This window comes from Vibrio sp. V04_P4A5T148, from assembly GCF_963875605.1.
In the GTDB taxonomy this organism is placed as follows: Bacteria; Pseudomonadota; Gammaproteobacteria; order Enterobacterales; family Vibrionaceae; genus Vibrio; species Vibrio anguillarum.
On sequence record NZ_CAWNMS010000036.1, the window covers coordinates 1 to 115343 of the forward strand.

Below are 115343 nucleotides of genomic sequence, written 5' to 3' on the forward strand. Positions count from 1 at the left end.
GCTATCTCCTGTGTACAAGACTCTGAACATCCGACACTCCGCCCGCTCACGGATAGTTAATCAATACTGCCTTACACATGGAATGTCAAAATATTGGCGACACATTCTCCATGAATAGTATGAATAGTTGAACTTGCTCAAACTCCAGCCAAAAAAAAAGGTAGCCCGAAGGCTACCTTTTCGCATTGATCACATTAAAGGCTATTTTTTAGCGTTTTTACGCTTATCGGTAATTTCCCACCGCCCATTATCGTACAACGCCGTCCAACCTGAGGGTTTACCATCTATCTCAGTGCGTACATAGTGTTCTTTTGACTTACGACTAAAGCGTACAACCGCCGCCACACCATCAGGATCATGTGCAGGCGCATCAGCTAAGTATTGATACTTTGGTGCTAGGCGCTCTTTGAAACGAGCCAATTCTTCAACCAATGGCGCACGTGTCTCGCGAGATTTCGGGAAATTGCTCGCCGCAAGAAACAGGCCTGAAGCGCCATCACGCAGTACAAAATACGCATCCGAGTTTTCACAAGGCAATTCAGGGAAATGGATAGGATCTTCTTTTGGTGGAGCAACTTCGCCGCTTCTTAAGATCTTACGCGTATTTTTACAGTCATCGCTGGTGCAATCCATGTACTTACCAAAACGGCCATTTTTCAGTACCATGTTTGACCCACACTTGTCACACTCGACAACTGGGCCATCATAGCCTTTAACTTTAAACTCACCGAATTCTACAACGTAACCTTCGCAGTTCGGATTGTTCCCGCACACATGCATTTTACGTGTGTCATCGATTAGGTACGCATCCATCGCCGTTTCACAGATAGGACAACGCTTTTTAGCGCGCAGTGCAGCCGTTTCAACATCTTCTTCCAAGACATTGATGACGCCTTCTTCGTCACCTAGGTTAATGGTGGTTTTACAACGCTCTTTAGGCGGCAGTGCATAACCAGAACAACCGAGGAACACCCCTGTAGAGGCTGTACGAATTCCCATTGGACGTGAACATGTCGGACATTGAATGTCGGTCATCACGATGTGGTTGGGTTTCATACCACCTTGTTCTTCATCCAGTTCAGCCGTTTCTAAATCTGCAGTGAAATCTTTAAAGAAATCGTCCAAGACTCCTTTCCAATTTGCAGATCCTGCTGCAATTTGGTCCAGCTTTTCTTCCATTCGCGCGGTGAAGTCATAGTTCATCAAGTCATTGAAACTGTCATCCAGACGATCGGTGACGATTTCACCCATTTTCTCAGCATAAAAACGTCGCTGATCCACTTTCACATAGCCGCGATCTTGAATCGTAGAGATGATAGAAGCATACGTCGATGGTCGGCCTATACCACGCTTTTCAAGCTCTTTTACCAGCGCAGCTTCCGTATAACGTGCCGGTGGCTTAGTGAAATGTTGTTTTGGATCTAACGTTTGCAATAACAACGTTTCGCCCACTTTCACTGGAGGTAAAATTTGGTCTTCATTCTTACCCATTGGACGTTGAACTCGTGTCCAACCATCAAATTTAAGGATGCGACCTTTCGCCTTAAGGGTAAATTCTGCCGCTTTCACGCTCACAGTGGTCGAATCGTATTGAGCTGGCGTCATTTGGCAAGCAACAAACTGATTCCAGATTAGCGCGTATAGCTTATGAGCATCCGCTTCCATACCTTGTAAATCATCGGCTTTAACATCCACACTGGATGGACGAATCGCTTCGTGCGCTTCTTGAGCGCCCTGCTTACTTCCATAAGCTAACGGATTCTCAGGTAAGTAGGCCTGTCCAAACTCACTCCCAATATAGCTGCGAACCGCTTCGACCGCTTCAGCACTTAAGTTGGTTGAATCGGTACGCATATAAGTGATGTAACCCGCCTCATACAAGCGCTGAGCTAGCATCATCGTTTTCTTCACTCCGTAACCCAAGCGAGTACTGGCTGCTTGCTGTAACGTAGATGTGATAAAAGGAGCGGAAGGTTTACTGCTGGTTGGGCGGTCTTCACGTTTACACACTTCGTAAGAAGCTTTTTCTAAAATCGAAACCGCTGATTTAGCTTCCGCTTCGTTGACAGGTTTAAACGCTACATCATTTTTTTGCGCAACCAACAGACGGAAATCCGTTTTATCTTGCGTTTTCGTATCAGCATGGATATCCCAGAACTCTTCGGGGACAAACGCGTTAATTTCACGCTCACGCTCAACAAGTAATTTCACCGCCACCGATTGGACGCGACCCGCAGACAGGCCACGCGCCACTTTTTTCCAAAGTAATGGAGAGACCATAAAACCCACCACACGGTCCATGAAACGACGCGCTTGTTGGGCGTTTACACCGTCGATATTCAATTCACCCGGTGTTTGGAAGGCTTGTTGGATTGCATTTTTAGTAATTTCGTTAAATACAACTCGTTTGTATCGCTGTTCATCGCCACCGATGATCTCACGAAGGTGCCAAGCGATGGCCTCTCCTTCGCGGTCCAAATCGGTGGCGAGATAAATGCAGTCGGCATCCTTGGCAAGCTTTTGCAATTCCGCCACTACTTTTTCTTTACCCGGCAAAATTTGGTAATTCGCTTCCCAGCCGTGATAAGGGTCGATGCCCATCTTCTTAATTAACGAACTGCGGTCTTTCTCGCTTTTCAAGCGTGCTTTCTCTTCAGCGCTAAGGTTCTTTGAAGAAGAACTAGGCGTTGCTTTTTTAGCGGTACTTTGACCTGCGGTTGGAAGATCACGAACATGCCCTACGCTCGACTTAACAATAAAATCTTTACCAAGATATTTATTGATCGTTTTAGCCTTGGCTGGCGATTCCACTATAACGAGTGATTTACCCATAATTGACTCAAATGCCCTTAATCATTACGCGAAAGTAAATCGCATGACGTTCTAAATTATTGCTTCTTTTTTTACTATCGAGCCAGTTAACAAGAAGATCAACATGTTTTTTAAAAATAAAATTCAACCACTCAATAATTGGTCAAAATGCAACCAGAGCTCAGTGGCCTATTCTCCGCCAGCCTTCCAACCTTAATTGCGAAGTTTAAAATCGAATCCTGTGGTACTTGTGAGCTTGACTTTCATTGCTGCAGCACTCTACTAAACGTGCTTTGGCGCTCATACTAAAGTGAGTATTATCAGTTCGCGAAATAAATCCAATGAAATATGCCGTAAGTCACACATTCTCATTGCATAAAAAATCGGCTTTCTTGATTAAGCTTAGACGTGACTTCTCTCTTTGGTCAAAGCTTGAGAATCCACTCCATCGAATTTTGCGCCGAATTCTATTTGAAATCATTGAAATTACCTACCCTTTTACGGCACTATCCTCGCACATCTACTCATAGGACCGTAAAAGATGAGCGAAAAACAATCTATTACTGAATTTGATTTGCTACTTATTGCAAACCAAATCATTCAAGAACATGATGCTTATATCGTTGGCATGCGCGCCGATAGCGTTGAAGAAAAAGAGGATGTATTAGTTTTTAAAGGCAACTATTTTTTAGACGACAAGGGGCTGCCAACACCTAATACCACTGCGGTATTTAACATGTTCAAGTACCTTGCCTTGCATTTATCAAAGCAATTTACTCTCGTTCAATCGTAATTCTTGATGAAAAAAAGCCTCATTCGAGGCTTTTCATTATTGGGTTTAAACGCTCAATGCCTAGTGGCTTAGTTGCGCAAGCTGTTCAAAATAATCAGGAAACGTTTTCGAAGTACATTTAGGATCATTAATCGTCACTGCGGTATCGCTCAGTGCAACCAGCGAAAAACACATCGCCATTCGATGATCGTCATAAGTGTCGATTGCCGCATGCTGTAATGACGTTGGTGGTGTGATGATAATGTAATCATCCCCTTCCTCAACCTCTGCACCCACTTTACGCAGCTCCGTCGCCATTGCAGCTAAACGATCAGTTTCTTTAACACGCCAATTATATACGTTGCGAATGGCTGTGGTGCCTTTGGCAAATAATGCGGTCGTCGCAATGGTCATAGCCGCATCAGGAATGTGATTAAAATCGAGATCAACCGCATTAAGCTCTCCACGACGAGCGATGACATAATCATTCCCCCATTCGATGACTGCGCCCATTTTTTCTAGCGCATCGGCAAATTGAATATCTCCTTGGATACTGTTTTTACCAATACCAGTAACTTTTACTTCGCCACCTTTGATAGCCGCCGCCGCGAGGAAGTAAGAAGCAGAGGATGCATCCCCTTCCACCAAAAACTGCCCAGGAGAAACATACGATTGCCCAGCTGGGATCACAAATTGAGTGTAGTTATGGTTGATCACTTTTACACCAAACTGCGCCATGATGTGTAACGTGATATCAATGTAGGGCTTTGAGACCAAGTCACCAACGATGTTTATCGTCATTTCACCATCAGACAGTGGCGCAGCCATTAAAAAGGCGGTCAAAAATTGACTCGAGATTGAACCGTCAATCGCCACGGTTCCAGCTTTAAGGCCGGTTGCCGTAATTTTTAACGGCGGGAAGTCTTCGTTTTCAAGGTACTCAATATCAGCGCCCGCTTCACGTAACGCTGTAACGAGATGACCGATTGGACGTTCTTTCATCCTCGGCTCACCAGTCAAAATGAATTCACCCTGTCCAAGAACTAATGCTGCCGCAAGTGGACGCATTGCCGTCCCTGCATTACCTAAAAACAGCTCAACGGATTGCTCGATGCTAAAAGGCCGACCCAAACCTTTTATTTCACACACCGTTTTGTCGTCTGACAAACGATACTCCACACCAAGTTTTGCTAGTGCGTTGAGCATGTGGCGAATGTCGTCACTGTCTAACAAGTTCGTTAGCTTAGTCGTACCACTTGCCAGAGCGGCAAGCAGTAGTGTTCGGTTTGAGACACTTTTGGAACCGGGTAAATTGACTTGCCCATTAATTTTTTTTATTGGTTGTAACGTGAGGCTTTCCATTCGAGTTGTGTTTCCTTGCATCTTCCAAAGAGCTCCTGTTTGCTCTGGGAAAATGAAAATTCTTCGTACTTGCAGCCTATCTAAAAATAAAAGCGAACTCCAGTACAAATATGGCCTGATAGTAATGATTGGCAAACTATTGAAAAATCCCTACTATCCTCATTCCGTGGCCTTATCTTGATGGTTAACCCAGATCGGATCGAACATGACTATTTACCTTCCTCAACTTGCGCTTGATGATTTCTCTTTTCCTTCCGCTGATGAGGCGCTAGAAGAGCCAAATGGACTGCTCGCGTTTGGTGGAGATTTACAACCAGAACGTATTTATAATGCTTATCGACACGGAATTTTTCCTTGGTATGGCCCACAAGAGCCTATTCTTTGGTGGAGCCCCGCTCCACGAGCTGTGTTTAACCCACAAACTTTTTCTCCAGCTAAAAGCGTTAAAAAATTCCAGCGAAAACATCAATATAAAATAAGCCTTAACCATGCAACTAAAGAGGTAATTACAAGTTGCGCCAACGTAAGACCCGCAGATCAAACTTGGCTAAATGAAGAGATGCGCAGCGCCTACCTCGCCCTTGCGGCTTCTGGCCGTTGTCATTCGGTTGAGGTGTGGCAGGAAGATAAATTGATCGGCGGGCTCTATGGCATACAAATGGGCCAAATGTTTTGCGGTGAGTCGATGTTTAGTATCAAAGCCAATGCATCAAAAATTGCGCTTTGGTATTTTTGCCAGCATTTTCAATCACACGGTGGACAGTTGATTGATTGTCAGGTGATGAATCCGCATCTGGCATCATTGGGAGCTTTCGAATTAGAGCGCGACGATTTTCTCAAATCCTTGCTATCTTTTAGAGATAGCTCTGTCGATGAGCGCTGCTTTACACCCCAGTGGATCACCTTGCCTAATGAAGGATAACCATGAGCTCAGATTTACAGCAAATACGCATCGGTTTAACCAATAACCACCCTTGTAGCTATTTAAAAGATAGACAAGAACGTGTCGCTGTGACTTTAGACTCCGCCATGCAATCGCCTGAGAATTATGAAATTCTACTCGCAAATGGTTTTCGACGCAGTGGGGATACCATTTACAAACCTCACTGTGACAATTGCAACTCCTGCCAAGCATTGCGTGTTTTTGTTGACCAAGTCAAGCTATCAACCAGTCAAAAGCGGTTACTCAAAAAGGCACACGCTTTTCAGTGGCAGTTGAAACCAACCATGGATTCGGGTTGGTTTGCACTCTATGCCCGCTATATTGAAGCGCGACATAAAGAGGGCAGCATGTACCCTCCCAACGAGCAGGAGTTTGAAACCTTTTCCGCTTGTCGTTGGCTAGATACTCAATACCTGCATATTTATCAAAACGGACAACTGGTCGCGATTGCGGTGACGGATATTTTACAAAACAGTGCCAGCGCCTTTTATACCTTTTATGATCCAGAGTCAGATCTGTCACTCGGAACACTTGGCGTTTTATTTCAACTGCAATATTGCCAAGCCACACAGAAACAATGGTTATATTTGGGTTATCAAATTGATGAATGCCCAGCAATGAACTACAAAGTACGCTTTGAGCGCCATCAAAAGCTAGTAAATCAACGTTGGCAAGGGTAGAATACGCCCCAACTTTACATATTTATCTTTTAGCGGCAGAATGCGTCCGTTAAAAATCGCCAAGTTTCTAAAGAGGATTAAATGGCTAAAGAAGACGTAATTGAGATGCAAGGCACTGTCCTTGATACTCTTCCAAACACAATGTTCCGTGTTGAGCTAGAAAACGGCCACGTAGTAACAGCTCACATCTCTGGTAAAATGCGTAAGAACTACATTCGTATTCTTACTGGTGACAAAGTAACTGTAGAGATGACTCCATACGACCTAACTAAAGGCCGCATCGTCTTCCGTGCTCGTTAATCTCTGATTTTCGAACGCAACAAAAAACGGAGCTAAATGCTCCGTTTTTTGTTACTTATAGAACTGGATTAAATGCAATGCATAGAAGAAAGCACGCCTCAGCGTGCTTTTGTTATTAGGTGATAAGCATCGGGATTACCGATTAGTGAACCGCTTCTTCACGAGAACCAATGTACTTAAACTTAAGCTCTTCGCCATCTAAATCCACTTTCACTGTGCCGCCATCGACCAACGAGCCAAACAACAACTCATTCGCTAATGGCTTTTTCAGCTTATCCTGAATCACGCGGCCCATCGGACGAGCGCCCATCTCAATATCGTAGCCTTTCACAGCAAGCCAATGACGAGCATCCTCAGAAACCTCTAACGATACACCTCTCGCATCGAGTTGAGCTTGTAGTTCAACAATAAACTTATCAACCACTTGATGGATTACACGCTCATCCAAACGATTAAACCAGATGATGTTATCTAAACGGTTACGAAATTCGGGTGTGAATACTTTCTTAATCTCTGACATCGCATCAAAACTATTGTCTTGTTGGATAAGACCAATCGATTTTTTCACTGTCTCTGCAACACCTGCGTTGGTTGTCATCACCAAAATGATGTTACGGAAATCCGCTTTTCGTCCATTGTTATCGGTTAAAGTGCCGTTATCCATGACTTGAAGTAACAAGTTAAAAATATCAGGGTGCGCTTTCTCAATCTCATCAAGTAGCACCACTGAATGTGGATGTTTAATCACAGCATCAGTTAGCAAGCCACCTTGGTCATACCCAACATAACCAGGAGGAGCACCAATTAAACGACTCACCGAGTGACGTTCACCATACTCAGACATATCAAAACGCAGCAGCTCAATGCCAAGTAGCTTCGATAACTGCACTGTCACTTCTGTTTTACCCACGCCTGTTGGCCCTGCAAACAAGAATGAGCCCACCGGTTTATTGTCGGCACCTAAGCCAGCGCGTGAGAGTTTGATCGCCTCACTCAATACATCGATAGCGTCATCTTGTCCAAATACCAACATTTTCATTTTTCTATCAAGGTGCTGCAAAATGTCTTTATCGGAAGAAGAGACCGATTTTTCTGGAATACGCGCCATTTTAGCAACCATCGCTTCAATATCGGCCACTCCAACGGTTTTCTTGCGACGACTTGCAGGTGCCAACCTTGAACGTGCTCCCGCTTCATCAATCACATCAATCGCTTTATCAGGCAAATGACGTTCATTGATGTATTTTGCAGAAAGCTCTACGGCCGCACGTAACGCTTTATTGGTGTAACGTACATCATGGTGCGCCTCGTATTTTGTTTTCAGGCCCATAAGTATTTTAGTGGTGTCATCCAACGATGGCTCGACCACATCGATTTTTTGAAAACGGCGAGCCAGCGCGCGCTCTTTTTCAAAGATGTTGTTGTACTCTTGATAAGTCGTTGAGCCGATGCAGCGCAATTTACCGCTGCTAAGCAGAGGTTTGATTAAGTTAGCCGCATCCACCTGACCACCAGAAGCGGCACCCGCACCGATGATGGTATGAATTTCATCAATAAATAGGATCGCGTCCTGCTCTTTTTCAAGCTGTTTCAAAATGGTTTTAAAACGCTTTTCAAAATCGCCACGATACTTAGTTCCAGCGAGTAATGAGCCAATATCCAGTGAATAAATAACGCTATTTTGAATGATTTCAGGCACTTGGCCTTCCACAATACGCCACGCCAGCCCTTCCGCAATCGCCGTTTTACCGACTCCCGCTTCTCCCACTAACAGCGGATTATTTTTACGGCGACGACACAACACTTGAATGGTTCGTTCTAGTTCTTTATCACGCCCAATTAGCGGGTCAATCAACCCTTGCTTTGCCAATTGGTTGAGGTTGCTGGCAAAGCTTTCCAAACGTTCATCAGAACTGACTTCATCAGCTGATTCGCTGCTAAAAGAGTCGGAAGAGGCTGAATTATCACTTGCGCTGGAAGCTTTAGTGATGCCGTGCGAAATGTAGTTGACGATATCTAAGCGACTGATGTCATTTTTTTTCAGTAGGTAAGCCGCGTGTGACTCCTGCTCACTAAAGATTGCAACCAGTACATTCGCCCCTGTGACTTCATTGCGGCCAGAGGATTGCACATGAAATACAGCACGTTGCAGCACACGTTGAAAACTCAATGTAGGTTGCGTTTCACGTGTTTCGTCACTTTCAGGAATAAGAGGTGTGGTTTGATCAATAAAAATATCAAGCTCTTGGCGTAAGGCATCCAAATCCGCTTGGCAGGCTAATAAGGCCTCTCTGGCTGCATCATTTTCTAATAACGCAAGTAGGAGGTGCTCGACGGTCATGAATTCATGTCTTTTGTCTCGCGCTCGAGCGAACGCGCCGTTTAGACTCGACTCTAGTTCTTTATTAAGCATAAGTACCTCCTTAAGGAACCACTTTGTTGCTCCAGCAAGCGACTACGCTTGCTCCATAGTACAAAGCAGTGGATGCTCATTTTCCCTTGAGTACAAAGTAACTTGAGCTACTTTGGTCTCTGCAATCTCGGCACTGAACGTGCCACAAATTGCTTTCCCTTCATAATGCACCTTGAGCATTATCTGTGTTGCTTTGTCGATATCCATCGAGAAGAATCGCTCAAGGATTTCAATCACAAACTCCATCGGCGTGTAGTCATCGTTATTAAGAACTACGTTGTACATCGCTGGTGGTTTAATTGCTGTCTTCTCTTTCTCCAGAAGATCTGAGTCTGGAGTCACCCATTCAAAATGTTTACTCATGATGACCGTATTTAGAGTGCTTCTCTACCTAGTGGAACCGTGTGCCTCTCAGTAACCATTGTGTCGTTGGAATCTATTAATGTTATTAGTGCTACCGACACAGTTGAAAAACAACCCTTACTTAGAGACTAATGCAGCAATTGTATCGCTGCAAATAAAACATTGCTATTCCGAACTATCAACGGCGTAGTTGATTAAAAAGAAAACAAAAGCAACTGCTTTCTTTAACTATTTCATTCTTAACGCCCTATTTAATCGTTACAACAATGTAAACCTGAAAAGTGATTTATTTGCAAATATGTCGAGTATCATACCTTTTGCCTATTGACTGCGCCGAATCATTGACTACATTGGTCAATTAGTGACTAAAAATTTGGCAGCGGCTGAATTGATATTCACATTCGGGTAACGTTTTTAGGATAAGTTTCTCGATAACAACATCAGTAACTAAAATGCAATGAGGGATGTAAAGCATGGCTACAGGTACAGTAAAATGGTTTAACAACGCCAAAGGATTTGGGTTTATTTGTCCAGAAGGTGAGGATACCGATATTTTTGCTCACTATTCAACCATTCAAATGGAAGGCTACCGCACACTCAAAGCGGGCCAACAAGTTTCCTACGAGATTGAACAGGGGCCGAAAGGTTATCACGCTAGCGCTGTTGTTCCAATCGAAGGTCAACTTGCAAAATAATCGCTGCCAAACGTGTATTTGATGAAAAACCCGCCGAACTGGCGGGTTTTTTTATTGCTTAGAGGTGAATAACTGAAGGTTAAGCGCCAATGATCGCGTTCAAGGTTTGGCTTGGACGCATTAGTGCTGATGCTTTTTCAAACACTGGCGCATAGTAACCACCCAAATCACCCGGAGTACCTTGTGCCTGATTCAGCTCAGAGACGATAACCTGTTCATTTTCTTGCAGCTGTTTCGCAATCGGTGCGAATTCCGCCGCTAAATCAGCATCCGCCGTCTGCTCTGCTAAGGCCTCAGCCCAATAGGTTGCAAGATAGTAGTGACTGCCACGGTTATCAAGCTCACCAACTCTGCGCGATGGTGATTTATTGAGATCAAGGAACTTACCAGTGGCTTTATCAAGCGCATCGGCTAGTACTTTCGCTTTCGCATTTCCAGTGACAACACTCAAATGTTCCAAAGACGCCGCCAGCGCTAAAAACTCGCCTAACGAATCCCAACGTAAGTGGTTTTCTTTCTCAACCTGCTGAACGTGTTTTGGCGCAGAGCCACCAGCACCTGTTTCAAACAAACCACCGCCATTCATCAAGGGAACAATCGACAACATTTTAGCCGAAGTACCGAGCTCAAGAATGGGGAATAGATCCGTGAGGTAATCACGCAGTACGTTACCCGTAACTGAGATGGTATCTTTACCCGCTTTGAGACGCTCAAGTGTGAACAGAGTCGCTTCAACGGGTGATAGGATCTGAATATCTAAGCCAGCCGTATCATGATCAGCAAGGTAGACGTTGACTTTTTTGATCAATTCACGGTCATGCGCACGCTGATCGTCTAACCAGAAAATCGCAGGAACGCCAGTAGCTCTGGCGCGAGTCACGGCCAGTTTCACCCAGTCTTGGATCGGTGCATCTTTCACTTGGCACATGCGGAAAATATCACCAGCTTCAACAGCTTGCTCTAGCAATACTTTGCCGGAGGTATCCACAACACGTACCGAACCCGCTGCATCGAGGATAAAGGTTTTATCGTGCGATCCATATTCTTCAGCTTTTTGCGCCATAAGGCCCACGTTTGGCACACTGCCCATCGTGGTGGGATCAAATGCGCCGTGCTTTTTACAAAAATCAATCACCGCTTGATAAACGCCAGCGTAGCAGCGATCGGGGATCAGTGCTTTGGTGTCTTGTTGCTTGCCATCTGGCCCCCACATTTGACCAGAAGCGCGCAGCATTGCTGGCATTGACGCATCAACAATGATATCGCTTGGGACATGTAGGTTAGTAATACCTCGGTCAGAATCGACCATAGCAAGCGGTGGCTGCGTGTTATAAACCGCTTGAATCGCGGCTTCAATTTCTTCTTTCTGTGCTTGTGGCAATGCTTGAATTTTCGCGTAAACATCGCCTAGGCCATTGTTGACATCAACACCTAATGAGTCAAACAACGCGCCATACTTCGCAAATACGTCTTTGTAGTACACTTTAACGGCATGGCCGAAAATGACTGGGTCAGACACTTTCATCATGGTTGCTTTCATGTGCAAGGAAAGCAGCACATCTTGCTGTTTCGCTGCTGCGATTTGTTGCTCGAAAAACTCAACTAACGCTTTTTTGCTTAGAACTGAAGCATCGATAATTTCTTTATCAAGCAGCGCAAACTCTTTCTTTAAGACTTTAGTCGAGCCATCATGGCCGACAAACTCAATTTTGACCTTAGTGTCACCTTCAATGGTGACTGACTTTTCTGTTCCATAGAAATCTTTGTCTTGCATGCTGGCAACATGTGAACGGGATTGCGGTGACCATGCGCCCATTGAATGTGGGTTTTTCTTAGCATAATTCTTGACTGATAATGGTGCGCGGCGATCGGAGTTTCCTTCACGCAACACAGGGTTAACCGCACTACCTTTGATTTTATCGTAAGTCGCTTTAATCGCTTCCTCTTCGTAGGTACTTGGTTCTTCAGGATAATTTGGTAGGTCGTAACCTTTTTCCTGCAACTCTTTAATCGCGGCTTTCAATTGTGGGACCGATGCAGAAACGTTAGGCAGTTTAATAATATTCGCTTCTGGTTTGGTCGCCAGTTCACCTAATTCGGCAAGCGCATCACTTACACGTTGATTTTCTTTTAAATGTTCTGGGAAGCTGGCAAGGATACGCGCAGCCAGTGAAATATCGCGGGTTTCAACGCTAATGCCTGACGAGGCGGTAAAGGATTGGATAATCGGCAATAAAGAATAAGTGGCCAGTGCTGGTGCTTCGTCTGTAATGGTATAAATAATTGTAGGTTTTTCTGTAGGCATGAAAAATTTCCCTATTTGTTCTAGCAGCACCATTGGATGAAACAGCGCTGTGTGATTGTCCGTGTCAAGTGGGTTAGCATCCTCGCGACTTGAACACGATAGCGTCACTCTTTCAAAAACTGAATCGAATGTCGTTGAGCGTTATCCGATTTTAGTCATTGAGTGAAAATACGTATACACCCAAACCCTTTATTGATACTGAATCCAAATAGCATGGGTTGAGTATAATTAAACAAAACTAGGATAATAGTCTATTATCTTGTGCGTCAATCCTGTTTCTGGGCGCGCAAATCATAGCTTAAATCCAAAGTTCAGAAAACTTTCAAACACACTTCATTTACATTTTTGCAAGGTAGTTAACATGTCATCCCGCTTGCGTCGTGATTCTTCATCAGTATCAAAACCCTCTGGCTCTTCTCATTTTAAACGGCGCGATCCACATCAGCGCTCAACCGCCCGCTCCTCCTCATCTGCAGAAGAGGTAAAAAAACGAGTATCACTTGCTGATCGAAAAGTCATCATCTTTAATAAGCCTTTTGATACGCTAAGCCAGTTTACCGATGGTGATGGGCGCAAAACTCTCGCTGATTTTATTCCCGTAAAAGAGGTATATGCCGCAGGTCGCTTGGACAGAGACAGCGAAGGTTTGATGGTGCTCACCAATGACGGCATCTTGCAAGCAAGACTAACGCAGCCGCAGTCAAAATTACCAAAAACGTATTGGGTTCAAGTAGAAGGAGAACCCGCTCAAAACGATTTAGATAAATTGCGCCAAGGTGTAGAGCTAAAAGATGGCATGACGCTGCCTGCCAAGGTTGAGATTTTGCAACCGCCTACCTTGTGGGAACGTAATCCACCGGTTCGTTTTCGCGCACAAATCCCAACCACATGGCTTGCGATTACCATTACTGAAGGTAAAAACCGGCAAGTACGACGTATGACAGCGCATATTGGCTTTCCAACACTGCGCTTAGTGCGCTACGCGATGGGCGACATTGTTTTAGGCGATCTACAACCCGGTGAGTGGAAAGAAATTAACCTCTAACACCGCTCTCAAAAAACGGAAGCCTCTTTATTTAAGAGGCTTCACTGTGTTTATTTATGGCGTTCTTTAAGCTTATCAATCACATCACTCAACGCTAATCCTTGGTCTTGCAATAGCACCAATAAGTGATAAATCAAATCAGCAGACTCACACACTAACTCCGCCTTATCGCCCGACGTCGCCGCAAGTGCAACTTCAACGCCCTCTTCGCCCACTTTCTGCGAAATACGCTTTGTTCCACGGGCATAAAGGCTAGCGGTGTAAGAGGAATCAGGGTCGGCACTCTTGCGGGCAGCCAATAGCTGCTCAAGCTGATGAAGCCACACCATTTGAGACTCTTCTTGTGCATCGTTATCCCAACAGGTTGTGGTTCCAGTATGGCACGTTGGCCCAATGGGATTCACTTTGACCAATAAAGTGTCGTTATCACAATCGAGCGCCATGTTTTTTAACTGTAACACATGACCAGAGGTCTCTCCTTTGGTCCAAAGGCGCTGTTTGCTGCGAGAAAAGAACGTCACTTGGCCTGTTTGCGCGGTTTTTTGCAACGCATCTTGGTTCATGTAACCCATCATAAGCACTTGACTTGATTGAAAATCTTGCACTATCGCCGGAACAAGGCCATCAACTTTGTTCCAATCAATACGCTCAGAAAGTGCAACCGCACTCGATACTTGAAAACTCATCGTCTTACCTCTACACCTTCTGCTTGTAAATATTGTTTTAATTCGCCGATATTGATGATCTGCTTGTGAAAAACCGATGCCGCCAACGCGCCATCGACATGAGCTTGTTGGTAAGCTTGCGCAAAGTGCTCCATCGTTCCCGCCCCGCCAGAAGCGATAAGTGGCACGCGACACACAGCACGTACCTTCTGGAGTTGCTGTAGATCATAACCATTACGCACGCCGTCTTGGTTCATCATATTCAATACGATTTCACCCGCACCACGTTTTTGTACCTCTTGTACCCAATCGCAAGTTTGCCACTGTGTTGCTTTGGTGCGCGTCTCATCGCCAGTAAATTGATAGACCTGATACTGACCCGTTTCTTGATCGAAGTAAGAGTCAATGCCGACCACAATACATTGCACGCCAAATTTATCCGCTAAGTCAGTAATCAACTGTGGGTTAGCGAGTGCTGGAGAGTTAATGGAGACTTTATCTGCACCAAATTCTAAAATTCGCGCAGCATCTTCGGCAGATTTAATACCGCCCGCGACGCAAAATGGAATATCAATCACTGCCGCGACACGCGCAACCCAACTTTTATCAACCACTCGGCCATCACTCGACGCGGTAATGTCGTAAAACACCAACTCATCCGCGCCCTCTTCGGCGTAGCGTTTTGCAAGCGGTACGATATCACCAATGATTTCGTGATTGCGAAACTGCACCCCTTTCACTACTTGTCCATCGCGGACATCCAAACAAGGAATTATGCGTTTTGCCAACATTCGAATGCCTCCTGAGCGGTGAACTTACCATCTAATAAGGCACGACCGACGATCACGCCAGCAACACCACTGCCTGTTAAGACTTTGATGTCCGCTAAGCTACCGATACCACCTGAGGATTGAAACTGTACTTGTGGGTACTGTTTGCATAAATCGATATACAACTCAACGTTAGAACCGGCTAGTGTGCCATCGCGGGAAATATCAGTGCACAATACGTGTGTCAAACCGACCGTTAGGTAATCATCAATCAAGGCTTCTATCGTTACACCTGAATCTTCTTGCCAACCTGAAATGGCCACTTTACGTGTGCCGTCTTGATCAATGTTGATGTCGAGCGCTAGCACAATTTTTTCTGCGCCATACTTTTCCATCCATCCTTTGACTAATTCAGGCTGTTTTACGGCCGTAGAACCGACAACCACGCGCTGCGCACCCGCATTTAATAAATCCACCACATCTTGCTCACTACGCACACCGCCACCAATTTGAATATTGGCAGGGGTACTGGCAAGCAGTTTGGCAATCAGATCAAGCTGTCGGGCTGAGGTATCTTTTGCACCCGTTAAATCGACAAGGTGCAACCAGTTAGCTCCAGCCTGATGATAGAGGCGAAACTGCTCTGCAGGATCCACTTTGTATTCGGTAACTTGACCATAATCGCCTTGAAATAAGCGAACCACTTGGCCATCAATTAAATCTAATGCTGGAATAATCATTGCTAATTCCCTTTTATAATTCCAAGAAGTTCTTGATCAGTGCTGAGCCTGCTTTGGATGAGCGCTCTGGGTGAAATTGGACACCATAGTAATTACCGCTTTGCAGCGCCGCGGTGAAAGGCTTACCGTATTCACATTCGGCAATCGTGTATTCACCGACGGGCATGGCGTAGCTATGGACAAAATAGAAATATTCACCCTGCTCAATGCCTTTAAACAGAGGATGGCCTCTTTCGGCATTGACCGTGTTCCAACCCATATGTGGCAGTGGTAAATCGCCTGTATCCATCAGGCGAACCTCACCATCACATAAACCCAAGCATTCAACAATGTCATTAGCTTGATCGTTAGCTTGCTGTCCTTTTTCTTCTGACAGCTGACCTAACAGTTGCATGCCTAAGCAGATGCCGAGCAGTGGTTTTTCAACCTGTTTCACCAAGGTGATTAAATCGCGCTGTTGCAGATTTTTCATCGCCTCACTTGCCGTACCGACACCGGGTAAAAACAGCTTATCTGCCGTCAACACCACATCAGGATCTTTTGAAATAGTGACTGGGTAACCCAAGCGTTCGATGGCAAATTTCACGGAAGAAACATTAGCGCAGCCTGTATCAATGATGACGACCTTTTGCGGCTGGCTGCTGTGATCACTCATCGCTTCGCGGACTGACGACATTACAGTACTCCTTTGCTGCTAGGTAGTTCATTGCCTTCCACTTTAATGGCTTGGCGCAATGTGCGGCCAAAAGCCTTAAACAAACTTTCAATAATATGGTGATCATTCTCACCACTGGATGAGAGATGCAGCGTACAGGCCAAAGTGTCGGTTAATGAACGGAAGAAGTGATATACCATTTCAGTGGAGAGATCGCCCACTTGCTCACGTGTAAAGGTGGCCTCAAATTTCAGATAAGGGCGACCCGATAGATCGAGCGCGCATTGTGCTAAACACTCATCCATCGGCAACGAAAAACCAAAACGACCAATGCCACGCTTATCGCCTAATGCCTCTTTTAAGGCTTGCCCGAGTGCTAATGCGGTATCTTCAATGGTGTGGTGATCATCAATGTGCAGATCACCATTGACGCTCAACTTCAATTGAAAACCACCATGGGTTGCGATTTGGTCAAGCATGTGGTCAAAAAAACCTAACCCCGTTGTAATTTGATTACCACCCGTTTCATCCAAATTGACCGCAACTTTAATGTCGGTCTCTTTAGTGGTTCTTACCACTTCGGCGCTGCGCGCTTTCACGGTTAAGTCTTTAACTATTTCACGCCATCCCATACTTTTCGGATGATATTGAATACCACGGATCGCCATATTTTCAGCCAGTTGCAGGTCGGTCATTCGATCGCCAATCACCACTGATTGCTGAAAATCGACTTTGCCTCCTTGCAGATACTCTTTAACCATCCCCAGTTTGGGTTTGCGGCAAGAGCAATTATCTTTTTCAAAGTGCGGGCAAATCAGCACATCATCAAAGATCACTCCTTGGGACTGAAAAATGTCCATCATCATCGCATGAGGGGCATCGAAATCCGCTTGAGGATAGCTATCCGTCCCCAGTCCATCTTGGTTGGTGACCATCACCAGCCGATAACCCGCAGCCTGCAAAGCCAGTAGGCTTGGGATCACATACGGCTCTAGTTTCAGTTTGTCTAAACGATCAACTTGGAAATCGACCGGAGGCTCAACAATTAAGGTGCCGTCACGATCAATAAAGAGAATTTTTTGCTGTTTGCTCACTGGAATATCCTTTTCTATTGGCCAGTAACGTCACTTAAACGACTGGCTCTTATTCATTTTTGGCTATTTATGGTGCTCGATTACTGATAATAATTGCGAATAAAAGCGAGTGTTTTTTCACACTCTTCGCGATTACCGATACTGATCCTCACGCAATTTTCAATCGGAGAATTGCGTAAAATAATGCCGTGATCCCAAGCGGCTTTAAACAATGCATCGCCATCGGGGAATTTCACTAATAGGTAGTTTCCCCACCCTTCAAACACAGTTAAATGGGGCACCATATACAACCCTGCTTGTAAGTAAGCACGGTTTGCATTGAGATCCAACACTTGGAATTTGGTACGAGCAAGCCCAGCTTCCGATAACGCTTGCACGGCAATGTCTGCTACCGGAATTGGCACGGGATAAGGTGCAATTACCTTCTGCAGCACATCAATCAGCTCTTTATTGGCCAAGGTAAAACCGCAGCGCAAACCTGCAAGCGCAAACGCTTTGGATAAGGTGCGTAAAATCGCCAAATTCGGATATTGCGCTAATAAATCAACGGTTGAGGCTTCTGGACAAAAATCAATGTAGGCTTCATCCATCACGACAATAGCGCGGTCTTTAGTCATTTCCAGCAAAGCAATAATATCTTGGCGCTTAACTAAATTGCCGGTTGGATTATTAGGACTACAAACGAAGATCAACTTCACGCTGTCCAAATTGGCACGAATGGCTGACAGGTCGAGCTGCCAATCCGCCGTTAATGGCACAACTTTACGCTCGACACCGAACGTTTCAGCGCTAATCGCGTACATACCATAAGTCGGCGGACAGTATAAAATAGCGTCTTGATTGGGCTCACAAAATGCGCGGATCAAAAGTTCAATCCCTTCATCAGCACCGCGTGAGGTCAACACCTGCTCTGGCTGTACCTTGGCATAAGCCGCATACGCATCGATCATAGCTTTGGGTTGGCAATCACTGTAACGGTTCAAACGCACAAAATCGGTTTTGTACTCATTATTGAATGGCGATTCGTTGGCATTGAGCCACACATCACCACTGCCGCCAATACGGCGAGCCGATAAGTAAGGTTTCAGTGCTTGAATTTGCTTACGAGCCAGTTTTTCCATTATTTTTTCGCCTTTTGCAATTTTTCGACTCGAATGGTGACCGCACGTTTGTGTGCATCCAATCCTTCAGCTTCTGCCATTGTGACCACGGTTGGCGCTAACCCTTGTAAGCCCTCTGCGCTGAGTTCTTGCACCGTCATGCGCTTACTAAAATCAGCTAAACCAAGGCTAGAATAAGTACGCGTGTAACCGTATGTTGGCAAAACGTGGTTGGTACCCGAAGCGTAGTCACCGGCTGATTCTGGTGACCACTCACCTAAGAAAATTGAGCCAGCGTTATCAAGTAACGGCAACAGCTCACGAGGGTTCCGCGTTTGCACAATTAAGTGCTCAGGGCCGTAGTAGTTCGAGATAGAAACTGCTTGGGTCAAAGACTCAGCGATAATGATCAAACTAGAAGCCAAGGCCTTTTCTGCAATGGCGGCGCGAGATAAGCTTTTTAGCTGCTTTTGCACTGCATCTGTTACTTGATCGGCAATCACCGCTGAAGGGGTCACTAACACAACTTGTGAATCAGGTCCGTGCTCAGCTTGGCTAAGCAGATCAGCCGCGATGAAATCGGCATCAGCCGTATCATCAGCAATCACCAACACTTCCGAAGGACCCGCTGGCATATCAATCGCTGCACCGCGAAAATCATTACTCACTTGACGTTTTGCTTCTGTCACGTAGGCATTACCGGGGCCGAAGATTTTGTCTACTTTAGCAACGGATTTCGTCCCATAAGCCATTGCTGCAATCGCTTGACCACCACCAATGTTGTATACCTCATCAATGTTACACAGCTTGGCCACGTAGAGGATTTCGTCCGCAATCGGTGGCGGTGAGCAGAGCACCACTTTACGACACCCTGCAATTTGTGCAGGAACACCCAACATTAATACGGTAGAAGGTAAAGGCGCACTGCCTCCGGGAATGTACAAGCCCACCGTATTAATTGGACGCGTGACTTGTTCACACACCACTCCCGGCTGCGTTTCCACTTTGATCGGTTGCAGCTTTTGTGCTTTATGGAACTTAGTAATGTTCTCATAAGCTTGTTGAAGCGCTCGTTTCATCTTGTCAGAAAGACGCTCACACGCCGCATCAATCTCACCACTTGAGACGCGAATTGAATCCGGTTTCACGCGGTCAAATTTTTCAGTTAACTCAATTAAAGCTTGGTCACCTTGCGCTTTTACCTGCGCAATCACGGCGCTCACGGCAGCAGTGACATTGGCTCCTTCAGTAATGGCCGGGCGTTCTAAAATTGAATCTTGCTGAGTTTCACTCAACGATTGCCAAACGACAGTTCTCATCGCCGTTACTCCATCATTTTATCTATAGGTAAAACCAAAATAGAACTCGCCCCTAATGCTTTTAGGCGCTCCATAGTTTCCCAAAATAGGTTCTCGGTACTGACCACATGTACTGCAACACGATTTTTCTCCGCCGATAAAGGCAGCACTGTTGGGTCTTCCGCTCCCGGAAGTAAGTCTTTAATCGCTTCTAATTGATCAACCGGGGCATGCAGCATGATGTATTTGGACTCTTTAGCTTGAATCACGCCTTGCATACGCGTCAATAAACGAGCAATCAATGCTTGCTTATCTTCACTGAATTCACCTTGACGCTGAATGAGTGTTGCTTTGGATTGGAAGATAACTTCAGCCTCTTTGAGGCCATTTGCTTCTAATGTTGCGCCGGTAGAAACAAGGTCAGCAATCGCATCAGCTAAGCCAGCTCGTGGCGCAACCTCAACAGAACCGGTGAGCACACAAGTGCTAAAATCAATGCCCTTTTCATCCATGTACGCTTTGAGTAACTGCGGATAAGTTGTGGCGATGCGTTTACCCGCCAAATCTTGAGGGCCGTTGTATTGCTGATCTTTATTGATCGCGATGGATAAGCGGCAACCACCAAAATCAAGACGGCGCAGTGAAACAAACTCACTTTTCTTATTTTGCGACAAGCGTTCTAAACGCACCTCTTCCAGTTCATTCTCACCAATGAAACCGAGATCAACCACACCGTCCATCACCAGCCCGGGTATGTCGTCATCACGCACTAGCAGTAGGTCGATCGGCATATTGAGAGAGTGAACGACAAGACGCTCACCCATGATATTGAATTTCACGCCGCATTTTTTAAGTAAGTCTTGGCACTCTGAGCTCAAGCGGCCTTTCTTCTGGATGGCAATTCTTAGGCGTTGTGTTTGCATGACAATTTCCCTGTGCAATGTATTGAATGTATTTGGAATTGAGTTAAAGCAAAATGAAAAAACCCTCGGGAGATTTGCGTTCTCCCGAGGGTTTTAATCTAAATGCTTTGACTTAACCACCGGGAGTTTCCTGCCTCCCGGGTATGCGTACATCTCCCCGAAAGATTATTTAGGGTGATGGTGATGATGAATGTTCATTACAAAATTACGCATACTTATCAGCTCTTATTGGTTTGCTGTCTTGACTCCACACTAACCAAGCTGATGTTCTTTTTCAACTAAAAATTTTGCTTTTTTAAAATCTTTTTTCGCCGTCGTGCGCCAGTAATAAAAAAGGGAAAATTTCGTTTCCCTTTCATCAACTCTATTTAACCAAAATACAGCTACAACGTCTCGCAATGTGTCATTTTTGATTTCGCCATAGCGGCCATAATCATGCACACAATGATAAATGCAACAGAGGCACAAGCCAACGAGATCAGCACTGACGCTGTCATTCCTAAAACAACAAAACCGACACTCGAAACCAAGGCCGTAGCCAGTGCATACGGCAATTGTGTCGCAACGTGATCGATATGATTACAACGCGCGCCTGTCGACGATAAAATGGTGGTGTCAGAAATAGGAGAACAGTGGTCACCAAAAACGGAACCAGCGAGCACCGCGCTCAGCATAGGGAGTATTAGAGCGATATCGGTCGCCGCAGCCATATCTCCAGCAATGGGCAACATGATGCCAAACGTTCCCCAAGAAGTGCCGGTTGAAAACGCCATCACGCCCGATAGTAAGAATAAGATGACCGGTAGCCAATGCGGATCAATATTACCTTGAACCAAAGATGACATATACGCACCGGTTTTCATGTCCCCAATAACAGAGCCAATTGTCCAGGCAAAAATCAGGATCAAAATCGCACCAAACATCGATTTAGCACCGATCCACAATGTATTACTGATGTCATTCATTGGCAGCTTTTGCTTAAACACAGTAAACAGAGCCATCGCCAAGCCAACTAGCCCGCCGTAAATCAATGAAGCGCCAACATTGGTGTTTTCAAACGCACCCAGTAGATCAAATGCTTTACCGTCTGCGGCTAAAGATTGACCACCCGTAAATAACATGGCTGAAACCGTTGCAATGATGAGTAATACGATAGGCAGAACCAGATCCAACACTTTGCCATGTTCACTCTCTTTGATATCAAGCTCTTCATTTAACTCATGTGCGTCTTGGCTATCGTTTTCATTTGCGTCGTCGAATCCACGGCCTTGGGAGGCATTAATTTCATGCTGGCGCATTTGACCAATATCTAATTGGAACCACACCACCGCAAACACCATCAGTAATGCAAAAATGGCATAAAAATTCATTGGTACTAAACGCATGTACGCGCCCAATGCCGAATATTCGGTAATCCCGTGAGAAACGAGAATACCGCCAATAATCGTCATAATGTACGCGCCCCAACTAGAAGCTGGCATCACAACGCACATTGGTGCTGCAGTTGAATCAAGGATATAGGCAAGTTTAGCGCGAGATACATAAAAGCGGTCAGTCACAGGGCGAGAAATAGAACCTACGGCTAAACTGTTAAAATAATCATCAACGAAAATAAACACACCCAAAAATGCCGCCAGCAGTTTTGAGCCACGTTTACTTTTTACGCGGACTTGTGCCCATTCGGCAAAAGCACGAGTACCGCCAGACAAAGTTAATAGCGCGGTCATCATACCTAATAAAAGCAAAAACCCGACGATACTCATATTCCAAGTGTTAATGCCGCCATCAGCAACAAAGACGCTTGATACCTTAGTAGCAACATAACTGAATGCACTACCAAAAGAATAATCCGCGAGTAATACCGCGCCTAATACAATACCGACACCTAATGAAACAAGTACTCTGCGTGTAAGAACAGCCAAACTTAATGCTACCAGAGGCGGTAACAGCGACAGAGGAGATGATGCAAAATCGATTAAATTCATGATCTTCAAAAACCAGTAAGTAAATGGTTAGAGATCTACTGCAGACAAATTACGAGCTAAGATAACCACGTAATTCATGTTGAACTAAGCGAAAGGGAAGCGAACACTTCACCCAACCCTACAGTAGCGCTCCATAGTTTAAAAAAAGAATAGACTATGGCAGTGTTGTTCCTATTCGAATACAACCCCAGCAAGCTGCTTTAATGTGCATACTTACTTCGGCGATAAAACCTTTCACTTTTGTTCATTGGCATTACCCCAACAAAAGTTACTATTTTTTACCGCACCTCTACGTCAAAGAAAGTACAATAAATCACCGTTATTAAGTCATTTTAACAATGATAAATGTCTTACTTCGCTTTAGGTAAATGACATTGTACTTAACAACGAATGCATTGCAACCGATCATGTCATCAAAGTGCATCAATTATTGGTCACATTCATTAAGAAACATTGAGACTTCTTTCATAATGTGGTGCAATGAATATCACGAAGATTATAATAAAAAACATTAATTATAAGTCTATCTAAAAATCATTGATGATCTTCTTGATACTACTACTTATGTATGAAATTAGCTCATCATTAACAAGTTCATATTTTTTTGATTTTTATTTATCTATAAAATTTTCATTAATATTTGAATCTAATATTGTAAGTACCAATTCAGCAGTTTATTATTGCTGTGTCGACTAAATTAAATCAAATAGGAATAGTCATGTCTGAATTAACAAAAACTCTACTTAATATTCGTAGCCTACGCGCTTTTTCCCGTGAACTCACTCTAGAGCAGCTTGAAGAAGCACTAGATAAATTAACGATCGTTGTTCAAGAACGCAGAGAAGCGGAAGAAGAAGAACGCTCTGCTCGCGCAGAACAAGAAGCGAAGCTGGCTGCGATTGCAGAACAGATTGCCAAAGACGGTATTGATGTAAGCGCATTAATTTCTGCACTTTCTGGTGAAACTAAGAACAAAGTTAAAGTTCAAGGCAAACGCGCACCTCGTCCAGCAAAATACAAATATCTTGATGCCAATGGCCAAGAAAAAACATGGACAGGTCAAGGTCGCACACCTTCTGCAATTCAAGAGCAACTTGATGCAGGTAAATCTCTAGAAGAATTCGAGATTTAATAACTCTTTAGCAAATAAAAAGGCTCCTAACGGAGCCTTTTTATTATTTTAATCTTTTATCTTTCCCAATACGCTTCTTCTAAGCTGTCTTCACGTTCAGGTAAACCACGTGACAGACGAGGTGAATGCTGGGCTAGCACCTCATAACTGGCACGGTTGGAATATTTGCAAACTTGCGAGAAGGATGAATAGGTTAAAAAGTTATTCTGATGCTTGCTCGAATTAGGGACGTTCTCTTTATGATATTTATTGGCTGCCATATCATGCAGCAATGCCGACAACGCCGCATCTCCCGCACCATTAGTATTTTTAATTTTCTCAGGTCCACCCATATACGGTGAAATATGAGAATAAACACGTATCGGATTTTCACAACTTATTTTTGATGCTGGGCGACTAAATTCATAACGATTGAATTCAGCAATAGAACCAGGTAATAGTGGCAACGATGTTTCACGTTTCGCCGCATCTTCAGTATATCCTGCCATAAATAAACCGACTGGGCCTGCGGTGCATAATACAAGATCAACCCAATTTAAGGCTTTATTTGACGCTGCAAGGGGATCACTTTCCCCGGTTAATGCTTCGGCTTCATCTTCATTCATGGCAACAACAGTAACATGATCACGCAAAAAATTTTGCCAAAATTGAGGGTCATCTTGAATAACAAATTTAGTACCTAAGGTTAAAACAACAGGTACATCATATTTCTTAGCATATTCAATCGCTCTCATTGTTGCCTCTGGCATTGGATCACCAGTTTTGCAGCGAATTAAATAAGCAGTCAGTACTAAGGCTGAAGCACTTTTAAATATTTTTTCTGGAACACTTTCTGCGCGAAGTTGGTTCATTTGCCCTTCACTAATAGCAAAGGTTCTTTCTCCATCCTCTGTGATCAAGGCAAAGCAGCGCCCAATCGCTCCATCGACCGCTTGTAAATAATTCAGATCCATCCGACTTGATGTATTACATAAATAACGATAACCGTAGCTACCAATTTTGATATCTTGGCTCATCACACCTAACAACGTTGAGCGATCATCTGCCAGCACCGAATAATTGTGTAATGTGTTGCCAATCGTTCCCCCAGCATATTCGTTAGTAATCAGACCATTTTGTTTGAGCTCAGTGTACAAAGCTTCGGCCTTCTGATCGTCAATCACTAACGAATGGCCTTTACTAAGCTCATATTTTTCGATGAGGTCAGTATTTACTTTCGCTTCTATATCCACCAAGGTCTGGTCGATACCAATAATATGTGTACGTGACATTTTTTTATTTTCTTGTGCTTGGATAACAAGTGGGTCACGTGCATGAACAGGAAAGTAATGCTTTGATTTGCGTTGGCCAGGAAATTTCATAACGTCAGTCTGAGTAGAGGAGAAAAAGATGCGCGATTCTACCGCGCACCCATTAGCGCGGCAACTAAGGCAATTATAGCAAACGTTTGCTCTTGATTATTTTTATTCACCTTCCATAAAGCTGAGATCAGGTAACCTATCTAAATGCTCTGAATAGCGTTTTAGGTCAAATTGCCCTTCGTTTTTCATCACATCAAAAATCTCAATTGCAAGCGCACAAGCAATAGAGGCAACGGCATCCTCCCTTGAGTGACCTGTCATCATCAAGCGCATCAAGGTTTCTTTGACCTTTAACGGATTTCCGTCCGCGAGTTGATTCTCTACTGTTTCGATGAGGAACGCGTCATCCATAATCTGATTGTCATCTTGCATTTTGTGGCCTTTTGTTACGCTTTAAAATGGCACGCACTATGCCATAAGCCGTTGTAGAATTCTAAAACTAATTTCTGCTGACATTGACAGATACGACGCCAATTAAACCAGATAGAAGTGTGATTGCTGTCTCGGATCTGTCGCGACGAAAATCTTTCTGCTAGAATCTGCGACCAAGTCAATTGAGTGGTATTAAGTAATGTCAGACAACCGCAGCGCAAACAGCCAAAAGAAAGTCATCGTCGGCATGTCCGGTGGTGTTGACTCCTCCGTTTCGGCGTATCTTCTCAAAGAGCAAGGTTATCAAGTCGAAGGCCTGTTCATGAAGAACTGGGAAGAAGATGATAACGAGGAATATTGTACAGCGGCGGAAGATTTAGCCGATGCACAAGCCGTGTGCGATAAGTTAGACATCCCTCTTCATACCATTAATTTTGCCGCCGAATATTGGGACAACGTATTTGAATATTTCCTTGAGGAATATAAAGCAGGGCGAACTCCCAACCCAGACATTCTTTGTAACAAAGAAATCAAGTTTAAAGCCTTTTTAGAGTTTGCAGATGAAGTGCTAGATGCCGATTATATCGCCATGGGCCACTATGTTCGACGCACCTTCCCTGAAGGTAATGACAAACCACAAATGCTGCGCGGCTTGGACAACAACAAAGACCAAAGCTACTTCCTCTATACATTAAGCCATGAACAAGTGGCTCGTAGCTTATTTCCTGTCGGTGATTTAGAAAAACCCGAAGTTCGACGCATTGCAGAAGAACAAGGTTTGGTGACGGCGAAGAAAAAAGATTCAACCGGTATCTGTTTCATCGGCGAGCGCAAATTTACCGACTTCTTGTCTCGCTATTTACCAGCACAACCGGGTAAAATTGAAACACCAGAAGGTCTCGTTATTGGTGAACATCAAGGCCTGATGTACCACACTTTAGGTCAACGCAAAGGGTTACACATTGGTGGCCAAAAAGGCGGTGGCGGTAACGAAGACCCATGGTATGTCGCTGATAAAGATCTTAAACGTAACGTTTTGATTGCAGTCCAAGGCGCTGATCACCCATTATTGAAATCTCATGGCTTGATCGCTTCCCAATTACACTGGGTTGATCGTACACCAATCCAAGCAACGCTAAGCTGCACGGTAAAAACGCGTTACCGTCAAACGGATATAGCGTGTACCATCATCCCTATTGATGATGAAAACATTAAAGTCATTTTTGATGAGCCACAAGTGGCCGTCACGCCTGGTCAATCCGCGGTTTTCTATCAAGGCGATGTGTGTCTTGGCGGTGGAATTATTGAGCAGCGAATTTAAACAACTTAGGAGTAATAAACGTGGCTAACACCCTTTATGACCGTACCATCGCTTTTGCGGGTATCTGCCAAGCTGTCGCTTTAGTGCAACACGTAGCAAAAAATGGTCACTGTGATTCAGACGCGTTTGAAACTTCTCTAACGGCTATCTTAAGTACTAATCCAAACAATACACTTGATGTCTTCGGCTCTGAGGCCAACTTAAAAATTGGCCTCGAATGTTTGGTGAAAGGTATTGATAGCACGCCATCAGGGAGTGAAATCACTCGCTATATCATTAGCCTGATGGCATTAGAGCGTAAATTAAGCGCTCGTCGTGATGCGATGTCACAGCTGGGCGATCGTATTCAAACGATTGAACGTCAAGTCAACCATTTTGACTTGCTTGATGATCAGATGATCAGCAACCTTGCCAGTATCTACTTGGATGTTATCAGCCCTATTGGCCCGAGAATCCAAGTCACTGGAACCCCTACCATACTTCAACAAACTTCAACCCAGCACAAAGTGCGCGCCTTACTCCTTTCAGGAATTCGTTGCGCTGTCTTGTGGCGTCAGGTTGGAGGAAAGCGTCGCCATCTGATCTTCGGTCGTAAGAAAATGATCGAACAAGCTCAGATTTTATTAGCTCGAGTCTAATATTGACGCAAAGAATTCACTCTCACACTTAACCTCAAAATTCAGGAGAAAAACATGGAACTGTCAGCCTTGACTGCTGTTTCACCGGTAGACGGCCGCTACGGAAGTAAAACGATTGCGTTACGCAGTATCTTTAGTGAGTTTGGTCTCCTCAAGTATCGGACCATTGTTGAAATTCGTTGGTTACAGAAGCTTTCAGCCACTGCTGGAATTGCCGAAGTTCCAGCATTCAGTGATGAAGCCAATCAATTTCTTAATGCGATAGCAGACAATTTTAGCGAAGAAGATGCCGCTCGTATTAAAGAAATTGAACGCACAACGAACCATGATGTTAAGGCTGTAGAGTATTTCTTAAAAGAAAAAGTAGCGGGTGTTCCTGAGCTGCACGCCGTTAATGAATTCATTCACTTTGCTTGTACTTCAGAAGACATCAACAACACATCTCACGCGCTAATGCTCAAAGAAGCGCGCGATACCGTGCTTCTTCCTGAAATGCGCAACATTATTGATGCGATTCGTCACTTAGCAGAAGAGTATCGCGATATTCCGTTATTGTCTCGTACCCACGGACAGCCAGCATCACCAAGTACTATGGGTAAAGAGATGGCTAACGTAGCGTACCGTATGGAACGCCAATATAAGCAGATTGCCAATATCGAGATTCTCGCAAAAGTAAACGGCGCAGTAGGTAACTACAACGCTCACCTTTCAGCCTATCCAGAACTCGACTGGCATACCTTTAGCGAAGAGTTTATCACTGAATCGCTAGGTGTGGCGTGGAACCCTTATACCACACAAATTGAGCCACATGATTACATCGCAGAGCTATTTGATGCCGTTGCCCGCTTCAATACTATTCTGATCGACTTCGATCGTGACATTTGGGGCTATATCGCTTTGGGCCACTTCAGACAAAGAACCATTGCGGGTGAAATTGGTTCATCGACAATGCCACATAAAGTCAACCCGATCGATTTTGAAAACTCAGAAGGCAACCTAGGCCTTGCTAATGCCGTGTTCAATCACCTAGCACAAAAGCTGCCTATCTCTCGCTGGCAACGTGACTTAACAGATTCAACCGTGCTGCGTAACCTTGGTGTGGGTGTTGGTTATGCGATCATCGCCTACACTTCAACGCTAAAAGGGATCAGTAAACTGGAAGTGAACCGTGATGCGCTGCTTGCTGAGCTCGATAAAAACTGGGAAGTCCTTGCTGAACCAGTGCAAACGGTTATGCGCCGCTACGGCATCGAAAAACCGTACGAAAAATTGAAAGAACTCACGCGCGGCAAGCGAGTCGATGGTGAAGCAATGCGCCACTTTATTGATAGTCTTGCGCTACCTGAAGCTGAAAAAGCACGCTTGAAAGAGATGACACCAGCCAACTACATTGGCCAAGCAATTGAGTTAACCGACAAATTGTAATGCTCTTCAATCTAGCCGATTAATGACAAAGCCCACTTAGTGGGCTTTGTTTTTTTAAGGTCGTATTTTATGTTATATCGTTTTTGATACCATAAAAAACGTTAGGCGTACTGCTGTTCAAACTCTTGCATAAAATCAACTAAGGCTTGAACGCCTTCCAGTGTCATCGCATTGTAAATCGAGGCACGCATACCACCCGCGACTCGGTGACCTTGCAGCGAGACTAAACCACGTGCTTCAGCCAACTCTAAAAACGTACTATCCAACTCTGGTTTCACTAATTGGAAAGGCACATTCATCAGTGAACGGTTGTTTGGGTGAATGGTATTGCGATAGAAAGGTGACTCATCAATTGCGTTATAAAGCAGCGCTGCTTTCTCGCGGTTGATTTTCTCAACCGCAGCGACACCACCCTGCCCTTTTAGCCACTTGAACACGAGACCCGACAAATACCACGCAAACGTAGGCGGCGTGTTGAACATAGAATCTTGTTCAGCTTGCACTTTATAATTCAAGATAGTCGGTAGCACATCACTGGCTAAATCAAGCAAATCATCACGAACAATCGCAATACAGATCCCCGCTGGCCCAATGTTTTTCTGCGCTCCCGCATAAATGACCCCGTACTTTGAGACGTCTATTTGGCGCGACAAAATCGTAGATGACATATCAGCTACAATCGGTTTGTCTGTATCTGGTAAATCATTAATCTCAATACCATCTATCGTTTCATTCGGACAAAAATGCACGTAAGCCGACTCAGGATCGATTTTCCATTCGCTGGCTGGTAATACCGCTGTTTTGCCCTCTTTGGTCACTTTGGCGTTGAAAACATCGATTTCACAATATTTCTTCGCTTCTTTGACCGCACTTTCAGCCCAGTAACCCGCATCAATATAGGTCGCTTTAGTCGCATCGCCTAATAAATTTAAAGGCACCGCCGCAAACTGAGCGCGCGCTCCACCCTGACAAAATAATACTTTGTAATTACTCGGGATATTAAGCAAATCTCGCAGATCTTGCTCCGCTTCTTGAGCAACATGAATAAAAGGTTTACTGCGATGACTAATTTCCATAACGGACGTGCCAAGCTCGTTCCAGTTAATAAACTCGGCTTGCGCTTTTTCCATCACGGCTTTAGGTAAGGCTGCTGGGCCTGCGCTGAAATTATAGACTGGGCCCGCTTGATTTGATTCCATGAGTTCCTTGCTCCTGCTATCGACAATTAATGTGATTAATACCACTTTTTGATGTGGATAAAAAGCGAGAAAAGAGCTTCTATCGGCTCTTTTCTCTTACTGATTGCTAAAACTCGCGAAATCGTTTGCTTGAGCGCCGTTCGCTATCGCATCAATGCCGGAAGTAATAGTGTCAATAGCGGCATTTGATTGCCATTTTCAAATTCCAAGTTGCCCTGTTTCAGTTCAGCTTGGAGTCGATATCCTTGATCGGTTTGCTGCATAATTTCCATCACAACAAGCTCATCAATACCCTGCTGGATAAAAGGAAAATCTTCAACCAGCTGGTTAGAAATGAAGGTATCAATGTGGCCGGTTAAGGCTGGTAAAATGGTACTCGGATCTTGCACCACATTATTTGTCCCTTCAGGAACCGCTATCTTCCAGTTTGATTCAAACTCACCTTGGCCAACTTTTAGCGCCATTTTATTCATCGATAGATAAAAACCTTTCTCGAATAATGATTGCACATAAGGTAGTGCTTGCTGAATGTCCTCATCAGAAAGTTCTGGGCTGTTTTGGTAAAGCGTTGAGAGCTTCTCAAAAGCGTCACCATCTAAATCACCCAAGGTAAAATCAAGATTGAGGTCCTTCACCTCGCCTTCGCTATAAGTTAATTTATCCATCTCAATCAAGTGATTACTATCAAAACGAGAAGGCTCTCCTTTTAATACCGAATCAAAGGAATAACGCATGTTGTCCATACTCAGCGTATTTTCACCTAGGCCATCGACAAGATTAATTTTTGCTAACGCCAATGACTGTTGTCCTAGCCAGAAGCCTTTATCTTGTTTACCTATACCTTGACCAGTTAGCTGTGAAAGCATCATTTTTTCACCACTGGTAAAATCCAACTCAACAGAAGGAACATTCAGTTGATAAGTGATTTCACCTAGCACCGAAATATCACCTTTCAATGTGGCGGGCGTTGTCGAGAACGTCATCTCGCCATCTTCACTTTGGTAGTGCCAACTGTCTAGCGCCACAGTGTATTGAGTATTGCCATTCAACTGCGTGATACTGGTCATCGTCAATGGTAGATTTTCTTGATCAGCAATAACGGATGTTGCTGTTAAACTCAACAGGCCATGCTTAACCTCGCTATTGACTAAAACTTGGGTCGGTAAACCATCGGCAACAAACTGTTGTTTGAGCGTTTTATCTGCAATCTGATAGCGGGTTTGCACGGTTGATGAAAGGTAACCGCGCTTATAACTGACAATATCCGCCTCGATTGAACGTGAAGAGATATTTGCAATACCGTTAGTGATCACCTTTTCACCGATTTGCCCGACAGCCAACGGCCAACATGCTGCTAAGACGATAGCACCACCAACCGCACCAATGATTTTTAACTGTTTCATAGCGTTCCATTCCTGAAGATTTTACCCAGTCTACCGTAAACAATTGAAAACCAAAACATGGAGTTAGGTCAGAGTATTGCTAAGATGTGATGAGAAATTCTAAAACCTAGCTCTCAAACCCACTGCGTAATACTTGCTACAGTAGTCAAAACAGCGATGACAGTAGAGGCTTGTGTGAACCATTACGCACTACTTTGTTTAGACAATAACCCAATCAGCACAGAACAGTTGCGAGCTGAGTTAGCTCCGTTCGCCACTAAATTTGATCTTCATACAGCGGACACCATAGATGAAGCTGAGCAAGCCCTAGAATATTTGCACGAACAGCAACAAACGATTGCATTGGTCATTGCCAGTCACCATGAGCAGTTTGATGGTGCGGATTTTTTGACTCAACTCGATAAATCAACCCACACGCGTTCAGCGCGGAAAGTGCTGATAAGCTGCGGACAAGATATTCAAGCCATTCTCACCGCCGTCAATGAGGGGCGATTAGATCACTGCCTCACTAAGCCACTACAAAATAACGTGCTCTATAAAACCGTCCAAAAAGAGCTCACGACCTACATCTTAGATCACGATAAAGACAACATTCTCAACTACAGCACAATACTTGATCAACAGCGCATCTTACGCGCGCACATCGATAATAAAATGCGCAGTTATCGAGATGGTTTTATCTCCGATTACCACAAGCTTTCTGATACAGAACTGGCTGAACAAGTAATTGGTGCTTTACACCAATTTTTTGAAAATGAAGATGAAACTCGCGCCTGCCGAACCTACTCCACTAATCACTTTCTTACCAAAGAGGGAGAAGAGAACCGCTTTCTTTGGTTCATCACTGAAGGTGAAGTGGCCCTGTATAAAAAAGATGATTTAGGGCAACAAAGAGAAGTGGTTCGCCACAAAAAAGGCAACATTGTCGGTGGTATGTCTTTTGTGACTGGTGAGAAATCTTTTTCTACTGCCGTCACCCTGACTAAAACCGATGTGATTAAACTAGACCGAGATGTGTTTGCAAAAGTCATGCATTCGGATACTCGGCTATTGCCCCTATTTACTAACTTGCTGCTCCGCCATTTTAACCGCCGCTTACAACGCAGTATTAACACTAAATTGCAACTACAAAAAACGCTCGAATCACTTGAGTCAGCTCATCAGCAATTAATCGAGCGGGAAAAAATGGCCATGCTCGGTCAGCTTGTTGCAGGCGTCGCTCATGAACTAAACAATCCTGTCGCCGCAATTTTACGTGGAACCGAAACATTGTCAGACAAGATTGAGCACCTAGTCCAAGAGACTGAACATAAAAACCTGCAACATAAAGGCAGCCAACTATTAAGGAATGCACTTTCAGCCAAACCTACTTCTACATCAGAAGAGCGGGCACGCGCTAAAGCCATAGAAAATGAAATTCATCATCGTTTGATCGCGAAAAAATTGGTCAAACTCAATCTAGATGATGATCTTGCGCTCCGACAATCGGCTAAGCACGATCCTGAGAAAACGTTAGAAACACTGGAACAATTAGAAAACTATTTCCTAACAGGTAGTACACTTCGTTCTATCAATGTTTGTGCACAACGCATCGCCGATATGGTACGAAGCCTTAAAGGGTATGCTCGCCCTGATGATGAAGCGCTGCACAAGGTCAATATTCATGAAGGTATTGAAGACACTCTGGTTATTTTCGAAAATCGTCTTAAGCGCCACAAAGTCGAAAAAGAGTATGCCGACTTACCTTTGATTACCTGTCAGCCGATTGCATTACAACAAGTATGGACAAACCTCATTTCCAACGCTATTGATGCCTTCCCAGCCAATGGCGTACTGCACATTGCAACCACATTAGCAAAACAGGGTAATCAATCTTTTGTGACCATCAGTTTCACGGATAATGGTTGTGGGATCCCGTACGAGCAGAAAGAGCGTATCTTCACATTAAATTACACGACGAAAAAAGAAGGTAACTTTGGACTCGGTATTGGGCTTTCTGTCTGCCAACAAATAGTCCACCAGCATCAAGGTTGGATCGATGTTCAATCTGAACAGAATAAATACACGACAATGACGGTATGGCTGCCAGTTAGTCGATAACTTGTCGTGCTGATGATTAAGGAGAATATCATGAACAAATTTTTGATCTTATGCGTGGACGATGAACGTGAAGTATTGGACAGCGTCATACAAGACCTCGACGAATTTGAAGAGTTTTTTATCTTAGAAGCCGCAGAATCTGTTGCAGAGGCAAAAGAAGTGATTGCCGATCACCAAGCTCAAAATATCAAGCTGGCTTTAATTTTGTGCGATCACATTATGCCCGAACAAACAGGTATTAGTTTCTTAATTGAATTAAGCCGCAATGAAGAGACGCAACATACACGCAAAGTGCTACTAACAGGCCAAGCAGGGCTAGAAGACACCGTAGAAGCGGTGAATCATGCCAGCCTACATTTTTATGTAGCCAAACCTTGGGATGGGAACAAACTTCGCGATGTTATCAAAGATCAATTAACACAATATATGATTGAAAACGAATCAGATTTAATGCCTTGGGCCAGAGTCTTGGATGCCGAGAAAATCTTCAATGCGATCGCACAAAACCGCATCAGTTTTGGTGAATAAAATATCCTAACGAAGAAATGGCACTCTCTTTGCTTATTTTTTGCGAAGACAACAAAAGAATGACACTTTTTAATGGCGACAATGTCAATCTATGCACTATGATGTCTAAATTCTTTAATGTCACCGCGGCTATTCCGCGACTGACCATGGAAATAAACTAAAAATATAGGTTTATAGTGACTATGCGTAAAACAATCATTGCAGCCGCTTTGCTGCTAGCCTCAGGCCAAACACTGGCAGAAATAGACCGAAATAGCCCATCCGTCATGAGCAATTTTAGTTATGACTATATCGAAGCTCGTATTGGAGCAAGTCCAGTCACCTTTGGTGCTGCGATGAGCAAATCAATTCACCCAAATGCACATGTTATCGGTCGTATAGACTCTGAGTTTGAAGGTGATTTTGACGCAGCTGCAGGTTTTGGCTTTCATGCTCCTATTAACAACTGGGCTGACTTCACGGGTGAAATGCTATTACGCGTCGTAGATACCCGCGATAATAAAAGCGCCGATACAGGAATGGAATTAAACCTTGGCGTACGCCAATGGCTTGGACCACAGTTGGAAGTTGGTGGCAAAGGTGGCTTTGTTTCTATTGATGACAATGATGACTGGATTGCGTCTGTTTATGCCCGTTTTCATTCTACAGAACTTTTCTCTCTCGGTGCCGAGGCTCGCATCAATGATGCTTACGGCGATCAACTGATGTTTACGACTCGTTTTAAGTTCTAGGTGTAAGCTAAATACAATAAAAAGCCGAGACGTAAGACTCGGCTTTTTATTTGATAACTATTTATTTGATAACTGTGCTACAAAACTGTCAGCGTAATGAGCAGCTTTCTAATAATTGACGCTTGCGAGGCTCTTGCAGCAATTTCCAATGAATACCTTCGATCGCACCAGCAAACTTCCACAGTAGTTTTACATCGACGTCACTACCGTACGTTTTTCTCACTTTAGAAAATATCGTAGGAGCACCTAAGCGCATGAACGTTTCCACATCATTGATGCCCGCTTTTTTAACCATACGCTCTAACGTTAACTGCATGTTTGGCAAATCACGTAGTCGACGACTTGCAGAGGATTTTTGAAAGCTACGTTGCTCAACAGAATAGCGGATGGAACGTTCAATAATCGTATCTAGGCTCTCATGATTGCTCACAAAAAGCTCAGTAATATCATAATAATTAACGGTTGCTGTGGTCTGCTTTTTAACGTGTTTGTATTTTTCGCAGCCTAATTTTGTGAGTGCATCATCGAGCTCTTCACCTCCACGAATAAAAACAGACTCTTCACTAATCAGTGAATACATCGCTTCTTTTTGGAAAAGCCCAACACCACCAAACATTGAACGCTTTTGAAATGCGCCAAATTTAATAACGTAATTGAAAAATGCATGCTCAATCATATCCATTGATCCTTAATCAAGTTCCCCGATTAATAGTGATCACCAGATAGCAGCGTATTTTTGCGAATAAAAAGAGTAAGTTAGTAACAAGCTTGTAGTAGTTTAGTATTAGCTTGCTTAATATGGGTACTATCATAGTTAACGATACAAAATAAGTCTGGGCATACATCACATCAATAAACATATCTGCGCAGAGTTATGAGATGAAAATCACATCATTGTGTTTATGAATAAATTTCTTTGACACACATTCCTTTCATTAACGTATTAAGGCTAATGTATCAATAAAACAAATTAATGCGATTAATGGTGAATTGATTGCTTATTTGGGTTAGCAGACGGTAAAATGCCTTCAGTACAGATTGAGCACAAATTTATGAATCATCTATCTTTTTACTGGCTTCCAGATCATCATCAAATGCTCATCCAAGGGTTAGAAAGTGAATTTTCTCAATTGGTTGAACACTCACTCAGCACAGGAAAAATTTCACTTCCTCCTATTCCTGATGTTGTTCTAAAAATACAGCGCTTATGCACATTAGAATCTACTGCAATTTCAGATGTCGCCGATTGTCTACTTGAAGATCCCGGACTGACTGCAATTGTAGTACGCGTAGCAAACTCTGTTGTCTTTAATCGTCGAAATATTACCTGTACGGATTTAGTCACGGCTGTATCACGCTTAGGCATACTACGAGTACGCGACATTGTAACAGCCCAAGCGATTGAGCAGTTAAAGCACTCTGTAAACTTAAGCAAAGAATGCAATAAAATATTGGTTAATAGCGCCGCCATATCACGAGAGCTTGGCGCAACCATGGTGATGGTAACTCACGCATTTAAACAACTAGAACCAAGCCGATATCAACATTTAGAGCAGGAAAAAGCCTTACTTGTCGGTCTACTTGCGGATATTGGCTTGTTTTGTCTGGTACACGAATATCATTTATATCTTGAGAAAGGCAACTATCTCGATCAAGACATCGCCCTACAGATTTTTCAGTCGCGATGTTCAAAAACCAGTCAGCTTGTGTTAAGAAGTTGGGGATTCGACTCAGATTTCCTTGAAGTAGCAGGAAATCAATCTTTAGTCGCATCTTCTCACGAAGTCAGTTACCTTGATGTGGCACGTATTGCTCACCATCTTTTACTGTTTCGTCGTCAAGATGAAGAGATTGAAGAGCATGACGTCGAAATAAATGCGACCGGAGCTGAGGTGCTATACAACTTAAGTAACCTTAGTGAGCTTGAATTCAAATCAAAACTCAATGATGTGATCAACGCAAGCGGCTTCTAAACCCAAAATAATCAGAGGATGAGATGTTCTCAGGGATGTTATTTATTTTTGCCCCACTAATAGTGGGGTATCTATTTTCTATTGCCAATCAACAGTGGCTAGCAGCATTAAATAAAGCCACGTCTTGGTTAGTTTACGTCATTCTGTTTCTGATGGGTTTAAGCTTGGCAGCCCTCGATAACTTGGGCAGTAACCTACAGTTGATACTCAAATTTACCACCGTATTTTTCTTGATGATCGGTGCTTGCAACTTGTTGGTCTTGCCTTTTATTGACAAATTTCTACCCATAAAAACCGATGCGAACCATTCAAAACTGCCACTATCTAGCATGGCGTTAGAATCCGTAAAGCTGATTGTGGTTGTCGGTGGAGGATTAGCGCTTGGGATTGTATTAGGATTCGATTTAAGTTGGGTGAGCACCGCCAGTGAATGGATCTTGTTCGTATTACTTTTCTTTATTGGTATTCAGTTGAGAAATAGTGGTTTAACTCTACGACAAATTTTGCTCAATAAATACGGAATGGTCATCGCATTAGTCATTATATTGACCTCTTGGGTTGGGGGGATCATTGCGGCCATGATTCTTGATATCCCAATTTATCGAGGACTAGCCATGGCTTCCGGTTTTGGATGGTATTCACTTGCCGGGATTTTAATGGGTGATGCTTTCGGCCCAGTCTATGGTGGTGCCTCTTTCATGATAGAGCTACTTAGAGAACTGGTTGCTTTAGTGATGATCCCCATGCTAATCCGAACCAAACCTTGCTCTGCCATCGGCTATGCTGGGGCAACCGCGATGGATTTCACCTTGCCCGTGATCCAGACAACTGGCGGGGTTCGTTGCGTACCGATCGCAATTGTCAGTGGGTTTATTCTCAGCCTACTGGTGCCTATTCTTATGCTGTTCTTTGTATCACTTGCAGGCTAGATCTCAGGAATCACTTTAGCCTTCATTTAAACTAACAATAGGGAGTAGAAAACTCCCATACAATAACAAAGCCCAAAGGAAGATTTATGAAACGTGTTATCGTTGCCCTACTGCTCTCAACTTCAGCGAATGTTGCTCTCGCTGCTGATAACCAATGCTTATCCGAAAAATATGACGCTTATGTCGACGCGTCTCTCCATTGGTATAGTGATCTCGCAGACTTAACGACCGCGCAATATCCTGAACTTACTGAAGTCAGCCAATGGTTTCTGCAAGGACGCCAGCATCACTTTGAATTAAGCCGTGCGGCAGTCCACTATTACCTAAGCAACGATCCTTCTAAAGTCGCCACCTCGCAACCTGTAGAAGCTTGGCTAAAACTAGAACAGCACGACATTAAAGTATTAGCCTCTCGCGGTGATGATCTTGGCCACATTGCTAAAATCACCTATGAAGATCGCCAAGCAAAGCCTAACGAAAAAAACTATGAATTACGTTCAGCTTTAGCCGAATTGCTCAGTCATCCGAAGCAGATCGAAGCTGCGTTGAATAAATATAACGATGCCATCGCCTTGATCGAAAAGAAAGTCTGTAACTAGTCGCCGCCTCTACTCTAGCCGAATTAAGACGGGACAACTGTCCCGTTTTCGTTTAGATTGTGCCGCTCGCATTCCATAAAATCAAAATAACGAAGCTGTATGGTATCAGAACAAAAAACTGCAAATGTGAGTTTCGAGAGCTTGTTACGGATCTTCACTGTGCCCGAAGGCCCCGATTCAACACTGACAAAAATAGACCAAGAGCTATCGCGCAATTTGAACCTCTTCTTGCGTGAACATATTGTCGCTGAAGAAAAACCACTCAAAGAGATCGAAAAAGATTTCTCTAATCCGCAAATTCCAGAGTCACCGGAGTTCGTTTCAGAACATACTCAGCATTTGTTGGATAATTTAGTCGCTCATTCAGTGCATACCTCGGCTCCTAGCTTTATTGGTCATATGACATCTGCACTGCCATATTTCTTGATGCCGTTATCAAAGATCATGATTGCGCTGAATCAAAACTTAGTCAAAATTGAAACGTCAAAAGCGTTTACACCGCTAGAACGGCAGGTTTTGGGTATGTTGCATCGTTTGATCTATCAAAAAAACGACGCTTTTTACAGCCAATGGATGCATAGCGCTAATCATTCGCTCGGTGCATTTTGCTCTGGTGGAACAATTGCCAATATCACGGCATTGTGGGTGGCTCGTAATAATACTTTGAAAGCCGATGGTGATTTCCAAGGCGTCGAAAAAGAGGGGCTGTTTAAAGCCATGCGTCATTATGGTTACCACGGGTTAGCCATTTTAGTGTCTGATCGTGGCCATTACTCTTTAAAGAAAGCCGCTGACGTATTGGGTATCGGCCAAGAAGGCTTGGTTTGTGTAAAAACCGACCACAACAACCGCTTATGCCCACAAGATTTGAAAGCCAAAATGGCACACCTAAAAAGCCAGAAAATTAAACCTTTTGCGGTTGTTGGCGTCGCCGGAACGACAGAAACGGGCAACATTGATCCCTTAAGAGATATCGCCAATATTTGCCAGCAAGAAGGTTGTCATTTTCACGTAGACGCCGCTTGGGGCGGTGCAACATTAATGTCGAATAATCACCGACACTTACTCAATGGTATTGAGTTGGCTGACTCCGTCACGATTGATGCACATAAACAGCTCTACATCCCTATGGGTGCAGGCATGGTACTATTCAAAAAGCCTGATGCTATGCATTCAATTGAGCACCATGCGCAGTATATTTTGCGGAAAGGTTCAAAAGATCTAGGCAGCCATACGTTAGAAGGTTCTCGTTCAGGTATGGCCATGTTGGTGTACGCTAGCATGCACATTATTAGTCGCCCTGGCTACGAATTATTGATTGACCAAAGCCTAGCTAAAGCTCGCTATTTCGCCGATCTAATTAAAGAACAAGACGACTTTGAGCTGATTTCTGAACCCGAACTGTGTCTTTTAACCTATCGTTATATTCCTGCTTTTGTTCGCCAAGCACTGCAACAAGCCTTGCCCAATCAAAAAGCAGAACTGAACGCGTTGCTAAATGAAATCACCCAGTTTGTGCAGAAAAAACAAAGGGAAACGGGGCGTTCATTTGTCTCTCGAACCCGTTTAAACCCAGAACGCTGGGACAAGCTTGATACCATCGTATTCCGCGTGGTACTAGCCAACCCGCTAACAACACATGCTATCTTGCACTCGATATTAGATGAGCAGCGACATATTGCCACGCTAGCCCCTAATTTGATGGCCAAAATTGAGCTGCTTGCTCAAAGAATCATCAGCTAGAATCCCTGTAAGTTACAGCGAATTGAAAATTTATTTCTTTTTGCTGTAACTAATACATCATTAATGAGCTGGAAATTTCCATTAATCATCGATTTAAATCTAAATTCTGTAGTTTTCATGAAATTTTGTTTGAGGCTTGTCATGTTCTCATCAATTGTTAACTTGAATTGTTACGGAAATCTACATCCTAGGTTTATACTCATTGCATGGCGTTGGTTTAACTTACCTTTTTGGAAATGTGTTATTTCCAATCCCCCCAAAGGGCGACCGGGTAAAACCAACGAGTTGTTCTCTTCGCCCGCGTGAACACTATGAATACATTAGAAAAAATTCAAAAAAATCTGGAAAACTTTAGCAAGTCGGAACGTAAAGTCGCCGAAGTAATTATGGCTTCGCCCCAAACCGCGATTCACTCAAGTATTGCGACGCTCGCCAAAATGGCCGATGTCAGTGAACCAACGGTAAACCGCTTTTGTCGACGACTCGACACCAAAGGCTTTCCCGACTTTAAGCTTCATTTAGCGCAAAGCCTTGCTAACGGAACTCCGTATGTAAACCGAAATGTTGAAGAAGATGATGGCCCAGACGCCTACACCCATAAGATTTTCGAATCGACTATGGCGTGTTTGGATGTGGCTAAAAACAGCTTGGATCCAATGCAAATTAACCGTGCAGTTGACTTACTCACACAAGCAAAACGGATCTCTTTCTTCGGTTTAGGAGCCTCTTCTGCTGTAGCAAAAGATGCCCAAAACAAATTTATTCGCTTTAACATTCCAATCACTTGTTTTGAAGATATCGTGATGCAACGCATGAGTTGTATCAACTGTACCGATAATGACGTAATTGTTTTGATTTCGCATACAGGTCGTACTAAAAGCCAAGTGGAAATCGCCAATCTTGCGCGCGAAAATGGTGCGACTGTCATTGCAATTACGGCAAAAGATTCACCGCTGGACAAAGCAAGCTCGTTGTCGATCTCTCTTGACGTACCTGAAGATACTGACGTCTATATGCCCATGGCAAGCCGTGTGGTGCAAATGACGGTAATTGATGTACTGGCTACTGGGTTCACCCTGCGCCGTGGCTCTGGTTTTCGTGAAAATCTTAAACGCGTCAAGGATGTACTAAAAGACTCGCGCTACGATAAGCTGTCACAGTTCTAAGATAATCGCGATCCTAAAATAATCGTTAGAACGGAGCTCAATTGCTCCGTTTTTTTATCAACTTTGCTTGCTACTTTCAGGCGCGACTGGATCATGCCTAATTTCTACCTGATTGGATGAATTCGGTTGCCACTCCTCACACTCACCTTGGCACTCGCAAACTTGATTTAATATATGGATTAACCTTTCTTGTGTTAAAGGCAAAGGGTTACCTTTAATCGCGACCGACTTTAAAGCATCTAACGCCACGCGCTCAAACGACGTATTGCACACACCAAACTGGTTGAGTTTAGGCAGTTGCAACTTATCTAACATCATTTTCACCCACAGCACGCCATCTTCAACGTGAACATTTGTTCTGCCAGTCACGATTTGAGCGATTTTTTTATAACGTATAAGTACATCATTTCGCCCTGCTTTTTGCGCTGCTCGAATGTTTTCTCGCATAACATGAGGGGCCAAACGCGCCGTGATCACGCTGTGTGGAGCATCAAGTTTCCCTCCCAATGCCGATGCCAAGCCATGTGCCGCGCCAAGTTTTGCATTGGTAATCGCCATTCCTCCAAGCATTGCTGCAAAAGAGAGATCCGCTCGCGCTTTATGATCATCTTTTCGGCACGCTGGCAATATAGAACGACTGAGTTTGCGCAGCCCCTCTTCACACACCATATCGGTGAGTGGATTGGGTTCACCACACACATAGGCTTCCATTAAATGCGTAAAAGCATCCATTGCGCCTCTGCCAGATGTGTAACTGTCGGTACCATAGGTCAACGTGGGGTCAACAATCGCAACATCTGCCAGCATATCTGGGCTGCGCAAGCTTACTTTTACTTTGTCTTGTCCCGATTTCAACACAGCATTACGCGTGACTTCGGATCCCGTACTGGCGGTGGTTGGAATAGCAATAAATGGCAGCGGTTTTGTCTTTAACGGCACATTTCGGCCAACCACTTCCACATAATCATAAACGTTACCTTGGTTAGGAATGATTGCCGCGAGTGCCTTGCCCATATCAATCACACTACCGCCACCAATAGCAACGACCATGTCCGGTTGAAAACGTCGGCCTAAAATGGCCGTTTCCTCCACCATGGTAATATTAGGTTCACCAACAATAGCTACATGCTGATAGCGCATATTCTGCATTTTCAGGTATTGAACAATAGGGGAAGCTCGTTGTTGTTCTTTTCCCGAAACCAGCAGTACGCTATAACCATATTGGTTGAGAACAGAAAGTGAATTCAATAACGCTCCTTCTCCAAAAATGATCCGCGTCGCCGTCATAAACTGGAACATGAATAACTCCCTTTTCTCTCATCTAGATTAGCTCTGTTTAGAGTGCACCTATCGTTAAAAAAAATTTTTGATGCAGTGCAATGTGGAACAAATAACCACATAAAAAACACAAGTTTATGCGGCATGTCACAGCCAAGCCATTGTTGATCTATTCCCAACACCATCGAGAGGTAAGCTTGCTTTGATTAAGGAATAAGCAATAGTTTTTACCTATTGAAGTAACTGGTGAATGCCACTTTATTTCCGACCTTGAATCGGGCATAGTTGCATGCAACAAGAATGAAGGAGAAAGCTATGTTCGTTGTTATTTTTGGCCGCCCTGGTTGCCCCTACTGTGTTCGCGCAAAAGAACACGCTGAAACATTGAAATTAAAACGCGATGATTTTAACTACCGTTATGTCGATATTCACGCAGAAGGTATCAGCAAAGCTGATTTAGAAAAGACAGTGGGTAAACCAGTTGAAACTGTGCCACAAATCTTTATTGATCAAGAACACATCGGTGGTTGCACTGATTTCGAAGCTTATGCGAAAGAGCATTTAGGCTTATTCGACGAATAAAACCAAGAAACATAAAAACCCGCTGATTTTTAGCGGGTTTTTGCTATTTATAGATAAATGGCTCTTTCTCTCAAATTAGGTCAATGAAATGTCAATTGTCACAAATTTCACTTATCTTTTTGCAATATTCAGATACAATTCCCACACTTTACCTACCCCACTTGGCACACATAACGAGTTGAGCCGTGAATATCGATGTCGTACTTTTGCTTGATCAGAACCCTATTCTTCTTATTTTTGTTGTCTTAGCGATTGGCCTTGGTTTTGGCAAAATTCGTTTTGGTAGCTTACAACTGGGCAACTCTATTGGGGTGTTAATTACATCACTCATCATGGGGCACCTTGGTTTTTCCTTCAATGCTGAAGCCTTAACCATAGGTTTCATGCTGTTCATCTATTGTGTCGGCATTGAAGCTGGCCCTAACTTTTTTGGCATATTTTTCCGTGATGGAAAACACTATCTCATCTTAAGTTTAGTGGTGCTTATTACCGCCACTTGGATTACCTATTTTGGCAGTTATTATCTCGGCCTCGATTTTGGCTTAGCTGCTGGTATGATGGCAGGTGCATTAACCTCCACCCCCGTGTTAGTTGGTGCGCAAGATGCGTTAAACTCAGGTTTAGCGACGCTTCCAAGGAATATGGATTTATCCCTTATTTTGGATAACGTTTCGGTCGGTTATGCGATGGCTTATTTAATTGGTCTTATCAGCATGATCATGTTTGCCAAGTTATTGCCTAAGCTGCAAAAACAAAACCTCTCTGATTCTGCTCAACAGATTGCTCAAGAACGTGGGCTTGGGGGGAGTGGTCAACGCAAAGTCTATTTACCCATCATCCGTGCCTATCGTGTTGGTCAAGAGCTGATCAACTGGATTGATGGACGTAATTTACGTGAGCTTGGTATTTATCGCCAGACTGGTTGTTATATTGAACGCATTCGACGTAATGGCATTCTTGCCCATCCTGACGGTGACGCCATCTTGCAAGAAGGGGATGAAATTGCATTGGTCGGCTTCCCTGACAGTCATGCAAGGCTAGACCCTAGCTTTCGAAATGGTAAAGAGGTGTTTGATCGCAACCTACTGGATTTACGCATCTCTGAAGAGGAAATCGTCGTAAAAAGTGACAGTATTGCCGGTAAACGCCTATCGGATCTGAATTTATCCGAATATGGTTGTTTCCTGAACCGAGTGATACGCGCACAAATTGAAATGCCAATGGACTTAGACATTGTGCTTGCCAAAGGCGATGTACTGCAAGTCAGTGGTGAAAAAAGCCGTGTTCAAGGCTTGGCTGATAAGATAGGTTTCATCTCTATCCATAGTCAAATGGCCGATTTACTCGCCTTTTGTAGCTTCTTTATTCTCGGCATTTTGTTTGGTTTGATCACCATGACCTTTGGACAAGTCTCCTTCGGTTTAGGCAACGCGGTTGGGCTACTGCTTTCTGGCATTATGCTTGGTTTTTTACGAGCCAACCACCCCACTTTCGGCTATGTACCGCAAGGGGCATTAAATATGGTGAAAGACCTAGGTTTGATGTTCTTTATGGTAGGCATTGGCTTAAGTGCTGGCGGAAAAATGTTCCAGCACCTCTCAGAAGTGGGCGTACAAGTGATCGGCCTTGCATTTTTAGTCAGCGTGGTGCCAGTCGTCTTTGCCTATTTGGTTGGTGCGTACATTTTGAAAATGAACCGCGCGCTTCTATTTGGTGCGATTATCGGTGCACGAACCTGCGCACCAGCGATGGATATCGTTAACGACTACGCAAAATCGACCATTCCCGCATTGGGTTATGCTGGCACCTACGCTATCGCCAATATACTGATGACACTGACAGGAACTATTTTAATTTTACTCAGCTAAACCTAATAATCCTCAGTGCTACTCGCCAAAGTCACATGTGTGGCTTTTGGCGAGCCATCGCCCCTCTAATTACTTCGCTTTTATCTCAATGTTTGCCGCTTTATCGGCTCAGAACTGCATCTTTTCTCCTGAATTCAACTCACCACTGCTTAATTTTCCAAACGAAAGGCAATCGTTTGCTTTTTATCTGGCAGCAGAAAATAGTTCTGGTATGATGCGCACAGTTTATCGATATCCTTACTAGCGTTGAGCTAAGCGATATCTTCTCTGTATGACGTTTGAAAAAGATAGGAATGTCTAAATGAGCCTTGCTGATCAAATCCTTGCCGTCAATGACGACCTCCCAATTCGCACTCACCAACCTGTTCATAGCGGCAAAGTTCGCTCTGTTTATTGGCTAACTCCAGAAGATAGCCAGCGTTTGATCAAAGAAAAAGGTTACAACGTTGCTCCTGATGCACCTTTAGCCATTATGGTAATCAGTGACCGTATTTCCGCTTTTGATTGTATCTGGCATGCCGAAGGTGGCATCAAAGGTGTACCGGGTAAGGGCGCGGCATTGAACGCGATTTCAAACCACTGGTTTAAGCTATTTCAAGAGAACGGGTTAGCCGATAGCCATATTTTAGATATTCCCCATCCTTTTGTATGGATTGTGCAAAAAGCCAAGCCAATCAAAATTGAAGCGATTTGTCGCCAGTATATTACTGGTTCAATGTGGCGTGCTTACGAAAAAGGTGAACGAGATTTTTGTGGTATTCAATTACCAGAAAGCTTGCAGAAAGATAAAAAACTGCCAGAACTGCTCATTACACCATCAACCAAAGGCATCTTAAAAGGCATCCCCGGTGTTCCAGAAGCCGATGATGTCAATATCTCACGTCATAATATTGAAGAAAATTTTGCCGCTTTTAACTTCAGTCGTGTCGAAGATATTGCCTTGTACGAAAAGCTATTAAAAGAAGGCTTCAGCGTCATTAGCCATGCACTCTGCCAAGTAGAGCAAATTTTCGTCGATACCAAGTTTGAGTTTGGTTATGTCACCGATGCCAACGGCGTTGAGAAACTCATTTATATGGATGAAGTGGGTACGCCGGACTCTTCTCGCATCTGGGACAGTGCTTCCTATCAGCAAGGACGTATTGTGGAAAATTCGAAAGAAGGTTTTCGTCAATTCTTGCTCAACTACTTCCCTGACCCAGATATTTTACTCAACAAAGAACGGATGGCTGAGCGAGAAGCGCTTGCACGTGATAATGCGCTGCCTTTGGCTGCATTGATGGATATTTCCAACACCTATCTTGCGATTGCAGAGAAAATTGTTGGCCAACCGATCGTATTAAGCCAAAACCCAAAGCAAGAGATCATTACGATCCTGCGTTCTCAATATGGCTTGATTGACTAGTACTCAAAACAATAACGGGACATTAAATATGCCCCGTTATCTGTTTATCCCCTTACAGGGTGATAATAAATTCGTCTGGTTTTGTATTTTTTATCAAAGATTGGCTTTTATTTTGAATCAATTGGATCTGTTCAGAATCCAACGCATACGGCATTACTAATTTTAGCTCTTCAATCCCCTCTAATTTCGCCAATCTCACCAGTGAAATTAAATTCGCTTCATCACTACGGCGTGTTGATAACGACTTCAACGCCATTTCCCATAGGCGATCCTCTGGGCTTGATAACTCTTTAATGCTGTCTTTCCATACCGTACCAAAAATCGGTGCAAATGACGTCATGGCTTCGAGGAATGTCCATTTCTTATTACATGACGCACCAAGAAATGTAGTGTAATCAAACACCACCCGTCTCCTTTCTTGTGTATTCATTTTGTCCCCCGACAAATTGGCAGCACACTGTACTCAATATCATCCATGATTGTTCATATAGCAATAGGATATAAAAAAACAGTCTTTTATGCCTTAAAACCGAATGGATTGGCTATATCAAAACCAGGTTTGTAACAAGGCATAAACAGACTTACTGACATATGTGTCTGATTGATTAATATTTCAAACCGTGAACAAAAAGTCGCTTTCTCACTTAAAGTGATCATCGCTCAACACTACTTTTGAAATCTCTGCTTAAGGAGACCAATAGACAAAAATGTGTACATTGGTGCCTTCAGCAATTAACACGGAGAATTCTACCGTTTTTATCGGCATTCTTCAGTATTCTGTGCCATGTGTCGCCGCTCGTCTATTTACAATCTCATGAGTAAACCGTTATCATTTTTGAGTTCCCTTCTACCCTAAAATAGGCCGACAATGAATAATGATAAACGCCCTCTTTATATTCCCTATGCGGGCCCCGCTCTACTCAGCACGCCTTTGCTCAATAAAGGCAGTGCATTTTGTGCTGAAGAGCGCAGTTCCTTCAACTTAGAAGGCCTGCTTCCTGAAACAACGGAAACGATACAAGAACAAGTTGTTCGCGCATACCAACAATACTGCAGCTTTGAAAGTGATATGGATAAGCATATCTATCTGCGTAATATTCAAGATACCAACGAAACCTTATTCTATCGTTTAGTACAAAACCACATCACTGAGATGATGCCCATCATCTACACGCCAACGGTGGGTGCCGCGTGTGAAAACTTTTCAAATATTTATCGTCGCGGCCGCGGTCTGTTCATTTCCTTTCCGAATCGAGATCGCATCGATGACTTACTCAATAATGCAGCGAACCATAACGTAAAAGTTATCGTAGTGACCGATGGTGAACGCATTCTCGGCTTGGGTGACCAAGGAATTGGTGGCATGGGTATTCCTATCGGCAAACTGGCACTTTATACCGCATGTGGTGGTATTAGCCCTGCTTATACTTTACCGGTCGTGCTCGATGTTGGAACCAATAACCCACAGCGCTTGGCTGACCCGATGTACATGGGCTGGCGTCACCCTCGGATTACCGGGGCTGAATATGATGCATTTGTAGAAGAGTTCATCCAAGCGGTGCAACGTCGCTGGCCTGATGCACTGATCCAATTTGAAGATTTTGCACAAAAGAACGCAATGCCACTATTAGAGCGTTATAAAAACCGTATTTGTTGTTTTAACGATGACATTCAAGGCACTGCTGCGGTGACTGTAGGTTCGCTATTGGCCGCATGCAAAGCCGCGGGCAGTCAACTCTCCGAGCAGCGTATCGCTTTTCTTGGTGCAGGCTCTGCAGGCTGTGGTATTGCCGAAGCAATCATCGCGCAAATGGTGTCAGAAGGTATTTCAGATGCTCAAGCTCGTTCTCAAGTCTATATGGTTGACCGCTGGGGTCTGCTGCAAGAAGGAATGCCTAACCTACTTGATTTCCAACAGCGCCTCGTGCAAAAAAACAAAGACACGCATGATTGGAATACAGAAGGTAATGGTTTCTCATTATTGGAAGTAATGAAAAATGGCAAGCCAACGGTGTTGGTTGGTGTTTCTGGGGCTCCGGGACTATTCAGTGAAGAGATTATCACTGAGATGCATAAACACTGCCCACGCCCGATTATTTTCCCACTATCGAACCCAACCAGCCGTGTTGAAGCGACGCCCAATGACATTATCCGTTGGACCAACGGTGAAGCACTCGTCGCCACAGGCAGCCCGTTCGCTCCCGTGTTGCATAACGGTAAAACCTACCCAATTGCACAATGCAACAATAGCTATATTTTCCCTGGTATCGGCTTAGGCGTACTGGCGGTCAATGCGCGTCGAGTTACTGATGAGATGCTGATGGAATCAAGCCGCGCACTCGCCAACTGTTCACCTCTGGCGCTTAATGGGCATGGTGCGTTACTTCCACCACTGGAAGCCATTCACTCCGTTTCCAAGAAAATTGCGTTTGCGGTAGCGAAAAAAGCAATTGAGCAAGGTGTTGCACTGGAGATCCCAGATGATGTGTTAGAAACCGCCATTGAGCAGCATTTTTGGCAGCCAGTATACCGCCGCTACAAACGCACTGCTTTCTAAGCTCCTACTCTGCTGCCCCTAAGCTTCGGCTGATGTTTAGGGGCTTTTTCTGTGAGTCAATATGATGAACTTTTTAGCGCCCGCAGGGCATTACTTATCACCGTATTTAACGGAGATATCAACCGCATTGATCGCTTGTTTGCTCGTGATGCTCGGTGGAGAGATTAACGCCGCGATGCGCAAGCTAATGCGCAACCAACACTTTGTCGTTCGCACATTTACGTTTATATTGATTAACGCTTTCGGCTACGGTTTGGTGATCATCAAAGCGAGCCCTTACCTTGCTCGGACACTTTCGCAGTTAGAATCAGGCATGATGTTTAGCATTATTATGCTCTGCTTTATTGCTATCGGGATCTGGGCACAAAGGAACCGTCAAATTTAGTGTTAAAATTTTCATCTTCAAATCACTCTCGCCCTGTTTGGAAAAAGCGGGTTCACACGCTGCTTCGCTACGTGTCTGTACTGTTGTTCATTTCAAGCCTTTTTGTGCTTGGCATTGATCGCTGGGTCAGTTGGCAAGCCGAAAAACAAATCGTCACCGAGCAAAATCAAGTCGGTCAATTCCAAGTCGCTGTTGTACTTGGAACCAGTAAGTACTTGGGTAAAACGCTCAATGACTACTATACCCACCGAATTGAAGCCGCGATCGCTTTGTATGAGCAAGGCAAGGTAAAAGGGTTTTTACTCAGTGGTGATAATGCTCACCGTTCGTACAATGAACCGTGGACGATGAAACGCGATCTGCTGCGCGCAGGGATCCCGAGTGAACATATTTACTTAGATTATGCAGGGTTTCGTACTTTGGACTCCATTGTTCGCGCAAAACGTATTTTCGAAACCGACAATTTTTTGATCATCTCTCAACAATTTCATTGTGAGCGAGCACTCTTTATTGCCAACTACCATAACATTAATGCTCAGTGTTTAGCGGTTGCAGGGCCAACAACTCGTTCTGGTTTTAAAGTGAGGCTGCGTGAGGTCTTTGCTCGTACGAAAGCATTCTTAGATCTCTATATCACCAATACTCAACCTAAATTTTTAGGTCCCAAAGAGCCAATTGTGATCGAAGAGTTACCCTTAGAGCCAACCGAAGATGAAAGCTAAAAGAGGCACTGCGCCCCAGAAACCTTTCCTTCGACAGATTTCCGGGCCACTTTGGTTACGCTAATGTGGATAAGACATCAAACAAAGCGTCAATTTCACTGCGCGTGTTGTAATGCATAAAACCGATACGGACAACTCCACCGCTGTTTTCAAGATCTAACTGACGCACTAAACCAAGCGCATAGAAATGCCCATTCCACACACAAATATTATGCTCGCCCAATGTTTTGGCCACAAATTCTGGGTGGTGATTAGCTAAGCGAATGGCAAAGGTCGGTGTACGTAGCTCACTGTTAGCCTTGGTCAGGCCATAGAGCTTAGCCGAACTCAATCCTTTAAGTTTATACAGAAAATACTCACTCAATTGGCGTTCATGCTGGTTGTATTGAATGAAACTATCGATCAAACGCTCTCTTAACGAGCCACTCTCGTCTCCCCATTGCGCCAAATATTCCACTGCAGCAATCACGCCTGCCAAACCTTCAAAACTCTGCGTACCCGTTTCAAAACGTCCCGGACCAATATTGGTTGCAGGTTCAACTTTGTAGGGTTTAAGTGCATGTAACCACTGCGAAGCGATATAAGCGATACCAACGTGTGGACCAAAAAACTTATATGCCGAACAGGTTAAAAAATCACAGCCTAATTCTTGTACATCAATCAAATGGTGCGGAGCATAGTGAACGGCATCCACATACACCATTGCGCCGACTTGATGCGCCGCATCCACAATGCGTTTAACATCGACAATAGATCCTGTGGTATTCGAAGCATAAGTGACCGCGACCAGCTTTGTTTTAGGGTTGAGCAATGACAGTAAGTGCTCAACATCCAAAGTACAATCTTGTTGGTTCACCTTTACCTGGTGCACTGTAACGTGCTTATCCTGCGCCGCTTGCTGCCAACTGGAGACATTGGAGTAATGGTCAAGCGCAGTAACAATCACTTCATCGCCCGCTTGCCAATCTCGGCTAATGGCTCGACTTAGCTGAAAAGTCAACGAGGTCATATTCGCGCCAAATACAATATTTCCTGATGACTCAGCGTTCAGAAGCGCTTGCACCGACTCACGAGCCTGCTGCATTAAATCAGTGGTGATTTGGCTTGAAAAATAGTGTCCGCCCAAATTAGAGTTAAAATGGCCCAGATATTCACTCATTTTTTCTATTACCGACTTAGGTACTTGCGAGCCACCTGGACCATCTAAGAAACTCACTGACTTACCATGATATTTTTGCGACAAAGCACTAAACTGCGTACGCACTTTTTCAGGAGTGAAGATCATTTCGGCCATCCTTAGCGGTTAACACAAAAACATCCATATGACCTTCTTGCCCATGCTCAATTGAGCGAATAGGACAAGCGTTATGCCATAACTTACTGTCCGCGAGCATCGCAATCTCACCATTTTCTAACACTTTCCGAAAGAAAGGGGCTTCATGGCAGTCTTGATACAGCATAATTTCACCGCCGACGATGTTGTGGCGATTCACCCCCACCAACGCAATATGATCAAAACCGTCTTGATGGACACCTTCTGGCGCGACTTGCGTCTCATCAAACACAGCAGCAATTCGGATCTGATGGATTTCAATCTCTTGCCCATTAGGCAGACCATTCGTACTCACAAACACCTCGCACACTTCTCTCATCCCTTCACTTTGTAACGTGGAGGGTAAAATAGGATCGAAATGACGCTTAATGTTGCCTTGAAAATGATTGATTTGATCGGTTTGCATAAAGTCATGCTTGTCCAACGCCTCGACTTTCCCTTGGTTAAATTGAACCACAGAGTAGCGCCGTAAACGATACTGACCATCAGCATGCTCCGTATGTGGTAATTGCGCAAAGGAGGGAGCAAGTTGTTGAATCGCTTTTTGACTTAATTGCGTAATCTGTAAAGTGTTTTCGTGTACAGCTAACATCACCAGCTCCTTAATTAAATAATTGGACACATTAAATTAACAATTAATTTACATTAAGGATACGCACTAATATTGCACATTCAAGTAAAAATGAATGTTATATCTGTATGTGACTAGCAATATAAAATTTAATACTTAAATAATCACAAAAATAAGAATTAACATCCAATAGCGAGTATGGCACATAGCGATTTTTAGACAAGCTCACTACTTCAAGGTTAATAAGCTTTTAAAAACAATGAATTACCAACATTAGGATGATGTAGGAATGGTATGTAGACCATGGGCGGGTTTAAAGGAAATATCAGTAACTAATTTATCAGCTCGATTCGACTAAATTTAGCATGTATTAATCCATGAGCCATATAGCATCTCATTAACTCGAAATTAGCACCATTTAAGTAGTAAGCCATGCCAAAAATTAGACTAAAGTTAATACTAGATCATCAAACTAATTGATATATTTGACTATTAAGACTTAGTTGAAACATCGCTCAACTGATAAGGAGATCCTCAACTCGTGAACTCTAGTATTAAAGTCACACTGTGGACTTTCATCGCATTAGGTTTCAGTGTAATCAATGCCTATGCGGCTATGGATCCTAAAGATAAATTTCTCCAAGCATTGGAGGGCATTGAGCAGATCACCTACTCACTACCGATCAAGGCAAAGGCACAAATTAGTGAACTAGAAGAAGACTACATCATATTGTCACAGCCTTCAGCTCTCGTCGTACGTTACTATTTGGCCAAAGCAACTGTGTATGGGCTACTGGAGGAATATGATAGGAGCTTAGAAGCGGCACAATTAGGATTAAAGCGAACAGAGCATACCAACGTTGAAACGCTGACTCTCAAACTAAGAGAGATTCAAGCTTTACGGCACCAAAAAGTCGACGTGTTGCCGAAACTTGACGCACTGTTAGTCGAAGCAGGAAACGATCACAATGCACAAATCGAATCAGAAGTATTACTAGCTAAAAGTCTCTATTACCAAGAGCAAGGCGAGTTTAAAAAATCGTACGCCGCAATAATGACCTCAATTGATACAGCAAAATCCATTGATAACAAAGAGTTAATGGAGAGAATATCTCACGGTCTAGGTCAAATACTGGTTCAGCTACAAGATTTTGATCGTTCACAGCTGTTACTTGAAAATTCCTACAGTTACTTCAAGCAACGTAAAATGTCTTATAGCCAGTTGGTTAGCTTACTCGACATCTCTAAGTTGCAAGAGTCACGTAATCAAATCACGGCGGCGATCGAAACCTATAAAACCGCACTCAAGCTGGCACAAATACTGGGTGACGGGCGACATCGCTTTCGTATTAACATTGAACTTGCACGGCTTTATCGAGATACCAACAACCGAGATCAAATGCGCTTTTTCTTGAAAAAAGCGGAGGAACTGCAGTACCGAGAAAGCCAACCAGGCTACGTTGCCACTTTTCAGCTATTACAAACACAAGATCTATTGGAACAAAAACGCTACGGTGAAGTGATTGAATTTGTAGAACCACTCATTGCGCATATCAAACAAAGATCAAATCTACTTATTCAACAGATAGAGTTGTTAAAAGTAGCAGCACAGGCTTATGCTGGGCAAAACAACTACAAACAAGCCTATGAAACTTATGATTTTTATCATTTACGATCGCTCACACTTCGCAATGTTGAACAAGTAGAGAACTTACAGCGACAGCAAATGTTGTTTGATCTTGAGCGTCTACAATATGAAAATCAGGATCTAAACTGGAACAACGTACTTCAAAAGCTAGAAATTGAAAACCATCAGAAAACGTTTCATCTATTAGGTGAAATCGTCTTTTTCCTTGCCCTTGCATTAATCGGATTATTGGTCATATTTATCTGGGCCAACCGCTCTCGCATCAAAATGGGCATGCTTGCCAAAACGGACACCTTGACTGGCTTGTATAATCGACGCTACATGGAAGAACGATTTGCAAAACATCAATCCAACTCTTACCAAAATAGTAGCGAAGCGCTTATTAAACTCGCACAACGGATTTTGATGTGGCAACAGACTTGGTTCAAAGGTCAATCTTCACCTAAAAAAAACGCCGAACCATTCGATTCAGCGCAATTAGACGAACAGATCCAACATAATGAAGATGCAAAACCGATTAGCCTTATTTTGACCGATATTGATTATTTTAAAGTCATTAATGACACTTATGGTCACGCCTTCGGCGATCAAGTATTAGTGGAAACTGCGGCTATCTTTAAGTCATCGGTACGCTCTTCCGATGTTGTCGCTCGCTACGGTGGGGAAGAGTTTCTCATCTTACTACCCGACACTGACTTAAGCGTCGCTAGCGAAATTGCCGAAACCTTACGCCGAAAAATTGAAGACCACGATTTTGTAACCGAATCACGAGAATCGGTATCCGTCACTTCGAGTTTTGGCGTGTTGAGCGCAACGAATACGGATTTAGATCTCCAAGCATTGTGTGAAGAAGTCGACCAACTGCTTTATGCGGCTAAAGCCAGCGGCCGAAATTGCTTAAAAACACGTTGGCTGACTTATTAGCCAACTCCCATCATTGCTTAGTTTGGCTATATAACGATTATTTCTAAGCTAGCCCATGTAATCGCTTTAATTGACTCGAGATATTCCCTACAATCGTGTTAAATTTTCGAGCATTTTCGATACTGGAGTCCCCATGAGCAACGTGAAACATTGCAAACTTCTTATTCTTGGTTCTGGCCCGGCTGGTTATACGGCAGCCGTTTACGCAGCTCGCGCTAACCTTAATCCAGTTCTCGTTACCGGTATGCAGCAAGGTGGTCAGTTAACGACCACTACAGAAGTAGAAAACTGGCCAGGAGACGCCGAAGGCCTCACGGGCCCTGCTTTAATGGAGCGAATGAAAGAGCATGCAGAGCGCTTCGAAACTGAGATTGTGTTTGATCATATTAATGAAGTTGATTTTTCACAGCGGCCATTCCGCCTTAAAGGCGATAGTGCAGAATATAGCTGCGATGCTCTGATCATTTCAACAGGTGCATCCGCACGTTACCTAGGTTTAGATTCAGAAGAAGCCTTTAAAGGACGAGGAGTTTCCGCTTGTGCTACTTGCGATGGTTTTTTCTATCGTAACCAAAAAGTTGCAGTAGTGGGCGGCGGCAATACCGCGGTGGAAGAAGCGCTTTATCTATCTAATATTGCGGCACAAGTTCACCTCATCCACCGCCGTGATTCGTTCCGCGCAGAAAAAATACTGATTAACCGTCTGATGGATAAAGTCGCAAGCGGCAATATAGTGCTACACACTGACCGTACCTTAGAGGAAGTCTTAGGTGATGAGACTGGCGTGACGGGTGTTCGTATGAAACACACCCAATCAGAAACGACAGAAGATCTGGACGTGATGGGCGTCTTTATCGCGATTGGTCACAAACCGAATACCGACATGTTTGCTGGTAAGCTAGAGATGAAAGAAGGCTATATCGTGGTCAGATCTGGCCTTGATGGTAATGCAACTCAAACTAGTATTGAAGGTGTGTTTGCTGCTGGTGATGTGATGGATCACAACTATCGCCAAGCGATCACTTCGGCAGGAACAGGTTGTATGGCCGCCTTAGATGCGGAACGTTACCTAGATAGCTTGAACGATAAGTAGGCTTGAACGACAAGTAAGCAAAAGGTTATTTTCCAGTTTTATAACAAAACCCTACAGCCCGGTGGTATATCCATCGGGCTTTATTTTGTATACTACCGCCCTTCCGTTTACATAATAATTCTCATTAAGCCTTCGAAATGGATAAGAAAAAGCAACGTAGCTTGAATAATTGGCTCAAACAGCAAAGTAAACTGGCAAAACGCTGGTTAATGATTGCTGTTGGCCTTGGCGTATTATCAAGTGTGTTTTTGCTGGCTCAGGCCGCACTCCTCGCCTCCATTCTGCATCAACTGATTATTGAACAAGTTGATAAAGCAGAGCTCATTCCCTATTTTCTTGGTTTGGTGGTGACGATTGCCGCACGTGCCGCGTGCGCATGGGGGCGTGAAATTGCGGGTTTTCGCTGCGGAGAGCAGATCCGCATTTATATCCGTCAGTTAATACTGGATAAAGTTCGCGAGTTGGGCCCTGCTTACATTAAAGGTAAGCCTGCCGGTGCATGGGCAACATTACTGCTTGAACAAGTCGAAAACATGCAGGACTTTTTTGCGCGCTATTTACCGCAGATGTCATTATCTGTGTTGATCCCGTTTATGATTTTGATTGTGGTCTTTCCCGTCAACTGGGCGGCGGGTTTGATTTTCTTAATCACCGCACCCTTAGTGCCGCTGTTTATGGCCTTAGTCGGTATGAAAGCAGCCGATGCTAATCGTAAAAATTTCAAAGCTCTGCAGCGGTTATCTGGTCACTTTTATGATCGCCTGCAGTCGATGACCACAATACGCCTATTCAACCGCACACAAGCCGAAGCCGATCAGCTTAAAGGCGCTTCTGAAGTCTTTCGCACTCGCACAATGGATGTATTGAAAATCGCCTTTCTATCATCAGCAGTGTTAGAATTTTTCACCTCGATATCGATCGCCATCACCGCCGTTTACTTTGGTTTTAGCTTTATTGGCGAGTTGAATTTCGGCTACTACGGTACAGCCGTAACTCTATTTTCCGGCCTATTTATCTTGATCCTTGCGCCTGAGTTTTATCAACCATTACGTGATTTGGGCACCTTTTATCACGCCAAACAACAAGCTGTCGGCGCGGCTGAAAGCATTGTCGAGTTTTTGGAAACAGACATCAGCAAAGTGAAATCAGGATCTATCTCGCTCGACGGTGCACAGCAGATTGACATTGTAGCGCAAGATCTCGAAGTGTTTAGTCCAGAAGGAAAACGCTTGGTCGGTCCAATTTCATTTACGTTAGATAACCATTCAACCACTGCGCTTGTCGGGCCAAGCGGCGCAGGTAAAACCAGCTTAGTAAACGCCATTTTAGGCTTCATGCCTTACCAAGGCAGTTTGAAAATTAATGGTATTGAACTGAGCGATCTTGAGCATACCAGCTGGCGTAAGCAGATCAGTTGGGTTGGGCAAAACCCACTATTGGTGCACGGAACCATCGTTGAGAATATCAGCCTCGGCAAGCATGACATGAGTGACGAAGCGCTTCATTCGGCTTTAGACAATGCCTATGCAGCTGAATTTGTCGACAAACATGGTTTGGATTACGCCATCACCGATCGATCCGGTGGATTATCTGTCGGACAAGCTCAGCGAATTGCACTTGCTCGCGCACTGCTACAAAACGGCAATTTTTGGCTACTTGATGAACCAACCGCCAGCTTAGATGCACGCAGCGAACAGTTAGTGATGCAAGGTTTGAACCGCCAAATTCAACACCACACCGCTTTAATCGTGACGCACCAATTAGCACCATTAAAATCGGTGCAACAGATTTTGGTGATGCAAAATGGGGCGATAGTTCAAACAGGCGATTACAACACACTCAGCCAGCAAAAGGGTCTGTTTTCCGATATGTTACAAGCTAATCAAGCGCTTGATGAAGCCAATAAGGGGAACCTTGATGCGTGATCTCATCCCTTACCTTAAATTGTATAAAAAGCACTGGTTTGGTTTATCTCTCGGTATGCTGCTGGCCTTTTTAACCCTGTTTGCCTCGATTGGTCTACTGACCTTATCCGGCTGGTTTTTATCCGCAGCGGCCATTGCTGGCTTAACCATTGCTCGTGAAACATTCAACTACATGCTACCGGGCGCGTTTGTACGTGGGTTTGCCATGGGACGCACTGCAGGACGTTGGGGTGAGCGTGTTGTCAGCCATAATGCTACATTCAAGCTGCTGACGGATCTGCGTATTTTCTTCTTCCAAAAACTCGCGCCACTGATCCCAGGACGTGTGTCAAACCTCCGAGACGCTGATTTACTCAACCGTCTAGTGGCAGATATCGATGCTATGGATCACGTCTATTTACGCTTAATCAGCCCAGTAACCGTGGGTGTACTGGGCATTAGTGCGTTAACGGCATTCTTATGTTGGTTCGACCCTGCCATTGGCTTAACCCTTGGTGCAATTCTTCTGACGCTACTGCTCGTGTGGCCTGTCCTCTTTTATAAACTGGGTCAGCGTAATGGTGCCGAGCTCACCCAGCACAAGGCGGATTTGCGTATTGCAACGCTTGACTGGTTGCAAGGCTACAGTGAATTGACCCTGTTTGGTGCAGAAAACCGTTACCGTGAAGCGATTCTTAGAGCGCAGCAAAAATTGCTGGTCAATCAATTGGCTAACGCTCATTTTTCTGGCCTTGCACAAGCACTGCTCATGCTCGCTAATGGCTGGACGCTTGTGTTAGTGATCTGGCTTGCCGCCGATGGTGTGGCAGGTAATCAACCCGACCCGATGATTGCACTGGTGGCTTTTGCAACTATGGCAAGTTTTGAACTGCTGATGCCGATTGCTGGTGCATTTCAACATTTAGGACAAACACTCACTTCTGCTCGCCGCCTCAACGATATTATTCTGGCTGAGCCTGAAGTCCAATTTCCTACCGCTTCAACTCAGCACTCAGGTCAATTCGATATTGAATTTTCAGACGTAACCTTTCACTATCCTGACAGCAGCCAAGATGTGCTACGCGGTGTCAACCTCCATATTCCCGCAGGGCATCGCGTTGCAATAGTGGGACAAACAGGCTCTGGCAAATCAACCTTAATGCAACTGCTGTCACGCTATTGGGATCCACAGCAAGGTAGCGTCTCCATTGCAGGTACCCACTTAACAGCATGGAATGAGAGCGAACTTCGCCAAATCATCAGTGTGGTTAGCCAACGTGTAGATGTACTCAATGGCACGCTGCGAGACAACCTCGCGATGGCCAATCCAGGCGCAAACGATCAACAGTTGGCTCACGCCTTAACGCAAGTCGGTTTACATACTCTATTGGATGATCTAGGTTTGGACGCATGGCTGGGTGACGGCGGCCGTCAGCTCTCTGGTGGAGAGAAACGCCGCATCGGTATCGCGCGCGCGCTGCTACACAACGGTTCAATTTTATTACTCGATGAACCCACGGAAGGCTTGGATAAACAAACAGAGCAGCAAATTCTGGCTCTGTTTCAACAGCATTTTGCGCATAAAACGGTCCTCTTTATTACTCACCGCTTGGTCGAGTTAGAAACAATGGATGCTATTTGCCTGATTGAACAAGGTGAAATCGTAGAATACGGTAGCCACCAAGCGTTATTGGCCAAACAAGGCCGCTATTTCCAACTACAGCAAACCTTGTAGTCACATTTTTTCATTTCTGCTATTGATCTATACCCATTCCCGCCCTGCGGGAATGGCCCTTCTTTGTGCTGACTTTATTTTTAACTCAATAACACCTGATCAAAGCGCTTGGCTTGCAACGCTTCTTTCCTATTCAATATATTATTTTTAGCCATTTTTAATTTTTTTCGTGCTTGGTGCATCCAAATGCTGTTGGTGATCGTTTCTTATCTGAATACAAATCAGTAAGGAGAGAAAATGAAGTTTCACCTGGTGATAACCACAATGACAATTAGCCTAACGAGCATGACAGTTTTGGCATCCCCTCAATTGGACCCCAAAATCAAGCATCAGCCTAAAGATGGAATCATTAATATATATGGCCCAGGCGGCCCTGACTCTGCATTACGCCATGCTGCAAATGCTTTTAGCCAGCAAAATGGCGTGGTAATAAACGTAATTGCAGGGCCGGAATCCAAATGGACGAAGCAAGCACAATCCAACGCTGACCTCTTTTTTGGTTCTTCTGAACAATCAATGAGCGCATTTGTGGAAACCTATCCTTTTATTACTGATAAAGATGTTGATCCTGTTTATCTTCGCCGAGCCGTCATTGCTGTCGCGAAGGGAAACCCAAAACAGATCCAAGGGGTAAACGATTTACTTGATAAGCCTGCCCGTATTGTCGTAACGGAAGGACTGGGTGTGTATAACACATCAGGTTCTGGAGTATGGGAAGATATCGCAGGGCGTACTGGTTCATTGCAAGATGTTCAGAACTTCCGAAGTAAGATCATTGCTTATGCAAAATGCAGTGGTGCAAGTTTCAAAGCATTTCAAGAACGAAATGCCGATGCGTGGATTACTTGGATTCACTGGCCTTTGAATCATGCCGATCAAGTAGATTATGTCGAGATTGAGCCTGAACGCCGTATTTATCGCGATTTAACCGTCGCAAAGACAGAAAACGCCGATCCACAAACACAGGCGTTCATCGATTTTATACGTAGCAAAGAAGGCAAACCCTTTTTTGAGCGTGAAGGTTGGACAAACTAATAAGGGACTCCAGTATGAAACACATATTACTAGCAACACTTTTGTTGATGCCATCGGCTTATTTGATGGCTTCTGAATTAAGCGCAAACACACCGATTGGCAAGATCTACGTGGATGGGTCAGGGAAGAGTCTGTACACTTTTACAAAAGACAGTAACGGTCAATCTGCTTGTACCGGAGACTGCGCGGTGAATTGGCCGCCCTTATTAGCCGAAGGGAAGAATAGGATGCGATTTTCGAATCAACCCGGTTTTAGCAAGATCATCCGTGAAGATGGCAAACAGCAGTGGGCAAAAGATGGTAAGCCATTGTACCGCTGGCTTAAAGATACCAAATCTGGCGATATTCTCGGTGCCGGTTTTAAAGGTGTCTGGCCTCTTGCACGGGCCGATGATGTAACAATCCAGTTGTACAACGACGGGGAAAGTCGCTATTTGGTTGATGACAAACAGCTTGCTCTTTACACCTTTGATAAAGATAAAGTTAATCAATCGGTCTGTTATGATAAGTGCGCGACCAATTGGCCACCAGCGTATGTCAATCCAGATCTGCTCAGCATGGGCATAGCCAATCTCAAGCTCAGTGGTAATTTTGACGTAGTACAACGCACTGATGGCCAATATCAATGGACCTACCAAGGTAAGCCTCTTTATCGCTGGTTTAAAGATAAGCAACCCGGCGATAAAAGTGGCGATGGTGTGCAAAATGTCTGGCACTTAATTAAGCAATGAGGGATGTGTGAGCATAGATAAACAGCAAATTGGTTTACTGCTCTCACGAGTAGCGCTTCGTGACCATCAAGCGTTCGAAGCGCTTTATCAGTTAACCAGCACAAGACTTTACACAATTATCTACTCAGTGGTGAAGGATGAGCAGATCGCCGCCGATCTTCTGCAAGAGGGTTTCATTAAAATCTGGTACAACGACCACTACTGCCCAATTGATTATCCGTGGGCTTGGTTGTGTCAGAGCGTGCGCAATCTTGCGATTGATGCAGTACGAAAACGCCGTCGAGAATCAGAGCAGACCGATGAACTGCAGCACGAGCCAGAGATAACCTGTATAGCGACGGATCAGCGCCTCAACCGTTGCCTCCAAACTCTACCAGAGGAAAAACGCAATGCCATTGTGCTGGCCTATCAACACGGCATGAGTCACTACGAAATTGTTCAACACGTCAAAACACCTCTAGGAACCATTAAATCTTGGATTCGTCGTGGATTACAGGAGTTGAAACGATGCCTGACCGAATAATAAGTCGCCGTTATCAATCCCTTGAATTGCGAGACAAACTGGCAGGTGAATATGTGCTAGGTACATTAACACTCCGGGTGCGTCGGCGGCTAGAAACTTTAATGAAATCTGACCCTAGTTGGTGGAAGCACATTGATGAGTGGCAACACCATCTATCTAAATTAAACCCCGCTACCGATTTATTAACCGCACAAATGCAATGGCGAAAACCACCAAAACAAGTCTGGAAGCACATCGCAGCCAGCACACTAGGTATGAAAAGTAAACAAAACCAACTAAGCAGATGGTGGCTCACTGCATATATAATGTTTGCACTACTACTCGGTATTGTGATTCGTCCACTCATCTTTCCATCGTTAACGCTAGATCTACCTATTGCGCAGATTCGTCCCGTCAACTACCTAGCCATGATGTCATCCAACGCACAAAAAGATCACTTTGCTTTAGTCGCTTACCAAGGAGAAAAGCCGGGGCAATCGAACATCCGTGTGCAATACAACCTTAGAATGGATAAGGTCGCTATGAGTAACGCAATGGTGTGGATGCGAGATAGAGATAGTCAGCAATTACGTCCTATTGATAGCCTAATTAATATCCATCAAACTCGTTATTTGTCTGTTGAAGAATGGCAAGCGCTAAAAAATAGCTCTGAGTTGTTGGTAACCGAAAATCGTGATCCAAAGAGCTCAGTCTTATACCGTGGGAGCTGCGTTGAATTAAGCAGTTGGAATTCGATATAAAAACCTTCCTCCTCTGACTTTGAGGGGGAAGAAACCACCTTGCAGAACTGCAATCGGCATAAAGATACAGATACGCTCACTAAATACACATTTTGCAAATGTAGTAATGCCCAGCTTGCGATTAATTTATAGGAAAGATTTCAGATGGTAGTTCGAGGATAAATGATCAATAAGATCTTCCACTGGCATTGGGTGTCCTAGGTAGTAGCCCTGCACTTGTTGGCAGCCCATTGCCTGCAAAATTTTCAATTGGTTGGCTGTCTCTACGCCTTCTGCCACAATATTGATGTCAAAACTTTGCGCCATAGCAATAATGGCATTCACTATCGTTCTTGAACGATCATCATGTTCTACTTCAGAGACGAAACTGCGGTCAATTTTGATTTCATCCACAGTAAGATCTTTGAGCATGGCAAGTGACGTATAACCTGTGCCAAAATCATCGATGGAAAAAGTAATCCCGTTAGATTGCAGATTAGAAATAATTTCAACACTCTTTTTCATATCGGTAAGCGTTGCTGTTTCCGTAATTTCAATGCGTATGTATGAATTCAAATTCTCATGCTGCTGAATAAATCGCGTGAGTTCATACATCTCATCAGCATTATTGAACTCAGTCGCGGAGACATTAACAGCAACGTGTTTAATTTGTGTCCCCAATATTCCTGAACGCCCCAGCTCCTGTGATACTTTTCCAACCACAAATTTGGAGATAGCGCCCGTCAAGCCATTGTCCTCGGCTAATGGGATAAAAACATCAGGCGGGATAGCGCCTTTAACAGGATGGTTCCAACGAATCAGTACTTCGACACCGTTGACTGTTAATGTTTTTAGGTCATATTTAGGTTGATATACAACCGTTAAGCTATCGTCGTCGATCGCTAAGCGCAGGTCGAGGACCATTTGCCGGCGCTGCATCGCTTTTTCTGTTAATGTTTTGTCATGATACTGAATGGCATTCTTTTGTTTCTTTGCAACATTAAGAGCCTCAGTCGCGGAAACCATCAGTTCTCTGGCACTGATACCATCGGCTGGGTAAATGGCAACACCTATGCAGCAAGTTGTTTCAATATTGTGTTGCTTGGCCCGATGGGTATACAGACGTTGGACGCTCCGAACATGAGAATCCATATCTACAGCGTCACTCAACTTTACAAAACTGGCAAACTGATCGGCATGTAAACGCGATACTAATGAGCCGGGCAAAGTCATTTCGTTAATATCGTGAGCTAAATCCTGCAAAAATGCATCTGCACGCTCAAACCCCAGAGTTTCGTTGATACTTTTAAAATCGTCGACATCAAGGTAACAAAGAATAAATCGCTCATTAGACTTTAATTTTTTGATCGTTATATTGAGAGTACGCACAAACATACTAAGGCTGTGCAGCCCAGTGAGGCTGTCCATATCATTGGCTTTTTCTAGTAAGCGATTCCCTCTAAGCACCAACATGAGCAAAAGTAAGGCGGTAATAATGACAAACATCAACCCCTTATAGGTTTGAGCGAGAGCGCGCAACTGGGCGTTATCTAGCAATAATTCGACTGTCATATCCGAGAATAATATCCAGAGCACGGCAAATGTTGCGTAGATAAGTGCCACTTTAACGGCTGAGATGCCTGCTCTATCCATGTTTAACTGACTCCAAATGTACCCGCTTATGATCGTAACATTGTAGCATCACTAAAATTTAGTCAACCATACCATACATGCCACATGTAGCCTGTTTCTTCACTCTACTCACTTAATACCAGAAAATATGAACATAGGGATGTCAATCATGCACAAGTGCTCAATACCAACTCTATTGTTTTAATTTTTAGTTTATTATCAATCTCTTAAACGAAAAAATCCCGAGCTTAGCTCGGGATTTTAATATCAATTAACAGGCAACGAGAAAGTTTCGCTTATCGACGTGGCGCTTTCGCTTTACCAGTTTGAGGCCGACCAGTGCCGCGGCTACCATCGGCACCACTGTTACGGGTACTTGAAGCAGGCTTGCGACGGCCAGTCGTTGTGCCATTGGTTGTCGTACCGTTAGTTTTTTTACCATTCGTCGTTGTACCATTGGTCGTACGACTTTTAGGCTTGCCTGTCGCCGTTACGCGCTCTTCATGGCGCTTAACGGCACGGCGAATTTTTTGGCTACGCGCACGCTCACGAGTACGTGAAGTGTTGTCTTTGCTCAAATCTAGCATCGTCTCTTTTTCAGGACGCAGTTCAACCAATTCACGTAAATAGTTTACATCTTTAAGATCCAGTTCCATCCAACCGCCGCGTGGCAGTTTTTTGTCCAAATAGATCTCGCCATAACGAACGCGTTTCAAACGGCTCACTGTGGTATCTTGAGATTCCCAAAGACGACGAACTTCACGATTACGGCCTTCGTTAATCGCGACGTAGAAAGTATGGTTCATACCTTCACCACCAGCGTAAACGATATCTTCAAAGCGTGCCAAGCCATCTTCTAGCTCAACCCCTTTAACGAGGTTACGCACTTTCTGCTCGTTCACTTCGCCAAAAACACGCACTAAATATTCGCGTTCTACTTGACGGCTTGGGTGCATAAGGCGATTAGCCAATTCACCATCGGTAGTAAAGAGAAGTAAGCCTGAGGTGTTGGCATCTAAGCGGCCAACTGAAATCCAACGCGAACCACGAATTTTAGGTAGACGATCAAATACCGTCCGACGACCTTCTGGATCATGACGGGTACAAAGCTCACCTTCCGGTTTGTAGTAGGCAAGCACTCGACAAATAACCTCTTCTGGCGCTTTAACGGAAACAGCATGTCCATCAATACGCACAACTGCGTTATCATCTTCTAGACGCTCGCCCAACATAGCTACCTTGCCATTAACACTGACACGTCCTGCTCTAATCAAAGCTTCTAACTCACGACGAGAACCATGACCAGCTCGTGCTAAAACTTTTTGTAACTTTTCGCTCATTTATCTACCTATGTGTCGTCTTCACAGACGTCGAATGAAAAAATGCGACCCCAAAATCGCGGCCGCATAGTATCTCAAATTCTACGCCAAAAAGCACTCGTTTTGATGGCCTACTCAAAAGCTATTCAAAAGGTGTTGGATCGCCCGCTCCCACGCGAGCAACCACCATCTCATCTTCACTGAAATCAATCACTGTCGTCGGCTGTTCACCTAAATAACCCCCGTTTAAAATGACATCCACGGCGTGCTCAAGGCGATCCCGAATCTCTTCTGGATCCGATTCTGTATGGGTGTTGCCGGGCAAAATAAGTGAAGTGGACATTAGCGGTTCACCTAACGCTTCAAGTAAATCAAGTGCAATACGGTTATTAGGCACACGGATACCTATCGTCTTACGCTTCGCATTCATCAACCGACGTGGCACTTCTTTGGTCCCTTTGAAAATAAACGTATAAGGGCCAGGTGTGTTATTCTTTAGCAAGCGAAAAGCGGTATTATCTACACGCGCATAAAAAGAGAGCTCTGACAAATCACGGCACAGCAAGGTAAAATTATGCTTATCATCAAGGCGGCGAATTTGGCAAATACGCTCTAATGCTTGTTTGTTTTCTAGCTGGCAGCCTAGTGCATAACCAGAATCCGTTGGGTACACAACAACTCCGCCATTGCGGATAATGGCAACCGCTTGAGTAATCAAGCGAGTCTGCGGGTTTTCTGGATGAACGTAAAAAAACTGGCTCATTGTAATTCCTCATTATTGAGTCTATCTACGGGGCTTAAACCCCAATCTTTCCAGACAGGATCGACGCCAGAAGGCAACCAAAGATTTCGCCCCAGTTCCATCCAAGGTGAGGGGTAATGAAAGTCACTGCCTTGAGAAGCTAATAGATTGTATTGTATGGCATAATCGGCCAAATTACGTCTTTCTTGTGGCGCTTGTTGTGGCTGTGCCACTTCCATAGCGTCACCACCAGCTTCTACAAACGCCGTTATTAAGCGCTTGAGCCACTTGGTCGTCAAGTCATATCGTCCAGGATGCGCTAATACCGCTTGGCCACCAGCGGCGTGTATTGCTTCAACGGCATCGGTCATCGAGCACCAACTTGGTGGTACATACCCGGGATTATCGCGGGTGAGAAACTTTTTGAACACCTGCTGCATGTTCTTCGCAAAACCCTGTTCAACCAGCCATTTTGCGAAATGCGCACGAGTAATCGGTGCGTCGCCAGCGATCGCTTGCACCTCTTCTAACACCCCTTCACGTGTCACTTTTTGCAATCGTTGTGCAATCAATTGCGCGCGCTGCACACGATGTGCCTTTTGCTGCTCAATTAACTGCTGCAGAGCTTGAGCGTTTGAGTCGATGTTGAGCCCAACAATATGAATATCTTTATTTTGCCAAACCGTGGAAATCTCGATGCCATCGATCAAGGTGATGGGTAATTGTTGCTGATTAATATAGTCATGAGCAATAGTTAATGCATCAGTCGTATCGTGATCAGTGATCGCCAATACCTCAATATCAAAGCTTAGCGCTCTATCGATTAACGCTTGCGGCGATAACCTGCCATCTGAAGAAGTGGTGTGGCTATGTAGATCAATTCTCATAATTTTATTTTGGCCATCTTTTAGGCTTGACTTTTCACTCTCGCACTAGTTAACTAGTACACAAATGCAAGGCACGTATTTGAGGTTGACCATGTTACAAGAATTTAACCAAAACCATAATCACAATTTAAGCACAGCTTCATCTGAGCTCAATTGGTGGCACACTTGGACAAGTTCTTGGTGGGCAACCGTGTACTTTTAAAATAGAACACGAATTCACAAAGCCCGCCTCAATGAGCGGGCTTTTTATTTTGTCGAATAGCTCACATTACATTGCGCAATAAAACAGCGCCCCCCCCAAAGTGATGATTGGGTCTCTAAGAGGATTATGCGAGTATGGACGACAGGAACATTAAAATTCATCAAGGAGGTCTTGTGAATAAGACCATTGAAATTAAAAACTTAGGCCAAATTGACGTAATCAATATGTCCGTGCCTTATACCCAAGATCCAACACGTCTATTTCATACGCTATGTGAGTCAAAAACAGATTGTTTGCTATTAGAATCCGCCGAGATCGACTCAAAACAGGATCTCAAAAGTCTATTATTGGTTGATGCTGCCGTGCGCATCACTTGCTTTGGTCACGTTGTCACTTTTCACGCATTGACAGACAATGGTCAACAGCTCATCGAACATCTACAGCGTAATATTAAAACGGATATTGAACATCAGTTACAACAAAATACCTTAACACTTCAATTTCAAGCACCATGCGAAACGCTAGACGAAGATTCTCGCCTACGCGAAGCCTCTTCTTTTGATGCACTACGTCTCGTGCAGCACAGTTTCGATCTTCGTCATCACGATAAACATGCCCTCTTTCTAGGCGGTTTATTTGCCTACGATTTGGTGGCCAACTTCGAACCGCTAGGAAATGCCGATACGACTAATCAGTGTCCAGACTACGTTTTTTATATCGCGGAAACCTTGTTAGTGATTGACCATAAAACTGAGCATTGTCAGTTGCAAGCCAGTGTTTTTAACCCCACGCCAACAATGCGCGAAACATTAATTACTCGTTTACAAGAGATCGCGCAGCAATGTGCCGCACCCAAATTACTACCGCAAGCCAAAACCGTAGCTAACGTAAGCGTGACAACGAATATTTCTGACCAAGAGTTTTGCAAGACCGTTCAAGCGTTAAAAGAATTTGTCGTGAAAGGCGATGTTTTTCAGGTGGTGCCTTCTCGCCGATTTACTCTGCCTTGCCCTTCACCACTTGCTGCTTATAAAAAACTGAAAGAGAGCAATCCAAGCCCTTACATGTTTTATATGCAAGACGAACGCTTTACTCTGTTTGGCGCTTCTCCTGAAAGCGCATTGAAATACGCCACCGAAACCAACCAGATTGAGATTTACCCTATCGCAGGGACTCGCCGCCGTGGTAAACGCGCCGATGGTTCAATTGATTTTGATTTAGATAGCCGCATTGAACTTGAACTACGTTGCGACAAAAAAGAGAACGCTGAACACATGATGTTGGTCGACCTTGCGCGCAACGATGTCGCGCGTATTGCACAAGCAGGAACGCGCCACGTCGCTGATTTATTGAAAGTGGATCGCTACAGTCACGTTATGCATTTGGTTTCTCGCGTGGTGGGTCAACTCCGAAGCGATCTCGATGCACTGCACGCTTACCAAGCCTGCATGAATATGGGCACACTCACTGGTGCGCCGAAAATTCGGGCCATGCAGCTTATCCGTAACGTGGAAAAAGCCCGCCGTGGCAGTTACGGTGGCGCGGTAGGCTACCTTACCGGGGAAGGCGATTTAGATACTTGCATCGTGATCCGCTCGGCTTATGTCGAACAGGGTATTGCGCAAGTTCAAGCCGGCGCTGGGGTCGTTTATGATTCAGACCCTCAATCGGAAGCCGACGAGACACGTGGTAAAGCACAAGCCGTGATCTCTGCAATTCAAGCCGCGCATCAGGAGTAGCAGATATGGCCAACATTATTTTTATCGATAACTTTGATTCCTTTACCTACAACCTTGTTGATCAATTCCGCTCACTCGGCCATACGGTGACAGTTTATCGCAACAACATCGCCGCACAGAGCATTGAACAAGCGGTCTTTCAATTGGATGAACCGCTGCTGCTACTCTCCCCCGGACCGGGCGCGCCCGCAGACGCGGGATGCATGCCACAATTAATCCAACACCTTAAGGGCAAAGTGCCGATCATTGGCATCTGTTTAGGTCACCAAGCGATTGTTGAAGCTTACGGCGGCACTGTCGCGGGTGCTGGCGAAATTATCCATGGAAAAATCTCGATGATGGAACACCAACATCACCGTATTTACCAACAGCTACCGTCACCATTAGCCATTGCTCGTTATCATTCCCTAGTGGCTACTGAAGTTCCGGATAGTTTAACCATCACGGCTGAGGTTGATGGGCTCGTGATGTCCGTGGTGCAAGAGCAAGATAAAGTGTGCGGCTTTCAATTTCATCCAGAGTCCATCATGACTACTCATGGCGCAGCATTGCTTGCCAATGCGATCAATTGGGCTTTAGAAAAAAGCACCCACTAACGGATTTATAGGGATATTTTATGGAAAACATCATTAATAAACTTTACGCGCAGCAGTCGCTCTCGCAAGCAGAAAGCCAGCAACTGTTTGATGTCATCATCCGTGGTGAACTCGACTCTATTTTGATGGCGGCGGTATTGACGGCACTGAAAATCAAAGGTGAAACACCCGATGAAATTGCTGGCGCAGCCAAAGCATTATTGGCTAACGCTGCCCCGTTTCCAAGGCCAGACTATGATTTTGCAGACATAGTCGGCACTGGTGGTGATGGCTCAAATACTTTTAATATTTCAACCACCGCAGCATTTGTTGCTGCTGCCTGTGGCGTAAAAATTGCCAAACATGGTAATCGTGGAGTATCGAGCAAATCAGGCTCTTCTGATCTACTGGATTCATTTGGTATTAACCTTGCGATGAGCGCTGAAAATACTCGCCAAGCCATCGATGATTTGGGCGTCGCTTTCCTATTTGCGCCGCAATATCATGGTGGCGTGCGTCATGCGATGCCCGTGCGCCAAACTATGAAAACGCGCACTATCTTCAATATATTAGGACCGCTGATTAACCCTGCTCGCCCCAACATTGAACTGATGGGTGTTTACAGTAAAGAACTGGTTCTGCCTATTGCCCAAACCATGTTACAAATGGGACTGAAACGTGCAGCGGTCGTTCATGGCAGTGGTTTAGATGAAGTGGCGATTCATGGTGAAACCTTAGTGGCTGAAATTCGTGATGGACACATCATCGAATACACCTTAACACCTAAAGATTTTGGTGTTGAAAGCTACCCACTCGAAGCCATTCAAGGTGGTGAGCCTGCGGAGAATCGCGCCATTATCACCAACCTGCTGACTGGGAAAGGCACGCCAGCGCAACTGGCTGCCGTCGCTGTCAATGTGGCGCTGCTGCTGCGTCTTTTTGGCCAAGAAGATCTCAAAGCCAATACACAACAGGCCATTAGTGTAATGAACTCGGGCAAAGCCTATCAGCTTGTCCAACAACTGGCACAAAGAGGTTAAGCCCCATGCCTGAGCAACTTTCTGACCACATTTCAACCCAGCATACTCAAATGGCTGAAGTGTTGGCCAAAATCGTCAATGACAAATATGAATGGGTCGAGCAGCGTAAAACGCAGCAACCATTGGGCAGCTTCGAACACTTATTAACCGCATCAGATCGCTCGTTTTATGATGCGTTAAATACGGGTAAAACCGCTTTTATTTTGGAGTGTAAAAAAGCGTCACCTTCCAAAGGGCTCATTCGCCAAGATTTTGATTTGGATTATATCGCCTCGGTTTACCATCAATATGCAGACGCCATTTCAGTTTTGACTGATGAAAAATATTTCCAAGGCAACCTCGAATTTCTGCCACGCGTTCGCGCGCAAGTAAGCCAACCTGTGATTTGCAAAGACTTTATGGTTGATGTTTATCAGGTTTATTTGGCTCGTCACTACAATGCAGATGCCATTTTATTGATGCTATCCGTCCTTGATGATCAGCACTATCAAATGCTAGCCAATGTGGCTCACCAACTGGGTATGGGTATTTTAACCGAAGTGAGCAATGAGGAAGAGCTGCACCGGGCAGTCGCCCTGCAAGCGAAAGTTATTGGCATTAATAACCGCAACTTGCGCGATCTCTCAACCGATCTAAATCGCACTAAACAGCTGGCACCTTTACTCCCAGAAGGAACCATGATCATCTCTGAGTCTGGCATTTATACTCACCAACAAGTGCGTGAACTTTCGCAATACGCCAACGGATTTTTAATCGGCAGCTCGTTAATGGCCGAAGAAAATTTAGAGCTAGCGGTACGCAAAGTGACGCTCGGCGAAAACAAAGTGTGCGGCTTAACTCATGCTGATGATGCGGCCAAAGCCTATCAAGCTGGAGCCGTGTTTGGTGGCTTAATTTTTGTGCCGCAATCCAAACGCTATGTCGACTTGGACAATGCACGTTTGACGATGAGCGGCGCGCCGCTGCGCTACGTGGGCGTGTTTCAAAATCACACTATTGAAGCCATTACGCAGATTGCTACGACGTTAAAACTCTTTGCGGTGCAACTGCATGGCGAAGAAGATCAAGCCTATGTTGACCAATTGAGAGCTCACTTACCTAGCCAGATTGAAATCTGGAAAGCTTATGGCGTGAGCGACTGCCTACCGACCAAGCTTGAGCGCCACATTGACCGTCACTTATTCGATGCCAAAGTAGGAACGCAATCTGGCGGCACTGGCCAACGTTTTGACTGGCAATTACTAACCGAGGTAAACGATGTCATGTTGGCGGGTGGCTTATCCCCTGAAAATGCTCAGCAAGCAGCAAACATCGGTTGTTTAGGGCTCGATCTCAATTCAGGTGTTGAGAGCGAACCGGGGAAAAAAGACTTACACAAGCTAACCCTAGCGTTCGACGCTATTAGGCAGTACTAACACTAAATCGATTCCCATTGGCTTGAAAAGCGAGTGACACACCCAGCCGCAAGGTCAAGTAGCAAGGGATAACAACAGATTCATTACCGCTGAATCACTCAGCAGTAACACAGAGACTAAGGATACGAATCATGGCAAAACTCGATGCCTATTTTGGCGAATACGGTGGTCAATACGTTCCACAAATTTTAGTACCAGCGCTTGACCAATTGGAACAAGCTTTTATTGATGCGCAGGAAGATCCTGAATTTCGTGCTGAATTCATGACGTTACTACAAGAGTATGCAGGTCGGCCAACGGCGCTAACTTTGACGCGAAACCTCACGAAAGGCACAAAAACCAAATTGTACTTAAAACGTGAAGACTTATTGCACGGTGGCGCACACAAAACTAACCAAGTACTTGGTCAGGCACTGCTTGCTAAGCGTATGGGTAAACATGAAATCATTGCCGAAACAGGCGCAGGACAACATGGTGTTGCAACAGCGTTGGCCTGCGCACTACTGGGGCTAAAATGTCGCGTTTATATGGGTGCAAAAGATGTTGAACGCCAAAGCCCCAACGTGTTTCGTATGAAGCTAATGGGCGCAGAAGTGATCCCCGTTCATTCAGGATCAGCAACACTTAAAGATGCGTGCAATGAAGCGCTACGTGACTGGTCTGCCACCTATGAAACCACCCACTATTTATTAGGTACTGCAGCGGGGCCTCACCCATTTCCAACCATAGTCCGTGAATTTCAACGCATGATTGGCGAAGAAACGAAACTGCAAATTTTGGCTCGCGAAGGTCGTTTACCAGATGCGGTGCTTGCTTGTGTCGGCGGCGGTTCGAACGCGATTGGCATGTTTGCTGACTTTATTGAAGAAAAGAATGTCCGTTTGATTGGCATTGAGCCAGCAGGAAAAGGCATTCATACCCACCAGCATGGCGCGCCATTGAAGCACGGCAAAACAGGTATTTTCTTCGGCATGAAATCACCTTTGATGCAAGATGAAAACGGGCAAGTGGAAGAGTCTTACTCGGTGTCCGCTGGGCTTGATTTCCCTTCTGTTGGCCCTCAGCACGCTCATCTTTATGCGACAGGCCGCGCTGAGTACGAAAGCATTACCGATGATGAAGCACTCGATGCTTTCCAATCGATCGCACGTAACGAAGGCATTATTCCCGCGCTGGAATCATCACATGCGGTTGCTTACGCCGTGAAGATGGCGTATGCCGAGCCAGAAAAAGAGCAGTTATTGGTCGTGAATCTATCCGGTCGCGGCGATAAAGATATTTTCACCGTCCATAAACTATTAGAAGAGAAAGGAGCGCTGTAATGGATCGCTATCAAACCCTATTTCAGCGTTTAGCTGACAACAATCAAGGTGCGTTTGTTCCATTTGTGACCATCGGGGACCCAGATCCAGAGCAATCACTGCGCATCATGCAAACGCTAGTGGAAGCAGGAGCAGACGCATTAGAACTCGGTATCCCTTTCTCTGATCCGCTCGCTGATGGCCCAACCATCCAAGGGGCGAATATTCGTGCACTGGATGCAGGGACGACTCCAGATATCTGCTTTGAGTTGATCACCAAAATTCGCGCGCAATATCCCGACCTGCCTATCGGACTACTCATGTATGCCAACCTCGTTTATTCACGCGGCATCGAGAACTTCTACCAACGCTGTAAAAATGCAGGTGTGGATTCAGTATTGATCGCCGATGTTCCGACTAATGAAAGCCGTGAATTTGTCGCGGCGGCAGACAAATACGGGATTCAACCCATTTTCATCGCACCACCCACCGCCAGTGATGAGACCCTAGCCGCGGTCGCCAAACTTGGCCGTGGCTATACTTATCTACTGTCTCGATCCGGTGTGACAGGAGCAGAAACAAAAGCCAATATGCCAGTACATGCCTTGTTGGAAAGACTGAACCAATTTGATGCCCCACCCGCATTGCTTGGGTTTGGGATATCAGAACCTGAGCAAGTCAAACAGGCCATCACCGCCGGTGCCGCTGGCGCAATATCGGGATCCGCAGTGGTGAAAATTATTGAACAACGACTTAATCAGCCAGATGAAATGTTAACGACTCTCCGCCATTTCGTTTCCAGCATGAAAGCAGCGACGTTGAAATAAATTGGTTTACAGCAAAAACCAACCCGATCGATTTCTGAGTCAAACCAAGAAATCGATCTTTTTTTAACATTTACGCCTCGCCAAATTCATTCACAAAACACAAATCAACCACTCATTGAATTGACAAAACAAATAGCAAACGTTTTCTTTTTGAAAAAACCACGTTTCATGTCAATGAACTATCAATAATCTTGTCAATTTACCTTGTTACCATATTGCTAAATGTAAAATATCCGTGTAAAAAGCTAGTCGAAATATTTATCCACCGATTGATATTTATGTAGTGGGTAACACTAGGAATTTACAATTAATTAGCACAGAGGTTATGGAAGTGTTAAACAAAAAGAGTTTGTTAAGCAACATTGGCGTGCAAGTCGTCATTGCAATGATCATTGGTACTGCCGTTGGTGCCATGATGGGACACGATGCGGCCGTTTTTTCGCCACTGGGTGTCATTTTTATCAACCTAATTAAGATGCTGGTGATCCCACTGGTGGCCGTTGCGCTTATTTCCGGTGCTGCGGGCCTTGGTAATAGCCACGCGGCGGGTAAAGTCGGTTTTGTCACACTCAGCTTTTTTGCGGTCACTTCCGCACTCGCCGTGACACTGGCACTGGTAATGGGCGAAGTCTTCCAACCGGGTATCGGCGTCGATATTTCGGGCGTTGAAGGTATGTTTTCTGCCGAATACGCAGCAAAAGGTGAACTACCTACTTTTTGGGCAACCATTACGGGTATGATCCCAACCAACGTTTTCCAGTCACTGAATAATGCCAACATTCTACAAATCCTTGTTTTTTGCTTGTTCTTTGGCATTGCCATTTCTAAACAGAGCAAAGAAAAACGTGACCCGATCATCAATGGTGTAAACACCATTGTTGATGCCATAGTGTGGATGATCAACAAAGTGATGATCATCGCGCCTATCGGTGTATTCGGTTTGATGGCTGAAGCCGTCGGCACGTTTGGTTTTGGTGCACTGATGGTGGTGTTTAAACTCTTTTTGGTTTATGTCGCGGCCATTTTAATTTTCGGCTTTATTGCTTACCCGCTGATGATTCAGGTCTTAACCAAGACGTCGGCTAAGAAATTTATCCTTGCGATGAAAAAGCCTCAAGCCGTAGCCCTTTCAACCGCGTCATCAATGGCGACACTCCCTGTCACTATGGATACCGTAGAACACGACCTTGGCGTACGCAACTCAACTGCCGCCTTTGTTCTGCCGTTAGGTGCCACCATCAACATGTCTGGCAACGCCATCTATTACGGTTTAGTTGCGATTTTCTTCGCACAGCTATTCAATATTGATCTCTCGATGGGCGCTTACATTGCCATCATCGTAACAGCGACACTGGGCGCCGTCGGTCAAGCAGGTGTTCCTGGTCCTTCTTTCCTTGTAGTGGCCGTTTTGCTAGCGGCTGGAATTCCAATTGAAGGTTTGCCACTACTATTCGCCCTTGACCGTATCTTCGACATGATCCGTACCGCGCTCAACATCACAGGGGATGCCGCGTGTGCCGTTATTGTTGATGCTTTGATTGAAGAAGAAGCCACTGAGGCCTCATTGAAGCAGCAAAAAGCCTAACTCATCACAGAGCATCATTGATCCAATACAAGCCGCATTCTATGCGGCTTTCTTTTTGCGTCGCAATTTGCAAAAAAAACAGTTCTCATACTAAAGTTAATCATTAAAGCGCCCTATGACTGACGATAAAGTTGGCATTGCGATTGCTATAATAAACGACACCTCTTTCGTGCCACATAGCAGCGGCAAACTTTTGGCGTTAGCACGAATCGACTTGGAGTATGAGTAATGGATATTGATCGTGATACTTATTATGGTTTGATTCACCACGGGATCCGAGAATTGGTTATCGATCGGATTGGCCATTTCAGTGAATTTGAATACCACCAATATCTAGGCTTAATTACTGGCAAAGATTCCTGTTTTTCAATGACAGATGAAGAATTGCAGATAGCCGTCGCCAATTTAAAAAGTGAAGGCTATCTAGAAGACATGAAACGAGCAATACCACAACTTGAAACCAGCGGCTGGGAACGCTGATCCATTTCTAGTTAATTTGTTTCGAATTGTCTCTTTCTATTTAGCTCTGACACGGTTTTGGTTAGACTGTGCGCAACGTTTAAATCGGAAGCATGAACACGAATGAAACAACTTATTGATTTTATACCACTCATCATCTTTTTTGCCCTTTTCAAGATGTACGACATCTATGTCGCCACAGGGGCACTTATCGTGGCCAGTGCGGTACAGATTGCCCTGACCTACGCACTGTATAAGAAAGTTGAAAAAATGCAGATCATCACGTTTTTGATGGTGACTATCTTCGGTGGTATGACGATTTTCTTTCACGATGACAATTTCATTAAATGGAAAGTCACCATTGTTTACGTTGTTTTTGCCTTGGGCTTGACCATCAGCCACATCATGGGCAAATCAGCCATTAAAGGAATGCTTGGCAAAGAGCTAACCTTACCTGAACACGTATGGGCAAAAATCAACTGGGCGTGGGTTTTCTTTTTCAGCGTTTGCGCTGTACTAAACATCTACATTGCATATCAACTGCCATTGGATGTTTGGGTCAACTTCAAAGTATTTGGCTTATTAGCCGCAACTTTTGTTTATACCTTATTAACAGGCGTTTTTATCTACAAACACCTGCCAAAAGAGAAGCAAGTTTCCGAGAGCAAACCCTCCTCGCACGAGCACTGATTGCACTAACCTTCTCGCTAGGATTCATTCAGAGGACTCTTTGAGTGCAAAACAGGCTGTCTTTGGTATAATCCGTCCCTATTTTTCAGCGACCACTTTGGTCGCTGTTTTGTTGTTGTGGATGTCGAAAAATGAATCAGGAAAATAGTGCCCCAAGAGGCCAATTATTGCTACGCACCTTAGCCATGCCAGCAGATACTAACGCCAACGGTGACATTTTCGGCGGTTGGATCATGTCTCAACTCGACTTGGCTGGCGCAATTTTAGCCAAAGAGATCTCATTTGGCCGCGTTGTCACTGTGTCTGTTTCTAGCATTACGTTTAAAAAACCCGTCAAGGTAGGTGATGTGGTGTGTTGTTATGGTGAATGCACCAAAATTGGCCGCACTTCAATGTCAGTCAATCTTGAAGTATGGGTAAAACCCATCAAATACGACAGCGTGGGAGATCGTTTCCAAGTATGTGAAGCAACCTTCAATTATGTCGCCATTGATACCGATGGCCGCCCTCGACCGATTAAGCCTAGCAACTGATCACAGAAATTCAGTTTGGTTGCTTTCAATACGCGCCAGTTTCAGTACAGTAAGGCCTCGACTTCATTATCAAACAATAAGGATATCAATATGTGGTACGTTATTTTCTCTCAAGACGTAGAAAACTCGTTGGAAAAACGCATGAGTGTCCGGCCACAACATTTAGAGCGCTTACAAACCTTGCAAGATGAAGGTCGTCTATTAACCGCAGGGCCAATGCCAGCAATTGATTCGGAGAATCCAGCAGAAGCTGGGTTTACGGGGTCAACAGTCATCGCTGAGTTTGATTCTTTAAGACAAGCTCAAGCATGGGCGGATGCCGATCCTTATGTTGCTGCCGGTGTGTATCAACATGTTATCGTTAAACCCTTCAAGAAAGTGTTTTAAGATGAAAGTCATTCTCTGTGCCCTGTTTACAACGCTGGTACTGGTGGGTTGTAGCTCGAATGGTGATCAGCAAAAATATTTGGAAGCCGTAGCCAGTAATCGCGCGAATGTGATTAGCGCTGAGTTACCCTTAGAGTTTGGTCCTTTGTCCGTGATGCGTGCCAGTGCTAAAGGCAGTACGGTGGAAATTATGATGATTTACAATGAGGGTCAAAAAGGAGCAAAGCCGATTGATCAAGTGTTGAAAACCAGCATCAATACCTACTGCTCGGATTCAACCACACGCGCTAACCTCGACCTCGGCTTAACTTATCGAATTAAAATGCGCAATACGCGGGGCCAACTTGTTGTGGACCAATTCATTAGTAAAGCAACTTGTTCGGCACAATAGTCCTCCCTTTATTAGTGATGACCACCACTTTATTCGTAAAAAACAGAGGCTTCATTTGAGGCCTCTGTCAAGATTAATGTGGCTTAACTTTGCTGGGGTTTAAGCTCTTTGCGCAGCGCTTTAGCTGCTGACACTAAGTTGGTCAGTGCTGCCTCCACTTCATTCCAATTGCGCGTTTTTAAGCCGCAATCAGGGTTAACCCATAATCTCTCTGCTGGAATTTTTTCCGCCGCTTTACGCAACAAACCTTCAATCCACTCTTGAGAGGGAATGTTTGGCGAGTGAATATCGTACACACCTGGGCCAATTTCATTCGGGTAGTTAAACTCTTCAAACGCTTTGAGCAGTTCCATATTCGAGCGAGAAGTTTCAATCGTAATCACATCGGCATCCAGTGCCGCTACTGAGTCAATGATTTCATTAAATTCGCTGTAACACATGTGAGTGTGGATCTGCGTTTCGGGTTTCGCACTCGCCGCCGCAATTTTAAATGCCTCAACCGCCCACGCCAGATATGCTTGATGGTCACGCTTCTTCAATGGCAACCCTTCACGAATCGCAGGTTCATCAATTTGGATGATGTTAATGCCCGCTTGCTGCAGGTCTGCCACTTCATCACGCAAAGCAAAAGCCAACTGCTGAGTGATGGTTTGACGAGAAACATCTTCACGAGGAAACGTCCAGCATAAAATCGTTACAGGCCCAGTCAACATTCCTTTCATTTGCTTCGCAGTCAATGATTGAGCATAAGTAGACCACTCCACCGTTATCGGTTTTTCACGTTCAATATCGGCCACCACGATAGCCGGTTTTACGCAGCGTGAGCCGTAACTTTGCACCCAGCCAAATTGCGTAGTCTGGAAACCGGCTAAGTTTTCAGCAAAGTACTCCACCATGTCGTTACGCTCAGCTTCACCGTGCACTAACACATCGAGATCAAGTGCCTCTTGACGTTTTACTGCATCGGCAATGTGCCCTTTCAATGCATTTATATAATCAGCGTGTGCCAGTTTACCTTGGCGGTAAGCACTGCGCTGATGGCGGATCTCACTCGTTTGAGGGAATGAGCCTATGGTTGTCGTTGGCAAAAATGGCAACCCTAACACTTCAGCTTGGTGATGAGCGCGCTCTGAATAAGGTGCACTGCGCTCAGAGAGTGCCGCCGTTATGCTGTTGACTCTCGCCTGTACATGCGGTTTATTAACGTGAGTTGCCGTTTTACGTGCAAGTATCGGTTGGCTATAAGTTTCACAGGCCAGAATCGCCGCGTCATCACCGTCCAGTGCCTTACCAAGTAAAGCAACTTCTGTCACTTTTTGTTTGGCAAATGCAAACCAACTTTGTACTTCATCACTGAGCTGCTGCTCAAGATCTAAATCGACCGGGCTATGCAAGAGTGAACACGAGCTCGCAATCCACAGACGATCCCCCAGTTGCTGCTTCACTGGCTGTAAACGAGCCAATAACGTCGCAAGATCGGCGCGCCACACATTGCGTCCATTGACCACACCTGCCGAGAGTACCCAATTTTTTGGTAATTTCTCTAGTACCGCGTTCAATTGATCGGCAGAAGCGGAGAGATCGATGTGCAATCCATTTACTGGTAGCTCAATGATTTTATCGAGCGTATCAAGCACCGAATCAAAATAAGTAGTCAGTAACAGTTTTACATCACCAGCGATCACTTGATAAGCCAACTTAAATGCATCTTGCCACTTTGGTTCCAGCTCTAACGCTAAAATAGGCTCATCGATTTGTACCCATTCCACTCCTTGTTTAGCAAGCTTAGCTAAAATTGCTTGATAAGCGGTCAATAAACGAGGCAGTAAGGTCAGGCGATCAAATCCCTCTTCGACCTCTTTACCCAAGTAGAGGTAGCTCAGCGGGCCAAGCAGTACAGGCTTAACTTGGTGGTCTGCTTTCGACGCTTCATTGACTTCCTCAAACAGTTGAGGCCAGCTGACTTCGAACGTATCGTCTTGGCTGAACTCCGGCACAAGGTAGTGATAATTGGTATTAAACCATTTAGTCATATCAGAAGCTGCACTTCCGCTACAGCCGCAACCCGCTTGTGATTGACCACGTCCAACGCGAAAGAGTGTATCTAAATCAGGAAAGCCGTTTTTATGACGTTTAGGAACGTGTCCAAGGAGCAATGTGGTTGTGAGTACGTGATCATACCAAGCGAAATCGCCTACGGTTGAAAAGCTCAGACCCGCTTGTTGCTGCTCAGCCCAGTTTTTCTGACGAATGTCATGCCCCACTTGCAATAACTGCGCTTGATCGCTTTCGCCACGCCAATATTTTTCTAACGCAAATTTCAGTTCGCGTTTTTCACCAATGCGTGGATAACCTAAGATGTGAGTCGTCGTTGCCATGTCCCTAGTCCTTTTGCTGTTGATCGTGTCTGATTCTTTATCGCATGAGATAAAGATGTCTGGATGGCTAGACTATCCATCTAAACTGACCTACAGACAAGGTGCAATTATTCAACTTGTTTATTAAAAAAATTCATGTTGATTGCAGAGAGCTTTAATTGACATCAAGATAAATAGACGTCTAGATGTTTACAGCTCCATATTAAAAGCGTAACTTAGCTCAGAACAGCAGAATGGTCACCGTGTTGATGCAACCCACGATATTGGTATCAACCACCGTTCTCTCAAAGGAATGAAGGAAAATAATGGCAATGATTGAACTTAAGCATCTAAAGACTTTAGTTTCTTTAAGGGACAGCGGCTCACTCACCTCAACAGCTACCGCGCTCCATTTGACGCAATCGGCCCTTTCACATCAGGTTAAAGATCTCGAAACACGCATTGGCGGGCCACTGTTTCTACGTAAAACTCGCCCAGTGAAATTTACCTCAGAAGGAGAGATCCTACTGAAACTGGCTGACGAGATCCTGCCAAAGCTGGCCAGAGCTGAAAATGATTTAGCCAGTTTGAAAGAAGACGTCAATGGGCGCTTACACATGGCGATTGAATGTCACTCTTGCTTTCAATGGTTGATGCCAGCGCTGCGCGAATACCAGCTTGCTTGGCCAAGTGTGACGTTAGATTTTTCGTCCGGCTTTGGCTTTGAACCTTTACCCGCATTGCTGGCCGGCGAACTTGATTTGGTCATCACTTCCGATATTTTGCCTCGCTCAGAGGTACATTACGAACCACTCTTTGATTTTGAAATGCGCCTTATCACCTCTACAACTCACCCACTTGCAGGAAAATCGGTGATTGAACCAGAGGATCTCGCCTCACAAACGATGCTCACTTACCCCGTACAAAAGCAGCGTTTGGATGTGGTGAAACACTTTCTACAACCTGCTAGTGTTGAACCCGCGAAGTGGAAACAAGCCGACAACACTTTGATGCTAGTACAAATGGTCTCTGCTGGATTAGGTGTGGCAGCACTGCCAAATTGGGCCATCAGCGAGTTCTCTAGGCAGGGGCTTATCACCAGCAAGCCACTAGGGAAAGGTTTATGGCGTCGACTATTTGCCGCAACACGCCACAGCGAAAAAGATCGCCACTATTTACAAGCTTTTTTTGCCACCGCGCGCCAACAATGCAAAAGCCACCTTGACGGGATCAAGATGGCTTAAACTATTCGTCGTGTCGACATGGCTATTTGAATGACAGTGCGGTTGGTTAACTGTCACTGCACGCTGCTTAGCACTAGCGTTGGTTCGCTTTAAATTGGTTGGTCAGTGGGTCGTATTGGTAACCTAAAACATCCAGCTTACCGACTACATTTTCTCTATCCATTTCATACATACTGGCAAGCTCTTCGAAGCTATCACACTCTAAGCGTAGCTTCTCATTGACGATGCCAAGTAATATATTGCTATCAAAACGGCTGACGTTACTCAAATCCATGGCTCACTCCTATAGCAAAGAGACCACTAAAGACTAGCGGTAAAATTCGCACTAAAGAGTGACCCAGGTCTAGAGATTAAACAAACCTTGAAAACAAATACTGGCAGCCAACATCAATAACAAGGCTGCCGTTAATTGAATTTTCTCAGCGCTTTTGGCAAACAGGATATGCCAGCACCACACGATAATACCTGCAATCATGAAACCGAATGTCGTTAGTAACGGCAATGTTGCTTGAGCCAACGTTTCGTCATCTAACCCGTACGCGTGCGGCACAACGCATAAAGCGATGCCCATCGAGCAGAGAATGCCCACAACGGGTAGAACTCGATGGAAAGCTTGTAAACGCGAGCGCGCTATCGTTAGTAGAAGGTGCGAGAAACTCGCGCCCAACAAACCAACCAACAGCAACATGGCGATAGAAGCTGACCAATGACCCTGCTCTGATATCTGAATCGCGACATAAGCCAAGGCAAGGCCATTCGCCAAATACAGTGTCCATAACGGGCCTTCATCTCGAGTTTTCTTGGTTTGAACTTGTGAATAGAAATAGAAGATGGAAAAGACGACCAAAAAGGCTTCAATTTTTAGTGAAGCCACTGCCAACCAAAGCACACCAATGGCTGGCAAGACGCGATGAATACGGCCACGTTGTCCAGGACAAATATCCCCTTTGACCAGCACTAACGTCAGTAAGATTTGCGCACCGAGCAGCATGGGTGAAAAAACAGAAAGTAAGGTTTGAATCATAATCTAAACATCATCTGGAAACATCTGGACGCGATAATAGCAAAGAGTAAGCGCGGATGCCCAGAGAAGGTTACTGACTTTCGGCCAAATACCTCAGCACGTCCGCTTGAGTCAATAAGCCTTTGTAACGAGTGTTATCGACCAGTACCCATGGAAACGCATGTCCTTTTTCGATCAAATTCACCACTTGATTCAGCTCGGTGTACGCGTCAAGCTGAGTGAAATGAAATTTCATGATCTGATTCACGGGCTTACGCCATACGGCCGCTTCACGCGTGGTTTCAAGATCGGTCCCCATGTTCGGCGTCAGATATAAATTGAGTGAGGCTACATCGACGATGCCGACACACTCTCCTTGATTAACGACTGGCAGCACATCAACTTTAGTCGCTTTAATATACTGATAAGCAAGAGAGATTGGCTCACTGGGATCCAGATGTGGTTTCCCCTCTTTGAACAAATTGAGCAAACAGTTGGGCTTTCGCTCTTGTTCCACTTTAGCGCCTGAATACACAAAACGGTTACGATACTCCTTGGCCCGAACCAGTTCCTTAAGCGGTAGTGGTTTTGAAAAAATATAGCCTTGTATGTAGTCAATGCCCAATGATTTAAGCACCCAAACCTCATGCTCTGTTTCCACCCCTTCAGCAACCACTTTCACGCCGAGTGTGTGCGACAGCTCAGTGATCATTTTAACAATGCTGTACTTATTGCTGTTGACCTGAATGTCCGTGACAAACTCGCGATCTATTTTTAAATAATCAAAATTGCAATCACTGAGGTAGGTAAAAGAGGAATAACCCGTACCAAAATCATCAATCGCAACCGTTACGCCACGCGATCGAAGAGCATTGAGGGCATCAACCTGATGAGATTGGCTATCAAAATAGGCGCTTTCAGTTAGCTCAATGGTGACTGATTGAGGCGTATCCGTGTAGCGATCAATGATCTCCATGGTATTGGTTAAAATCTGCGTCGCATCCATTTTGGTATTGAAAGAGCGGTTGATTGTTACCCCAACACCTTGGCCAAACAAGGTTTTTATCTTGGGTAAATCTTGCAAAGACAAGATACTGACACAACGATCAAGCTCGGCAATCAAATCCAGATCTTCCGCGATACCAATCATTTCTTGCGTGGTAAAAGGTAAATCGGGCACAGGCTTAAAACGGCATAACGCTTCGAATTTCGCAATGTTCCATGTTTTAGTATCGACAATCGGTTGGTAGTGTATCTCCAAGTCTTTCTGCGCAATCGCTTTAGCGACTCTGTCTTCCAAGTTTTTTCTACGTTTCACTTGTTGATGTATTTCACTGTGATAGAAACTGATGTTACGCGCTTCCCCTGCATGTTGTTCAAGCATTGCTTGCATCGCATGCGTCACCATTCGAGCTGGCGTTTTTGCATCGAACCCTAAAACAGACACACCAATTCGGCCATTAATAATCGCGGTATGTGAGCTGGATTCGTTCTTTAACTCTTTCATAAAGCGACGGATCGCATGCTGGATGAGACGAAAATCTGTGTTTTTTTGGCACTCTGAACAACTCAAACTCACTAAATAAATATCTTTTCCCACATAGCCCACCAACTTAGCTTCTTTACAGCGCGCCAAAAAACTGGAAAGCATTAAAGTTTCTACATGGTGTCGATCTGATTCAAACGCAGGTTGAAAAGCCAAAACAATTTGTGTTTGGCCTTTGGGGTACTCCATGCAATATGTTTCGAGCAAGGCTTTAAACTTTTGTTCGGTAGGCAGTTGCGTCAAAAGATCGATATCCCCAAGTGCCGTATCGGCTACGCGGTGAAGATTATCGGCTAAATCAAGCGTCATCCCTACAAAGAACACTCGACCATCTTGCAGTACGATTTTTTGAATAGTTAATTCTTGTGGTGCAACCAGCCCAGATGCCCGACGATTGAGAATGACACCGCTCCAATGATCTTTGGTGTTGATGTCATGCCACATCGATTGGTAAAACTCTTTGGAATGCTTGCCTGCATTAAATAGGTTGGCTTTTAATCCAAGTAGCTCATTTTGTTTGAAACCTGAATGCTGCTCAAAATAGTGGTTACAAGCCAAAACCCGCGTTTGATCGTCGGTTAGGATCAAACCATGATGTGTATTATCAAACACTCCTTCAAAAAGCTTGGCCACCTCTTGCAATGATTCCAATTTGAGCAGCGGTCGAATCGTACCTTGCAACTGCGTGAGAGAAGTACGCTCGATAAAAATCTCCACATAAGTTAACGCCTGATCCGAAATAACAAGGTTGCAATTTAAAGCATGGCTTTTGCCACTTTCAATCACATACTTGAAGCAGCGCTTCATCTCTGCAGCTTTGCTCGGCGTCATATAGAGCAAGAGTTCTTGGATATTGGCTATCGAAACACTGGAATGAAATAACGCATTCTCCGCTTTCAGATCACAAATAAACTCGGAAGTCGTCAGGTTAAACGACCAATCAATCGCATCATATCGAGCCACTGGCGGTTCTCGAAGCACTGCCTTTTCTCGTAGCTCTTGAGACTTCACCTGTGTCATATAGACTCCAACTCATTCAAATGATTTACCATTAATGGCACAGCATAGAGCAAAACTTAATCACAAGCCGTGAGTTAGCACTAATGATGTAAATGCAGTTGCTTATTTATTATTTTAGGCCAGACAAGCCATATAAAAAACGCCGAACATCAATACACCTCAAAAGGAGTAGCCTAGAACTATCGTAATCGAAAGAAAATAATGGATACAAAATGACCAATTGGTTCATTTTGTAAGCTACTGAAATACATTAACTTGCCTTATCTGATTAATATATATTGTCGATATGATAATTATCATTGATTGACGAGATTCATTAGCCACTATATGGTACCGTTCCCACACCCAAGAGGTGTTGGAAAAACTAATCCGAGGTACTCATGAACAAACCCCTTTTTTCAGTCGCGCTAGGAGCGCTTCTGTTTACATCTTTTGAGTTCAGTGCTTCTGGAACGGAATCCGGAATATCAAACCGTATTATTGGTGGAGAAGCGGCAAATCCAAGCCAATGGCCATATATGGTGGCGCTCACAAAACGTAATGGAAGTAGTGCATTCTGCGGTGGTAGTTTTATCGGCGAACGCTACGTTTTAACTGCCGCACACTGTGTTGACAAAAAAGACCCTGCCACACTCGATGTAATAGTGGGGGCGTTTAATATGGACAACATCAATGCAGCCGAGCGTATCCAAGTAAAACAAATCTATGTCCATGACTCTTATACCTACGCACAAGCTGGAAATGATATTGCGGTACTAGTACTTGAGCACATCCCTGTATTAAATCAATCTAGCCAAATTGCACTATCTGACGATTTTGACGAGCTAAGCAAGGATGATCCACTTACTGTTATCGGTTTTGGTGCTCGTAATGCGAAAACTGGCGATTATCCAAAAATTTTACATCAGGTAAATGTTCCCTTCATGCCAATTGAGGAATGCCGCACTAAAGGTGGTAGTTATACAACACAAGGCAATAACGTATTTTGTGCAGGTGTAGCGGGTAAAGACTCTTGTGATGGTGACAGCGGTGGTCCAATTTTTTTCCAAACCAATAACGGCATAAGACAGATGGGCGTTGTTAGCTGGGGCAGCAGCTGTGCAGAAGCGAATAAGCCTGGCGTGTATACAAAACTCAGTGCTTTCACTGATTGGCTTGCCGATCAGCGTTTAGGCCTTTCATATCGCCAGAAACAAGATCTTGGAATTGTACGTGCTGGTCGAGATTCTCAAAAATTTATATTCACTAATACGAGCTTAAATACATTCAACTTAACCAATCTAATTGTTACAGGTTCAATAGGTACTCAAATTGATACCATCAACAATACTTGTCCAATAACTCTTGGGGCTAACGATTCTTGCTATGTTGATGTCGAGTATGAAGTGACAACGCTAACACAAGGTCATATCAAACTGTCATTTGACTCAAGTAGCGTAACCAGTGGCCACGTCTATGCTTGGCGTTATTTTGATGCTCTGGCAGCAGCACCAGCAGCAATAGTTAATCTCTTGACCAATTTGCCAACTCATAATACACATGTAAATGATCATGCTTGGGCTGTACAAAGCGACAGTTTGCAAACCCCTACTTTACAGCAAGGGCAAGAGTCGGTTTTAGTGTTAGACAATTTGCCTAAAGGGCGACTCAAGTTTAACTATCAGGTGGTTTCCAACAGCGTTCATGATACTGCTGATGTGTATGTAAATGGTAAGCTCAAAAAGACTTACTACAACGGCTGGAATGGTTCAGAAGTTCTTTCTATGTATGAGGATACAAACAAAGTAAGGATAGTTTACAGACGTTCATACTTTAGTGATGATACTCAGAGCAAAGCTATATTAAACCAATTCAGTTATGACTCACAGCTGTTGGACTCACTTCCACCGATTGATACTCGCTCAAACGGCGGTGGAGGCAGCTTAGGTGGTGCTATTTTAACTGTATTATTCGCTTGTGGTTGGCTGCGTCGTCGTAAGACTCTCTAACCTTAATAGAAGAAAGCGACCTCCGAAGCCGATTTCACACAAGAAATCGGCTTTTTGCTTTTCTTCTGCCACAAATCTGCCTGCCAACCATGGAGCCACGATGCAAGTTGATGATATTTTTAAAGACAGTGGATAAGCAAATCCTTTAAAACTCCATTTATTAATAGTTCTCCTTATAAATAGAACGCAAAGCCAATGTTCCGCTAGATACTACCAGTGCAAGTCGTTATAATGCGCGGCTCATTAATCAGAGGTCAAAATATGCACAGCAACGTCACTCCTATTCATCAATATAAAAAATACTGGGCAGAGTGCTTTGGAAGCGCACCTTTCCTGCCAACCAGTAAAAAGGAGATGGATGCCCTAGGATGGGACAGCTGTGACATCGTGATCGTCACGGGTGACGCTTATGTCGATCACCCCAGTTTTGGTATGGCGATCATTGGCCGTTTACTTGAAGCGCAAGGCTTTCGCGTTGGGATCATTGCCCAGCCGCAATGGCAAAATAAAGACGCCTTCATGGCGCTGGGAAAACCTAACCTGTTTTTTGGCATCACGGCCGGAAATATGGATTCGATGATCAACCGCTACACCTCTGACAAAAAATTGCGTCATGATGATGCCTATACGCCCAATAATGAAGGTGGCAAACGTCCAGATCGCGCCACACTTGTCTATTCGCAGCGTTGTCGTGAGGCTTATAAAGATGTGCCACTGGTACTCGGTGGTATTGAAGCAAGTTTGCGCCGCGTTGCCCATTATGATTATTGGTCAGACAAAGTGCGCCGTTCTGTGCTGTTTGATGCCAAAGCCGACATACTGCTGTTTGGTAACGCAGAGCGCGCATTGGTTGAAGTAGCGCACCGCTTAGCCAATGGCGATAACATCGCTGATATGACCAATATTCGCGGCACGGCCGTGAACCTGGCCGCTGAGCCTGAGCATTACACCATCATTGACTCATCACGCATTGAGAAACCGGGTAAAGCGTTTGTTCCTGTGAACCCTTACGCGGTGGAAACGCAGTGTGAAACTAATCAAGAAAAAGAAGCCGAAGCAAAGCCAATCACCATTCGTCCTTCTCGCCATGATGCCGCAACAACAGCGGTTCGTTTGCCTGCTTTTGAAAAGCTCAATAATGACCGGATTTTATACGCGCATGCAAGCCGTGTACTGCATTTAGAAACCAACCCCTACTCTGGCCGGGCGCTGATCCAGCGCCATGGCGACCGTGAGTTGTGGGTCAACCAAGCCCCGATCCCACTCACCACAGAAGAGATGGATTACGTGTTTGGCCTGAGCTACGCACGCGTGCCTCACCCTATGTATGGCAAAAGTAAAATTCCTGCTTATGACATGATCAAAACCTCAGTTAATATCATGCGCGGCTGCTTTGGTGGTTGTTCATTCTGCTCGATTACCGAACATGAAGGGCGCATTATCCAAAACCGTTCAAAAGAGTCGATTTTGAATGAGATGGAAGAGATCCGCGATAAAGTTCCCGGCTTTACTGGAACCATTTCGGATTTGGGTGGGCCAACGGCGAACATGTACCGTTTAGGTTGTAGTGATCCTAAAGCTGAGATGAACTGCCGCCGCCCATCGTGTGTTTTCCCCGGAATTTGCCATAAGCTCAATACCGACCACAAACATACGATTGATCTCTATCGTGAAGCGCGCAAAGTCAAAGGCATTAAAAAAGTGATGATCGCCTCTGGTGTGCGTTATGACTTGGCGATTGAATCTCCTGAATATGTACGTGAATTGGTCACGCATCACGTAGGAGGCTATCTCAAGATCGCCCCAGAACATACCGAGAAGAATCCGCTCGATCTGATGATGAAACCGGGCATGGGCACCTATAATCGCTTCAAAGAGATGTTTGAGAAGTACAGCGCTGAAGCAGGTAAGAAACAGTACCTCATCCCGTACTTTATTTCCGCGCATCCCGGTACGGAAGATGAAGATATGCTCAATTTGGCACTGTGGCTAAAATCAAACAATTTTGAGTGTGATCAGGTGCAGAACTTCTATCCATCGCCAATGTGTAATGCAACCGCGATGTATTACTCAGAGACTAACCCGCTCAAACGGGTGAAATACAAAAAACGTGAAGAAGTGACTGTCGCGAAGGGAGAGCGTCAACGCAGGCTGCACAAAGCGCTGTTACGCTATCATGACCCATTAAACTGGCCGATTATCCGTGAAGCCTTGATCAACATGGGTAAAAAGCATTTGATTGGTGATAAACCTAACTGCTTAGTGCCTGCGAATGATGTCGATGCACTCACGCCTGCGCAGCGTCGTAAATCTGGCCGTCACGGAGCGAACCGTTTTGCGACCAAACACACCAAAACTCAGCCGGGCTTTGATGCTCTTAACCCGCGTAAAGAGAGCGCTACTTCACCAAGCAAATCACGCGCTAGCAGCGCGACAGACAACGGTAAGAAAAACCAAGGCGGTGCATCTAAACCTGCACACTCTCGCCCGACAAGTAAAGGCAAACCGTTTGCTCAAACCTCTAAACCAAGAGCGCCACGCGCAGAACAGCGATAATTCCAAAGCCATATGATCAGCACAATAAGGCTCCGAAAGGAGCCTTATTGTTTTTCAAAGAACAGCGTTAGTTTACCGACCTCGATACCAAATTTTTTAATTTTAGTCAGGTTAAACACCCGCTTTTCATCTTGCCGATAAAGCCAGTCGTCAAAGGTAACGGTTAGCGTAGAATCACCATAAGGTAAGGAAAAATCATATTGCCAACGCAAAGCGTTACCCACTTCTTCCCCTTGGGCTTGGCCTAATACATCATCCGCTTGGCCGATATATTTTCCATCAGCAAAACGTTCAATCACCCATACTCTTTGGCTTTTTTCACCATCATCAAAATTGAAGTCTTCAACCAAAGTGAGTTTATTCCCCTCAACTATTCCGTCGATGGCAACCTCGAAACGACGCGTTTGCATCCCCGTATAATCTTGCACCATCCCCCATGCTAACGTTCGACCAGAGAAGTATTCAAATAGATCAAACTTAGGTTGCGTGGATTGGTATTGAGTGAGATCAGCGCTGCACCCCACTAACCAAAGTAAAAGTAACAGATAACTGCGTCTGGCTATCGCTTTCATGGTTGCATTCCTATCAATTGTTTGCGTAAGTGTGGGTATTGCGTCTGTGGCGACAGCCATATCGCGAGAAAGGCGTCATTTAACGCTTCATCAACTACTGTACCAACCTGCGCTTGAACACCGTTCTTAGGATGAAAAATAAAAGCGCCCTGCTGCCCATCAGAGGTGTAAATCAAGCGATCGCCCTCAGTAACGCTGGGGAAAATGGACGATAGGTGCACCAGCCACGGTGCAATTTGTTGCTCGGTTAATTTGAGTTTTTGCCACTGCTCTGCGGTCGATTCCACCAGCTGTTTACTACTGATGTCGCGCTGATATTCAATTTCAAGCGCCAAGGGATGGGGCGATAAATCGCTTCCTTGCTCGTACTGCCCTGATGGGGTACGAAGCTGCGAGGAATAAATATCTAGCCATAACCAGCTTAAATTTGCTTGGCCAATCACTGGCCAAGTTTGCCATTCGGTCAGTTTATCGTCTGCCACCGCCGCAAAAGCGTTATTCACAAAGCTGTGAAAGGCAATCACTATCAGTAACAGGTTGAATTTTCTTAGCCTATTTCTCTTTGCTAACATCATCGCTAAATACCCTAAGTATTAATGCACCGATCATCATCCACTGCAGCCACAAGATGCCCATAGTCAAACCCAATGGCCAATCAAAATGTACAGCGCCTAAACGTTCTGCCGCCCAATAACTTAAACTGCCTAACACGCCGACCATCAAACAAATGAGTTTGGATGGATAACGTTTCATCAGCACCACTAAATGAGCGGCATACCAAGAAAAAGCGCCCCACAACACCATTAACCAAATGGGAAAATCATTGGTAGCAAAGCGGAATAGTCCGAAATACTGATTAAGGGCATCGATAACAATACCCACCATAGTTAACGCAATCACTCTTTCCAAAGGATAGGAAAAGTGCCGCAAGGAAAACATCAATGCGGCTAACATCATGGCCAATGCCAACCACTGCAAACGTTCTGTCCCCAACACAGCAACAAACCAGATCGCTTGAAACCAAAGAGAGACAGCAAACAGCGTTTTCATTACATCGGTCTTTGCAAAGTCATATGTACAGTGCTGATGGATTTTGCTAAAAATCCACCCTCGCAGTAGCAGAAATAGTAACGCCACATACGCGTGAATCGCTCATCATACCCAAGTTGTGAAACCTGATGTTTTGCAAGCTCAAAACGGTGACGCCAATGAGCAAGCGTATTCGCATAGTCAGGACCAAGATCAAACAGGTTGCGAACCACTAAATCACTGTGCTGTGTCGCCGCCGTTGTCAATGCAGTAATTGAGGGTAAAAAACCGCCGGGGAAAATGTATTTCTGAATGAAATCGACATTATTGCTGTAATAATCATAACGTTGATCAGCAATGGTAATGGCTTGAATCGCCATCAAACCATTGGGTTTTAGTAGTGACTGGCACTTTTCAATATAAGAGGCGAGGTACTCTTTACCGACCGCTTCGATCATCTCTATCGAGACTAATTTATCGTACTGACCTTGTAGCAGGCGGTAATCTTGCTTAAGCAAGGTGATTTGACTCTCCAGCCCCTGCCGCTCTATTTGCTGCGCGGTGTAGTAATGCTGCTCTTCAGAAATAGTCGTCGTCGTGACCTGACAACCGTAAGTTTTGGCCATGTAAATCGCCATCGCACCCCAACCGGTGCCAATCTCAATCACGTGGTCGCTTGCTTTGAGTTGCAACTGCTGGCACAAACGTTCCATTTTATTGATTTGCGCCTGCTCTAACGTTTCATCCGGATGCAGAAACAAAGCGCTGGAATAGAGCATATTACTGTCTAAAAAGGTGTGGTAGAGATCATTGCCTAGATCGTAGTGGGCATGAATATTCTCTTTGGCTTTATCGATTGAATTTCGGTTGAGCCAATGGCTGACTTTATAAAAAAGTTTGGTCAACACACTACTGCGAGCTTCAATGCCATCTAATGCACTGACATTACGAGCCATCAGTTCCATTAGGCTGGTCAAATTCGGACTATCCCACCAACCATCCATGTAAGCTTCACCCGCTGCAATACTACCCCCTTTTAATAAACGAGCATAAAAATGAGGGTGATGTATTTCAATAGTTGCATGGGGTTGATGCTCTTTAAGTACGCCAAAAGTCTCCTGACTGGACGCGCCTTCATTGGAAAATGTTTCAATGATGGTTAAAGTGCCGACGTCTAAACGCTGTAGACAGCGAAAAATGAAGCTTCTTGCACTCTTTTGCAACCCTGTTAGTTGCTTGGGCAACGCGAGAGTTTGTGAATTAAGCATTGAGCCTTCTCCTTGTTATTGTTATTTAGACACTGTCTCTGTGTAGATCTTGCGTATTTATGAATGTGGGTTGGAGTAGAAAGGTGCTCCTTTAAGCCACAGCTTTAAAGCATGCCAGTAAATACCGATTGTCACTTTTACGGCCATCACGGGTGTTTTGATCAATAATTTGAGTAAATTTTTTGAATTAAATGGTTGTGCCTTCATCGATAAAGTCGCATCGAAAACTTTACCTTCTTTGTGACATTCCAAATGCACACTCAATGACGAACCAAGTGGCTTCAACTTCCAATGATATTGCTGATCAATAGGATTGAAGGGAGAAACATGAAACGCCTTTTGATGACGCCACTGTTGCTGCTCTTCTCCCGCTTGTGCTTTCACCGCGTAGTAGTGCCGTTGATTCCAAGGTGTATTACTCACTTCGGCCAACAAATATTGCCATTCACCTTGTTGATCATAAAGATAATAGAAATTAACCGGGCTGAAATAGATTCCTAAATAACGAAGGTGACATACTGCCATCACCTTTCCAGAGCAGCGGTCGCCCGTCAGCTCATGAACTTTATCTTGTATGCACTGTTTTAAATCCCCTTCACCAAGATAATCGGCTCTCTGAAAACGCGCCCAGTGCCACCATTTTTCGCCAAACCCCCAAACTGAATCACTCAGTTGCTCCAGTTCATCGAGATCAATACACGGCATAAACAATGGATAATTGAGCGCATGTTCAATCGGTGCAAAGCGTCGATGACGTACCATGCCAACCATCAAACAACTGTTGGGCTCAGTCTCCATCACGCCGCGCCTTTTAACTGCTGCGCTTGCGCTTCAAGCTGTGTCACCACATCCAGCGCACTGGTCACGCCATCTTCATGAAAACCATTGCGCCAATAAGCGCCACAGTACCAAGTGTTATTCACACCGTTGACTTCAGGCTTGCGTTGCTGAGCCGCGATAGATTGCGTGGTAAATACCGGGTGGTGATAAGTAAACTGTCGTAACACTTTCTCATCAGCAATGCGGTCACCGCTGTTGAGCGATACACAAAAAGTATGAGCGCCTTTAATATGCTGCAAGATATTCATATTGTAGGTCAGCGCTGGTAAACGCGATTCTTGATCTGGGCTGCCATCAAGCCAATAGTTCCAAGCTGCCCAAGCAGCTTTTCGCTTAGGCAGCAGTGATGTGTCGGTATGTAAAGTGACTTCATTGGCTTGATAGTGCATTACGCCGAGCACCTCTTGCTCAGCCTCTGTCGCTTGCTCTAACATACCTAATGCCTGATCGCTGTGACATGCAAAAATTACATGATCAAAGTGGTGTGATTGCCCATTAACAACGAGCTCGACACCCGCCGAGCTGCGTTTGACTTGTGTAACTGGGCTATCAAGATGAATCTTATCTTTAAAACCTTGCGTCAAGGGTTCGATGTACGCACGCGATCCGCCTTCAACCACATACCATTGTGGTCGGTTAGTGATGTCTAGCAGGCCATGGTTGAGGAAGAAACGCAAAAAGAAACTTAACGGAAAAACCCGCATATCAGCCAAGGAAGATGACCAAATCGCAGCTCCCATCGGTAAAATATAATTTTCACAAAAATAGTCAGAAAATTGGTGCTCAAATAAGAAATCACCTAAGGTTTGCATTAATTGATGCGCTTGTTCTGCTTGCTGTTTCGCTAACCGATTGAAGCGAATGATTTCAAAAATAAAGCGATAAAAGACAGGGTTTAACCAGTTACGCTTTTGTGCAAACAGCGTAGTTGCTGTATGACCGTTATATTCCAGCCCATTCGCATCATTACGCACACTGAAGCTCATTTGAGTCGGAATGCCTTTTACGCCAATTTCATTCATCATTGCGATGAAATTTGGGTAGGTCCGGTCGTTGTACACGATAAAACCAGTATCAACCGCGTGATTTTGACCATCGAGCTCAATATCGACGGTGGCGGTATGCCCACCAATGTAATGATTGGCTTCAAACACGGTAACATCATGATGTTTATGCAAATAATAACCGCATGTTAAACCGGAAATACCGCTACCAATAATGGCGATTTTCATACTCAATTCCTTTAATTACAAAACAGCTCGTTATTTAAGTAATGCCGCAACCAATTTGCCTTGCCATGCGTAAGGTAAGCTGCCAATCAAACGTAATAAGCTCGTAAAACGGGCCGGAAAATAGAGGGTGGTTTTGCCTTTTTCCAACCCACGGCGAATCGCCTGCGATGCATACTCGGCACTGACCATCATTGGCATCGAAAAACTATTTTTATCAGTCAAAGGCGTGGCAACGAACCCAGGATAGATCATCGTCACAGCAACACCTTGCGCTCGCCAATCTTGAATGAGCGAGCGTGCTAAGTAGCTAACCGCCGCTTTAGAAGCGCCATAGGCTTCTGCTCTTGGCAGCGCGATTTCACTGGCGATGGAACCAACGATCGCCACACGGTGGTTAGCAACAAAGTGATGCTGTATCGCCTCAATGCAATGAGCTAAACCCAAAACGTTTACGTCAAACACACGCTTAAACCGGAGTGAATCCATTTGACCATGATCGATGTATTCGCAATCGCCAGCGTTGAGGATCCACAGTGAAGGAGTAAAAGGCAGTTGCGATAAAGCCGATTTCGTTTGCTCAAAATCGGTAATATCAAACGCAATGCCTTGGATCTGCAGATACTCTTGATGCATTTGATTAAGCTTGGCTTGGTTACGTCCACAAGCAATAACTTGCCAACCCGTTTTTGCATAATCAACAGCTAGCTGATAACCAATACCAGAAGTGGCTCCCGTGATAAGTACACTCTTCATTGCCCTAACCTCTGTTTGATCGAACGAATAACACTTCCCAGCAGCGGAATGTGTTCATAGAGCATTTCTCCCAAGTCGAAGTAATCACGGTGATAAATGACTTGGTTGTCTTGAAACTTGAGATGGCTCATCCCTTGCACTTGTATAAGTTTTCCACGAGCTAGCCGAGGATGCTGCAAAGACATAGTCCATGTGAGAAAGCCGCAGTCACCGACTTGCTGGTGATCATGGATGGTAAAATCACAACGCTCTACGTTCTGATACAAACGAGCAAAATAATCCGATAGCGCACGCCAACCTTCTATTCGATGAGCGGCATCCTCAAAAAGGACATTGTCGTGATAAACCTGACGTAATAAAGGCAAGTTCTCTTTGTTGAGTTGACGATAAACTTGAGCAACCGATTCGACATCCATTGTACGTTTCCATAAGTTATACAAAAACTTCACATGTACAAAATAGTACAAGTCACTTAGTTATACAAAATATTTCTTGTATAACTTTGTATCTTTTCAATGCATACGTGGTTGCAAGGAATTAAGATCAAAAAAGAAAATAAAGACTAAAATTCCAATAGTTACGACGATCAAAAAGGCCAGCATAATTCGCTGGCCTTCTCTTTTTAGTTAGCTTAGATTAACTATTGCGCAAAGCGGCGATGCGTTTATCAAGCGGTGGGTGACTCATCAATAATTCCGTCATTGAACGTTTACCGTTGATACCAAACGCCATCATAGAACCTTCTAATTGAGATTCTTGCCCCATTTTTAAACGCTCTAACGCCGCAATCATCTTGTGTTTACCCACAAGCTTTGCTGCACCTGCGTCGGCGTGGAATTCGCGATGACGGCTATACCACATCGTAATAAAGCTCGCGAGGAAGCCAAATACCAATTCCAGCACCATAGAGATGCCAAAATAAACCATCATATTGCTACCGCCACCCTCTTCTGAATCTCGAGACGACACGATGTTTGCGATAAAGCGCGATAAGAAAATAACGAAGGTGTTAACCACTCCTTGCATTAAAGTCATCGTAACCATATCGCCATTGGCAATGTGGCTCACTTCATGCGCCAATACCGCTTCGGCCTCGTCACGCGTCATGCTGTGTAATAGCCCCGTTGAAACAGCGACGAGAGAATCATCACGTTTAGCGCCTGTTGCAAAAGCGTTGATGTCCGGCGAATCATAAATTGCTACCGTTGGCATACCAATACCCGCTTGCTGAGCTTGACGACGCACCGTTTGCACTAGCCAATGCTCAGTTTCGTTACGTGGACTTTCAATCACCATTCCACCTACCGAGCGCAGAGCCATGCTCTTTGACATCAATAATGAAATAAATGAGCCGCCAAAACCAAACAACGCGGCCATGACGAGCAAGCCAGATAAACTGCCCGGCTGCATCCCCGTCACAGCATAAACAATATTTAATACAAGGCTAAGAACCAGAACCACCGCAAGGTTGGTTGCTAGAAATAACATGACTCGCTTCATTACTTATCTCCGAATGAAAAGCTTATTATGAGTGTAGGCTGCAAGCGACGCTAGCATGAACCTACACAATTTTTCATATACATATAGTCTAAGATTTGAAAAACAAGGTTAAGCGATAAATTGAAACATTTAATGTCTGACGCCGAGTTTTCTAAAATCTGTTATTGAACAGCAAGATGGTTAACCTACCCTTACAGCACGTGATGGGCAATTGAACTCATAAGACTTTGGTCGTATTGAGAGTCCCAGCTAAAGTGATTACATTGCATGGGAAACAGACATTTTCGACGGACAAAGGACAGCATAATGGCTGAAACGAGCAACTATCAAATGGCGATTGATTTACTGTGTTGCCACTTAGGTCTCTCTGAAGATGAAGCTAAACAACAATTGGGAATTGGCAGCACACCATCCGCGCAGCAACAAATATCTGACACGCAACAAGCACTGATGGGGCTGATGCAAGAAAAATAGCCGTTAGCAAGGCTGGCGAGAGTTTATGCTAGCTAAATTGAAACAGCGCCGCTCATGGCATCATGGGTGGCGCTGTTTGTTTGTGTTGCCTACAATGACCGTGATTAATCTCGCGGCGGCGCTGGCGATAGTACTTCGCGATTACCATTATGGCCGGGAGCGCTCACAATACCTTGTGCTTCCAGCTGCTCTACAATTCTTGCAGCGCGGTTGTAACCGATTTTAAATCGGCGTTGCACTCCTGAAACTGAACCTCGACGCGTTTCCACTACATGTTCAACCACTTGATCAAATAGCGGATCCACTTCTTCATCACTTTCCATCTTCTCACCGGGTAGCAAGGCTTCTGGTCCTTGGTCACCATAAGTGATCTCTTCTATGTAGTTCGGCTTACCGCGTGCTTTCCAGTTGTTTACCACCGCATGCACATCTTCATCCGAGGCAAACGCACCGTGAACCCGGATCGTGTGGCTAGAACCCGGTGGTAGATAGAGCATATCGCCCATACCGAGCAGTGATTCCGCACCACTTTGGTCCAAAATAGTTCTTGAGTCGGTTTTAGTCGAAACGGTAAACGCAACGCGGGTCGGAATATTCGCTTTGATTAAACCGGTGATCACATCAACCGATGGACGCTGAGTGGCCAAAATAAGGTGAATACCCGCAGCTCGAGCCTTTTGTGCCAAACGCGCGATCAACTCTTCTACTTTTTTACCCACCACCATCATCAGATCAGCAAATTCATCAACAACCACGACAATGTAAGGCAGTTTTTCCAGCAGTGGCGGTTCACTCTCCATACTGTCCCCTTCTCTCCACAAAGGATCGTGGATGGGGTGGCCAGCAGCAGCAGCCATTTTTAGCTTATCATTGAAGCCTTTGATGTTACGCACACCAAGCACAGACATTAATTTATAACGACGTTCCATTTCACCCACACACCAACGTAAAGCATTTGATGCGTCTTTCATGTCAGTCACGACTTCAGCTAACAGGTGAGGAATACCCTCGTAGATCGATAGCTCTAACATTTTCGGGTCAATCATAATAAAGCGAACGTCTTCTGGGCTCGCTTTATAAAGCATGCTGAGGATCATCACGTTGACCCCAACCGACTTACCTGAGCCTGTAGTACCAGCCACCAACACGTGCGGCATTTTGGCTAAATCCGCGACCAATGCTTCGCCTGCAATGTCTTGCCCTAAAACGATGGTCGTGGGTGATTTCGCTTCTTGGAATTGACGGCTTTTTATAACATCTGACAAATAGACGGTTTGACGACTCATGTTTGGCAGTTCAAGACCAACATAAGGTTTACCAGGGATCACTTCAACCACCCTCACCGCCATTGCCGATAAAGAACGCGCCAAATCCATCGATAGGCTAGAAATACGGCTCACTTTTACGCCTGGAGCTAAATCTAATTCAAAACGAGTGATAACCGGCCCCGGAAAGATATCAACCACTTGCGCTTGGATTTTGTAATCCGCGAGTTTAGATTCAACCAAACGAGCAACCTCCTCTAATGCATCTCGGTCAATAAAGTGTTCACGCTTTTCTGGGTGATACAGAAGCTCTAACGTCGGTAGTGGCTCCGTCGGTTTAGGCAGGTTAGTTTCTTTTTGCATTAAAAATGGATTTTGCTTGGCCGCCATATTGGCCTGAGCCGAAGACACCATGTTCTGAAAAGCCGTCACATCACTGTCTTGCTGGCCTAACGGTGGCTCGTCATCTTCTGACATCACATCAAGATCAGCAGCCAACGCTTGATCTGATTCATCTTCATCCAGCACATCTAAATTGGAAATAACCGGTTCAACACGCGACACTTCAAGATCAACTTCTGTCATCGTAAGCGACGGATCGCTTACCTCTTCGTCCTCTGCCCATGCATATTGCTGAGCTTCTTGACTGGCATCGAGGTCGGCACTGGCTAATGCTTGATGCTCATTATGCTCATTAGCTCTTTCATCTACCCAGTCTGCCGATGAAAGAGCAAGGTCATCCTCTTCCAACGCAACAGATTCTAACTCTTCAATCGTTGCACTAAGTTGCTTGCTGCGATCAAATGGCGCTTCATCTGAGTGAGTGTCACTGAATTCAGGGGAAGTGTTAGCCTGAGTTTTGGCCGCTGGCATGTGAATATTAAAACGTCTTGGCGAGTGAGTCTGTTCCAGCTCTTCTTCAACCTCTACCGCAGTCGTGTATTGCTCGGCCCCAAACGCATCGAGGGCTGATTTGACATATTCTTCATTTGGCGAACTAGACTCAACAACGGCTAAGTCTGCGGATGATGATTCAAGCGGCGACAATTCCATTTGCGACAAAACGGGCGCAATATCTTCATCTTTCTCACCACGTAATCGATTGATCAACGCAACGCCAAGAGAAATACTCATCGTGCCTAACCATTCCACGATGCTTAGCCAGGAGATACCCGTTAGCAGCGTAAAACCAGCGCCCCATAAAAAGAGCAATACTAAGGTTGAGCCTAGTAAATTAAGCGTTGGCAGCGCCAAACTGGTTAAGACATCCCCAATCACACCACCAGATGAAAAATACCAAATATCGTCAAAGTTGATATCCGCAAGGCCACAACTGGTCAAAATCAAGATGGTTAAGCCGAGTAAACGCGTTCCCCACAGCACAAAATCAAGGGGTTCATTCTCTTCTCTTTTACGCAGAAAAACCCATGCTAGCACAGTAATCATGAGCGGTATTGGGTAGGCCAGCGATCCAAAAATAAAGAACAAGGTATCGGCAATCCATGCGCCAATAATACCGCCTGCATTTTCAATATCGCCTCCCCACGCGGTTTGCGACCATGAAGGATCGGCGGGACTAAATGTTAATAAAGCGATGGAAAGAAGCACAGAGGCAAGCACAGCGACAATAAGCCCGCACTCTTTCAGACGTTGCGATCCATTGAGGCGTGAAGACTGAGGCTCTTCGCTGGTCTTAATAATGGTCTCAACTTTATTTTGGTTCTCTTTGAACATAAACCTAGATTCTGATTAACGCCAACACTCAAGGTTTATTGCGGCTTGATGCGTTGGTTTGGGTGAAAACAGTCCGAGCGGCAAAAGCCGCTCGGTTTGTTGTGTGATTTAACCACATCAAGGTTAAAAACCCAATTGGCGAACGTCAGAATGTGGAAAGAAGTACCACTATTCAGACAATCTGGCGTTATCGAGTTTTGATAACCAACTGGTTACTTTGCTTCACTTCTTCCATCACAACATAAGTGCGAGTGTCATTGACTCCGGGCAAACGCAATAGCGTATCACCCAACAATTTACGATACGCCCCCATGTCAGAGACTCGAGTTTTGAGAAGATAGTCAAAATCACCCGAAACAAGATGGCATTCTTGAATGTCATCCAGTTTTTGAACCGCAGTATTAAACTGTTCAAACACATCAGGTGCACCGCGATTCAATGTAATTTCCACAAATACCAACAGCGAAGCATCAAGATATTGTGGATTCAACAACGCGGTATAACCGGTAATGAAACCTTGACGCTCTAAACGACGTACACGCTCTAAACAGGGGGTTGGAGATAAACCCACTCGTTTTGATAATTCTACATTCGAAATACGACCATCTTTCTGCAATTCATTCAAAATATTGCGATCGATACGGTCTAAATCCTTGGACGGCCTTTTATAGTTGTCTGCCATTTTTTATTCCACCTTATTACTTCCTTGCAAAAATATATACTACAACTTTTTAATATTCAGTATCAAATTTTACACATTCACATCTATACTAGTCACAAATTCGAAACAACAACCCTACATATAGTTATAACAACCAAAAAAACCTAAGGAGTCAGGATGATCATTGGAGTTCCTAAAGAAATCAAAAACCACGAATATCGTGTGGGCATGATTCCCGCAAGCGTGCGCGAACTTGTCTCACACGGTCACCAAGTTTATGTTGAAACAAATGCCGGTTCCGGCATCGGCTTTTCAGACGATGATTACATCGCTGTAGGCGCATCCATTCTTCCTACTGCTTCTAACATTTTTGCGAAAGCAGAAATGATTGTTAAGGTCAAAGAACCTCAGGCTGCTGAACGAGCAATGCTCCGCGAAGGCCAAATTTTATTTACCTATTTACATCTAGCTCCAGATTTTCCACAAACTGAGGAGCTAATCAAGAGCAAAGCTGTCTGTATAGCCTACGAGACTGTAACAGATAATATGGGTCGCTTGCCACTATTAGCACCAATGTCTGAAGTCGCTGGTCGAATGTCTATTCAATCAGGTGCGCAGTGTTTAGAAAAATCACACGCGGGCTGTGGTTTGTTACTGGGTGGTGTACCCGGAGTCGCACCAGCAAAAGTGGTGGTGATTGGTGGTGGTGTAGTCGGTGCTAACGCAGCCAGAATTGCTGTCGGAATGCGTGCTGATGTGACGATTCTCGACCGAAGTGTTGATATGCTGCGTAAACTCGATGAAGAGTTCCAAGGTCACGCTAAAGTCGTGTATTCAACAAAGGATGCGATTGAAAAATACGTCCTCGAAGCCGATTTAGTAATAGGCGCAGTACTGATCCCCGGAGCAGCAGCTCCTAAACTCGTAACTAAAGATCTGATTTCTAGAATGAAACCTGGCTCTGCGGTCGTTGATGTGGCAATTGACCAAGGCGGCTGCTTTGAAACCTCACATGCTACCACTCATGATGACCCGACCTATATCGTTGATGACGTCGTTCATTACTGCGTCGCAAACATGCCAGGCGCTGTGGCTCGCACATCAACTTTCGCCTTGAATAACGCTACGTTGCCTTACATTGTTAAACTGGCCAATAAAGGTTATCAACGTGCATTATTAGAGGATAAAGGATTCCTAGAAGGTTTAAACGTGATACACGGTAAAGTCACCTGTAAAGAGGTCGCCGAGAGTTTCAACCTTGAATATCTTGACCCATCTGAAGCTATCGCTCTGTTTAACTAACGATAACAATTTGCGGTAAAGCTCTCAATTCTTAGCCAAGTGCGTCATGCGCTTGGCTTTCATTTTTTATAAGCGTGAACCAATATATTGCGTGGCGTTACTTTCCTAGCGCAAAACTGCTCAATCTGCACCTCATAGCCTTGTTCTTGAAGATAAAGTGCCTTATCCAATACCAACCAAAGCTCAATCATGCGGCGAAATGCCTGTTGCACTAAGCCTATCCTTTCCATCTGCCAAAAACGCTGCTCGCCTTTACGTTCATAAGCAGGCCAATCCACTTCTGGTAATGCGATGCCTTTTTGTGCCGCCGCCCAATAACAAAAAGCTAAAAATCCTTCGGCTAGTTGTGATTTTTTGAGGCTCGGAATTGGGCAATATTGATGATGCTCAAGCTCAGATCTTAGCAACAAATCAAAACCCAAACGAAACGTCATTTCTTGCAAACGATGACGGCGAACCCGCTCTCCCCCCGTAACGGTTTCTTGTAGCGGAATACGCAGCTCTTCTTTGGACAAGGCAAGAGAAGAAGTACGACCGTAGCTGGACATGGGTTGGTAGCTATCGGCTTTGATTAAATGGTAGCAACATGGTGAAAACGTAATCGCAGGCAAGCGATGAGCAACAGAATATTCGAGTAGGCGAACATGGAGATCACCACAGGCATGTAAAGCGACGGCATGCTGATTGGTATTGAAAACGCCAAACGCTTGCGGCTCAAAAGCGTCCCCTTGAATAAATTGCATCGGAAGATCATGTTCATCGGCGCAAGCTTGTCCTGCATGACAGAGCTGCGACTGATATTCAAAACTAGTGACTTTTTGTTTTGACTGCGCTGCGATAATTCGACCTAAAAAGCCTTTACCCGCGCACCACTCTAGCCATTCCGTTCCTGAATGCCTAGAGAGGAGTGATTCGCTCATTAAACGAATTTGTTCTAGCTTTCTGCCAGGGATCCCCTGCTCTAAGTAAGGGCTGAGTGCTTGCTGAGTATTACGAGGGGCATCTTGAAGCCTAATCATGATATCCGCTTCTTTTAACCCCTCGATATACGGATGAAGTTGCTCAATGAGCGCTTGCGGCGATGACTTTAAGCTATCGATACTGTCCAAAGATAGCGTTTGCAACCACTGATCCAGCCTATGGTCTGAATGTTTCCAAGGTGAACTGTCTAAGCCACTATGATGAAAGGGCTCAAATCGCCAAAAACGTTGATTTTCAATTAAAAAAGCATCGATATGTTTGAAAAGCGCGCGCATACATCCCCCCTAGAAAGGCCAATTCTAGGAGGTGATGGTTTAATTAGGAAGTGTTTCGTTTTAAATGATCAAAATTTGCTTAACGAACTGGCAATTCAATGTCTTTAAACATCTCTTCTATTTCGATATTCGATTTTAACGAGGTAGCCCGTTCGACGACAGGGCGAGTAAGATGAGGCGCGAAACGTTCCATAAAGTCAAACATATAAGAGCGCAGGAATGTGCCTCGGCGAAACCCAATGCTAGTCGTGCTCGCACCAAAAAGATGGCTGGCATCAATCGCGATAAGATCGGTGTCGCGTGATTTATCTATCGCCATACTTGCGATAACACCCACCCCAATTCCCATTCGGACATAAGTTTTTATCACATCCGCATCGGTGGCGGTGAAGACAACTCGCGGCGTTAACCCTACGCGATTAAATGCAGTGTCTAACTCTGAACGACCAGTAAAACCAAACACGTAAGTGACCAATGGATACGCGGCTAAATCCTCAATCGTTACCCGTTCTTTTTTTGCAAGAGCATGATCTTTAGGCACAACAATAGAACGGTTCCAATGATAACAAGGTAGCATGATGGCATCTTGGTACAGATGAAGCGCTTCTGTTGCTATCGCAAAATTAGCGGTGCCTTTTGCAACCGCTTCCGACATCTGACTTGGAGTACCTTGGTGCATGTGTAACGACACTTTCGGATAACGCGCAGTGAATCCTTTGATTACATCAGGTAACGCGTAGCGAGCTTGTGTATGAGTCGTTGAAATATTCAGCGTACCCATCTCAGGGTGCGTATGCTCCCCTGCCACGGCCTTAATGCTTTCCACACGTGAAAGGATCTCTTGTGAGATACGAATAATATCTTCACCTGCACCCGTGACTTGTGTCAGGTGCTTACCGCTACGCTCAAAAATTTGAATACCCAATTCATCTTCGAGTAAACGAACCTGTTTACTAATGCCTGGCTGAGAGGTATAAAGGCTTTCTGCAGTTGCTGAGACATTCAGGTTGTGATTAACCACTTCAACAATATATTTTAACTGCTGTAACTTCATTATTGGCCCCGTAATCCATTATCAAAGATCCAGATCTTTCAATCATAGTTTATAATTATTAGTTATAACGCTTAACACTCTCAATTCAAAGCTTGATGATTCAAGAGCGAAGAAAAAAGTAAGTATTTTGCGTAGCTGACTAAATTTTTGCCAACTATCGCCCAATCTAAGCAATAAAAGGCAGTTTTTAGGGGTTAAAACAGGAATAATAAAAATAGTCAATTTGAAGGTGTAGTGATAACTAAGGATCGTGTATTCTTAATTGCTAGCCACTGAATTCTAATAAAGATACGGATTATATGAATATAGGTTTAATCATTGCTCTTGTAGCAGTTTTGCTGGTGTTAGTCCTTGGCTATAACATCATGCTTCAATACAAAGTAAAGGTCGAGTCAGCTAAAAAGCAGGAGTCGACTCGATATATCGCCATTATTGATGCGACAGAAGACCTTATCGGCAACGCACACCACATGCCGTTTAGTAAAGAACTCTTAGTGTGTTTAAATACCCGTATCCTTGATGCCCTACTTAGTATGTATGAGCTTGACCCGAAAAATAAACAGTTGGCACAACGCATTGAGCATATGAAAGGACAAATTAAGCATTTACAAGAAAACCACCCAGGTGGTGACAGTACAACGTTTAAAGTACCCACCAGCGATAAACAAGCTTTGATTATGCTTAAACTAGTGAAACGTTTAAGAGACACGATTCGTAGTGAGCACAATAAAGGACGTTTTGAAACACAATCTTACGTCGCTGAAAATGCGCGTCTAGAAACAATACAAATTCGAATCAACATTGAGAATGTCGTTAAGCGGGCAAATGATTCGATCGTTCGTGGGCAACCCGGAACTGCGATTCAGCTATTGCGTAAAGGGATCGATGTTCTTAGCTCAAAAAATGATGCTTATTCCAATCAAGCTCGTGAAAAACTTCAGTCAATGTATGATGACTTAGAAAAACGACGCCAAACAAAAAGTGCAACGGATCTTCAACAAATTGAAGATAACGAGAGAAATAGTGATATGGAAGCACTGTTTGGTGAAAAGAAAAAATGGTAGCCCATTATTTTTGCTTAGGAAGTATTTTTAAGGTCGCATAAGCGACCTTTTTCATACAACAACGTAAAGAAAACATTAATTTAAATTAACGTATCATTTATCGCTTTTAGGACTTCATCCGGTCTTGTTGCCTGAGTAATTGGGCGACCGATGACTAGATAATCTGAACCAGCTTTTATGGCCTCACTCGGAGTCATAATACGTCTTTGGTCTCCTGTTGCAGAACCAATAGGACGAATCCCTGGCGTAACTAATTTAAACTCTTGACCAAGATGGCTCTTAAGCATGTGCGCTTCTTGAGCTGAGCATACCACTCCATCTAACCCTGCATTTTGAGTTAGGCTAGCCAGACGCATTACATGCTCTTTAGGAGCAACATCGATGCCAATGCCACGAAGATCAGCTTGTTCCATACTGGTTAGTACTGTGACAGCAATAAGTAGTGGTCTATCGTTACCATAAGGTTCAAGAATCTGGCGAGACGCCGACATCATTCTCTCCCCGCCACTGGCATGAACATTCACCATCCATACGCCAAGCTCAGCCGCCGCACGTACGGCTTTAGAGCACGTGTTGGGAATATCATGAAACTTTAGGTCTAAGAATACCGAAAAACCTCTTTTGTGTAGCTCACGCACAAAATCGGGACCAAACAGGGTAAACATCTCCTTACCCACTTTTAATCGACAGCTGTTGGGGTCAATTTTATCAACAAAAGCTAACGCTTCCGCTTGTTGCTCATAATCCAACGCGACAATTACTCTCTGGTCTTTCATTTTCACTCCTAAAATAATTAAGCTAAAAAAATGCAGCTTTCATAAGCTGCAGTTTCCGAGTCGATCAGTAACTCCAATACATGAACTCTATTCACCATCCAAACCACGGATAGGTTTAATTGAACCCCAATTCTTACATGATGGGCAGTGCCAGTAGAGAGAATGGGTTGAGAAACCACACTTTCTGCATCGGTAGTGAGGTTTTACTTTTAGTTGCTCACCTACCAATTTTTGCAAGGTCGACAAGCTCTCTTTCGCTCGACCTTCCTCCGCTTCGATGAGATGGTAGTCAATTAAACGGTAGAAGCCCTTCATAGTCGGATTTTTAACCAATTGCCGTGTCAAAAGTTCCTGCGCAGCTCCAGCACCATCATGTTGTGCCACCAACTGTGCGAGCATCAGTTCAGCTGACACTCCAGCTTCATTGATAATGCACTCGCGTAAAAACTCAACAAGTTCACCCTCTTTCCCAATATGGTGATAGCACTCAGCAAGCGTAGGCAATACCTCGCCGATAAAATCAATGTCCTGCTCCAAGACCATTTGCATATACTGGATTGTATGACGGTAGTCATCATTTTCAAGATACAGCTTACCTAAAGAGATCGTTGCGCGTACACACTTCGGATCTTCAGACAGCGCTTTTTTAAGATATTGAATCGCTTTGCTATCGCGTCCTTCAGCCTTCTCTTGCATTGCAAGTTCACACCAAAAATGGGCTATAACACTGTGCATCCTTTTTCTGCCTAATTTGACCAACGCATAAGCGTAATCGATAGCTTTATGCCACTCTCGAGTCTGTTGGTAAATAGAAACCAATTGTTGCAACGCCGCTTCTTTGTGTTCAGGCTCTTCAATCAGTTGTTCAAATATTTTTTCAGCGCGGTCGAGAAAGCCTGCCACCATATAATCTTTTGCCAATTGTTGTAAGGCGAGATTTTTTTGGTCAATAGTAAGACTTGAACGAGATATGAGATTTTGATGGATGCGGATAGCACGATCAACCTCTCCTCTTGAACGGAATAAGTTGCCCAGCGCTAAGTGGGTATCAATCGTTTCATTGTCTACTTGGAGTAGCTCGATAAAATGGTCAACGGCCTTATCTGATTGATCAGAAAGCAGTAAGTTAAGACCCGTCACATACTGACGAGAAATTTGGTGAGAGTGTTTCTGCTTGTCTTGCTGAGCACTACGATTTCCCATATACCAGCCGTAGGCGGCGGCAATCGGTAATAGCAAGAAGAGAATTTCTAACATCAAGTCAGCCTTTATTTCACTACGCTTTACTTGTTACAGAGCTGTTCTCTGCTGTTTGCTTTTTCAGTTGCTTATTCAACTTTCTAACTTGCAACTGAGACTTGAAGTAGAAGCTACTACCAAGCAAACAAGCAAGTAAAAAACCAGAGACAAAGACAGTGCCAAGTAAAGTAGACAGGTGAAATTCGCCTTGAGCGATCAAATAGTTAAACGTCACAACTGCTTGATTTTGAGCCCCTAATGCTAAAGCAATCAAAAAAAGTGCAAGAATTAGAACGATTTTTATAATTTTCATATGCCACTACCTATCCAGTATTGATCTGGTCTGATTATGCAGGAAAATGGCCTTACAAACCATGTCTATTATGGATTCCTTTCTTAAAAAAACGGCATACTTAAACTGTATGCCGTTTTTTAGAATACTCTCTAAATCGCTTTAGATATTCTCATTAACTCGCTCACGTAACTCTTTACCTGGCTTGAAATGAGGGACGAATTTGCCATCCAACACCACTTTATCACCGGTTTTAGGATTACGACCTACTCTAGGCTCACGATAGTGCAAAGAGAAACTACCAAATCCGCGAATTTCGATTCGCTCTCCGCTTTCTAAAGTTGATGCCATATGTTCAAGAATATCTTTCACAGCGTCTTCAATTTCTTTAGCAGATAGGTGCGTTTTCTCAGCACAGAGTCTTTCTATCAATTCAGACTTAGTCATAGTTTCCCTCATTACTTATCAAAGTAGGCACTAACTGAAAAAAAAGGAGCCTTACGGCCCCTTTTAGCGAGTTAGATTATTCGCCTTTAGCAGCCTTGAATGCATCAGCCATAGCATTACCAAACGCACCTTCATCAGCTTTGTTCAGAGTAGCCATTGCTTCTTGCTCATCAGCTTCATCTTTAGCTTTGATAGATAGGTTGATTACGCGGTTTTTACGGTCTACACCAGTAAATTTCGCTTCAACGCTGTCACCAACGCTTAGGACTAGAGACGCATCTTCAATACGGTCACGAGATGCTTCAGAAGCACGGATGTAACCTTCAACGCCGTCTACAAGTTCAATTGTAGCACCTTTCGCGTCAACTGCAGTAACAGTACCGTTAACTAGAGTACCTTTTTTGTTATCAGCAACATATGCGTTGAACGGGTCGTTTTCCATTTGCTTAACGCCAAGAGAAATACGCTCACGCTCTGCATCTACTGCTAGAACAACTGCAGAGATTTCATCGCCTTTCTTGTAATCACGTACCGCTTCTTCTCCAGGAACGTTCCAAGAGATGTCAGATAGGTGAACTAGACCGTCGATGCCGCCGTCTAGACCGATGAAGATACCGAAGTCAGTGATAGACTTGATCTTACCAGTAACTTTGTCGCCTTTAGCTTGCGCTTCAGCGAATGACTGCCATGGATTAGCTTTACACTGTTTAAGACCTAGAGAGATACGACGACGCTCTTCGTCGATATCAAGAACCATAACCTCAACTTCGTCGCCAACATTAACAACTTTAGATGGGTGGATGTTCTTGTTAGTCCAATCCATTTCAGAAACGTGTACTAGACCTTCAACGCCTTCTTCGATTTCAACGAAGCAGCCGTAGTCAGTTAGATTTGTTACACGGCCAGATAGTTTATGACCTTCTGGGTAACGCTTAGCGATAGCTACCCATGGATCTTCGCCAAGTTGCTTAAGACCTAGTGATACGCGAGTACGATCACGATCAAACTTAAGAACTTTAACTAGGATTTCGTCACCAACGTTAACGATTTCTGATGGGTGTTTAACGCGTTTCCAAGCCATATCTGTGATATGTAGAAGACCATCAACACCACCAAGGTCAACGAATGCGCCGTAGTCAGTAAGGTTCTTAACGATACCTTTAACTTCAGTGCCTTCTTGTAGAGTTTCAAGAAGTTCGTCACGTTCAACGCTGCTTTCTGATTCGATAACAGCACGACGAGAAACAACAACGTTGTTACGTTTCTGGTCTAGTTTGATAACTTTGAACTCTAGCTCTTTGTTTTCTAGGTGAGTAGTGTCACGGATAGGACGCACGTCAACAAGAGAGCCTGGAAGGAAAGCACGGATACCGTTTAGTTCAACAGTGAAGCCACCTTTAACTTTACCATTGATAATACCAATAACAGTTTCAGCTTCTTCGTAAGCTTTCTCAAGAACGATCCAAGCTTCATGACGCTTAGCTTTCTCACGAGAAAGTTGAGTTTCACCGAAACCATCTTCAACAGCGTCTAGAGCAACGTCTACTTCAGAACCAACTTCAACTTCAAGTTCGCCAGCAGCGTTCTTGAACTGTTCAGCAGGGATAGCAGACTCAGACTTAAGACCAGCGTCAACAAGAACGAAACCATTCTCGATAGCGACTACAGTACCTTTAACGATTGTACCTTGTTGAAATTGTGTTTCGTTTAAAAACTCTTCAAAGAGTTGAGCAAAAGATTCAGTCATTTATTTAATCTTCAATAATTAAACTTCCATGGGTATCCTACCGCATGGGGTTATTAAATTCGCCAGTCATCATCCTTGCGACCGACGCTCTTACCTAGCAGAACTACTCTGCCAGCTTAGATTCTACATATTGTAATGCTTCTTCTACAACTTCGTCGATAGACATTGAGGTTGAGTCAAGCAATAGCGCATCCTCTGCAGGGCGTAATGGGGCCACTGGGCGGTTACGATCTCGGTCGTCACGCTCTTGGATCTCGCTTAAAAGGGCGTCAAATTTAACATCTAGCCCTTTGAGTTGCAACTGCTTAAAGCGACGTTGGGCTCGCTCTTGCGCACTGGCATCGAGGAATATTTTCACTTCTGCTTGAGGAAACACAACTGTGCCCATATCACGTCCATCAGCAACCAGTCCCTGCCCTTTCGCAAAGGCTCGTTGGCGACGTAATAATGCCTCACGAACTCTAGGCAATGCCGCTACTTTTGATGCCGCCATTCCTGTCTCTTCTTTGCGCAATTCTTTCGATACGTCCTCACCTTCAAGAATCACTCTAACCAAGTCGTCTTCTGCGATAAATTGGACATCTAAATGTGTCGCCAGAGGAACAAGCGCTTCTTCCGACTCCGTATCCACACCGTGGTGAATCGCCGCCAATGCAAGAACGCGGTAAATAGCTCCAGAATCGAGCAAATGAAAGCCTAATTTCTTAGCCAACAACATACAAAGAGTGCCTTTACCTGCACCACTTGGTCCATCTACGGTAATTACCGGAGTGTGAGAGGACATGATTTACTCCACTTAGTTTTTATGCGGCTTGCTTGCTCGCTTTTGTCGGCGACAAATTATAGTGCTTATCCGTTACAGGCGCTAGGAAGGAATGGTGATATGACTGAAATTTCACAGTGATACAAGCGTCGCTTTTAGGGGGCGACGCTTTTGATAGAGACTTTTATAAAATGATACGCTCAGCGTTTTGCCTGACAGTAGCGGCACCAATGCCTTTCACCAAGCTCAGATCTTCTTTGGTTTTAAAATCGCCATTTTGTTGACGATATTCAACAATCGCTTGTGCTTTTTTAAGTCCAATACCTTTCAACAAAGTAGCAATTTCCTCAGCGGAAGCCTGATTTATATTAACCGTAATTTCAATGCCTTGGTGCGTTTCTACCACCTTTTCTTCTGCTAATGTCGGTGAAAGAGGCAATACGATACTTAGAAGTAACAACCCGAGTTTTGTTTTCAATTTCATATGAACATTTCCTTGTTTATTAATGGGTACCAATATTAATTGAGCTTGGAAATGAGAGGGAATCAAAAAGGTAGAAATTGAAATGGGCTGCATAAGCAGCCCATTTTGAGTTTCATATCAATTACATTACTAGCCTTTATTGGCTCACAACATAATATTCAATGTCTGTATTTTTACGCAAAGTTGTAAGTATCGCAGCCAAATCACGTTGGCTACCGATGCGCTCTAACTGAGCCGTAATTTGATCGTTGTACTGAGGTGTGACTTTAGCCTCAACCTTATGTAGTTCAACAAGAACAATATCACCGTTCATTGCTTTCGCTTGACCGTAAACCACACTATCTGTAGCGGGTTTAGGGAGAGAAAACACCGTACTCGCCAATGGAGAGCTACGATCAATCATTTCCAACTCAGCAAATTTTAACCCACGCTGTTCCAATAAGGATTGGTCACCTTGCTTTAGGGTATCAATCAATTTTGTGGCTAACTCAATCGCTTGTTGTTCGCCTTTGACTTTAGAAAGCTGAGTAACCACTTGCTCTTTCACTTCAGCCAAAGGAAGAACTATTTGTTCCCGAGCATCATCAACACGAACAACGATAACATGTTCTGGGGCAACTTCTAATACCTCAGAATTGAGCCTATCTTCTTTTACCTCTGGGCTTAGAAGAGCTTGAAGAACAGCTGGATTTTTAAGAATTTCAGGCGCATCTTGCTGAGAAATAAAATCGGTTTTCTGAATCTTAGCTGAGATAGCGTTTGCTGCTTCATCCAGAGAGTCAGGTGATTCAAATGCCACTTTTTCTAGCTTAGTCTGCAACTCATAAAACTGATCTGCGGCCTTTTGGTCTACCATTTCAGCTTTGATTTCAGAGGCAACCTGTGCGTAGGGCTGTGCGATAGGGGCTTTAACATCATCAAGACGGATAATGTGATAGCCAAATTCAGATTTGACCAACCCTGTGATATCCCCTATCTGTTCGATAGCAAAGGCTGCTTGTTCAAAAGCTGGGTCCATCACATCATGTTCAATCCAACCTAGCGAACCACCCTCTTCTGCGCTTCCTACGTCTTCTGATTTTTCTTTCGCTAAAGTCGCGAAATCAGCGCCAGCATTCAGTTCATCGAGAATTGCCTGTGCTTTAGTTTTATCATCACCTTGAACCAAAATATGGCTTACTTTACGTTGTGCTTGAGTGGAGTATTTGTCTAAATGCTCTTGGTAGTACTGCTCGGCCTGTTCATCAGACACTACAATTTGGTCTTTCAATTGTTGGGCAGAAAGCTCGATATAAGCCACTTTAACCTGCTCTGGACGGGTATAGCGCTCTGCATTTTGTTGATAATATTGAGTAATTTCTTCATCACTCAACTCAACATTTTTAGCAAAGTCGCTGAGTGACAATGTGAGCGCACGGATATCACGGGTTTGAGAGATCAGTTCACTTTGCTGATTAACCTCACCCTGCAACGTAAATTCACTACCTTGGATAGCACTAAGTAACTGGTTACGGATAAGATCACGACGTAGATATTCTGCAAAGCTTTCAGCAGAGAAACCTGCACGGCGAAGAGCCGCTTGATAGATTTCTTGGTCAAACTTACCGCCTGTCTGGAATTGAGGCATGTCTAAAATCATTTTACGAACCTGATCATCGCTCACTCGTAAACCTAGTGATTGTGCATGCTGCTCCAACAATAAATCGTTAACCATACGATCAAGCACTGACTTACGAAATGACTCGACATACTGAGGATCAGCGAGCAAGTTAGCAAAATAATCCCCTAATTGGGATTGCATGCGATTGCGCTCGTTCTGGTACGCTTGTTCAAATTCACCACGGCCAATCTCACTATTGCCAACTTTAGCCGCAGCATTACTGCCACCGCTGACCAAGTAGCTACCGACACCTGCGAATACGAATGATAAGATAATCATTCCTAGAATAATTTTCACCGCGATGCTGTTCACGCCTTCGCGTAATCGATCCATCATAATCTAACTGCTCTCCGGATAAGAAGCTTCACACTTCAGCCTAAAAATTGAATAGCGCGATAATATCAGAAAAAGAAATGCGCATCAGTAGGATGCGCATAATTTCAAAAGGTTCGAATTAATTTTGCGCTTAAGCCGCAAAAAAATAACGATTTTGATTAGTTGCAAGCGTCTTTAAGCGCTTTGCCTGCTTTGAAAGCAGGTACTTTTGCTTCTGCGATTTGGATCTCTTCACCCGTTTTAGGGTTACGACCCGTGCGCGCTGCACGAGTGCGAACGCTAAATGTACCAAAGCCAACAAGCGCTACTTGATCGCCAGATTGAAGAGTGCCACTAACGGCTTCGATGAATGCATCAAGAGCACGGCCTGCCGATGCTTTAGAGATGTCAGCGTTTTCTGCGATTTTTTCTACTAATTGTGTTTTATTCACTGTGATTCCCCTTTGCGTCACCCATTATTATTTTTTAACGGTGACTTTTCGTTCCATTAAGTTCCCAAACTAGCTTGAAGCCTTATTACATCTGGGCTGCAAGCTATAGGGGCTTACGTTAGCGCCCAAAAAAAACGCTGACAAGCCTTTTTAAGCCTATCAGCGTGATCTTTTACTTATTTTTGCTGCACATCACTATTTTTTAGCTTCAAATTCAACCCCAGAAGGGTCTCGTTCAAGTGCGATCTTCAAAACTTCATCAATCCATTGAACGGGAATGACTTTTAGATCAGCAATCACATTTGCAGGGATCTCTTCCAAATCACGCTCATTCTCTTTTGGGATCAATACGGTGGTGATACCACCACGATGTGCTGCGAGCAGTTTTTCTTTCAAACCGCCGATAGGTAATACTTCACCACGCAACGTTATCTCACCCGTCATCGCGACTTCCGCTTTCACAGGATTACCCGTCAAGCTAGAGACAAGCGCCGTACACATAGCAATACCCGCGCTTGGGCCATCTTTTGGTGTTGCGCCTTCTGGCACGTGAACGTGAATGTCACGCTTTTCATAGAAATCAGCGTTAATCCCTAATTTCTCGGCGCGTGCGCGAACCACCGTCATCGCAGCTTGAATGGATTCTTGCATCACCTCGCCTAGAGAACCAGTTTGCGTCAACTTACCTTTGCCAGGCATTGATTCGGTTTCAATAGTCAGCAAATCACCGCCTACTTCTGTCCATGCTAAACCCGTAACTTGGCCAATTTGGTTACTGTCGTCGGCTTTGCCAAAATCACAACGTTGCACACCTAGAAACTCTTTTAAATTCTCTTGGTTGGCTACCACGGTTTTTATGTCTTTATTCAACAAGATTTTCTTCACCGCTTTACGGCAAATTTTTGAAATCTCTCGCTCTAAGCTTCGTACGCCCGCCTCACGTGTGTAATAACGGATAATACCAATGATGGCTGAATCTTCGATAACAATTTCATGAGGCTTCAAACCATTCCGCTCAACTTGCTTAGTCACTAGATGGCGTTTAGCAATATTCAGCTTTTCGTCTTCTGTATATCCGGAAAGGCGGATAACTTCCATACGGTCAAGCAGCGGACCTGGGATGTTCATTGAGTTTGATGTCGCAACAAACATGACATCAGACAAGTCATAGTCC

105 protein-coding genes, 1 riboswitch and 2 other annotated features (1 of these 108 running past the window's edge) are annotated in these 115343 nt (G+C 44.4%); of the genes, 51 read left to right on the top strand and 54 right to left on the bottom strand.

Annotated features, from left to right (window positions below):
• Positions 1 to 201 precede the first annotated feature (201 nt).
• Positions 202 to 2832 (bottom strand): type I DNA topoisomerase, encoded by a 2631-nt coding sequence (gene topA / locus AACT18_RS07030; protein WP_017044653.1) that lies wholly within the window; start codon positions 2830 to 2832, stop codon positions 202 to 204.
• Between the two features lie 520 nt (positions 2833 to 3352).
• Between topA and AACT18_RS07035 the strand changes: the two genes are divergently transcribed.
• A complete protein-coding gene (locus tag AACT18_RS07035) occupies positions 3353 to 3604 on the top strand; it encodes a YciN family protein (RefSeq protein ID WP_013857082.1) in 252 nt (83 codons plus the stop codon).
• Positions 3605 to 3664: 60 nt separating this feature from the next.
• On the opposite strand, the gene aroA is transcribed toward AACT18_RS07035, so the two are convergent.
• On the bottom strand, positions 3665 to 4945 hold the full coding sequence (gene aroA, locus AACT18_RS07040; protein ID WP_094125817.1) for a 3-phosphoshikimate 1-carboxyvinyltransferase: 1281 nt from the start codon (positions 4943 to 4945) through the stop codon (positions 3665 to 3667).
• A gap of 205 nt (positions 4946 to 5150) precedes the next feature.
• Here aroA and aat point away from each other — a divergent pair, with 205 nt between their 5' ends.
• The 3 genes from aat (at position 5151) to infA (ending at position 6868) form a co-directional block, all read left to right on the top strand.
• Positions 5151 to 5867: a leucyl/phenylalanyl-tRNA--protein transferase gene (gene aat, locus AACT18_RS07045; RefSeq protein ID WP_013857084.1), complete on the top strand. Its 717-nt coding sequence runs from the start codon at positions 5151 to 5153 to the stop codon at positions 5865 to 5867.
• Positions 5868 to 5869: 2 nt separating this feature from the next.
• Positions 5870 to 6568, top strand: coding sequence for an arginyltransferase (locus AACT18_RS07050; protein ID WP_013857085.1), 699 nt, complete (start codon positions 5870 to 5872; stop codon positions 6566 to 6568).
• Between the two features lie 81 nt (positions 6569 to 6649).
• On the top strand, positions 6650 to 6868 hold the full coding sequence (gene infA, locus AACT18_RS07055; protein ID WP_006075347.1) for a translation initiation factor IF-1: 219 nt from the start codon (positions 6650 to 6652) through the stop codon (positions 6866 to 6868).
• Between the two features lie 142 nt (positions 6869 to 7010).
• Here the strand turns inward: infA and clpA are convergent, their stop codons facing one another.
• Together clpA and clpS are read right to left on the bottom strand one after the other, a co-directional pair.
• Positions 7011 to 9281, bottom strand: coding sequence for an ATP-dependent Clp protease ATP-binding subunit ClpA (gene clpA / locus AACT18_RS07060; RefSeq protein WP_013857086.1), 2271 nt, complete (start codon positions 9279 to 9281; stop codon positions 7011 to 7013).
• 42 nt (positions 9282 to 9323) lie between these two features.
• Positions 9324 to 9644 (bottom strand): ATP-dependent Clp protease adapter ClpS, encoded by a 321-nt coding sequence (clpS, locus tag AACT18_RS07065; protein WP_010319243.1) that lies wholly within the window; start codon positions 9642 to 9644, stop codon positions 9324 to 9326.
• Positions 9645 to 10117: 473 nt separating this feature from the next.
• On the opposite strand from clpS, the gene cspD reads away from it, so the two are divergent.
• The gene (gene cspD, locus AACT18_RS07070) at positions 10118 to 10339 is read left to right on the top strand and encodes a cold shock domain-containing protein CspD (protein ID WP_013857087.1); all 222 of its coding nucleotides are present in this window, start codon (positions 10118 to 10120) and stop codon (positions 10337 to 10339) included.
• Positions 10340 to 10418: 79 nt separating this feature from the next.
• Here cspD and AACT18_RS07075 read toward each other — a convergent pair whose 3' ends face one another.
• Positions 10419 to 12644, bottom strand: a complete 2226-nt coding sequence (locus AACT18_RS07075) for an NADP-dependent isocitrate dehydrogenase (protein ID WP_026028830.1) — start codon at positions 12642 to 12644, stop codon at positions 10419 to 10421.
• Positions 12645 to 13005: 361 nt separating this feature from the next.
• On the opposite strand from AACT18_RS07075, the gene AACT18_RS07080 reads away from it, so the two are divergent.
• Positions 13006 to 13689, top strand: a complete 684-nt coding sequence (locus AACT18_RS07080; protein ID WP_217897997.1) for a pseudouridine synthase — start codon at positions 13006 to 13008, stop codon at positions 13687 to 13689.
• A gap of 50 nt (positions 13690 to 13739) precedes the next feature.
• Here the strand turns inward: AACT18_RS07080 and hisIE are convergent, their stop codons facing one another.
• The 9 genes from hisIE to AACT18_RS07125 form a co-directional block, all read right to left on the bottom strand.
• A complete protein-coding gene (hisIE, locus tag AACT18_RS07085) occupies positions 13740 to 14375 on the bottom strand; it encodes a bifunctional phosphoribosyl-AMP cyclohydrolase/phosphoribosyl-ATP diphosphatase HisIE (protein WP_017043909.1) in 636 nt (211 codons plus the stop codon).
• Positions 14372 to 15145, bottom strand: coding sequence for an imidazole glycerol phosphate synthase subunit HisF (gene hisF, locus AACT18_RS07090; RefSeq protein WP_017044649.1), 774 nt, complete (start codon positions 15143 to 15145; stop codon positions 14372 to 14374). The genes hisIE and hisF overlap by 4 nt, the downstream gene beginning before the upstream one ends.
• The gene (gene hisA, locus AACT18_RS07095; protein ID WP_019281965.1) at positions 15127 to 15864 is read right to left on the bottom strand and encodes a 1-(5-phosphoribosyl)-5-[(5-phosphoribosylamino)methylideneamino]imidazole-4-carboxamide isomerase; all 738 of its coding nucleotides are present in this window, start codon (positions 15862 to 15864) and stop codon (positions 15127 to 15129) included. The genes hisF and hisA overlap by 19 nt, the downstream gene beginning before the upstream one ends.
• 13 nt (positions 15865 to 15877) lie before the next feature.
• Positions 15878 to 16540 carry an imidazole glycerol phosphate synthase subunit HisH gene (gene hisH / locus AACT18_RS07100; protein ID WP_017044648.1) on the bottom strand — a complete coding sequence of 221 codons (663 nt, stop codon included), beginning with the start codon at positions 16538 to 16540 and terminating at the stop codon, positions 15878 to 15880.
• Entirely contained in the window at positions 16540 to 17613 is a 1074-nt protein-coding gene (gene hisB / locus AACT18_RS07105; RefSeq protein WP_013857094.1) for a bifunctional histidinol-phosphatase/imidazoleglycerol-phosphate dehydratase HisB, read from the bottom strand. The genes hisH and hisB overlap by 1 nt, the downstream gene beginning before the upstream one ends.
• A gap of 80 nt (positions 17614 to 17693) precedes the next feature.
• Complete coding sequence (gene hisC / locus AACT18_RS07110) at positions 17694 to 18734, bottom strand: histidinol-phosphate transaminase (RefSeq protein WP_094125962.1); 1041 nt, start codon at positions 18732 to 18734, stop codon at positions 17694 to 17696.
• Positions 18734 to 20032: a histidinol dehydrogenase gene (gene hisD / locus AACT18_RS07115; RefSeq protein WP_088728791.1), complete on the bottom strand. Its 1299-nt coding sequence runs from the start codon at positions 20030 to 20032 to the stop codon at positions 18734 to 18736. The genes hisC and hisD overlap by 1 nt, the downstream gene beginning before the upstream one ends.
• A gap of 5 nt (positions 20033 to 20037) precedes the next feature.
• Complete coding sequence (hisG, locus tag AACT18_RS07120; RefSeq protein WP_026027608.1) at positions 20038 to 20934, bottom strand: ATP phosphoribosyltransferase; 897 nt, start codon at positions 20932 to 20934, stop codon at positions 20038 to 20040.
• A gap of 53 nt (positions 20935 to 20987) precedes the next feature.
• Positions 20988 to 21124, bottom strand: a sequence feature (His leader region).
• 193 nt (positions 21125 to 21317) lie between these two features.
• Positions 21318 to 22919, bottom strand: a complete 1602-nt coding sequence (locus AACT18_RS07125; RefSeq protein ID WP_026028031.1) for a Na+/H+ antiporter NhaC family protein — start codon at positions 22917 to 22919, stop codon at positions 21318 to 21320.
• Positions 22920 to 23035: 116 nt separating this feature from the next.
• Positions 23036 to 23219: riboswitch (Lysine riboswitch) on the bottom strand.
• A gap of 418 nt (positions 23220 to 23637) precedes the next feature.
• On the opposite strand from AACT18_RS07125, the gene AACT18_RS07130 reads away from it, so the two are divergent.
• On the top strand, positions 23638 to 24051 hold the full coding sequence (locus AACT18_RS07130) for an H-NS histone family protein (protein WP_017043902.1): 414 nt from the start codon (positions 23638 to 23640) through the stop codon (positions 24049 to 24051).
• A 56-nt stretch (positions 24052 to 24107) separates the two neighbouring features.
• Here the strand turns inward: AACT18_RS07130 and AACT18_RS07135 are convergent, their stop codons facing one another.
• Together AACT18_RS07135 and AACT18_RS07140 are read right to left on the bottom strand one after the other, a co-directional pair.
• Entirely contained in the window at positions 24108 to 25412 is a 1305-nt protein-coding gene (locus AACT18_RS07135) for an inosine/guanosine kinase (protein WP_088721150.1), read from the bottom strand.
• 102 nt (positions 25413 to 25514) lie between these two features.
• A complete protein-coding gene (locus AACT18_RS07140) occupies positions 25515 to 25784 on the bottom strand; it encodes a hypothetical protein (RefSeq protein WP_013857103.1) in 270 nt (89 codons plus the stop codon).
• 199 nt (positions 25785 to 25983) lie between these two features.
• Between AACT18_RS07140 and mnmA the strand changes: the two genes are divergently transcribed.
• Genes mnmA through purB form a run of 3 tightly spaced genes read left to right on the top strand, consistent with a single transcriptional unit; the run spans position 25984 to position 29168 of the window.
• Entirely contained in the window at positions 25984 to 27105 is a 1122-nt protein-coding gene (mnmA, locus tag AACT18_RS07145; RefSeq protein WP_013857104.1) for a tRNA 2-thiouridine(34) synthase MnmA, read from the top strand.
• A gap of 20 nt (positions 27106 to 27125) precedes the next feature.
• The gene (hflD, locus tag AACT18_RS07150; RefSeq protein WP_013857105.1) at positions 27126 to 27743 is read left to right on the top strand and encodes a high frequency lysogenization protein HflD; all 618 of its coding nucleotides are present in this window, start codon (positions 27126 to 27128) and stop codon (positions 27741 to 27743) included.
• 54 nt (positions 27744 to 27797) lie between these two features.
• Positions 27798 to 29168 (top strand): adenylosuccinate lyase, encoded by a 1371-nt coding sequence (gene purB, locus AACT18_RS07155; RefSeq protein ID WP_019281972.1) that lies wholly within the window; start codon positions 27798 to 27800, stop codon positions 29166 to 29168.
• 101 nt (positions 29169 to 29269) lie between these two features.
• On the opposite strand, the gene serC is transcribed toward purB, so the two are convergent.
• Together serC and AACT18_RS07165 are read right to left on the bottom strand one after the other, a co-directional pair.
• Positions 29270 to 30367 carry a 3-phosphoserine/phosphohydroxythreonine transaminase gene (gene serC, locus AACT18_RS07160; RefSeq protein WP_161439591.1) on the bottom strand — a complete coding sequence of 366 codons (1098 nt, stop codon included), beginning with the start codon at positions 30365 to 30367 and terminating at the stop codon, positions 29270 to 29272.
• Positions 30368 to 30510: 143 nt separating this feature from the next.
• Positions 30511 to 31770 (bottom strand): DUF945 family protein, encoded by a 1260-nt coding sequence (locus AACT18_RS07165; protein WP_094124849.1) that lies wholly within the window; start codon positions 31768 to 31770, stop codon positions 30511 to 30513.
• 174 nt (positions 31771 to 31944) lie between these two features.
• Between AACT18_RS07165 and AACT18_RS07170 the strand changes: the two genes are divergently transcribed.
• The 3 genes from AACT18_RS07170 (at position 31945) to AACT18_RS07180 (ending at position 35129) form a co-directional block, all read left to right on the top strand.
• Entirely contained in the window at positions 31945 to 33870 is a 1926-nt protein-coding gene (locus tag AACT18_RS07170) for an ATP-binding protein (RefSeq protein ID WP_176428290.1), read from the top strand.
• Positions 33871 to 33900: 30 nt separating this feature from the next.
• Positions 33901 to 34398, top strand: coding sequence for a response regulator (locus AACT18_RS07175; RefSeq protein ID WP_026028033.1), 498 nt, complete (start codon positions 33901 to 33903; stop codon positions 34396 to 34398).
• A 182-nt stretch (positions 34399 to 34580) separates the two neighbouring features.
• A complete protein-coding gene (locus AACT18_RS07180; protein ID WP_026027603.1) occupies positions 34581 to 35129 on the top strand; it encodes a hypothetical protein in 549 nt (182 codons plus the stop codon).
• A gap of 88 nt (positions 35130 to 35217) precedes the next feature.
• Here the strand turns inward: AACT18_RS07180 and AACT18_RS07185 are convergent, their stop codons facing one another.
• Complete coding sequence (locus AACT18_RS07185; protein ID WP_013857112.1) at positions 35218 to 35811, bottom strand: TfoX/Sxy family DNA transformation protein; 594 nt, start codon at positions 35809 to 35811, stop codon at positions 35218 to 35220.
• Positions 35812 to 36181: 370 nt separating this feature from the next.
• Between AACT18_RS07185 and AACT18_RS07190 the strand changes: the two genes are divergently transcribed.
• The 5 genes from AACT18_RS07190 to AACT18_RS07210 all read left to right on the top strand — a co-directional run bounded on the left by AACT18_RS07190 (position 36182) and on the right by AACT18_RS07210 (position 41539).
• Positions 36182 to 37102, top strand: coding sequence for an HDOD domain-containing protein (locus AACT18_RS07190; protein WP_176428291.1), 921 nt, complete (start codon positions 36182 to 36184; stop codon positions 37100 to 37102).
• Positions 37103 to 37125: 23 nt separating this feature from the next.
• Positions 37126 to 38031 (top strand): lysine exporter LysO family protein, encoded by a 906-nt coding sequence (locus tag AACT18_RS07195; protein WP_094125239.1) that lies wholly within the window; start codon positions 37126 to 37128, stop codon positions 38029 to 38031.
• A gap of 86 nt (positions 38032 to 38117) precedes the next feature.
• Positions 38118 to 38630 carry a hypothetical protein gene (locus AACT18_RS07200; RefSeq protein ID WP_094125238.1) on the top strand — a complete coding sequence of 171 codons (513 nt, stop codon included), beginning with the start codon at positions 38118 to 38120 and terminating at the stop codon, positions 38628 to 38630.
• A gap of 99 nt (positions 38631 to 38729) precedes the next feature.
• On the top strand, positions 38730 to 40373 hold the full coding sequence (panP, locus tag AACT18_RS07205; protein WP_094125237.1) for a pyridoxal-dependent aspartate 1-decarboxylase PanP: 1644 nt from the start codon (positions 38730 to 38732) through the stop codon (positions 40371 to 40373).
• A gap of 311 nt (positions 40374 to 40684) precedes the next feature.
• Entirely contained in the window at positions 40685 to 41539 is an 855-nt protein-coding gene (locus tag AACT18_RS07210) for a MurR/RpiR family transcriptional regulator (RefSeq protein ID WP_010320194.1), read from the top strand.
• Between the two features lie 57 nt (positions 41540 to 41596).
• On the opposite strand, the gene AACT18_RS07215 is transcribed toward AACT18_RS07210, so the two are convergent.
• Positions 41597 to 42838, bottom strand: coding sequence for an iron-containing alcohol dehydrogenase (locus AACT18_RS07215; RefSeq protein WP_094125756.1), 1242 nt, complete (start codon positions 42836 to 42838; stop codon positions 41597 to 41599).
• 294 nt (positions 42839 to 43132) lie between these two features.
• Between AACT18_RS07215 and AACT18_RS07220 the strand changes: the two genes are divergently transcribed.
• The 3 genes from AACT18_RS07220 to AACT18_RS07230 all read left to right on the top strand — a co-directional run bounded on the left by AACT18_RS07220 (position 43133) and on the right by AACT18_RS07230 (position 46672).
• Positions 43133 to 43399, top strand: a complete 267-nt coding sequence (locus AACT18_RS07220) for a GrxA family glutaredoxin (RefSeq protein ID WP_010320195.1) — start codon at positions 43133 to 43135, stop codon at positions 43397 to 43399.
• A 185-nt stretch (positions 43400 to 43584) separates the two neighbouring features.
• Positions 43585 to 45267 (top strand): aspartate:alanine antiporter, encoded by a 1683-nt coding sequence (locus AACT18_RS07225; RefSeq protein WP_017042033.1) that lies wholly within the window; start codon positions 43585 to 43587, stop codon positions 45265 to 45267.
• A 301-nt stretch (positions 45268 to 45568) separates the two neighbouring features.
• On the top strand, positions 45569 to 46672 hold the full coding sequence (locus tag AACT18_RS07230; protein ID WP_017044633.1) for a phosphoribosylaminoimidazolesuccinocarboxamide synthase: 1104 nt from the start codon (positions 45569 to 45571) through the stop codon (positions 46670 to 46672).
• Positions 46673 to 46724: 52 nt separating this feature from the next.
• Here the strand turns inward: AACT18_RS07230 and AACT18_RS07235 are convergent, their stop codons facing one another.
• Positions 46725 to 47102 (bottom strand): hypothetical protein, encoded by a 378-nt coding sequence (locus AACT18_RS07235; protein WP_026028577.1) that lies wholly within the window; start codon positions 47100 to 47102, stop codon positions 46725 to 46727.
• 438 nt (positions 47103 to 47540) lie between these two features.
• Here AACT18_RS07235 and AACT18_RS07240 point away from each other — a divergent pair, with 438 nt between their 5' ends.
• From AACT18_RS07240 to AACT18_RS07250, 3 genes are all read left to right on the top strand, one after another.
• Positions 47541 to 49229: an NAD-dependent malic enzyme gene (locus AACT18_RS07240; RefSeq protein WP_017044631.1), complete on the top strand. Its 1689-nt coding sequence runs from the start codon at positions 47541 to 47543 to the stop codon at positions 49227 to 49229.
• 61 nt (positions 49230 to 49290) lie between these two features.
• Complete coding sequence (locus tag AACT18_RS07245) at positions 49291 to 49614, top strand: DUF3392 domain-containing protein (protein ID WP_017042030.1); 324 nt, start codon at positions 49291 to 49293, stop codon at positions 49612 to 49614.
• On the top strand, positions 49587 to 50336 hold the full coding sequence (locus tag AACT18_RS07250; protein WP_026028037.1) for a SanA/YdcF family protein: 750 nt from the start codon (positions 49587 to 49589) through the stop codon (positions 50334 to 50336). Before AACT18_RS07245 ends, AACT18_RS07250 begins: the two co-directional genes overlap by 28 nt.
• A gap of 55 nt (positions 50337 to 50391) precedes the next feature.
• On the opposite strand, the gene AACT18_RS07255 is transcribed toward AACT18_RS07250, so the two are convergent.
• Positions 50392 to 51630 carry a cysteine desulfurase-like protein gene (locus AACT18_RS07255; protein WP_081989825.1) on the bottom strand — a complete coding sequence of 413 codons (1239 nt, stop codon included), beginning with the start codon at positions 51628 to 51630 and terminating at the stop codon, positions 50392 to 50394.
• Complete coding sequence (locus AACT18_RS07260) at positions 51605 to 52261, bottom strand: 2OG-Fe dioxygenase family protein (RefSeq protein ID WP_161439592.1); 657 nt, start codon at positions 52259 to 52261, stop codon at positions 51605 to 51607. The genes AACT18_RS07255 and AACT18_RS07260 overlap by 26 nt, the downstream gene beginning before the upstream one ends.
• A gap of 520 nt (positions 52262 to 52781) precedes the next feature.
• Here AACT18_RS07260 and AACT18_RS07265 point away from each other — a divergent pair.
• The 8 genes from AACT18_RS07265 to AACT18_RS07300 all read left to right on the top strand — a co-directional run bounded on the left by AACT18_RS07265 (position 52782) and on the right by AACT18_RS07300 (position 62573).
• A complete protein-coding gene (locus AACT18_RS07265; protein WP_094124975.1) occupies positions 52782 to 54812 on the top strand; it encodes a GGDEF domain-containing protein in 2031 nt (676 codons plus the stop codon).
• A 133-nt stretch (positions 54813 to 54945) separates the two neighbouring features.
• Positions 54946 to 55905, top strand: a complete 960-nt coding sequence (trxB, locus tag AACT18_RS07270) for a thioredoxin-disulfide reductase (protein ID WP_026027123.1) — start codon at positions 54946 to 54948, stop codon at positions 55903 to 55905.
• A gap of 137 nt (positions 55906 to 56042) precedes the next feature.
• Positions 56043 to 57830, top strand: a complete 1788-nt coding sequence (cydD, locus tag AACT18_RS07275; RefSeq protein WP_013857131.1) for a heme ABC transporter permease/ATP-binding protein CydD — start codon at positions 56043 to 56045, stop codon at positions 57828 to 57830.
• Positions 57823 to 59544: a heme ABC transporter ATP-binding protein/permease CydC gene (gene cydC, locus AACT18_RS07280; RefSeq protein WP_094124976.1), complete on the top strand. Its 1722-nt coding sequence runs from the start codon at positions 57823 to 57825 to the stop codon at positions 59542 to 59544. Before cydD ends, cydC begins: the two co-directional genes overlap by 8 nt.
• Positions 59545 to 59781: 237 nt before the next feature.
• Positions 59782 to 60579 carry a substrate-binding domain-containing protein gene (locus AACT18_RS07285; protein ID WP_094124977.1) on the top strand — a complete coding sequence of 266 codons (798 nt, stop codon included), beginning with the start codon at positions 59782 to 59784 and terminating at the stop codon, positions 60577 to 60579.
• A gap of 14 nt (positions 60580 to 60593) precedes the next feature.
• Positions 60594 to 61310, top strand: coding sequence for a COG4315 family predicted lipoprotein (locus AACT18_RS07290; RefSeq protein WP_176428292.1), 717 nt, complete (start codon positions 60594 to 60596; stop codon positions 61308 to 61310).
• A gap of 7 nt (positions 61311 to 61317) precedes the next feature.
• Positions 61318 to 61833 (top strand): RNA polymerase sigma factor, encoded by a 516-nt coding sequence (locus AACT18_RS07295; RefSeq protein ID WP_013857135.1) that lies wholly within the window; start codon positions 61318 to 61320, stop codon positions 61831 to 61833.
• The gene (locus tag AACT18_RS07300) at positions 61818 to 62573 is read left to right on the top strand and encodes a hypothetical protein (RefSeq protein ID WP_094124979.1); all 756 of its coding nucleotides are present in this window, start codon (positions 61818 to 61820) and stop codon (positions 62571 to 62573) included. Before AACT18_RS07295 ends, AACT18_RS07300 begins: the two co-directional genes overlap by 16 nt.
• Before the next feature lie 126 nt (positions 62574 to 62699).
• Here AACT18_RS07300 and AACT18_RS07305 read toward each other — a convergent pair whose 3' ends face one another.
• The 4 genes from AACT18_RS07305 to rnm all read right to left on the bottom strand — a co-directional run bounded on the left by AACT18_RS07305 (position 62700) and on the right by rnm (position 67132).
• Entirely contained in the window at positions 62700 to 64205 is a 1506-nt protein-coding gene (locus AACT18_RS07305; protein WP_094144218.1) for a putative bifunctional diguanylate cyclase/phosphodiesterase, read from the bottom strand.
• A 275-nt stretch (positions 64206 to 64480) separates the two neighbouring features.
• Entirely contained in the window at positions 64481 to 65524 is a 1044-nt protein-coding gene (rluB, locus tag AACT18_RS07310; protein ID WP_094125510.1) for a 23S rRNA pseudouridine(2605) synthase RluB, read from the bottom strand.
• A gap of 121 nt (positions 65525 to 65645) precedes the next feature.
• A complete protein-coding gene (locus tag AACT18_RS07315; RefSeq protein ID WP_013857139.1) occupies positions 65646 to 66266 on the bottom strand; it encodes an L-threonylcarbamoyladenylate synthase in 621 nt (206 codons plus the stop codon).
• On the bottom strand, positions 66263 to 67132 hold the full coding sequence (rnm, locus tag AACT18_RS07320; protein WP_094125511.1) for an RNase RNM: 870 nt from the start codon (positions 67130 to 67132) through the stop codon (positions 66263 to 66265). The genes AACT18_RS07315 and rnm overlap by 4 nt, the downstream gene beginning before the upstream one ends.
• A 64-nt stretch (positions 67133 to 67196) precedes the next feature.
• Between rnm and AACT18_RS07325 the strand changes: the two genes are divergently transcribed.
• From AACT18_RS07325 to AACT18_RS07385, 13 genes are all read left to right on the top strand, one after another.
• Positions 67197 to 67334 (top strand): Trp operon leader peptide, encoded by a 138-nt coding sequence (locus AACT18_RS07325; RefSeq protein ID WP_094125512.1) that lies wholly within the window; start codon positions 67197 to 67199, stop codon positions 67332 to 67334.
• Positions 67281 to 67383 (top strand) — a sequence feature (Trp leader region). It overlaps the preceding gene by 54 nt.
• 124 nt (positions 67384 to 67507) lie before the next feature.
• Positions 67508 to 69073, top strand: coding sequence for an anthranilate synthase component 1 (locus AACT18_RS07330; RefSeq protein ID WP_094125513.1), 1566 nt, complete (start codon positions 67508 to 67510; stop codon positions 69071 to 69073).
• Between the two features lie 5 nt (positions 69074 to 69078).
• Positions 69079 to 69669 carry an aminodeoxychorismate/anthranilate synthase component II gene (locus tag AACT18_RS07335; RefSeq protein WP_094125514.1) on the top strand — a complete coding sequence of 197 codons (591 nt, stop codon included), beginning with the start codon at positions 69079 to 69081 and terminating at the stop codon, positions 69667 to 69669.
• 20 nt (positions 69670 to 69689) lie between these two features.
• Complete coding sequence (trpD, locus tag AACT18_RS07340) at positions 69690 to 70688, top strand: anthranilate phosphoribosyltransferase (protein WP_013857143.1); 999 nt, start codon at positions 69690 to 69692, stop codon at positions 70686 to 70688.
• Positions 70689 to 70693: 5 nt separating this feature from the next.
• Entirely contained in the window at positions 70694 to 72103 is a 1410-nt protein-coding gene (gene trpCF / locus AACT18_RS07345) for a bifunctional indole-3-glycerol-phosphate synthase TrpC/phosphoribosylanthranilate isomerase TrpF (protein ID WP_094125515.1), read from the top strand.
• Between the two features lie 131 nt (positions 72104 to 72234).
• On the top strand, positions 72235 to 73425 hold the full coding sequence (trpB, locus tag AACT18_RS07350) for a tryptophan synthase subunit beta (RefSeq protein WP_013857145.1): 1191 nt from the start codon (positions 72235 to 72237) through the stop codon (positions 73423 to 73425).
• Positions 73425 to 74231, top strand: a complete 807-nt coding sequence (gene trpA, locus AACT18_RS07355) for a tryptophan synthase subunit alpha (protein ID WP_094125516.1) — start codon at positions 73425 to 73427, stop codon at positions 74229 to 74231. Before trpB ends, trpA begins: the two co-directional genes overlap by 1 nt.
• Positions 74232 to 74556: 325 nt before the next feature.
• Positions 74557 to 75816, top strand: a complete 1260-nt coding sequence (locus AACT18_RS07360) for a dicarboxylate/amino acid:cation symporter (RefSeq protein WP_161439594.1) — start codon at positions 74557 to 74559, stop codon at positions 75814 to 75816.
• Between the two features lie 228 nt (positions 75817 to 76044).
• Positions 76045 to 76296 (top strand): hypothetical protein, encoded by a 252-nt coding sequence (locus AACT18_RS07365; protein ID WP_013857149.1) that lies wholly within the window; start codon positions 76045 to 76047, stop codon positions 76294 to 76296.
• A gap of 102 nt (positions 76297 to 76398) precedes the next feature.
• Positions 76399 to 76965: a septation protein A gene (locus tag AACT18_RS07370; protein WP_017042013.1), complete on the top strand. Its 567-nt coding sequence runs from the start codon at positions 76399 to 76401 to the stop codon at positions 76963 to 76965.
• 131 nt (positions 76966 to 77096) lie between these two features.
• Positions 77097 to 77498, top strand: coding sequence for an acyl-CoA thioester hydrolase YciA (yciA, locus tag AACT18_RS07375; protein WP_013857152.1), 402 nt, complete (start codon positions 77097 to 77099; stop codon positions 77496 to 77498).
• Positions 77499 to 77588: 90 nt separating this feature from the next.
• Entirely contained in the window at positions 77589 to 77885 is a 297-nt protein-coding gene (locus AACT18_RS07380) for a YciI family protein (RefSeq protein WP_013857153.1), read from the top strand.
• A gap of 1 nt (position 77886) precedes the next feature.
• Positions 77887 to 78276: a GspS/AspS pilotin family protein gene (locus AACT18_RS07385; RefSeq protein WP_017047758.1), complete on the top strand. Its 390-nt coding sequence runs from the start codon at positions 77887 to 77889 to the stop codon at positions 78274 to 78276.
• 83 nt (positions 78277 to 78359) lie between these two features.
• Here the strand turns inward: AACT18_RS07385 and metE are convergent, their stop codons facing one another.
• Complete coding sequence (gene metE / locus AACT18_RS07390; protein WP_094125518.1) at positions 78360 to 80654, bottom strand: 5-methyltetrahydropteroyltriglutamate--homocysteine S-methyltransferase; 2295 nt, start codon at positions 80652 to 80654, stop codon at positions 78360 to 78362.
• Between the two features lie 311 nt (positions 80655 to 80965).
• On the opposite strand from metE, the gene metR reads away from it, so the two are divergent.
• Complete coding sequence (metR, locus tag AACT18_RS07395) at positions 80966 to 81877, top strand: HTH-type transcriptional regulator MetR (protein ID WP_094125521.1); 912 nt, start codon at positions 80966 to 80968, stop codon at positions 81875 to 81877.
• Between the two features lie 73 nt (positions 81878 to 81950).
• On the opposite strand, the gene AACT18_RS07400 is transcribed toward metR, so the two are convergent.
• The 3 genes from AACT18_RS07400 to AACT18_RS07410 all read right to left on the bottom strand — a co-directional run bounded on the left by AACT18_RS07400 (position 81951) and on the right by AACT18_RS07410 (position 85446).
• On the bottom strand, positions 81951 to 82151 hold the full coding sequence (locus AACT18_RS07400; protein ID WP_010316942.1) for a DUF4250 domain-containing protein: 201 nt from the start codon (positions 82149 to 82151) through the stop codon (positions 81951 to 81953).
• 69 nt (positions 82152 to 82220) lie between these two features.
• Positions 82221 to 82901 carry a hypothetical protein gene (locus AACT18_RS07405; protein ID WP_094125519.1) on the bottom strand — a complete coding sequence of 227 codons (681 nt, stop codon included), beginning with the start codon at positions 82899 to 82901 and terminating at the stop codon, positions 82221 to 82223.
• Positions 82902 to 82971: 70 nt separating this feature from the next.
• Positions 82972 to 85446 (bottom strand): sensor domain-containing phosphodiesterase, encoded by a 2475-nt coding sequence (locus AACT18_RS07410; RefSeq protein ID WP_094125520.1) that lies wholly within the window; start codon positions 85444 to 85446, stop codon positions 82972 to 82974.
• A 380-nt stretch (positions 85447 to 85826) separates the two neighbouring features.
• On the opposite strand from AACT18_RS07410, the gene AACT18_RS07415 reads away from it, so the two are divergent.
• Together AACT18_RS07415 and AACT18_RS07420 are read left to right on the top strand one after the other, a co-directional pair.
• On the top strand, positions 85827 to 87434 hold the full coding sequence (locus AACT18_RS07415) for a trypsin-like serine protease (RefSeq protein WP_094143403.1): 1608 nt from the start codon (positions 85827 to 85829) through the stop codon (positions 87432 to 87434).
• Between the two features lie 261 nt (positions 87435 to 87695).
• Positions 87696 to 89990: a YgiQ family radical SAM protein gene (locus tag AACT18_RS07420; protein ID WP_094125211.1), complete on the top strand. Its 2295-nt coding sequence runs from the start codon at positions 87696 to 87698 to the stop codon at positions 89988 to 89990.
• 44 nt (positions 89991 to 90034) lie between these two features.
• Here the strand turns inward: AACT18_RS07420 and AACT18_RS07425 are convergent, their stop codons facing one another.
• The 9 genes from AACT18_RS07425 to htpX form a co-directional block, all read right to left on the bottom strand.
• The gene (locus tag AACT18_RS07425; protein ID WP_094125207.1) at positions 90035 to 90562 is read right to left on the bottom strand and encodes a DUF3833 domain-containing protein; all 528 of its coding nucleotides are present in this window, start codon (positions 90560 to 90562) and stop codon (positions 90035 to 90037) included.
• On the bottom strand, positions 90559 to 91137 hold the full coding sequence (locus tag AACT18_RS07430; protein WP_094125208.1) for a chalcone isomerase family protein: 579 nt from the start codon (positions 91135 to 91137) through the stop codon (positions 90559 to 90561). Before AACT18_RS07430 ends, AACT18_RS07425 begins: the two co-directional genes overlap by 4 nt.
• Positions 91115 to 91612, bottom strand: coding sequence for a DUF2878 domain-containing protein (locus AACT18_RS07435; protein WP_094125209.1), 498 nt, complete (start codon positions 91610 to 91612; stop codon positions 91115 to 91117). Before AACT18_RS07435 ends, AACT18_RS07430 begins: the two co-directional genes overlap by 23 nt.
• Positions 91612 to 92859, bottom strand: coding sequence for an SAM-dependent methyltransferase (locus tag AACT18_RS07440; protein ID WP_088732191.1), 1248 nt, complete (start codon positions 92857 to 92859; stop codon positions 91612 to 91614). Before AACT18_RS07440 ends, AACT18_RS07435 begins: the two co-directional genes overlap by 1 nt.
• Before the next feature lie 57 nt (positions 92860 to 92916).
• Positions 92917 to 93657 carry a DUF1365 domain-containing protein gene (locus tag AACT18_RS07445; protein ID WP_094125210.1) on the bottom strand — a complete coding sequence of 247 codons (741 nt, stop codon included), beginning with the start codon at positions 93655 to 93657 and terminating at the stop codon, positions 92917 to 92919.
• Positions 93657 to 94931, bottom strand: a complete 1275-nt coding sequence (locus AACT18_RS07450) for an NAD(P)/FAD-dependent oxidoreductase (RefSeq protein WP_094144219.1) — start codon at positions 94929 to 94931, stop codon at positions 93657 to 93659. The genes AACT18_RS07445 and AACT18_RS07450 overlap by 1 nt, the downstream gene beginning before the upstream one ends.
• 30 nt (positions 94932 to 94961) lie before the next feature.
• Positions 94962 to 95684: an SDR family NAD(P)-dependent oxidoreductase gene (locus AACT18_RS07455; protein ID WP_094144220.1), complete on the bottom strand. Its 723-nt coding sequence runs from the start codon at positions 95682 to 95684 to the stop codon at positions 94962 to 94964.
• A complete protein-coding gene (locus AACT18_RS07460) occupies positions 95681 to 96100 on the bottom strand; it encodes a nuclear transport factor 2 family protein (protein WP_026028585.1) in 420 nt (139 codons plus the stop codon). The genes AACT18_RS07455 and AACT18_RS07460 overlap by 4 nt, the downstream gene beginning before the upstream one ends.
• Positions 96101 to 96320: 220 nt before the next feature.
• Positions 96321 to 97184, bottom strand: a complete 864-nt coding sequence (gene htpX, locus AACT18_RS07465; protein WP_013857168.1) for a protease HtpX — start codon at positions 97182 to 97184, stop codon at positions 96321 to 96323.
• 306 nt (positions 97185 to 97490) lie between these two features.
• Between htpX and AACT18_RS07470 the strand changes: the two genes are divergently transcribed.
• Complete coding sequence (locus tag AACT18_RS07470) at positions 97491 to 97658, top strand: hypothetical protein (RefSeq protein WP_017041998.1); 168 nt, start codon at positions 97491 to 97493, stop codon at positions 97656 to 97658.
• A 104-nt stretch (positions 97659 to 97762) separates the two neighbouring features.
• On the opposite strand, the gene AACT18_RS07475 is transcribed toward AACT18_RS07470, so the two are convergent.
• Positions 97763 to 100657, bottom strand: a complete 2895-nt coding sequence (locus tag AACT18_RS07475; protein WP_094124562.1) for a DNA translocase FtsK — start codon at positions 100655 to 100657, stop codon at positions 97763 to 97765.
• 187 nt (positions 100658 to 100844) lie between these two features.
• Complete coding sequence (lrp, locus tag AACT18_RS07480; protein WP_010317439.1) at positions 100845 to 101339, bottom strand: leucine-responsive transcriptional regulator Lrp; 495 nt, start codon at positions 101337 to 101339, stop codon at positions 100845 to 100847.
• Between the two features lie 156 nt (positions 101340 to 101495).
• Between lrp and ald the strand changes: the two genes are divergently transcribed.
• Positions 101496 to 102620, top strand: a complete 1125-nt coding sequence (gene ald, locus AACT18_RS07485; protein WP_017041996.1) for an alanine dehydrogenase — start codon at positions 101496 to 101498, stop codon at positions 102618 to 102620.
• A gap of 59 nt (positions 102621 to 102679) precedes the next feature.
• Here ald and AACT18_RS07490 read toward each other — a convergent pair whose 3' ends face one another.
• Together AACT18_RS07490 and cysB are read right to left on the bottom strand one after the other, a co-directional pair.
• Positions 102680 to 103876 carry a methyltransferase gene (locus AACT18_RS07490; RefSeq protein WP_094125397.1) on the bottom strand — a complete coding sequence of 399 codons (1197 nt, stop codon included), beginning with the start codon at positions 103874 to 103876 and terminating at the stop codon, positions 102680 to 102682.
• 79 nt (positions 103877 to 103955) lie between these two features.
• Positions 103956 to 104930: an HTH-type transcriptional regulator CysB gene (gene cysB / locus AACT18_RS07495; RefSeq protein ID WP_010317444.1), complete on the bottom strand. Its 975-nt coding sequence runs from the start codon at positions 104928 to 104930 to the stop codon at positions 103956 to 103958.
• A 299-nt stretch (positions 104931 to 105229) separates the two neighbouring features.
• Here cysB and AACT18_RS07500 point away from each other — a divergent pair, with 299 nt between their 5' ends.
• Positions 105230 to 105994: a hypothetical protein gene (locus AACT18_RS07500; RefSeq protein ID WP_013857174.1), complete on the top strand. Its 765-nt coding sequence runs from the start codon at positions 105230 to 105232 to the stop codon at positions 105992 to 105994.
• Positions 105995 to 106074: 80 nt separating this feature from the next.
• Here the strand turns inward: AACT18_RS07500 and pyrF are convergent, their stop codons facing one another.
• The 10 genes from pyrF to lon form a co-directional block, all read right to left on the bottom strand.
• Entirely contained in the window at positions 106075 to 106770 is a 696-nt protein-coding gene (pyrF, locus tag AACT18_RS07505) for an orotidine-5'-phosphate decarboxylase (RefSeq protein WP_094125587.1), read from the bottom strand.
• Positions 106771 to 106857: 87 nt separating this feature from the next.
• On the bottom strand, positions 106858 to 108027 hold the full coding sequence (gene lapB, locus AACT18_RS07510) for a lipopolysaccharide assembly protein LapB (protein WP_026028046.1): 1170 nt from the start codon (positions 108025 to 108027) through the stop codon (positions 106858 to 106860).
• Positions 108028 to 108046: 19 nt separating this feature from the next.
• On the bottom strand, positions 108047 to 108322 hold the full coding sequence (locus AACT18_RS07515) for a LapA family protein (RefSeq protein WP_017044598.1): 276 nt from the start codon (positions 108320 to 108322) through the stop codon (positions 108047 to 108049).
• A 141-nt stretch (positions 108323 to 108463) separates the two neighbouring features.
• Positions 108464 to 108748, bottom strand: coding sequence for an integration host factor subunit beta (gene ihfB, locus AACT18_RS07520; RefSeq protein ID WP_010317449.1), 285 nt, complete (start codon positions 108746 to 108748; stop codon positions 108464 to 108466).
• 76 nt (positions 108749 to 108824) lie between these two features.
• Positions 108825 to 110495: a 30S ribosomal protein S1 gene (gene rpsA, locus AACT18_RS07525; RefSeq protein WP_013857179.1), complete on the bottom strand. Its 1671-nt coding sequence runs from the start codon at positions 110493 to 110495 to the stop codon at positions 108825 to 108827.
• 103 nt (positions 110496 to 110598) lie between these two features.
• Positions 110599 to 111279: a (d)CMP kinase gene (cmk, locus tag AACT18_RS07530; protein ID WP_094125588.1), complete on the bottom strand. Its 681-nt coding sequence runs from the start codon at positions 111277 to 111279 to the stop codon at positions 110599 to 110601.
• Positions 111280 to 111442: 163 nt separating this feature from the next.
• Positions 111443 to 111742, bottom strand: a complete 300-nt coding sequence (locus AACT18_RS07535) for a ComEA family DNA-binding protein (protein WP_017044597.1) — start codon at positions 111740 to 111742, stop codon at positions 111443 to 111445.
• 136 nt (positions 111743 to 111878) lie between these two features.
• Positions 111879 to 113738: a peptidylprolyl isomerase gene (ppiD, locus tag AACT18_RS07540; protein WP_094125589.1), complete on the bottom strand. Its 1860-nt coding sequence runs from the start codon at positions 113736 to 113738 to the stop codon at positions 111879 to 111881.
• Between the two features lie 158 nt (positions 113739 to 113896).
• Positions 113897 to 114169, bottom strand: coding sequence for an HU family DNA-binding protein (locus AACT18_RS07545; protein ID WP_026027116.1), 273 nt, complete (start codon positions 114167 to 114169; stop codon positions 113897 to 113899).
• Between the two features lie 195 nt (positions 114170 to 114364).
• Positions 114365 to 115343, bottom strand: the 3' portion of a protein-coding gene (gene lon, locus AACT18_RS07550; RefSeq protein WP_013857184.1) for an endopeptidase La. Its footprint extends 1373 nt past the window's final position; the window shows 979 of its 2352 coding nt (coding positions 1374–2352); its start codon lies off the right edge, out of view; its stop codon occupies positions 114365 to 114367.

Excerpts from the sequence above, each read along its gene's own strand:
- AACT18_RS07415 (WP_094143403.1), top strand. The coding sequence starts at position 85,827 with ATGAACAAACCCCTTTTTTCAGTCGCGCTAGGAGCGCTTCTGTTTACA.
- AACT18_RS07380 (WP_013857153.1), top strand. The coding sequence starts at position 77,589 with ATGTGGTACGTTATTTTCTCTCAAGACGTAGAAAACTCGTTGGAAAAA.
- cysB (WP_010317444.1), bottom strand. The coding sequence starts at position 104,930 with ATGAAGTTACAGCAGTTAAAATATATTGTTGAAGTGGTTAATCACAAC.
- AACT18_RS07125 (WP_026028031.1), bottom strand. The coding sequence starts at position 22,919 with ATGAATTTAATCGATTTTGCATCATCTCCTCTGTCGCTGTTACCGCCT.
- AACT18_RS07300 (WP_094124979.1), top strand. The coding sequence starts at position 61,818 with ATGCCTGACCGAATAATAAGTCGCCGTTATCAATCCCTTGAATTGCGA.
- AACT18_RS07440 (WP_088732191.1), bottom strand. The coding sequence starts at position 92,859 with ATGCTTAATTCACAAACTCTCGCGTTGCCCAAGCAACTAACAGGGTTG.
- AACT18_RS07240 (WP_017044631.1), top strand. The coding sequence starts at position 47,541 with ATGAATAATGATAAACGCCCTCTTTATATTCCCTATGCGGGCCCCGCT.
- hisG (WP_026027608.1), bottom strand. The coding sequence starts at position 20,934 with ATGCAAACACAACGCCTAAGAATTGCCATCCAGAAGAAAGGCCGCTTG.
- hisIE (WP_017043909.1), bottom strand. The coding sequence starts at position 14,375 with ATGAGTTTTCAAGTATCGAGTGCGGTTGCACTTTCTGAGCGTATTGAT.
- AACT18_RS07410 (WP_094125520.1), bottom strand. The coding sequence starts at position 85,446 with ATGACACAGGTGAAGTCTCAAGAGCTACGAGAAAAGGCAGTGCTTCGA.
- AACT18_RS07445 (WP_094125210.1), bottom strand. The coding sequence starts at position 93,657 with ATGGAGACTGAGCCCAACAGTTGTTTGATGGTTGGCATGGTACGTCAT.
- AACT18_RS07035 (WP_013857082.1), top strand. The coding sequence starts at position 3,353 with ATGAGCGAAAAACAATCTATTACTGAATTTGATTTGCTACTTATTGCA.
- AACT18_RS07220 (WP_010320195.1), top strand. The coding sequence starts at position 43,133 with ATGTTCGTTGTTATTTTTGGCCGCCCTGGTTGCCCCTACTGTGTTCGC.
- AACT18_RS07130 (WP_017043902.1), top strand. The coding sequence starts at position 23,638 with ATGTCTGAATTAACAAAAACTCTACTTAATATTCGTAGCCTACGCGCT.
- htpX (WP_013857168.1), bottom strand. The coding sequence starts at position 97,184 with ATGAAGCGAGTCATGTTATTTCTAGCAACCAACCTTGCGGTGGTTCTG.
- lapB (WP_026028046.1), bottom strand. The coding sequence starts at position 108,027 with ATGTTAGAAATTCTCTTCTTGCTATTACCGATTGCCGCCGCCTACGGC.
- AACT18_RS07185 (WP_013857112.1), bottom strand. The coding sequence starts at position 35,811 with ATGGATATGATTGAGCATGCATTTTTCAATTACGTTATTAAATTTGGC.
- AACT18_RS07245 (WP_017042030.1), top strand. The coding sequence starts at position 49,291 with ATGATGAACTTTTTAGCGCCCGCAGGGCATTACTTATCACCGTATTTA.
- AACT18_RS07500 (WP_013857174.1), top strand. The coding sequence starts at position 105,230 with ATGAATATAGGTTTAATCATTGCTCTTGTAGCAGTTTTGCTGGTGTTA.
- AACT18_RS07200 (WP_094125238.1), top strand. The coding sequence starts at position 38,118 with ATGAAACGTGTTATCGTTGCCCTACTGCTCTCAACTTCAGCGAATGTT.
- rluB (WP_094125510.1), bottom strand. The coding sequence starts at position 65,524 with ATGAGCGAAAAGTTACAAAAAGTTTTAGCACGAGCTGGTCATGGTTCT.
- AACT18_RS07140 (WP_013857103.1), bottom strand. The coding sequence starts at position 25,784 with ATGCAAGATGACAATCAGATTATGGATGACGCGTTCCTCATCGAAACA.
- AACT18_RS07365 (WP_013857149.1), top strand. The coding sequence starts at position 76,045 with ATGGATATTGATCGTGATACTTATTATGGTTTGATTCACCACGGGATC.
- AACT18_RS07400 (WP_010316942.1), bottom strand. The coding sequence starts at position 82,151 with ATGGATTTGAGTAACGTCAGCCGTTTTGATAGCAATATATTACTTGGC.
- cydC (WP_094124976.1), top strand. The coding sequence starts at position 57,823 with ATGCGTGATCTCATCCCTTACCTTAAATTGTATAAAAAGCACTGGTTT.
- hisA (WP_019281965.1), bottom strand. The coding sequence starts at position 15,864 with ATGATTATTCCAGCATTAGATTTAATTGATGGCCAAGTGGTTCGCTTA.
- AACT18_RS07450 (WP_094144219.1), bottom strand. The coding sequence starts at position 94,931 with ATGAAAATCGCCATTATTGGTAGCGGTATTTCCGGTTTAACATGCGGT.
- AACT18_RS07180 (WP_026027603.1), top strand. The coding sequence starts at position 34,581 with ATGCGTAAAACAATCATTGCAGCCGCTTTGCTGCTAGCCTCAGGCCAA.
- AACT18_RS07425 (WP_094125207.1), bottom strand. The coding sequence starts at position 90,562 with ATGAAAGCGATAGCCAGACGCAGTTATCTGTTACTTTTACTTTGGTTA.
- AACT18_RS07430 (WP_094125208.1), bottom strand. The coding sequence starts at position 91,137 with ATGATGTTAGCAAAGAGAAATAGGCTAAGAAAATTCAACCTGTTACTG.
- AACT18_RS07215 (WP_094125756.1), bottom strand. The coding sequence starts at position 42,838 with ATGTTCCAGTTTATGACGGCGACGCGGATCATTTTTGGAGAAGGAGCG.
- topA (WP_017044653.1), bottom strand. The coding sequence starts at position 2,832 with ATGGGTAAATCACTCGTTATAGTGGAATCGCCAGCCAAGGCTAAAACG.
- AACT18_RS07325 (WP_094125512.1), top strand. The coding sequence starts at position 67,197 with ATGCAAGGCACGTATTTGAGGTTGACCATGTTACAAGAATTTAACCAA.
- trpD (WP_013857143.1), top strand. The coding sequence starts at position 69,690 with ATGGAAAACATCATTAATAAACTTTACGCGCAGCAGTCGCTCTCGCAA.
- AACT18_RS07460 (WP_026028585.1), bottom strand. The coding sequence starts at position 96,100 with ATGGATGTCGAATCGGTTGCTCAAGTTTATCGTCAACTCAACAAAGAG.
- AACT18_RS07305 (WP_094144218.1), bottom strand. The coding sequence starts at position 64,205 with ATGGATAGAGCAGGCATCTCAGCCGTTAAAGTGGCACTTATCTACGCA.
- metE (WP_094125518.1), bottom strand. The coding sequence starts at position 80,654 with ATGGCAACGACGACTCACATCTTAGGTTATCCACGCATTGGTGAAAAA.
- AACT18_RS07230 (WP_017044633.1), top strand. The coding sequence starts at position 45,569 with ATGAGCCTTGCTGATCAAATCCTTGCCGTCAATGACGACCTCCCAATT.
- AACT18_RS07455 (WP_094144220.1), bottom strand. The coding sequence starts at position 95,684 with ATGAAGAGTGTACTTATCACGGGAGCCACTTCTGGTATTGGTTATCAG.
- rnm (WP_094125511.1), bottom strand. The coding sequence starts at position 67,132 with ATGAGAATTGATCTACATAGCCACACCACTTCTTCAGATGGCAGGTTA.
- hisC (WP_094125962.1), bottom strand. The coding sequence starts at position 18,734 with ATGGAAAAACTGGCTCGTAAGCAAATTCAAGCACTGAAACCTTACTTA.
- ppiD (WP_094125589.1), bottom strand. The coding sequence starts at position 113,738 with ATGATGGATCGATTACGCGAAGGCGTGAACAGCATCGCGGTGAAAATT.
- aroA (WP_094125817.1), bottom strand. The coding sequence starts at position 4,945 with ATGGAAAGCCTCACGTTACAACCAATAAAAAAAATTAATGGGCAAGTC.
- AACT18_RS07475 (WP_094124562.1), bottom strand. The coding sequence starts at position 100,657 with ATGTTCAAAGAGAACCAAAATAAAGTTGAGACCATTATTAAGACCAGC.
- AACT18_RS07420 (WP_094125211.1), top strand. The coding sequence starts at position 87,696 with ATGCACAGCAACGTCACTCCTATTCATCAATATAAAAAATACTGGGCA.
- hisF (WP_017044649.1), bottom strand. The coding sequence starts at position 15,145 with ATGTTGGCAAAACGCATAATTCCTTGTTTGGATGTCCGCGATGGACAA.
- yciA (WP_013857152.1), top strand. The coding sequence starts at position 77,097 with ATGAATCAGGAAAATAGTGCCCCAAGAGGCCAATTATTGCTACGCACC.
- trpB (WP_013857145.1), top strand. The coding sequence starts at position 72,235 with ATGGCAAAACTCGATGCCTATTTTGGCGAATACGGTGGTCAATACGTT.
- hisH (WP_017044648.1), bottom strand. The coding sequence starts at position 16,540 with ATGTCGTCAGTCCGCGAAGCGATGAGTGATCACAGCAGCCAGCCGCAA.
- AACT18_RS07360 (WP_161439594.1), top strand. The coding sequence starts at position 74,557 with ATGGAAGTGTTAAACAAAAAGAGTTTGTTAAGCAACATTGGCGTGCAA.
- mnmA (WP_013857104.1), top strand. The coding sequence starts at position 25,984 with ATGTCAGACAACCGCAGCGCAAACAGCCAAAAGAAAGTCATCGTCGGC.
- AACT18_RS07235 (WP_026028577.1), bottom strand. The coding sequence starts at position 47,102 with ATGAATACACAAGAAAGGAGACGGGTGGTGTTTGATTACACTACATTT.
- AACT18_RS07175 (WP_026028033.1), top strand. The coding sequence starts at position 33,901 with ATGAACAAATTTTTGATCTTATGCGTGGACGATGAACGTGAAGTATTG.
- lrp (WP_010317439.1), bottom strand. The coding sequence starts at position 101,339 with ATGGCAGACAACTATAAAAGGCCGTCCAAGGATTTAGACCGTATCGAT.
- AACT18_RS07435 (WP_094125209.1), bottom strand. The coding sequence starts at position 91,612 with ATGAAAACGCTGTTTGCTGTCTCTCTTTGGTTTCAAGCGATCTGGTTT.
- AACT18_RS07210 (WP_010320194.1), top strand. The coding sequence starts at position 40,685 with ATGAATACATTAGAAAAAATTCAAAAAAATCTGGAAAACTTTAGCAAG.
- AACT18_RS07260 (WP_161439592.1), bottom strand. The coding sequence starts at position 52,261 with ATGTTAGCTGTACACGAAAACACTTTACAGATTACGCAATTAAGTCAA.
- AACT18_RS07385 (WP_017047758.1), top strand. The coding sequence starts at position 77,887 with ATGAAAGTCATTCTCTGTGCCCTGTTTACAACGCTGGTACTGGTGGGT.
- cmk (WP_094125588.1), bottom strand. The coding sequence starts at position 111,279 with ATGTCCTCTCACACTCCGGTAATTACCGTAGATGGACCAAGTGGTGCA.
- trpA (WP_094125516.1), top strand. The coding sequence starts at position 73,425 with ATGGATCGCTATCAAACCCTATTTCAGCGTTTAGCTGACAACAATCAA.
- AACT18_RS07285 (WP_094124977.1), top strand. The coding sequence starts at position 59,782 with ATGAAGTTTCACCTGGTGATAACCACAATGACAATTAGCCTAACGAGC.
- AACT18_RS07190 (WP_176428291.1), top strand. The coding sequence starts at position 36,182 with ATGAATCATCTATCTTTTTACTGGCTTCCAGATCATCATCAAATGCTC.
- hisD (WP_088728791.1), bottom strand. The coding sequence starts at position 20,032 with ATGAGAACTGTCGTTTGGCAATCGTTGAGTGAAACTCAGCAAGATTCA.
- AACT18_RS07370 (WP_017042013.1), top strand. The coding sequence starts at position 76,399 with ATGAAACAACTTATTGATTTTATACCACTCATCATCTTTTTTGCCCTT.
- pyrF (WP_094125587.1), bottom strand. The coding sequence starts at position 106,770 with ATGAAAGACCAGAGAGTAATTGTCGCGTTGGATTATGAGCAACAAGCG.
- rpsA (WP_013857179.1), bottom strand. The coding sequence starts at position 110,495 with ATGACTGAATCTTTTGCTCAACTCTTTGAAGAGTTTTTAAACGAAACA.
- cspD (WP_013857087.1), top strand. The coding sequence starts at position 10,118 with ATGGCTACAGGTACAGTAAAATGGTTTAACAACGCCAAAGGATTTGGG.
- ihfB (WP_010317449.1), bottom strand. The coding sequence starts at position 108,748 with ATGACTAAGTCTGAATTGATAGAAAGACTCTGTGCTGAGAAAACGCAC.
- AACT18_RS07405 (WP_094125519.1), bottom strand. The coding sequence starts at position 82,901 with ATGATTCAAACCTTACTTTCTGTTTTTTCACCCATGCTGCTCGGTGCG.
- clpA (WP_013857086.1), bottom strand. The coding sequence starts at position 9,281 with ATGCTTAATAAAGAACTAGAGTCGAGTCTAAACGGCGCGTTCGCTCGA.
- serC (WP_161439591.1), bottom strand. The coding sequence starts at position 30,367 with ATGGAATCAAATCAAGCGGGCCCAGTCTATAATTTCAGCGCAGGCCCA.
- AACT18_RS07080 (WP_217897997.1), top strand. The coding sequence starts at position 13,006 with ATGTCATCCCGCTTGCGTCGTGATTCTTCATCAGTATCAAAACCCTCT.
- AACT18_RS07335 (WP_094125514.1), top strand. The coding sequence starts at position 69,079 with ATGGCCAACATTATTTTTATCGATAACTTTGATTCCTTTACCTACAAC.
- purB (WP_019281972.1), top strand. The coding sequence starts at position 27,798 with ATGGAACTGTCAGCCTTGACTGCTGTTTCACCGGTAGACGGCCGCTAC.
- AACT18_RS07195 (WP_094125239.1), top strand. The coding sequence starts at position 37,126 with ATGTTCTCAGGGATGTTATTTATTTTTGCCCCACTAATAGTGGGGTAT.
- trpCF (WP_094125515.1), top strand. The coding sequence starts at position 70,694 with ATGCCTGAGCAACTTTCTGACCACATTTCAACCCAGCATACTCAAATG.
- AACT18_RS07255 (WP_081989825.1), bottom strand. The coding sequence starts at position 51,630 with ATGGCCGAAATGATCTTCACTCCTGAAAAAGTGCGTACGCAGTTTAGT.
- clpS (WP_010319243.1), bottom strand. The coding sequence starts at position 9,644 with ATGAGTAAACATTTTGAATGGGTGACTCCAGACTCAGATCTTCTGGAG.
- AACT18_RS07470 (WP_017041998.1), top strand. The coding sequence starts at position 97,491 with ATGGCTGAAACGAGCAACTATCAAATGGCGATTGATTTACTGTGTTGC.
- AACT18_RS07135 (WP_088721150.1), bottom strand. The coding sequence starts at position 25,412 with ATGAAATTTCCTGGCCAACGCAAATCAAAGCATTACTTTCCTGTTCAT.
- AACT18_RS07165 (WP_094124849.1), bottom strand. The coding sequence starts at position 31,770 with ATGAAACAGTTAAAAATCATTGGTGCGGTTGGTGGTGCTATCGTCTTA.
- aat (WP_013857084.1), top strand. The coding sequence starts at position 5,151 with ATGACTATTTACCTTCCTCAACTTGCGCTTGATGATTTCTCTTTTCCT.
- cydD (WP_013857131.1), top strand. The coding sequence starts at position 56,043 with ATGGATAAGAAAAAGCAACGTAGCTTGAATAATTGGCTCAAACAGCAA.
- AACT18_RS07075 (WP_026028830.1), bottom strand. The coding sequence starts at position 12,644 with ATGCCTACAGAAAAACCTACAATTATTTATACCATTACAGACGAAGCA.
- ald (WP_017041996.1), top strand. The coding sequence starts at position 101,496 with ATGATCATTGGAGTTCCTAAAGAAATCAAAAACCACGAATATCGTGTG.
- infA (WP_006075347.1), top strand. The coding sequence starts at position 6,650 with ATGGCTAAAGAAGACGTAATTGAGATGCAAGGCACTGTCCTTGATACT.
- AACT18_RS07535 (WP_017044597.1), bottom strand. The coding sequence starts at position 111,742 with ATGAAATTGAAAACAAAACTCGGGTTGTTACTTCTAAGTATCGTATTG.
- trxB (WP_026027123.1), top strand. The coding sequence starts at position 54,946 with ATGAGCAACGTGAAACATTGCAAACTTCTTATTCTTGGTTCTGGCCCG.
- AACT18_RS07515 (WP_017044598.1), bottom strand. The coding sequence starts at position 108,322 with ATGAAAATTATAAAAATCGTTCTAATTCTTGCACTTTTTTTGATTGCT.
- AACT18_RS07050 (WP_013857085.1), top strand. The coding sequence starts at position 5,870 with ATGAGCTCAGATTTACAGCAAATACGCATCGGTTTAACCAATAACCAC.
- AACT18_RS07490 (WP_094125397.1), bottom strand. The coding sequence starts at position 103,876 with ATGCGCGCGCTTTTCAAACATATCGATGCTTTTTTAATTGAAAATCAA.
- AACT18_RS07290 (WP_176428292.1), top strand. The coding sequence starts at position 60,594 with ATGAAACACATATTACTAGCAACACTTTTGTTGATGCCATCGGCTTAT.
- metR (WP_094125521.1), top strand. The coding sequence starts at position 80,966 with ATGATTGAACTTAAGCATCTAAAGACTTTAGTTTCTTTAAGGGACAGC.
- panP (WP_094125237.1), top strand. The coding sequence starts at position 38,730 with ATGGTATCAGAACAAAAAACTGCAAATGTGAGTTTCGAGAGCTTGTTA.
- AACT18_RS07315 (WP_013857139.1), bottom strand. The coding sequence starts at position 66,266 with ATGAGCCAGTTTTTTTACGTTCATCCAGAAAACCCGCAGACTCGCTTG.